Here is a 115,343-nt window from a genome sequence, read left to right on the forward strand (position 1 = left end):
GTCCCCTTCGTCTAGAGGCCTAGGACACCGCCCTTTCACGGCGGTAACAGGGGTTCGAATCCCCTAGGGGACGCCACTTACTTTCCATATTCTATTCCTCATCTTATTGATATTTATATTTACCTTTCTTAGTTGTTTAAGCTCAGAACTCTGCTAGCTTTTATATTAACTTTCTGTTGTTCGTTAAGTATTCATACCAATTTTTCTTAATACTTGATCCTTCAAAATAGAACACTTAATTGTGTAAATTGGTATCAAATCATATTTCACTATGATCTCAATCAGTCTTTCGGTGAAATTTCTTACGATTTTTAAGAAAGTAATAATTTATTATCTATTGCCCTTTTTAATCGAGAGCGAGCTATGACAAAAGGTAGAGCTGATTACACAGGAAAAGAGAATGATTATCCAAGTTCTTACAATCTACTTTCAACGACAAACGTAAAAGGTCAGATAAAGTATGCGAATTCGCAGTTTTGTGAAGTTGCAGGGTTTTCACTTAGTGAGTTAGAGGGGAAGCCCCATAATATCGTTAGGCATCCAACAATGCCTAAAGCCGCTTTCAAGAACCTATGGGATTATATCGAAGCGGGCAAACCTTGGATGGGAATGGTTAAAAACCGCTGCAAGAATGGCGATCACTATTGGGTTAATGCTTTTGTCACTCCTATTAAAGATGCATCTGGTAAGACTGTCGAATATCAATCAGTGAGGACAAAGCCGAGCCGGGAGGTCGTTAACCGTGCAGAGGAAATCTACACTGATTTAAATAATGGTGTGTCACCAAGTAAATTTACTCGTGCCTCTTGGTCTTTGTCAGCTCAAATGATGGCAATAATCATTGTTTTCTATGCCCTAACCATGTTGATCTCAACTTTATCATCACCTTGGAATTACCTCGCTGAAACTCTGCTTACTCTTGCTGTATTATTTATTACTTATTCTCGCCTTGCTCCAGTGCGGTCGCTCAGCGAAAAGGCAAAAAAAGTATACGATAACCCTCTGATGCAAAAAGTGTATCTTAATAAGGTTAATGATGTCGCTTCTATAGAGCTTGCTTTACTCGCTAGAGAATCCGAGCTTCGGGCTGTGCTTGGGCGTGTTAAAGATGCTAGCGCCACCGTTTCAGAGTACGCAACCAAAACGATGCAAGAATGCAAAACGAGTTCTGATATTTTAAATCGACAGCAAGCGCAAACCGACTCCTTAGCGACAGCCATTAATCAGATGTCGGTGTCGATTGGTGAAATCGCCTCTAATACTAACAATGCAGCGCAGCAATCCGAAGCGGCGCTTGAATCCGTTGTGAAAGGCAACAAAGCCGTTGATGACAATATGGAAAATAATTATGCCTTATCGGAAGAGTTATCTCGCACGCAAAAAGATATAGAAGATCTTAATGCGCAAACAGTTAACATCGAAGGGGTTGTTGACGTGATCCGTGGGATCTCCGAGCAAACCAACTTACTTGCTTTAAATGCCGCTATAGAGGCTGCTCGTGCAGGTGAACAAGGTAGAGGATTTGCGGTTGTTGCTGATGAGGTGAGAGCGCTTGCGCAAAGGACACAAGATTCTACAGCCGAGATTAATGGTATTATTGCCGATCTGAGGCAACGAGCAGAACGGGCGGTTACTGCCATTCAAAGTGGAGTAGAGCGCTCCTCTGAATGTGTAGTAAAGGCAGAAGGTACTAAAGTGAGCCTTGAAACGATCAACACAATAGTCAATGAAATATCAGGTTTGAACTATCAAATTGCGACATCGACAGAAGAGATGTCGAGTGTTTCTAATGAGCTTAACGCAAATGCTGTGACAATTTCGGGTCTTGCGGATGAGTCTATGAAAAGTGCGCGTAAAACGCATGAAACGATGAAAAACACAGAGCAGGCTTTAGAAAATCAAGAGGTGCTTGTCGAGCAGTTTATTCGAAAATTAAACAGTGCCCACCGTTGAGTAGATAGCTTAAAGTAATACAGCACTTACCTCGTTGTGTATGGGGGAGATTAATCAGAGCTATCTAGCTCTGATTAATAATAGTAGTAAACGGAGCGGACCTAATACCAATTGCATTAATTAAACACTGTAGCCGTCTTCAACCCCTTTCACGGCATAGGCTACTGCATCATGAGCATGAAGAGATTCGTAATGGTTTATCTTCACATAGAAATCTAAATAAGCTTGCTGATTTAGCAATGCCTTTAACTTTCTAGCTGCATCTTCACAAAACATTAGGTTTTGGCCATTTAGGCGCGCAAACTCTTGTTCATCTTCTCGTTTTACTGCGGCTTGAACGGGGGTTTTCAACTCGTTTTCAACCAACTCGATCAGATCCAAAATCTCAAATTCAGTACTATTATTCGTAAGCTTAACTTTTATATTTGCAATCGAGCGCTGAGAGTGGGGTGTTGCAACGATCCCTTCTGTGCTACCTAGCCAGTTATGCACACTATGGAAATCTAATTGTTTACCATCAAAAGCTTGTTGGAAAGCGTTTTGGATCAGTTGACGAGACAATGCTGCCGAACAGGGGCAAGTCGATGAGTAAGCAACGTCAAGCGCCAGTTCTAGCTTGTAAATACCGTTTATCAACGTCGCATCAAGGGTAATTGGGTATGATTTCCATCCCATTTTTTTACTTAAAAGCGAAGGGCGTCTGATAGGCAATTCAAACTGCAGGGTTACTTTTGCACCTGTACTTAAGTCGCTATGCGTACTTAAAAAGTTATCTAGCAACTGCTTTAGAGTTTTAGGTGTAAGTACTTGCTCACAAGAAAGCGTATCAAGGGCAAGAAAGAGGCGTGACATGTGAATGCCTTTTGCGTCTTCTTTTTGCAAATTAACAAATGCATCGGCTTTGGCTGTAACAGTAACTTGATTTAGGCCTTTGCTTTCTAATACTAAAGGCAGCTCTATGTTACCCATGCCTACCCAGTCTAAAGTTCCTGTTTGTAACGCACTAGCACTGTGTGCAATGTCTGGCATGTTATTTTGCATCGACGCTCTCTTTTCTCACGACTTAAAAAACGGGCATATTACACGAAATCAGATTAAGTTGGGATGGTGAGCTTAAATCTATCCGCACTAAATTAGATGATTTGTGCATTTAGTGATACAGAGTCTCATTTCTGTTATCTATCGTTCTGCTCAGTGTGTATGAAAATGAGTGAATGATCTGGCCCTGCAATTTCTATACTCGCTTATTACTAGGGCTTTTGTATAATATTTACTTTGAGGGCTTGAAAAGCAATTCAGTCAGGCTCAAGCGGTAGAATATAAACTTGCCTGACAAGTGTTTAACAATGGTGAAGTAATAATATGACAGAAAATTCGTTTGGCTCATGGGCTCGAATTTTATCAAACTTGGTAGAAAGATACGGTAACAAGCGGGCGTTTGCCATCGCTTATGCTTTTACGCTCTTCGTTGCAGTTATTCTATCTTGCATGTTTTACTATGTTGCATTAGGTGTAGTTGAAATTGTCGATATATCGGCACTCTTTTTCTTAACCGCTGTCATTGCGCCCGCTCTTATCATGATGTCCGTCGCGGCAATGCGGGAGGTACATTCATCCAAGGCCTACTTGGAGTCGGCAACACAACAAGAAAAGATGCTGAACCAAACGCTGAAGGACAATATTAATCGTTTAAATAGTGAGATTGACGAGCGTAAAATTGCTCTGCATGCTAAACACCGCGCGATAGATGAATTAAGAAAAGAAATTGCAGAACGTAAAAAGACCCAGCAAGAACTTGCACAGCAGGGGATGTTACTGCGAAGCATTGTTGATTCATCTCCTGATCTGTTCTATTACCGCGATGAAAACGGTGTATTCGCAGGCTGTAACAAGATGTTCGAATTAGTGATGGGCAAAAGCAGTGAAGAACTAATTGGTAAATCAGTCGAACAAATATATTCAGAGCAATATCTTCCAAAAGTACTTGAAACAGATAGCCAGGTATCAGAAACACAGCAACCATTAACACTTGACGTAGAGTATCCTGTTGAAGGCGAACCTCGTTGGTTTGAAATGCGCAAGCTGCCATTTATCAATGATAAAGGCGAGTATATAGGCTTGTTGGCCTTTGGTCGTGATATTACTAGTCGTAAAGAAGCCGAGCAGGCGTTAGAAACTGCGTATAAGGATAAAGGTAAGTTTATTGCTACGCTAAGTCATGAATTAAGAACTCCGCTCAATGGTATTGTTGGTCTGACGCGCATGATGTTAGACACAGATCTGACTGCGCAACAAAAAAGCTGGTGTAATACCGTGTTTTCAAGCGCGGAAACGCTTGGCAATATTTTTAACGACATCATTGATTTAGATAAAATTGATAGGGAGCAGCTAGATATAGCAACGGACAGTATCAATGTCTCTGATTTTATAAATGATGTGGTCAACTTTGCAGGTCTAATTGCCGATCAAAAGGGCTTAGAATTTACTATCAATCGTTCTGGAATCTTAGACGTTTATGCGTTACTCGATCCGACACGTCTACGTCAGGTACTTTGGAATCTAATTAATAATGCAGTGAAGTTTACCCACAAGGGTAATGTGACGCTGGAATGCCGCCGTGAGAATCGAGATGATGGGCCTTGGCTGACAATTAGTGTTATAGATACAGGTATGGGAATATCCGAAGATCAGCTTGAGCGGATCTTTGAGATGTATTACAAGGCTCCGGATGCATCGGGCAGCAATGCGATTGGCTCGGGCATTGGCCTTGCGGTTACTAAAGCTTTAGTTCAGGCTATGAAAGGAACGATAGCGGTTACTAGCCAAGAAGGTAAGGGGAGTCGTTTTGATGTTGAGATCCCGTTACAGCTATGTAATGCACCGAAAGAACAAAGTTACGCTGGTAGAAGCTTGTACATTTTACTTGTTGAGGATGTGCCGCTAAACGCTGAGATTGCAACAAATCTATTAGAACAGCGAGGGCATGAAGTTATTTGGGCTGAAACAGGCGAGGATGCTCTCTCGTTTGTTGAAACTGAAGATGACCTAGATCTCATTCTTCTGGATATGCAGCTACCAGATATCAATGGTGATGTTGTTGCGCGTCAAATAAGAGAAGACAGCCACTTTGATCACTTACCAATAGTTGCCTTAACCGCAAACGTCAGAAGCGCCGAGCAAGAGCTTGAGGGGATTAATGTTCAGGGAGCTTTGGCCAAACCAATAAATACTACTAAGCTCGACAAAATGCTCGCTGAGTTATTTGGAATTGAGGCACAGAAAAACAAACAAAGTATCGATATTCGAGAAGCGTTATCACAACCTGAGTACTCCGATTTAGATATAGAGACCATTTGCGACTTTGTTGAGTCTATGGGGGCTGCTGCATTCCAAAGAAGCTGTGACCTATTTACTAAGCTCAGTCCTAAGTACTGTCAAGAGCTCAGAGAGGCTGTTGCACAAAATGATATCGAGGAATATGGTGCGGTTGCACATAAAGTTAAAGGTGCTGCTGGTTCGGTAGGGCTGCAACTTGCCCAATTACAAGCGAAGAAAATGGAATTAGAATCAGAAGGCAAAGAGGAAGAGACACTATTGAATTGGGTTTCTGAGTTAGAGGCAAAAATAGAAGAAGGGCAAGAAGCCCTTCATCCATTAATTGCAAAACTCGCTGAAGATCAGTAAAAACGATTATTGAGCGTCGAGTTTACCAATGAAACGGTAACCTTCACCGTGAATTGTACTAATTAATTCAGGCGTATTGTTATCAGTTTCGAAATGCTTACGAATACGACGAATAGTAACGTCAACAGTACGGTCGTTTGCGCGAAGTTCACGACCAGTCATGTGCTTGATAAGCTGCTCACGGCTAAAAATGCGGCCCGGCGAATCTAGCATTAGACGAAGTGCACGATATTCACCTTTTGGTAGACGCTTTGAATCGCCTGTTGGAGATGTTAAACAGCGACTGTTTTCATCTAACTCCCAACCATTAAAAGTAATAACGCCGTTGCTATCAATTGTTGACTCTTCTGCAGACGTGCCAGTACGAGAGATTAGGTTGCGAGCACGAATCGTTAATTCACGCGGGTTAAATGGTTTTGTGATGTAATCATCAGCACCAATCTCAAGACCAAGAATGCGGTCAACATCATTGTCACGACCTGTTAGGAAAATAAGGCCGATGTTTTTCTTCTGGCGTAATTCACGCGCCAAAATTAAACCATTTTTACCAGGAAGGTTGATATCCATGATTACAAGGTTTACATCATCATTTGATGTCAACTTGTCATGCATGTCATCGCCATCAATGGCTTCGATTACTTTGTAACCTTCCGCTTCAAATAAACTAACGAGGTTCAGTCGAGTTACGTCTTCATCCTCTACAATTAGAATGACTGGCGTTTGCATTATTAATTAACCTTTTCGGAATATATAATTTACAATGTGTCCGGACTTATATAATAAATCCGAATATTTACGATTATAGGAGCTTATCCAATTGTTAACAAGTAAAATCAGTTGGGATGAAACTTGGATACGGCAAGCAGCCTTGAGCGCACGATGAAGTACTGTTTTTCTAGAGCTTGCTTATTTATATACAGTCGAATTTTGCTCCCTTCTTGGACCAAAGAAGCAATCCCGCCTCTTTCTAAAAACTCAATACTTTCGCCCACGGTCAACATGTTTGACTCTATTGTATCGGTCCAAGCGGACAGTATATCATTTTCGCTAGTTTCATCAATGTATGTGATATCGCAAGCGCTGGAAAGTTCCCTATAACTCCACGTTTTTTTTGCTTCTACGAGCTCAATGGGTTTGCCTCGCACATTTAGCTTTGTTGCACTTTTTAGTTCAGCAGCAGGCCCTGATTCAAGTGAATAGAAGCAAAATTGAATACTGGTTTTTGTGTTTTCGTCGGGAAACTCGACGAATTTTGCCATCTGATAGAGAAAAGCAGAGCGAACCTGATCTGGTGATTTTGCAGTTGTATTTAAGGAGACAAATAAAAGCAAAATAACTAGATTAATCAACCTCATTTTAGATTACCCGACAGAGGAAGAGTTATAATAAATTTAGCACCTTGGCTAAATTCTTCATCTAAAGTGATCGAGCCTCCAAGTGCTTGGGTTACTAGGTTATAAACCAAATGCATACCTAGGCCGCTTCCTCCTTCACCTCTACGCGTTGTGACAAACGGATCGAAGATGCGCTTTTTAATTGCTTTGGGTACACCCATTCCGTTGTCTGCATATTCAATAGCAAGTTGTCCCATTGATGGTTTCACAGTAATTGCAATGCTATTGTTTTGTTGATCTTTAAAACCATGGAGTAAGGAGTTGGATATAAGCTGCTCTAATACTTGTTGTAATGGTCCAGCTTTACTTTCGATTGCAAGTCCAGAGTCACAGTCAATAGTCACTTCAGGTTGTTTTGTGGAGAGTTCAGCTCGCATAGATGCTACGACTTCAGTAAGCAGGTTTGACAAATCTATTCGTGAGTTCACTTCTAGATCCTGACTTACTGCAAGGCGCTTAAAGCTAGAAACCAGCTCAGCCGCTCGGTTTAGGTTGCGGTAGATAAGATCAAGATTTTCAATTCCATCGTTAACAAAGCGCTCTAACTGCTTGGAGGTCAGAGACTTTGTTTGAAACGCTTCGCGAATATCGGATAATTTGTCTCTTAACAACGTAGAGCCTGTGATACCCAAACCGATAGGGGTATTTACCTCGTGGGCAACACCTGCCACCATTTGCCCCAGCGAAGCCATTTTCTCGTTCTCGATGATTTGGTTCTGGTATTGATGCATACGCTCTAAAGCGTTCAGCAGTTCTTGGTTAGCCTCTCTCAGCGCAATTGTGCGTTGATTCACTTTTTCTTCCAAGCTCTGGTTGAGCTGTTTTATCTCTTGTTTATCCGCTTTATGACGCTCAAGTTGATTTTCGGTGCGAGCTAACATGATATTTAAGTTATTTGCTAATACGTTTAGTTCAGAAATATTGCTGCCAGGCGCTCTTGCACTGTAATTATGATTTTTTGAAACGTCCTGCAATAGTGCTGAGAGTCCTTCAATTGGCGTCGCTATACGCTTTTGGATCCCCCTTGAAACTAGCAATACGAGGAGGAGTACGAATAAGGTGAGCGCGATATCTACCAAGATTTTTTTATTTATATAGTTTGAGAGCCTTTCTAAGCCACCGCGGACATAAACATAACCTTCAATATTCCCCTCATAAATTACAGGTTTAATCAATTCAATGTAGTCTTCTGAGACCTTCGGGGTTTTTAACTCTTCAATTTGATTAACCTTTAGCGGTACTGGTGGTGTTCGACTGGCGTTGTAACTGGTAAAAAATACAGGACTGTTGGTTACGTCATCCATGGCATAGATATGGATGTTTTTGATGATATCCACTTGTTGAAAAGACTTTAGACGTGCATCTTCAGTTTTTCGATCATCGAATAAAATTGTGATCTGAGAATTGAACGCAACGATGTCGGCTATCATCTCTATTTTATTGATGATCAGTTGTTTTTGCTCTTTTACATCAAGGTAAGTGGAAATAGATATGGATAAAGAGAGGCACAGCGCGGTTACAAGCATCACTGCGCTGATCAATACTTTTCTTATGCTTGTTTTGGTTAATTGCTTACTCATTCTTATTCCAGCTGTATGATCAGCCTTAGCTGCGGCTACAGAGCTTTTGAGATCCAATAACTCATTATAATAAAGTAGAGCAAATCTTTGAAAATGAAAAGATAAAAGGTGGGTTTGAGTTAAGGTTTACTTGATATAAGCAAGTAAACCTTAGAGTTAGTAAACTACTGCGCTTTATAGATGGCGAATTTAGTGTTTTTAGTGACAACTTCAAACTGTTCAAACTGAGCTTCTAAAATAGGAGGGTATTTTAAGAAGCTATTTGCAACTAGCTGAATATTAGACTTGGTATCCATATAACGCTTGATGTTATGTAAAAATTGCTCAGCGATATCATAGTCTGTTGAAAGGCCTGTATGAAATGGTGGATTGCTTAAAATAAGGTTGAATTTACCATTCAATTCACTTAAACCGTCACTAAGTAGCAAAGTTGCACTGAGGTTGTTTAAAGCTAAAGTCTGCTGCGTGGCAAACAGCGCAAGCGCATTGACATCCAAACAGGTAAACTTAAGAGTTGGGCTGTTCAATAAGGCGTAGCAGGCTATAAGTCCAGCACCACAGCCAAAATCTAACACTTTACCTTTATAGGGAAGAGTGACATTTTCTAGCAATAATTGAGTACCAGCGTCGAGCTTCCCATGATTAAATACACCTGGCAAACTTGCGGCAGTAAATTCTGTCTTGGTGATACGCACTGAAAATGTCTGTACATAATGGCTTACGTCAAAGCTTGGGTTAGCAGTAAGCTGATCAAATTCATACAAAATGCAGTGTTTTGCGCTTTCTAATTTATAACAGTGTGCAGCGTGATCTTTAAGTTGCTTTTCTGCACTTTTCACCCCACTTTTGTTTTCGCCAACAACGAGTAACCTAGTTTCAGCTGTGCTCAAGTGACGAATATTATCAAATACCATTTGCGCTTCAGGTTTTGACTTAGGGTAATAATAAATAACTAAATCAATATCTTGCAACTGCGGTAGTTGATGGTCTACATAGCTTTTAACGTCGGCGATTTTATCGGCGTGAAGGTGGTCTGCAAAATCGAAACTAAACGCATGAATTGCCGAACTTGGATTAAGCGCTTTTAATTCACGTAGGAAGCCATCACGCTGATGGTTAATGACCAGAATATTGTTGGCAATAAGCTCTTCTTCATTACGAAGTAGTAATAAACTTGGGTTGGTAAACTGCAACGCTAGCTCCTAGTGAATGTACTCAAATAGATGGACGATGAAGCAGCCTGTTGAGCTGCTTCATTATAGAGAGGGGGTTGTTTAGCTAATACGCTCGAACATTAAGTCCCAAACGCCATGTCCTAAACGATGGCCTCGCTGCTCAAACTTAGTAAGCGGTCTAAAGTCTGGACGAGGAACATAATCATTGCTTTGCGACTGGTTTTTATAACCAGGTGCTGCACTCATCACTTCAAGCATATGCTCGGCATAGTTTTCCCAGTCAGTTGCCATATGGAACACGCCACCTACTTTAAGCTTTTGGCGTATTTTCTCAGCAAATTCAAGTTGTACAATGCGACGTTTGTGGTGACGCTTTTTATGCCATGGATCAGGGAAGAATAGCTGTAATTTAGCAAGGCTGCCATCAGCGATACAATCCGCTAAAATTTCAACTGCATCGTGTTCAAAAACACGTAAGTTAGTGATGCCTTGCTCATCTGCATCCATCAAACAAGCACCTACACCTGGACGGTGTACTTCTATGCCAATAAAGTTTTGTTGTGGGTTATTTTTTGCCATCTCAACGAGAGACTTGCCCATCCCAAATCCAATCTCAAGAACGACTTCATTGCTGTTACCAAATACTTCTGTAAAGTCCAGCAAACTTTGTTGGTGCTCCAGTCCCATTGTTGGCCAGCATTTTTCTAGCGATGCTGCTTGGCCTTTAGTAAGACGTCCTTCACGCTTAACAAAGCTACGCACTTTTCTGATGTACTTGCCTTTTTCCTGCGCCTGTTCGAGCGCACTTTTGCTTGATTCGTTCATGGTCATTTCTATGCTCGTGAAAATGGTCGCACATTATCGTCATTCAGTTGGGAATAAACAAGTATAGAGTGAAATTTTACGTGGTGACTATTAAAGCAATTGTGATTACACTGGCGGCTTTTGTAGCAAGTACTAGTCAAGTTTATGAAAGTTAGCCAGCAACAAGCTAAGTGGTTTGGTGAGCAAGTTGTGTCTTGGTATCACCTTCATGGTAGAAAAACACTGCCGTGGCAACTCGGAAAAACACCGTATAAAGTATGGATTTCTGAGGTGATGTTACAGCAGACTCAAGTAACCACAGTTATTCCTTATTTTGAGCGCTTTATGGCGCGCTTCCCAACAGTAATTGCATTGGCCGATGCACCGGAAGATGAAGTGTTACACCATTGGACTGGGCTTGGTTATTACGCCAGAGCAAGAAATCTTCATAAAGCTGCAAAAGTGATCAGAGATAGCTATAAGGGTGAATTCCCACAAACATTAGAAGCGGTGATGGACTTACCGGGCATTGGTCGCTCTACCGCAGGTGCGATACTCTCTCTTGCGCTTGGTCAGCATCATCCAATACTCGATGGTAATGTTAAGCGAGTCCTAGCTCGGTTTTATATGGTTGAGGGCTGGTACGGAGTAAAAAAGGTCGAAAATCAGTTATGGTCTTTGAGTGATGCCGTCACGCCAAGCGGTGACGTAAGAGCGTTTAATCAGGCTATGATGGATTTAGGTTCAGGCGTATGTACCAGAAGTAAACCAAACTGTGATGTTTGCCCACTTGTTGAGGAATGTTCGGCGTTCAAAAATAATCGGGTTAAAGAGTTTCCAAACCCTAAACCCAAAAAAGAGAAACCAAAAAAGCGTACTCACCACTTAATAATTAAATGTGGTGATAAAGTTTTGATGGAGAAGCGCCGTTCGAGTGGAATATGGGGTGGGTTATTCGGCTTTTTTGAGTTTGCAGAGCAAGATGAGTTAGACGCGTTTATTAAGCAGCAAGAACTTAAACTTGAATGTACAAATACACTTGAACCCTTTGTGCATATTTTTACGCATTTTGAGTTAACTATTACCCCCGTGGTTGTAGAAGTAAAAAGTATGCCAGATTGTGTGCATGATCAGCAATTGCTGTGGTTCGATACTCATAACCCGCCAGAGGTTGGGCTCGCTGCGCCGACTAAAAAGTTGGTTAAAGTATTAACCGCAATAGGGTAAACTGACGCTATCACTGGTGCTGACTCTCATTGAGTGCACGATTAAAATTGAAGAGGTAGATACTCATGGCACGTACGGTATTTTGTCAAAAGTTACAAAAGGAAGCGCCTGGACTGGATTTTCAACTGTATCCAGGAGAAGTTGGTGAACGTATATTTAATAACATCTCCAAAGAAGCTTGGCAGCAATGGCAGCATAAGCAAACTATGCTAATCAACGAAAAGCATCTTAATATGATGGATCCTGAGCACAGGCAAATGCTTGAAGAGCAGATGGTCGGCTTTTTGTTTGAAGATAAAGAAGTCGAAATTGAAGGCTACAGGCCACCAGAAAAATAAAGGTCGCATCAGCGACCTTTTTATAGCTCATAAACTGGCTAGGGGACGATTAATACTCTCTATCCACAGAAAGCTTGGCAAGTCCTATCAGTGCTTCTTTATGCACTGAGTCAGGTAAAACGCTCAATTGTGCAATCGCTTTTTGGGCTTCTTCTTGGGCTTTAGCCATCGTGAAGTCAAGTGCTTTGGTCTCGGCTAGTGTTGCTAAAATATCTTCAAGATAATCAAGTCCATTACCACTTTCTATTGCTGTTCTGATCTGAGCTGTTTGCTGAGCATTTGCATGCTGCATTGCATAAATAAGCGGAAGCGTAGGTTTACCCTCGGCGAGATCATCACCAATATTCTTACCCAGCAATTCTGCGTTAGCACTGTAGTCAAGAATATCGTCTACAAGTTGGAAGGCTGTGCCTAAATGCATACCGTAAAGCTTAAGCGCAGTTTTAATTTCGTCTGATTGCTCAAGCACTACAGCGGGTAGTAAAGTTGCAGCTTCAAAAAGCTTTGCCGTTTTGCTGTAGATAACCTGCATATAACTCTTTTCAGTTGTATCTGGGTCATTACAGTTCATTAGCTGTAACACTTCGCCCTCAGCGATAATATTGGTTGCATCCGCTAGGATCTGCATGACTTCCATATTACCAAGACCAACCATCAACTGGAATGAACGAGTGTAGATAAAGTCACCGACTAATACGCTTGCCGCATTTCCAAATTCAGCATTTGCAGTCGGTTCTCCACGGCGCAGTAATGACTCATCAACCACGTCATCGTGGAGTAAGGTTGCTGTGTGAATAAACTCTACAATTGTCGCTAGTGTGATGTGTTTATCACCTTCGTAACCTAATGCTCGTGCAGCCAAAAGGGCTAACATTGGGCGGATGCGTTTTCCTCCGCTATTTACAATGTATAAACCTAGCTGTTTTACAAGTGCAACATCAGATTGCATTTGTTGATGTATAAGTTGGTTGACGTCAAGCATATCTTGCTCAACCAAATTTTGGATAGTTTTTATATCCATTGCGCTCCGAGCCAATCTATTAACCGAAAATGAATAAACTCGGCGATTGTACTACAAAAAAATCATCGACTCGATAAATTGTCGTAGTTGCTTATAAAAAAACGTTTTTATGCTTACTTTTTGTGCTTTTGATGGTCGCGTAATGGGTGAAATAGGTACAGTAAAATCTCATTTGGTACTGTATTAGGTAAACTATGGATTCGCCTTTTGTCTGATAAATTGAGAGAAAAAAGAGCTTGGCTTTGACATTTTTTTGACTAGAATAGGGGAAAATATTTGATTGCCCTCATACGAGCTAAATTTTATTCACTTTCTTCAAATTTACTCTTGCGCCAAGATACGCATTAGCGTAAACTTCGCGCCCTATTGAAGAATATTAAGTTGCGTCGATTTGAGGGCGCACAGACGGAGTTAATTATGTACGCGGTTTTCCAAAGTGGTGGTAAACAGCACCGTGTGACTGAAGGTCAAACAATTCGTTTAGAAAAGCTAAACGTTGAAACTGGTGCAGCAGTTGAATTTGATTCAGTACTTCTAATTGCTGATGGTGAAAAGATCGAGATCGGTGCACCGTTTGTTAACGGTGGTAAAATTACAGCTGAAGTTGTATCTCACGGTCGTGGCGAGAAGATTAAGATTGTTAAATTTAGACGTCGTAAGCATTCTCGTAAGCAGATGGGCCACCGTCAGTGGTTCACTGAAGTTAAAATCACTGGCATTAGCGCTTAATTTTTAGAGGTACAGAAAGATGGCACATAAGAAGGCAGCTGGTAGTACTCGTAACGGTCGCGATTCAGAAAGTAAACGCTTAGGTGTTAAACGTTTTGGTGGCGAATCAGTTCTAGCGGGTAGCATCATCGTTCGTCAACGTGGTACTAAGTTCCACGCTGGTTCTAACGCAGGTATCGGTAAAGACCACACAATCTTCGCAAAAGCAGACGGTAAAGTTGTTTTTGAGCAGAAAGGTCCTTTAAACCGTAAGTACGTTAGCATCGTTGCTGAGTAATCGGTATTAAATACTAAAAAACCCCGCTTAGGCGGGGTTTTTTGTTTTCAGCACATCAATTACCAAATTAGCTATATCAAGGCGTATTAATACAATTGGTATTAGGAGCGATTTGTCGCTGCTGCTATAATGGTGTAGTGAATTCAGACAGAGTTAAAGAGTTTAAACCATGAAGTTTGTCGATGAAGTAGAGATTAGAGCGGAAGCCGGAGATGGGGGCAGTGGTGTCGTTTCATTCCGCCGCGAAAAGTTTGTGCCAGATGGTGGCCCAGACGGTGGTGATGGTGGCGATGGCGGTAGTGTATTCCTGCAGGCTGATGAAAATTTAAATACGCTTATCGACTATCAGTTTGAACGCTTTCACAGGGCTGAGCGTGGTACCAATGGTCAAGGCCGTAATTGTACTGGTAAAAAAGGTCAGGACTTAGTACTTAAGGTACCAGTTGGTACAAGAGTTACAGATGTCGATACTGAAGAGTGTTTAGGCGATTTGACCAAAAATGGACAAAAGCTGATTGTAGCGAAAGGTGGGTATCATGGTCTTGGTAATACGCGTTTTAAGTCAAGTACTAATCGCGCACCAAGACAGAAAACGCTGGGTACTCAAGGTGAAGTTCGTAACCTTCGCTTAGAATTAATGCTGCTTGCAGACGTCGGTTTGTTAGGTCTGCCAAATGCTGGTAAATCTACGTTTATCCGTAGTGTATCTGCAGCCAAGCCAAAAGTCGCTGACTATCCATTTACCACGCTAGTACCTAATTTAGGTGTTGTGAGACCTGAAGCGAGCAAGTCATTTGTAATTGCTGATATCCCAGGCCTAATTGAAGGTGCTGCGGACGGCGCAGGTCTTGGCATTCGTTTCTTAAAGCACTTAGAGCGCTGTCGGGTGTTATTACACATTATTGATGTGATGCCGGTTGACGGTAGTGATCCTGTCGAGAATGGCTTCGCTATTATTAACGAACTGCACCAATACAGTCCTAAATTAGCGGAAAAGCCTCGCTGGTTAGTGCTAAATAAAGTGGATTTATTACTTGAAGAAGAAAGAGAAGAAGTATGCGCCCGTATTGCTGAAGAGCTAGACGCAGAAAACTTTTATATGATCTCTGCTGCAAACAAGTTAAATACGCAACCTTTGTGCTTTGATATCATGAACCTTCTTGAAAGCATGCCAAAAGATAAATTCGAAGAAGAGCAGCAAGAAGAAGTTGAATTTAAGTGGGACACATACCACAGACACGCAACTAAAAATGATAAGAGCGACGATGATGACTGGGATGATTGGGATGACGACGACTACGATGTTGAAGTTATTTACGAGCGTTAAGTTACATTGAATTTATTCTAAGAGGCCCATATATGGGCCTTTTTTATACCTATTTGAACAGTATATTACTTCAACTCAGTATTCTCGCCGCAATTCTGTTGAAGGTGATATACTAATCAACCTGAACTCGGGATAACAACTTGTTCTCTAGCAGCTGTTATCCCCTACTACTGCGTTAAATTTGTTTGCAATAGGCTAGCTATTGACGCACAAATTTGCCTTGTATTAAGAAATAACTTCTGGCTAGAGTGATACTACGCTTTTGAGCTTAGTGATTTTAGTGGATTAACTTACTTCTTATCCCGAGTTCAGGTTAATCAAACATCTTGCATGCTAATTGTGTGTATAAACTAATACTAAAATACTATAAAGGTGCGTTGTGGTAATTTCAATGATAGCTGCGATGGCAAATAACCGTATTATCGGAAAAGATAACGATATGCCGTGGCACTTGCCTGCAGATCTTCAACATTTCAAAAAGGTTACGCTAGGTAAACCTGTGATTATGGGCCGAAAGACATTTGAGTCTATTGGTAGGCCTCTTCCTGGTCGTAGAAACATAGTGATATCCAGAAATCTTGACTATACTCAAGAAGGTATTGAAGTCCTTGCTTCACCTGAAGCCGCACTTAGTGCTGTTAGGGGTTGTGACGAAATTATGATAATTGGTGGTGGTCATATATATGACATATTTCTGCCTTATGCTCAGCGGCTCTATTTGACCTTCATCGATTTAGAGGTTGAAGGAGATACTCAATTTCCGGACTACGAGCAAGTTGCTGAGTGGGAAGTGCTTGAAACTGAGTGTAACGAACCTGATGAAAGAAATAACCATAGTTATAAATTCGTAACTCTGAACAAAAAACTATGAGTTTCTTGCTAACAATTGTTTAGGTTGCTAAAATATAGCCAGTTATATGCTACGAATAAAGTATTAAAGGGTCTGTGTAATGAAATTAACTACCGTGCTACTGTCAGCTTCTATCGCTGTTGCAGCTTTTTCTTTCAGCAAACCAGTAAGTGCAAACGATCAGTTGGCGCTTTCTATATGTGAATATATCGCAGCGGACGATAAAAATCGCATTCGTAACGCTTTGAAAACATCACGCCTGAAAATGCGTAATGTTTACGACGCAATCCAGTGCAACGGTAATAACTTACTTAGACATGCTATTGCTAGCAATGCTGTCGATTCGGGCGAGTACATTATTAAAAGTATTCCAAAAAGCGCGCTAGAAGATGGTAAAGATTTAGCATGGGCTGAATCAAATCACGGTGGTTCAGCATTGATTGCTGTCATCAAAGAGCGTGCAGGCCTTTAATTGTAAAGTTTACGCAATATGAAAAGAGCCCTTGCTAGGGCTTTTTTTATGCCTGAGTTCTAATAAACATACATTTGAGATCAAAGGCCTCACTAATTCTCCTTATTTATTTTTTGATTAGAATCAGCTTCCTTCCAATTTTTGTAATAAATTTCTGCTAAGGCTCTTGAGAAATCGAGCAATCGTGCCAATACTATTGTTAAGGGTAAACGCAAAAGAAGGATTGCATATGAAGATTAATTTATCTGGCCATCACGTAGATGTAACCGATGCTGTTAAAAACCACGTTCATGAAAAGTTTGCCAAGATCGCTAACCATTTTCCGTCGTTGTTATCCCTAGACATCATCGTCAGCAAAGAACACAAACAATTTTACACGGAGATAAGTACAAACTACGCAGGTAGCCGAATATCAGTAAAAGGTGAAGACGAAGTGATGTATCCTGCTATTGCTAAAGCGTCTAAAAAGCTTGATGCAGCTTTGAAGCACCGAAAAGGTCAGTTAAAAGCCAATAAACATCAGAAGCCGGTGAGTACAACGCCACCTATTGCGCACGAGATTATTCAAGAAATGGAACTGAAATAACCTTAGTTTCAGATAAACATCAGGCCCTACGGGGCCTTTTTTGATACACTTCCCAAATCATCCTAGCTAGCCTTAATTACGAGCATATGCCAAATTACCAAGAAATTTTAGAGCAGGCTGCACAGCGAGTTCAACCGTTGTTACGCCAAGGCAAAGTTGCTAACTATATTCCCGCTTTAGCTGAGCAGCCGTTAGAACAATTTTCTGTTTCACTGCACACGGTAGATGGCGAAACATTTAGTGCTGGAGATACTGAAGCCAGATTTACAATTCAATCAGTATCCAAAGTAATGACATTGACGCTAGCACTGCAGCGCTATGGTGACGAGCTGTGGAGTCGGGTAGGGAAAGAGCCTTCGGGTACTGCTTTTAACTCCTTAACTCAGCTTGAGTTCGAAAATGGTATTCCAAGAAATCCCTTTATAAATGCAGGTGCCATTGTAACTTGTGATGCGCTGTACTCTCGTTTATCTGCTCCAATTCATACCATGCTAGAAAGCTACAGAGCGATGTCTGGTAACGACAAGCTGTGTATTAATAAGATTGTGGCGCAGTCTGAGTATGATCACAGGTATAGAAATGCAGCGATGGCTTATTTGATGAAGTCATTTGGCAATTTTAATAATGAAGTCGAGGATGTGTTGTGGTCTTATTTCAATTTTTGTGCAATTGAAATGAATACCACTGAGTTGGCGAAGTCATTTTCCTATCTGTCTAGTCAGGGTTACTGCAACTTATCAAAACAGCGGATACTAACCAAAAAACAAACCAAGCAAATGAACTCGCTGTTGTTTACGAGTGGTCTTTACGATGCAGCAGGTGACTTTGGTTATCGAGTAGGAATGCCTGGCAAGTCGGGCGTCGGGGGAGCAATAATCGCTATTGTGCCGAATCGTTTTACAATTTCGGTCTGGTCGCCTGGGCTTGATAAAGTTGGTAACTCTTTGGCTGGGATCGCGGCATTAGAATATCTATCCAATGAACTTGGTACTGCTATTTTTTGATGCCAAGTTATATACAAACTAGATGATATAAAAATAGCGACCGTAGTCGCTATTTTTACCAATCCTAAACATGCTGAGGACCGTTATTGTTCCCAGTATGATTGCTCTAGTGAGTCTTCACGCTCAGGTAGGCCTCGAGATAGCCTTGGTGAATGCTGAACGAGTACCTCATAGCTTGCACGGTTTGCATATTTGCTTATCTGTGCCAAAGATGAATAGGTAATAGCACTTTGTTCATGCTTCGCCGAGTTTGGGACATTTAGCTTATGATATTCATTGGCGCAAATATCATGCAGAACAGCGGCAAGGGCACAGTCACCGGCACCATTCGTATTCTTGATGATATCCGGTCCACCCATGTAAGGAGCGGTATGGCTGTATGCCCTGATCGGCTGTTCACATTGGGCTTTTTTCATCGCGCGTGAGAATTCGTAGCGATTAAATTCAGGAATAGCACCAGGCAGCAACGGGTATTCAGTCACACGCTTGCAGCTGTCATCAACATAACCCGCCATAAACAGCCCTTTAGGGCCAGCGGTACAAATGACCAAATCAACCCAGTCCAGTGCTTTATCCGCAGCGAGAAGTGGATCGCTAAAGCCTGTGATCGCCTCACCTTCTTCTTCGTTCATCGCAAGGATATCAACATGTTTAGCAACGAAATCAGCCCACCACTTGGGGTCTTGTTCAATTAAGAACTTAGTGCCAAGCGTCAATACTACGGGGATGCCAGCATTATTGGCATACTCAACCGCCTGCATCGTTGCTTGTGTCATGGTTTCGTCGCCACTCGTGCGCATCAAATAAGCGCTGATCACTAACGCCGATGATTCTTCGATAAGCGTTTGGCAAATAGACTCAGGACGTAGGTGGTTCATTAATCCTGCGCTGATAGCAAAAGTTCGCTCACCACTGTCATCGATAAGCGTAAAACAACGACCAATGGGGCCATCAACTGGCTGCAAGTAGTCCAGATCAACTCGGCTTGAGGTGTTACATAAAAATTTATAGGCGTAGCTGCCAATCTTTATGTTTTCACTCATCACCCCAAGCAGTACTGAGCGGTCATCTGCTAGCACTGAATAGTTGTGCATGGTGTTACCTATGGTACCGCCGGCAAATTCATAGTCGATCATGTCATCACGTTTTAGCCTATCATAAAGGGCGTTGGTGACATCATTGTCTATCACTTGTGACATACCACGCTGTAAGTGGAATTCATCAAGAAAAGCTTGATCCACTTTCGCTTCGATATCAACGACGATTTGATCTATACCACAGATATAGCTCCTTTTTAGCCGATCATCAGCGTGTAACTGGTTAATAAGCGGATCTTTATCTTCCACCGGAAAATAGTGTTTATGCCTACGGCGTCCCGGAAATTTCATATTCTACCCGTGTGTTTTTGAGCTTACGAAATAAAAAAAGCGGCGAATTATAGCGTAAATCCAACCCTGTGAGCCACGGCAAAATTGCGAAAATTATCAATAATGTCCGCAAAATATTAAAAAGATGTTGGTAACATCCTGAGTTTGCTTATAAAAGCAGCTGTATTGGTGACTATGATTATTTAAGAATAGCAGCTTAACCAGAGCTCTGCTGGAGGTGATATACTCCATTTTAGGTGAGGACGACTATAAAATTACCATGTCAGAAGTAAAAGATGATCAATATTGGATGAAAGTGGCGTTAGCATTTGCTGACAAAGCTGAAGCCGAAAACGAAATTCCTGTCGGCGCTGTTGTAGTGAAAGATGGTGAAATGATAGCTGCGGGCTGGAACCGTTCAATTACCTGTCATGATCCTTCGGCTCACGCTGAAATGATGGCTATTCGAGAAGCTGGCAAAGTCGTTGAAAATTATCGGCTGATTGATTGCACTTTATATGTGACGCTTGAGCCATGTCCTATGTGTGCTGGTTTACTGGTCCATAGCCGCTTGAGCCGAGTGGTGTTTGGTGCCTCGGATGCAAAAACGGGCGCGGCTGGTTCGATAATGAACTTGTTACAGCATGAAAAGCTCAACCACCAACTAGAAGTTACATCGGGCGTACTGGGTGAGACATGTGGCGAAAAGCTGTCTGCATTTTTTAAGCGCAGACGCCAAGAGATTAAAGCAGCAAAAAAGTTGAAAAACGGTAGTACTTAGGGTTGTACTACCGCAGTGGCTGTTTTCGCGTCCCTTTGCTCTTCCATTTGAATTAGCGCAAAAATACGATGGCGCAAGAGCATTTTACGATGTGCATTTTTCATCATGACACGACGGCGATTTGGCGACGTGTATTTGGTGTTACGTTTAAATTGATGATTCCGACGTCTTCTCAACATAGAACCTCCGAATGTGAGAGATTAGGTGGGGGTAACGCCCCCAAATATTAATTTAGTATAAATACGCTATGCCTATGACAGATTTATGACCTTTTGAAGCATTTATCAAGCCAGTTTAGTAAATATAAATTACTGTTGCTTCTCGACTTCACTGGCTTTGTCTGGATTATCAACCGGAGTCGTTTGCGAAGAGGCTTTACTGCTGTCAGGTAGGAGTGCACCGTTGTCTTCCAACCACACAAGTGCATCATAATAGCGGCGAATATTATCTACATACGTTACCGCGACATCACCACGAGCATATCCATATCTTGTATTTCGATAGTAGCGCTTTTTAGTAAGTAGTGGTAGTCGTTTTTTAACGTCTGCCCAGTTATTCGGATCGCCTCCTTGATCCGCAGTAATGTTACGTGCATCTCGCACATGTCCCCAGCCCACATTGTAAGAAGCAAGGGCAAGCCAAGTACTATCGGGCTGCTGTATTTCTTCAGGCATACGGTCGAATAAAATACGTAGATATTTGGCACCACCTTCAATATTTTGCTGTGCATTGAGGCGGTTTGTCACGCCAACTTTTTTAGCCGTGGGTTGTGTTAGCATCATGATGCCACGAACCCCAGTAGGAGACTTAGCTCTGGGATCCCACATTGATTCTTGATAGCTGACTGCAGCCAGCAAACGCCAATCGATATTGTGCTGTTTCGAATAACTTTTAAACCATTTGAGATAGTTTGGTAAAGTACTATGTACAGCTTCGACAAAGGCTAAGGTGTTTACATAGTTAAACTCTTCGATATGACCAAAATACTTCTCTTCGAGTGTGGCCAAAAAGTTGTTTTGTTGTACTCGAGCGAAAAATGCAGGCAGCAACGCATATAACGAATCGTCTTTTTCATTACGCATCATCCACGCCACATGTTCATCTTTTGTAACTGAAAACGCAATACTGACGGTCGGGTGGTAGCGTCTAAATAGGGCCAGTGAATGTGAGTCTGTAATGGTGTAGTCAATCTCTCCATCAATGATGGCCTGAAGCAGCTCTTCCTCACCTTTATCTGAGACAACCTCCCAACTCAAATGAGGATGGCTTGTTTTCGCCTCTTCAAGCGCAATAACATGATTGCTGTGTGCAAGTACGGTAATTGGCGCTTTAATATCATCAAAGTCTCTTGGCCACTCTCTCCCTTGTTTGTACACGAGCTTTTGACTGATCATTCTATACGTTGGGCCAAAACGATATTGTACTGTTCTTGATGGGTGAAAGCTCACCGCGGAGGCGACGATATCTAAGTCTCCGGCATCTAGCCTTGCAAATAACTCATCTAAGTTAAAGTAAGGAACAATGTGTAATTCAACACCAAGCTCATTGGCAAATTCACTCGCCAGTTCATATTCGAACCCTTGTTCTCCAGTGGTGCCTTGGTAGTAGTTTCCCGGGCCCGCGAGCGTGCCAACACGTAATACCTTATTTTGTTTTACATGTTGCAACTGATTAAGAGGGGCTTTGTCGCACCCAACTAAACAGATGACAACAAAGCACATAAAGATGTATTTAAACATGGCCTAGGTTCTCTTTTGCGCTCGAAATCCCAACTTACCGCAGCAAAATCATAATTGCAAAAGCCGAATTAACTTAAGGTAATGATAGATTTGCATGATATTTTCTAGTTTTGACAAATTAGTGTTAATTCCGCGCGCTATTTCCACTATAATGAGCGCCCAAAGATATCGTTCAATCCTTAACCCCGGATGAAAATACCTATGTTAATCCTACGTGGTGCACCTGCACTTTCAGATTTCAAAGTCCAAAAGATCCTTAAAACCTGCGCTGCAGCTCAATTACCAGTTACCAATGTTTATGCCGAGTTCATGCATTTTGCTGATTTAACGGCTGAGCTTTCAGAGGCTGAGTTAACTAAGCTAAACAGCCTGTTAAAGTATGGACCGACTATTACGGAGCACACGCCAGAGGGCAAACTGATCTTGGTAACACCAAGGATCGGAACTATCTCTCCTTGGGCTTCTAAAGCGACAGATATTGCAAACAACTGTGGTCTTACGCAAGTACACCGTGTTGAGCGTGGTATTGCTTATTATGTTGAGGGTGAACTAACACAAGCTCAGTTCGACGAAGTTGCACAATTACTTCATGACCGCATGACCGAATCTGTTCATGCAGAGCTTGATGATGCAGCTAAATTATTCCGCACGGAAACGCCTCGCCCAATGTCTTCGGTGGATATTCTTGGCGGCGGCCGTGAAGCACTCGCGGTTGCGAACGTTGAGCAAGGCTTTGCACTTGCTGATGACGAAATTGACTACTTGGTAGAAAGCTTTGAAAAGCTTGGCCGTAACCCTAATGACATCGAACTGTTCATGTTCGCTCAAGCAAACTCTGAGCACTGTCGTCACAAAATTTTCAATGCTGATTGGACTATCGATGGTGTAGAACAGCCTAAGTCGCTGTTTAAAATGATTAAAAACACCTACGAAACCAATAGCGACAACGTATTGTCGGCGTATAAAGATAACGCTGCGGTAATGGTTGGTTCTAAAGCGGGTCGTTTCTTCCCAAATACAGACGGCGAATATGCTTACCACGAGGAAGATATCCACATTCTGATGAAAGTGGAAACGCACAACCACCCAACGGCGATTGCCCCATTTTCTGGCGCATCAACAGGTTCAGGTGGTGAGATCCGCGATGAAGGTGCAACCGGTCGTGGTTCTAAGCCAAAAGCTGGTTTAGTTGGCTTTACGGTTTCTAACCTTCGTATTCCGGGTTTTGAGCAACCTTGGGAAACTAACTTTGGTAAACCAGGACGCATTGTTAATGCATTAGACATCATGCTTGATGGCCCACTTGGTGGCGCTGCATTTAACAACGAATTTGGTCGTCCAAACCTATTGGGTTACTTCCGTACTTACGAAGAAAAAGTAGAAAGCCATAATGGCGCTGAAGTACGTGGTTACCACAAGCCAATCATGATCGCTGGTGGTTTAGGTAACATCCGTGAAGATCACGTGCAAAAAGGCTCAATCCCCGTAGGTGCTAAGCTAATCGCACTTGGTGGTCCTGCAATGAACATCGGTCTTGGCGGCGGGGCTGCTTCATCAATGGCATCTGGCCAATCAAACGAAGATTTAGATTTTGCTTCTGTTCAGCGTGAAAACCCTGAGATGGAACGCCGTTGTCAGGAAGTGATCGACAAATGTTGGCAGCTTGGCGATGATAACCCAATTGCGTTTATTCACGATGTGGGCGCGGGTGGTTTATCAAATGCATTTCCTGAGCTTGTCGACGACGGTGGCCGTGGTGGTAAATTCCAGCTGCGTAACATCCCGAACGATGAACCTGGCATGGCACCACACGAAATCTGGTGTAACGAGTCGCAAGAGCGTTATGTATTGGCAGTTGCAGCTGAAGACTTTGCTCGCTTTGAAGCAATTTGTAAGCGTGAGCGCGCACAATATGCGGTAATTGGTGAAGCGACAGAAGAGCGTCACCTAACAGTCGCTGATAGCCACTTTGATAATAATCCTGTGGACCTGCCACTAGACGTATTACTTGGCAAGCCACCTAAAATGCATCGTGACGTTGAGTCAAAGCGTGTAGTGGGTACAGCATTAGATACAGCTGGTATTGAGCTTGAAGATGCAGCTAAGCGTTTACTTCGCCTACCAACGATTGCTGAGAAAACATTCCTTATCACGATTGGTGACAGAACCGTAACGGGTCTGGTTGCACGTGACCAAATGGTTGGCCCTTGGCAGGTACCAGTCGCTAACTGTGCGGTAACGGCGGCAACTTACGATACTTACCACGGTGAAGCGATGTCGATGGGTGAGCGCACCCCTGCGGCACTACTTAACTATGGTGCATCGGCTCGTCTAGCGGTGGCTGAAGCGTTAACCAATATCGCTGGTGCTAATATCGGTAGCCTAAACAACATTAAGCTTTCGGCAAACTGGATGGCGGCTGCGGGTCACCCTGGTGAAGATGCGGGTCTTTACGAAGCGGTTAAAGCGGTTGGTGAAGAATTATGTCCTGCATTAGGCCTTACAATCCCAGTTGGTAAAGACTCAATGTCGATGAAGACTCAGTGGGATGAGAATGGCGAAGAAAAGTCAGTGACTGCGCCATTATCACTTATCATCACTGCATTTGGTCGTGTTGAAGATATTCGCAAAACAGTCACGCCTGAGCTTCGTACTGATAAGGGTGAAACCAGCCTATTCCTACTTGACTTAGGTGCTGGTCAAAACCGTCTTGGTGCCTCAAGCTTAGCGCAAGTGTACAAGCAACTTGGCGACAAGACACCTGATGTTGACAGCCCTGAGCTGTTAAAAGGCTTCTACAATGCGGTACAAGCATTAGTTGAGTCAGGCAAGCTTATCGCTTACCACGACCGCTCTGACGGTGGTCTATTCACCACTGCTGCGGAAATGGCGTTCGCAGGCCACACAGGTGTGAGCATTGAATTAGATGCGCTGCAAGGTACAGACTTAGAAGTGTTATTCAATGAAGAGCTTGGCGCAGTATTGCAAGTTCGCAATGACGATATCGCTGCGGTTGAAGCGGTATTTGCTGAGCACGGTATTGCTGAAATTGCACATCGCATCGGTACGCTAAACGGTGAAGACAAGATTATCTTTACTCGTGGCGGTCAGGCAGTACTTGAAAACACTCGCACTGAGCTTCGCACTATCTGGGCTGAGACTACTTACCAGATGCAAGCACTACGTGATAACCCAGATTGCGCGAAGCAAGAATTTGACGCTAAGTTCGATGACAAAGATCCGGGCCTTAACGTTAAACTAAGCTTTGATCTAAACGAAGATATTGCAGCGCCTTACATTGCAAAAGGGGTGAAGCCTCAAGTTGCCATCTTGCGTGAGCAAGGCGTTAACTCACATATCGAAATGGCGGCAGCATTTAACCGTGCTGGCTTTGCGGCAATCGACGTACACATGAGCGATATCCTTGAAGGTCGCTTAACGCTAGAGCAATTCAAAGGCCTAGTGGCATGTGGTGGCTTCTCATACGGTGACGTTTTAGGTGCTGGTGAAGGCTGGGCTAAATCAATTCTATTCCATGACTCAGCACGCGAGCAATTCCAAGGCTTTTTCCAACGCCAAGATACTTTCAGCTTAGGTGTGTGTAATGGCTGTCAGATGCTTTCTACATTGAAAGAGTTGATCCCAGGCACGGAAAACTGGCCTCGTTTTGTCACCAACAAGTCAGAGCGTTTTGAAGCGCGTTTCAGCTTAGTTGAAGTACAGCAAAGCCCGTCAATTTTCTTTGATGGTATGGCTGGCTCTCGCATGCCAATCGCGGTATCACATGGTGAAGGTCATGCTGAGTTTGCAAACGAAGCGGCGGTACAAACGGCACTGAATTCAGGTTCAGTTGCTGTGAAGTTTGTTGATAACTACGGTGATCCAACCACTCAGTACCCAGCTAACCCGAATGGCTCTCCTGCTGGTATTACGGGCATGACGTCAACAGACGGTCGTGCAACTGTGATGATGCCGCATCCAGAGCGTGTATTCAGAGCAGTAGCAAACTCTTGGCACCCAGATGAGTGGCAAGAAGATAGCCCTTGGATGCGTATGTTCCGCAATGCGCGTAAGCTAGTAGGCTAACGAAATTAAAAAAGGTCACTTCGGTGGCCTTTTTTATTCATGGCTCGATAATTATCTATCGGGTACACTGAAAAGGAAATACCAATCATATTTTAGGGATACGAATGAAAAAATGGCTTTGGAGCTTAGTGTTGATACTCAGTGTTTTCGTGGGTGTTTACCTTGCCAGAGTTCCTTTGTCGCTCTGGGCCATTAAACATTTTATACCAGTTAATGAACTTCAGGTCAGTTGTCTTGACTGGCGTTTGTCGGGCTTCAATCGTATCCATATTACAAAAGCATGTGTGCAGACAGATGCGTTTAATGCCCAGCTTTATGATACGCAACTAAGCATGCGCCAAGTCAATATTAAAAAAGCGGACATGCAACTTCTTCCGCCCAAAAAGTCAGATGCAACTCGGCCACAGCGCCTCGCATTACCACTCGACATCACCAGACCCAAAATGCATGTAGCCAAGCTCTCTATATCTGGCGAGCCATTACCAAAGCCATTAGTTGTGTCGATTTCGGAGTCCGAGCTGAATCAATTTGTAGTTTCAGGTGACATTGCTGCAGAAGTTACGTTGCAGCCAGAGCGTATTGCTGCAAATATTGATCTTAGTGGCGAGTACCTCAGCGCTTTGTTACCTCCTCAGATCCAAGCCCTTTCAGGAACTAGCCAACTTGAATTCGATGGTCTAGCTATGGACGCAGAGCTAGAACTTGAAACTTTAGTGGCGCTTGAACAGGCTGAGTGTAAAGGTACCGTTGCGTATATAGGCGCTGTGTCAGGGCGCTATGATTTAGCCTCGCAGCAGGGGAAGATAGCACTTGCCGAGCCGATTTCAGCGAAATCAACGCTTAATTGTCTTACTTCTGAATATACCAAACTGTTACCGACCACTTGGCAGCTTCGTATACCGAGTGAAATTACTATTTCTGCGGATTCAATTGCGACAGATTTACTTCAAGTGACAGGTAAAGATAAACCGTTACAGCTTGAAGTTAACGAGTTGGCAGTCGACTTAACTGAGCCTTTCGTCAATGGTGATATTCGCCTTGAATTTTCCGATGAAAAGTGGGGCGCGCATACACTGGCTGGAGCGCTTATTGCGCGGCCAAATTTTGTTAATATGAGCGGGGAAATCACAAGTGACCTTCAAAAGCTTACACTGCAAGATGCTATTGCTGAGAATCTCGAGCTCAATAGCCGCTTCAAAATATCGGGTGATCCAACCGAGCTAATTACAGTTGAGGCTCAGCCGAGTATATTCTCAACCCAGTTGTTGACATCAGATTTGGTGATTGATAATCCATCTTTGACGCTTGATTTACATGCGCAGCTAGATGTGCCAAAACTCAAAAGTGGGCATCTACTACACAGAGTCTTACCTGAAGGAATGAGTTTTGCGATAACGCTTGATTCAAAACTGCAAAACCTGAGTGTTGAGAATGTAACAGCAAAACAGAGTGAGTTGAGCGGGCGAGTTGTGCTCAAGCCTACACATGATTTTGATATCAATCTCAACTTAACCAGTGCACAGATACAACAGCAGAATTATAAACTGAATGAGTTTGCGCAGACACTGCACTGGCAAGGCTCAGTCGCGACCGGAGAAATCTTTTCAACCTTGTCTGGCAATACTAAGGTAGCAGAAGTTAACTTAGCTGATCTCAGTTTGAAAAACGTGAGCATTGACAGCAAAGGGCAGCAGAGCCGCGGATTGATGGCGTCACATGTGATTAATATTGATGGTGTAAAGGCGTTGCTTGAGCATCAATATTCAAGCTTAAAACATCCAGCACAAATACACGTGCCCACGCAGCAGCTCACTCAACTTCAGCCATATATTGACGCGCTTTTACCGAACTTAAAAATTACCCATGGTAATTTCTATGCAGTACTCGAAGGGGATTTATCCACGCGCATATTTACCTTAGACGGGAGCGTTCAAAACGGCTCTGCGTTATTTAATGAACGGCTTATTCAAAATGCAACAATTGATGTCTTTGGTCTATTAAGTTCAGCTAATATTCAACTCAAGCCAACCACACTGAGTGTTGAAGAGTTGAGAGCTGGTGTTATCGTTCAAGCAATAACAGGCCAACTACTCAGCGAAGCAGGCGTGGTTAAACTGAAAGATATTAACGCACAGGTTTTTGCCGGTAACGTGGGGGTTGATGAAGTTAGTTTGGTCCCAACGCCGCAGGTCGTTCAGGTATCGCTAGATAAACTGAGTTTGGACCTTATTGCCGCCTCAGGGCATGATGCGGGCGTCGAGCTGAAAGGGCTAATTTCAGGGACATTACCAGTGCAACTCTCTTCATCGGGCGTGCGAATTGACTCTGGTCAAATACACAGTGTTGGTGAGGGGCTGTTAAAGGTGGAAAACAATGCATCAATTAATGCGCTAAAAGAGCAGCAACCTAGCTTACAAACGGTGATCGGTGTACTTGACGAGTTGACCATTGAGCAATTGAGTAGTGGCGTAAATTTAAGTGAAGACGGCTGGTTGGACTTAGATGTTAAAATTACAGGAATTAACAAACTCCAACAACAACCAGTAAACTTTAACTATACACACTCAGAAAATGTGTTTACCTTATTACGAGCCCTACGCTTAAGCGACGAGATTACGCGCGAAGTGGAAAATGCGTTAAATAAAGAGGAGCGTTAGTGAATGAAATGGATGCTAGTGATATCAGCTTTATTGGTATTGAGCGCTTGTACTCATAAGGTGCAAGTAGAAACCAAAGAGCCTATTACGATCAACTTAAATGTAAAAGTAGATCATGAGATCCGCGTGAAGGTGGATAAAGAACTCGACAATTTATTCAGCGAAGACAGCGAGCTATTCTAAGGAGGATTTATGAAGCTAAAAGCAATCTCTACCCTAATTATTGGGCTCAGTATGAGTTTCGCCGCATTCGCAATTTCCATTGACGATGCTAAATCACAGGGTTTAGTTGGCGAAACTACATCGGGCTATCTTGGCGTAGTTAAAAATGGCCAAGGTGTGCAGCAGCTAGTTGATGAAGTGAATGAAAAGCGCAAAGAAAAATACCAGCAATTAGCGAAAAAGAATGGTATTACACTTGAGCAAGTGGAAGCTTTAGCTGCTAAAAAAGCGTATAACAAAACGCATTCAGGCCATTATATTCAAGTCAATGGCAGCTGGGTGAAAAAGTAATACTTCCAAAATCTTACAAGAAAAGGCTGGCTAAACCAGCCTTTTGACTATTTATCCGAAGCTTAGGTTAATTCGCTTTGTGGCATTGCTGAAGCAAATGCTGCCAAAACGCTTCCCCTTTACGCCTTGCGAGACGGATATTATTTTCTGGGATCTGCTCAGGATCGTCATACTCTGCTAATGCTTGAGCCATACTTTCTTCGCGGATCAAGTGGAGTGTTGGGTAGGGCGCGCGGTTAGTGTAGTTTGCTGCGTCATGCTCATCGCTATCAGCGAAAACATAATCAGGATGAAAAGTGGCAATTTGATAAGTGCCTTCAAACCCTTGCGCTACTAATAAAGCGTTTGCTAGGTCGACGAGATCCAAAAAGTCGTCAAAATTGCTAAAACCTTTATCAAATATAACTAGTGTTGTTTCTCGCTCTGGCTCATGGTTTAACTCTGAGCACTGCTCTAACATATCCATCACGGCATCGTCGTGGCTTATCGCTTGAGACACGAAATAATGAATGCTTTTACTTTCAACTTCCTGTCGAGCAAACGGGCAAAAGTTGTATTTCACAATGACTTGGCTAACCCAGTTTTGCATTGTAGAGATGACTGTATTCATGAATTATTCCAAGCTCTTATTGATTAGTTTCATGGTTTTAGCAATAGCCCCGGTATTTTCAACTAGTACCGATTGAGCGTTAGCACCGATTTGCGTTCGAAGCGATTTATCTTCAAATAGCGTAACAATTTGAGCAGCAAGCTTGTCCTCATCATCGACTACAATGGCACCTTGTTGCGCGATAAGTTGAGGGTATATATGCGCAAAATTATAGGTATGTGGGCCGGTTAATATTGGCACACCATGAGCCGCCGCTTCTAGTGGGTTATGACCGCCGCGCTCAATCAAGCTACCACCAATATAGGCGATATCGGCACCGCCAAATAGCCACTTTAATTCCCCTAAAGTATCCGCTAACAAGACCGAAGCTTCTGCGTTTATACCGTTACTACTCTTTCTGGTAAAAGCGATCTCTTGTTCACTGAGGTAGTCAGCAACCGCTTGAAACTGCTCGGGATGGCGAGGCGCGATAATGAGTAACGCATTACTTACCTGCTTTAATACTCGCTGATGTGCAGCAATGACTTGCTCATGCTCCTTAGGATGCGTAGATCCTGCAAGCCAAATTAACCGCTCGGGGTAATTTGCTTGAAACTGTCTTGCCTTTGCAACTTCTTCTTCGGTGATTGAGATATCAAACTTGATTGAGCCGGTAATGTGAAGCTTAGATTGAACAAGCCCGAGCTTGATGAAACGCTCGCCGTCTTCCTCATTATGGGCTGCAAGCAGATCTATGTTGCTCATTAAGCCTTTGGTTAACCATGCATGCTTTTTATAACCTTGGTATGATTTTTCAGAGAGTCTGGCATTGACTACTAAGGTTTTACATTGATTTTGTTTGGCGTAATGAAAAATATTAGGCCACAGCTCAGTTTCCATCACAATAAGGAGTTTGGGCTTCAAGGTAATGAAAAACTTTCTGACCGCAAAAGCAAAATCTATAGGTAAATAACAGACATGTACTTGTACATTGCTGTGAAAAGCTTTTGTTATCTCTTCTCTACCTGTCGGGGTGTTACAAGTGACAATGATTGGAGCTGCAGCTTGTTCTTTAAGTATTGATTTTATGAGAGGTGTGGCTGCAAGCACTTCTCCAACGGAGGCGCAATGGATCACAACAGCATGTGGCGGCAGCTTGTTTAGGTTAAAGCCAAGGCGCTCTGTAAAATGAGTTCGATAGTCAGGGTTTTTCCTACCTCGAATAAAATACAGATAACTCAATAAAATAGGTGCTAATACTAGCAATAATAAGGAATATAGTCGGCGCGCCATAGGAGTCGCTTAAGCTCAAAAATCAGTATTTTACCTTGTTCCAAGGCGAAATTGAATGAACAACACAATTTTACACAGTTCAACAGATGCCTAGGGGCTTTTGGTTTGGTAGTATTTAGCGCATTAAAAGTAATGGAATAACAAAATGAATTTAGCTCGAGTACTCGCTTGCTGTAGTTTATTAGCTTCGAATCTCGCTTTTGCGAGCCCCACAGCTTATTTACCCATTGGACAAGATCCGCTGTTGGAATATCAAATCGATAAAATGTTTGCGTTGACCGTTGGTACGCCTATGGCAAAGCCTTACCGTATCAGTGAAATCAAGATGCATTTGATGAAGCTTAGGCATATTGACGCCACATTACAGCAGAGTATTAGTCAGGGGATTGCACCTTATCTGCAGGACGATGCGTTGACACAAAGATCGATAACACTGCGTGTTGATAGCGGTGAAGAAAAGCAAATAGCCAACGACAGAGGTAATTACAGCGGTGAATATGCTGAATTGGGGCTCGGTGGTGTTTGGCGTGGAAGCGAATCAAGCATTTTACAAATTGGTGCTGAGTATCGAGTAGATGCAAACAAACTTGTTCCATACAATACTTTTTATGGCATGTCCTACGGTAACTTGCAGCTTAATTTAGGATATAAAGAACATTGGTTTTCACCATTTAAGCATTCGGCTCAAGTATATTCTAATAACGCTAGACCCTCATTATCAGCTTCTTTGGGTTTAGTTGTGCCTATTCGAAATTGGTGGAACTTCGATTTTGAGCTGTTTTATTCTGAACTAGAGAAAGTCCATGACGGGATTCGTTTTCAAGGCACGCTTCACGATGGAACACCTAAAATAGCGGGTAGTCACTTTAGTATAGAGCCATTAGCTGGATGGAAAATCGGTCTAAACAGAGTCATGCAATTCGGAGGCGGGCCTAGAAAAGTAGATTTTAAGGATTTTGTTAAGGCATATTTTGACCCTGTTGGAAACGATAATAAGATAGGTGATCTCACTCAAGATGATGAACTGGGCGATCAATGGGCAACTATCACGACCAGCTTTACCACAAATTACGGCACTCAAGCACAATGGTATTTAGAATACGGTGGTGAGGATAGCAATAACCATAAAAACTATTTGTTTGGTAATACGGTTGTCAATGTTGGCGTTTTTCTCCCTCAATTGACTTCAACGACTTCATTACGCTATGAGTTTACTGATATGGAAAGCTTATGGTATGTAAACGAAATTTACGATACTTATGGCAATACGATCGACGGATTTGGCGTTGGGCATTTTGCTGCAAACCATCGCCAGTTCGATGATGGTGCACCGACGCAAATTCACGTTTTAGAAGGTACTTACCAATCAGATTATCGTTCATTATGGCGAGCTAAGCTTTCAGTTATCGATAATGAAAGTAATTATTTGAATGAACTTGGTGAGCTTGGCGCTGAGTACGAACGTGGCTACGAGTTTGAGCTGGCGCATATTGGTGAAGCTTATAGCAAGCAAATCGAAACGAAATTAACCTTGGGTAAAGATGTCTTCGGTGAGAATTACACTTGGTTATCAGTCCATGTATACTGGTAGGTATCACGCGGGACAAGCATAGAATAGTTTAGGAACAAATATGTCATTGAATGAACAAGTAGCACAAAGCTACTTCGCAAGCTTACAGCGCCATGTTGATGTTTTTGAAACAATGGCAAACTATCACCAAGAATGTGTTGAGCTACTTGAAGCATGCCAAAGCACGTTAGCAGCCGGTGGTAAGGTCATTTGGTTTGGTAATGGTGGTAGCGCGGCAGATGCGCAGCACCTAGCTGCAGAATTTGTGGTGCGTTACAAATTAGAGCGCGGTCCTTTAGCTTCGATTGCATTAACTACCGACACCTCAATTTTGACCGCGCACAGCAATGACTATCACTTTGACTCAGTATTTGAACGTCAGGTTCAGGCACTTTGTAAACCAGAAGATATGGTGATTGGTTTAACCACATCAGGTACGAGCCCTAATATCAATTTGGCACTTCAAGCCGCAAATGAAATTGGCGCGTTTACCGTGGCATTGACAGGTAGAACTGGTGGCAAAGTGAAGGACATTGCTAAATTACCGATTATTATCGCAAACGATGAGACAGCGCGTATTCAAGAAGCGCATATGTTTATTGGTCACTGGCTATGCGAAGCGGTCGATATGCTCGTTGCGGCGGAGCAAAAAGCATGAAGTTAGCGGCGCTTCAACAGCTAAATAAAGCCAAGGTATTGGTGGTTGGCGATGTGATGTTGGATAGATACTGGCATGGAGATACTGGGCGCATTTCTCCTGAGGCTCCAGTGCCTGTGGTGAAAGTCAGCGCATTAGAAGACAAAGCTGGTGGTGCGGCGAACGTTGCCAAAAACATCGCTCACCTAGATGGTAAAGTGGGTTTGCTTGGACTTATCGGCGAAGATGACAATGGCAAAACGCTTGAGGCTATTCTTACCAAAGAAAATATTGAATCTAGCCTAGTTAACGTCGTTGAGCTGCCGACTATCGCAAAAATGCGTGTGATCAGCCGTCATCAGCAAGTGGTTAGACTCGATTTAGAAGAGCCCTTTCAGTTATCTCACAGTCAACTCCTGCTTGAGCGTCTAAAGCAAGAAGTTGATAAGTATGACTTTGTGTTGTTTAGCGACTACAACAAAGGCGCTTTGTGCGCCATTTCAGAAATGATTGCGGTGGCTAAAGCTGCTGGTAAAACGGTACTTATCGACCCTAAAAATAGTGACTTGAGCCTCTATCAAGGTGCTGATTTTATTACGCCTAACTTAAACGAATTTAAACTCGCTGGTGGAGACACAAGTAGCGAAGAGGCACTCACCTCTAGTGCGCGCGAACTCCTGAAAACGTCAGGGATCGGCGCTATGTTGCTGACGCGCTCCGAGCAAGGCATGTCTTTAATAACCAATACTGAAAAGTTTGATTTCCCAGCTCAAGTACAGGAAGTAAGTGATGTTACGGGAGCTGGTGATACCGTGATCGCCACACTGACGACGATGTTAGGCGCTGGAATGTCTGCTAAAGACGCGGTGGAAGTAGCAAATATTGCCGCAGGTATTGCCGTGAGTAAATTAGGCGCTGCAACGGTGTCACCGGAAGAGTTGAGTCGCAAACTGGGTCAGTATCTTAGAGAAACGGGCGAGCACTACCAAACGCCGTTTGAAGAGGTGCTTAAGCACATTACTTTTGCCAAGCAAAATGGCGAAACCATTGTATTTACCAACGGCTGCTTTGATATTCTCCATGCAGGACATGTGCGTTATTTAGCGCAAGCTAAAGCGATGGGTGACAGACTCGTTGTTGGGTTAAATAATGATGAATCGATCTCGCGTCTTAAAGGGCCTGAACGCCCAATCAATCCACTGAAAGAGCGGGCTATGGTGTTATCTGCACTCGCTTCTGTGGATTGGGTTATTCCGTTTGGCAGTGTTGAAGAAAATGATACACCAGCTAAGTTGATAGAAATGGTCAGCCCTGACATTTTGGTCAAAGGTGGTGACTATAAAGTGGAAGATATTGCAGGTGCAGAGCATGTGCTTAATCAAGGTGGAAAAGTCGAGGTGTTAGCATTTTTGGATGGCTGCTCGACTTCCAATGTGATTAAAAAGGCACAGTTACAAAAAAGTTAACGTGCGCTGCGATAGGCTTGCATTAATACTTGCCACTGATTTTCATCAAAATAAAAGGTCGGCCATTTACCGGCCTCTTTTTTAAATGAACGTTGCAAACGCTCCATGTTTGCGTGCTGCCAACTTAAGTTTGGCTGCATGATTTTGCCCTTATCAAAATCAATTAGAAATACTTTGCCGTCGGCATCAAATAAAATATTGTTGATGTTCAAATCATCATGATAGGCACCGGCTTGATGAAACTGAGCAACGGTGCGGCCGATACTTTCCAGCTCATTTGTGCTAAGCGTTCTTGTTTGCAAAATTTCGCAAACACTGGTGGCATCAGACACCGCTTCGGTCAAAATATCTGCACGATAAATACCAAAATGAAGCGATATTCTTGCGCCAAGTGGTGTTGGGACTGGTAAACCTTGTCGTTGTAGTTGCTCTAGCAAAGCAAACTCTTGATACACGCGAGTATTTTCTAGTTTGGTAAAAATATATTGATCACTCAACAGCTTGCCGATTAAGCCGCCACGATAATAGTGCTTGAGTACCGCTATGCCTTGATTAAACCGCACGAACCACGCCGTTGCTCGTCCTTCTTTCGAGCCGACAATCGCATTATTTTTCTGCCAATATTCAGGGGAAAACATTTCTTCTGAAACATCATAATCTAGGGCTGAAGGCGTTAGTAAATAGCTATGCGGCTGTTTGGTGATTTGCACAATATAGGATTCTTAAGAGTCAATTGTGACATTCTAACTATTTTTCATCCTCAGTGAAACTTGCAAACTTGTTTGATTAATTTAAGATCAAGCGCTTGTTACTTTCCATGAGAACTATTGTTTTGAGCAAATCCTTGACCTCTATTTGTATTTTGCGACTTTCTGCGATTGGCGACGTATGCCATGCAGTGAGTGCTGTACAGGCGATCCAACGCGCACATCCGCAAGCGAAAATAACGTGGGTGATAGGTAAAGTGGAAGCCATGTTACTGGCTGACCTACCCGGTGTTGAGCTCGTCGTATTTGACAAAAAGCAGGGTAAAGCCGCGCTCAAGGCGTTAAAGGCAAAGTTCAAAGGGCAAAAGTTTGACGTATTACTACATATGCAGGTTGCGTTAAGAGCCAACCTTGTTGCGCGAGTTATTCCTGCAAAGCAAAAGATAGGCTTTGATAAAGGGCGCTCAAAAGAGTTACACAGTTTGTTTATTAACAAGCGGATCGCACCTCAACAGTCGCCACATGTGCTCGAAGGTTTCCAAAACTTTGCCCGTGCAATTGGTGCTGAGTGCGGTGAGCCAACATGGCAGATGCCAGTGACGGCAGCTCATCAAGCTGCGGCAAAATCACTGTTGCCCGAAGGGAAAGTGTTTGTGATATCGCCTGCGGCGAGTAAAGCCGAGCGCAATTGGCTTCCTGAGCGTTATGCTAGGGTTGCAGATCATGCTGCTGAATTGGGGTTTCAGGTAGTGATAACGGGTGGCCCAACGGAGCTTGAGCAAAATTTAGCAGCCGAAATTCAAAAACACAGTCAAGCTGAGTTATTAAACTTAGTGGGAAAAACTGACTTGAAAACCCTACTTTGTGTGTTGGAGCAAGCCGAATTGGTGCTAGCACCTGATACCGGGCCTGCTCATATGGCCGTGACAGTTGGAACGCCGGTGATAGGTTTGTATGCTCACTCCAACCCAACTCGCACAGGGCCATACATGTATCAAGACTATGTGGTTGAGGTTTATCATCAAAACCTCATTGCGCAAAAGGGTAAAACTGCTGAGCAATTACCGTGGGGAACACGGGTAAAAGGTAGCGAACTCATGTCTCAAATTTCTGTTGATGCTGTTATTACGATGTTTGAGCGGGTAATAAAAGAGCAGGGGATTGTGACCAATGCATAAGGCTGTATTTTTAGATAGAGACGGTGTTGTTAATAAAGATCACGCCTACGTTTATAAAATCGCGGATTTTGAGTTTATCGACGGGGTATTCAGTGCCTGCCAAGCATTTAGCAAAGCCGGCTATAAAATTGTGGTCGTGACGAATCAGTCGGGCATTGGCCGAGGTTACTATAATGAAGCACAATTTCACGCGTTAAGCGAGTGGATGTGCGCGCAGTTTAAGGCGCATGGTGTTGACATCGCTGGTGTTTATTTTTGTCCTCACCACCCTGAAAAGGCACAAGGCCCATATAAAGTAGAGTGTGACTGTCGTAAACCAGAACCCGGGATGCTGCTGCAAGCGATAGCCGAGCATGACTTGGATCCTGCGCAAAGTGTTATGATTGGTGACAAAGTTTCAGACATCAAGGCTGCCCGCGCTGCTGGCGTAAAAACAGCCATTTTAGTTGAGTCTGGGCAGAGTTTTAGTCAAGAGCAACAACAGCTCGCGGACAAAGTATGTGCTTCGTTGGCGGAGGTACCAGCCGCACTATGTTTGTCTGAGTAAAATAAAGTTTGCTGCCAGTTGTCGCAAATCGTGCATTTATTGTGTGAACCTTTTAAAATAAAGATATCTTTTAATGTACCAGGTATGATTGAATTGGTACGTTCCAATTAACTTGAGCTAATTAGCACAAGCGTAAACTTCTGATAGTGAGAATGACAACCGCCTATGGCGATACGTAGCTTACTATCACCGTGCAAAAAATGGAGACTCCCAGATGAGAGCATCGGCCTTCTACAGCCAGCTTCAGCAACAAATTGAAGAAGTAAAAGCTGAAGGATTATATAAAAAAGAGCGTATTATCACTTCTCAGCAGCAAGCTGAAATTGCAGTATCGACTGGCGAAAGTGTAATTAACTTCTGTGCAAACAACTATCTAGGTTTGGCGAACCACCCAGAGCTCATTAAAGCGGCGCAGGGTGGCCTTGATGACCATGGTTTTGGTGTCGCGTCGGTGCGTTTTATCTGTGGTACGCAAGATATTCACAAAACGCTTGAAGCAAAGATCAGTGAATTTCTAGAAACAGAAGATACTATCCTTTACTCTTCATGCTTTGACGCCAATGCTGGTTTATTCGAAACTATCTTAGGCCCTGAAGATGCAATTATCTCGGACTCATTAAATCACGCTTCTATCATTGATGGTGTGCGTTTATGTAAAGCTAAGCGTTTCCGCTACGCTAACAACGATATGGCTGATCTTGAACAGCAGTTAATAGCCGCTGATGAAGCTGGTGTGAAAACCAAGCTTATCGCCACCGATGGCGTATTCTCAATGGATGGCGTTATTTGTAACTTAAAAGCGGTTTGTGACTTAGCGGACAAGTATGACGCATTAGTGATGGTTGATGATTCACACGCGGTGGGTTTTGTCGGTGAAAATGGCCGCGGAACACCGGAATACTGTGGTGTATTAGACCGAGTGGATATCATTACAGGAACGCTTGGTAAAGCACTTGGCGGTGCATCGGGCGGTTACACCTCTGGTAAGAAAGAAATCGTAGAGTGGTTACGTCAGCGTTCACGTCCTTATTTATTCTCAAACTCGCTAGCGCCTTCAATTGTTACAGCTTCAATCAAGGTACTAGACATGATGAAAGAAGGCGATGCCCTACGTGCTAAACTATGGGATAACGCAGCTTACTTCCGTACTAAGATGGAAGCTGTTGGCTTTACTTGTGCGGGTAAAGATCACGCGATTATTCCGGTTATGTTAGGCGATGCCAAAGTGGCCTCAGAAATGGCTGACAGACTGCTAGCTGAAGGGATCTATGTGATCGGTTTCTCTTATCCTGTCGTGCCAAAAGGTCAAGCTAGGATCAGAACACAAATTTCAGCTGCGCATACGACTGAGCAGCTAGACAAAGCAATCGAAGCCTTTACCCGTATTGGTAAAGACCTAGGCGTCATTTAATTTTGCCACCGGCTTAAGCCGGTGCAGCTAACGAGCGAATACTATGAAAGCATTATCCAAGTTGAAAGCTGAAGAAGGAATTTGGATGGCGGATGTGCCAAAACCGGAAGTAGGGCACAACGATCTATTGATCAAAATCCGTAAAACAGCAATTTGTGGTACCGACGTACACATCTACAAATGGGATGAGTGGGCACAAAACACGATCCCAACTCCAATGGTTGTGGGACACGAATACGTAGGTGAAGTGGTCGATATGGGCCAAGAGGTACGTGGCTTTAGCATTGGCGACAGAGTATCTGGTGAAGGTCATATCACATGTGGTCATTGTCGTAATTGTCGTGCTGGTCGTGTTCACTTGTGTCGTAACACCATTGGGGTAGGCGTTAACCGCGAAGGTTCATTTGCAGAATACCTAGTTATTCCTGCTTATAATGCGTTTAAGATCCCTGACAACATTTCTGACGAACTCGCTTCTATCTTCGACCCATTCGGTAATGCAGTGCACACCGCATTGTCGTTTGACTTAGTTGGTGAAGACGTCCTCATTACTGGTGCGGGCCCTATTGGTATTATGGCTGCGGCAGTGGCGAAACACGTCGGGGCGCGTCATGTGGTTATCACAGATGTAAACGAATATCGCCTTGAACTTGCCACTAAAATGGGTGCTACGCGAGCAGTAAATGTTGCCAACGAAAGCCTCGAAACGGTTATGAAAGATCTTGGTATGACAGAAGGGTTCGATGTTGGGCTGGAAATGTCAGGTGTTCCTTCTGCATTTAAAGGCATGTTAAACAGCATGAACCATGGTGGTAAGATTGCAATGCTGGGCATTCCTCCTTCTGACATGGCGGTGGATTGGAACCAAGTGATCTTCAAGGGTCTAGTGATCAAGGGTATTTACGGTCGTGAAATGTTTGAAACTTGGTACAAAATGGCAAGTTTGATCCAGTCAGGCTTAAACCTTGACCCAATCATTACACATCAGTTCCATGTTGATGACTTCCAGACTGGCTTTGATACGATGATTTCAGGGCAATCAGGTAAAGTTATTCTGAATTGGGATTAATGCTCAACTTTGCTTAGTGCATGTATGAGTAGTTATAATAGGAAGACGGCTAGGTCAATAAGGCTTAAGCCGTCTTTTATTTTTTAGTTTTAAATGGGTAACACATGTCTTTTAAACATATTTCAGTAGCAGACACACAGGCGCTTTTAGGCAAAGATGATGTTGTGGTAGCAGACATTCGCGATGAAAATACCTTTTCACAAGGGCATATTCCAGGCGCCGAACATTTATCTAACGCTAATCTTGCACATTTCATGCAGGAGAAAGAGTTTGACCAACCCATTGTTGTGGTGTGTTATCACGGGATCTCCTCACAAGGCGCAGCTAACTACCTAGTTGAGCAAGGCTTTGAAGATGTTTACAGTATGGATGGCGGTTTTACGCAGTGGGCAAGTGAATTGCCAAACGAGATTGAAAAGTGAAGTTAATAGCCCATTATCACAATGCACGGCTAGCACAAGGTGCGGTCGATTATTTTAAGACGCAAGGAATTTATTGTGTTTTGCAAAGTCACGATGGGCAACAAGTTGAAGTTTGGCTAGAGCGTGGTGATGAAGCACTTGCTATGCGTCTTTGGCAAACGTTTTTGGAGCAACCCGAGGCAGAGTTATATCAAGCGGCTTCTTGGCAAACAGGAAGTACACAAGGGTTATTTAGCTACCAAGGCCAAAACTTAAACTTAGTAAAGCGCTTTTTGGGATTGAACTGGTTATTACAGGGCGTTTTTGGTGTCAGTATTATTATTTTTGTCGCCATGTTATTTGGTGACGCTAATGGCATCTTTTCTGCGCTACGTTTCTCCCTAGATAAACCTTGGACTTGGATAGCGCCTACACTCATACATTTTAGCGCCATACATTTGATTTTTAATTTAAGCTGGTGGTTGCACCTTGGCGCGCAAATTTCAGAGAAACTAGGGCTCTGGGCATTAGTTTGCATCTACTTTGTAACTGGCTTAACCAGTAATTTTATGCAGTACCTATTCGTTGACGCTAATTTTGGTGGACTAAGTGGTGTGGTCTACGGATTACTAGGCTTTTGTTGGGTAATTGGTCATCGAAATCCTGCCGGAGAGGCTTTGGTCTCTAAGCCTGTTATTGGTTTTATGCTGCTTTGGATGCTGTTTGGATTTACGGATATGTTTTTCATCAACATGGCTAACTGGGCGCATTTGTTCGGATTGCTATCAGGTATGTTGGTTGCGGTATTTTGGCCTATCAACAGGCAACGCAAAGAGAATAGCTAGTTACTTCGAACTCGGGATTTAGCGCTTCCGAGTTCTTGTATGAGTTGATTCGGTTAGTGATATAAATATTTGGTAAAAAGTACATCACGAACAATTTCCTGCCCAGTTTCTTCTTTTAGCAGTGTCTTTAGCTTTTCAGCACAGCGTTTTCTGATTTCTTCTCTGCCAGTTAATGATTTAATGGTTTCTTCATTTTCTTTACTCAAGATCTGTACGATTGCATCTCTTAGTAAAGGAGTATGGTGTTCAACCACGGCAATATTTGCAACGTCATTTAACATTAGGTCAACGGTAACACGGACATAACCGAGTTTTTTGTTGGACTGGCCTATGTAGTTTGTGATGATATCTGGCTCAAATCCGTAATACCCAATAGTTGAGTCCGCTTTTACAGGGGAAGCCGTGGTTAATGCAATGCATAATGTGAGTACAACAGCCAACAGTCTCATGTTTAATTAGGTATCCTAATACAAATTACTTTTTACTTAGTTTATACATAATTGCGTTGATTTTACAGGTAGCTTCAATACAAACATAAACTTTTTAGAAAGCCTCTGCTCTGCTATTATGACCGCGGATTTTTAAAACGGAAATAGAACGTTGCCTTTGCAATTACCCTTAGAGCTCCCTTGGCTGAAGAGCACACAGTTGGTGGATGTTGAGCCTGCACTTTCTCCTTATTTACTAGAGACCCAATCTCTAACCGCAAAATTGAAAGAAACTTGTGATAAATTTTCTGTGACTGTGCTTGCTAATGAGTTCAGGAGCGCTCCAGATGCGTTACGTACAGAGCTTTCTGAACAGGTTTGGTGCCGAGAAGTAACGTTAAATTGTAACGGTAAAGCAGCTGTATTTGGACAAAGTTGGCTCAATGAGGACGCATGTACTGTAGGCATGGATGCAATCGGTGAGACACCTTTGGGTGAGTTACTGTTTACTGATTCAAATTGGCAGCGCGGAACCCTTGAGTTTCTTCGCTTATCTACTGCCGACTATCCGGCGCTGATTGAACTAATTACACCCACTACTGGCGTCGCCCCAGAGAGTTTATTTGCTAGAAGAAGCTGGTTTAAAAACGGCAAAGCAAAGATTTTAGTTTGTGAAGTCTTTATATCGGAAAGCTTTTATGATTGACCACCAGAAATGGCAGGCTTACAGCCAACTTATGCGATTAGATAAGCCAATCGGGACTTTACTATTATTGTGGCCAACGCTTTGGTCACTGTGGTTTGCAGCTGAAGGTGTTCCAAGTATTTGGCTTATTGTAATCTTTGCTCTGGGTGTATTAGTAATGCGCAGTGCGGGTTGTGTTATCAATGATTTTGCTGATCGCAAGGTTGATGGGGCTGTAAAGCGTACGGCGACAAGACCGCTTGCAAGGGGCGCTGTAACGAGTAAAGAAGCGCTAGGCCTATTTGCTATTTTGGTCGCGGTGGCTTTTATTTTGGTGCTTTTTTTAAATTGGCAAACCATTGTATTATCGCTTGGCGCGCTTGCGTTAGCCTCTGTTTATCCTTTCATGAAACGTTATACAAACTTACCTCAACTTGTACTTGGGGCTGCCTTTAGCTGGGCAATACCGATGGCTTTTATGGCTGTAAATCAAAATGTGTCAGTGCTTGCTTGGGTATTGTTTGTTGCGAATTTAATATGGACGGTCGCTTATGACACTATGTACGCCATGGTAGATAGGGATGATGATTTGAAGATAGGGGTAAAGTCTACAGCGATTTTATTCGGCAAATGGGATCTCCATATTATTGCGTTGCTCAATATCACATTTATCGCGATGATGGCGGCAGTTGGTGTAACATTTGACTTGAATCTCGCTTTTTGGTGCGGCTTACTAGCAGCCTCTGTGCTGCTTATTAGGCAACAATATGCCATACGCTACAGAGATAGAGACAGATGTTTTTGGGCTTTTTTAAACAATAACTATGTGGGCTTGGCGATTTTTGTCGGGGTCGTGCTGGGCTTTTTACCGCTCTAAAGCGAATAATTAAAAACGGGCAAGTAATACAGATTATTTGCCCGTCAGTTTAGCAACTAATAAGTTACTGTTTGTTTGCTAGATGAAGATGCTGCATCCTCAATTAGCTCAAGCAAGTGATTGATATGCGCATTAGAGCCAACTTGATGATTGGTTTGTACAATCAACTGTTCTCTGTCCAATGCCTTATTGGTTTTTAAGAAAACTAAGTTAGGATCTTGTGCGATAGTTTTGGAATGTTCGATACTCGCAATTGCAAAGCTATTGCTATTCTTCAAACCATCAATTACTTGTTCAATATTACCAATCTTAACGCTCGTTGATTTGTTTAACGAGTCAACGGCTTCATTAAGCATACTTTGTACTTGCTTCGACTGTGAGAAACAGCCATACATAGGGTATTGCGTTAATTCGGCTTTTCTGATGCTGTCTTGATTTGCTAGAGGATGATTTCTCGAAACAAATAAAACTAACTGATCAGGCAGGTGAATATCACTCACTATGCTATTTGCACTTTGTAAATACACGCTGATATCAATCTCACCAAGTTGTAGCTTACGAGTAAGCTCCAACTCATCTTGCAACTGCATTTCGATCTTCACATTAGGGTACTGAGCTAAAAACTGACCGCAAGAAACTGGCACGATGCTGCTAGCTTGAGTCGTATAACCAATAATTAACTTTTGGTTATCACGGCCAAACAAACTTTGCTTAATGGTTTTCTTGGTTAGATCGAGTTCTGATAAGGTTGTTTTGCAATACTTTAAGAACAGCTCACCTTGTTCAGTCAGTTTTACTGAACGTGTTGAGCGTTTAACGAGTTCACAACCTATTTCATCTTCAAGGGTTTGGATGCTTCGAGTAAGCGCTGAAGTACTGATCTGGGTTTGTTCTGCGGCTTGTCTAAAATGTCTTAGATTACCTAATGCTACGAACTGCTCGAGTTGTTCAAATCTCATGTGAAATTCCTTTTAATTTCAACTAAAACACATTTATTACGTCTTTTCCCAATAATAATACACCAATCGGGAAAAAGAAAGTGAAGTTTTTACATTCTGATTACAAAGTTAGTCAGGATACCTGTCACGTATCTCAATAAATTGTTCCAGATTTTTTAGAAAAAGGTCAACCAATTTGGGTTCAAATTGTTTACCACTTTGAGTATTTAGCAAATCTATTACTTTATCTAGTGGCCAAGCGGGCTTATAACACCGCTCACTTCCTAGTGCATCAAAGACATCTGCCAGAGCAGTGATCCTGCCGACAATGTTAATTTGCTCTCCCTTTAAACCCCTAGGATAGCCTGAACCATCCCACTTTTCGTGATGTTGATGTGCGATTAATGCGCCACACTGCAAAATCTCATTTGTTGAATTTTTTAAGATTTCAAACCCTTGCTGCGCATGCGTCTGCATAATTATCCATTCTTCATCAGTGAGTTTTCCGGGTTTATTTAAGATTTGATCTGGAATACTGATTTTGCCAATGTCATGGAGTGGAGAGGCGAGTTTGATGATTTCTGCTTGGTAGTGAGAGAGTCCATAAAGCTGAGCTAAAAGCATACTATAATGTGCCACGCGTTTTACGTGCGAGCCTGTTTCTTTCGAGCGTTTTTCGACGGCTTCACCTAAAATATAAGAAAGCTCTTTTTGAGAATCTTTGACGGTTTCACGCAACTTCAAGTTGTCGTAGGCTAGTGCAATATTGTTTGCAAAAAATTCAAGTAGCTGGAAATCCATGCTATGAAGTTCGCTGTCCTTACTCACATAAATCATCGTTTCACTCCCTTCTCTAGAAGGGAAATAGCCAATATATTCATTACGGGTTTTGAGCGATGCTTTTTTATTATGTGTTTCTATAAACAGATTTTGTACATTCTCGGGCAAGGTAACATTACTAGGTTCTACCCCGGCCCCTGAGGCTGCAAGTAGTTTAAATTTTGTCGGTTCGTTGGCTTGGTGATTTACCGCCGCTGCGCAATATATTTCCGAATCAGATAATCCCATTACAGCGGATACATGAGATAATATGGTTGATGCGAAATCCTGAATATTGCTACACTTCAAAAAGTTTGAGGATGCATCAATAATGCGTTCAAGTCCCATTTTGTGCTTTTCGATGGTTTGAATATCCCGGTGAGCCCGTAAAGCAGAATAGAGTAGTGTTTTTAGCTTGACGGCAGTGAGCTCGGTTTTGTTCTTATAGTCATTAATATCGTAATCGCGAATGACCGACTCTTCCGGGGCTTCTCCTGGCTGCCCAGTGCGCAGGACAAGGCGAATATCAAAGTTTGCTAAGTCATCGCGGATATATCGCACTAAATCAAGCCCTGCATGATTACTTTCCATTACGACATCAATGAGGCCTACAGAGATATTCTGCTCCGTGTCCAGGATGGCTTTTGCTTCTTGTGCAGAGTAGGCGTGATGAAATCTCAGTGCTTTATTCTCAAATTTAAAGCCAGACAACACCAGTTTAGTCACTTGGTGAATGTCTTCTTCATCATCTACAACCAGAATATCCCAGTAGGTTTCGGCCATTTTATTTGTAGGGCTTTCTAGCACTTCATCTGAGAACAAAAATCCGCTCACAGATTGCTCCTCTTTTTATGCTGACTCAACGTTAGTATAGTCGGCAGTAACAAGGCCGCTAATCTTGTTGAGGTTTTTTCTCGATATTTTGCAATTCTAGTTCGATTGCATCGCAAGAAATGTGGATTTCATAAAGAGAAAGTAGCAATGACAAGGTTAGGCTACACAGACTCGCACCAAACAATGTGACGCCAAGTAAGGATATTTCAAGAAACAAGGCAAACATTGAAGACGTGCAGAGTAAAAACGCGATGACGCCCCATACTTGCATTCGTCTGATCAATCTAATTCGTTTTCTTAAGTTCTCTATTTGTGCTTTAACCAAAGATCTTATGGTGTCGCCTTCTCGGGCGTTTAATTCACGGATCAATTGTGCGAGTACCAAAAAGCGATTGGTGTAAGCGAGTAGCAATAAAGAAATTGCTGGGAATAATAGGCCCGGTGTTGTTAGAGTCATAGTCGTATTTTAATGGAATGGCTTGATGTTTAAGTGTGATGATAATGAATGATTTTATCAAGAAACAAATGAGCACAATGAGTGCTAATTCAATAGTGAAGAAAATGCAATGAGTGAACAGTCTTTTCATTGGGTGCAATTGTGCGCTATCAGCGGCTTTGTTGAAGCACATTTGCTCAAAGGTCAACTAGAACAAGCGAATATTCAGGTTCACTTACAAGGTGAGCATTTGTCAGGGGCTATTGGTGAAATTCCAGCAGAGCAAGCTGCCATTAAGCTCTTTGTTTATGCAATAAAGTTACCCGAGGCTCAGGAAATATTGGTAAACTATAACAAATCACGTCATCGCAGTGCCGCCGAGCTGTCGGATTGGCTATGTAATCACTGTGCAGAATTAAATGGACCAGCGTTTGAATATTGCTGGCAATGTGGAAATAAGCATGAGCAAAGCAAATAACTTTCAAAGAATTAGAGAGTTAAATTATCTTCAAAAAGCAGTCTTAGGCGCTGCTATTATTGAACGTATGTTGCCAAATTATTCACTATTTAGTGAGGCAACGGGTTTTGGCGACGAGCAAGTACTCAGAAATGCGCTGAATTTAATTTGGGAGAAAATATTACTGCCAAAGAGCAAGATTAGCTTAGAGAAGCTGGTTGAAAAGGTAGAACCAAATGTACCTGAGCTCAGTGAGTTTGATATGTTTGGTACCTATCCCGCAATCGACGTAGCGACAGCGCTGTTAGGCATGTTACAAGGTCTGATGACAAAAGATGAACATGAGTTTGTAAGCGTTGCCAAAATTTCTCAGGCAACGGTAGCTAAATACATCGAGTTTATGTTGATGGCGGAAGATATATCTCCTACGAATGAGTTAGTGCGTGAGCACCCGCAGATGCAGTATGAAATTGAAATCCTCGCTGAGCTTATCGAACATGTGGAAAATATGGGGCGTATTAGCAGCGAATCGGTGAAGTCGCTAAAGGCCTTGGCACTAGCTGACGGCCAAACAAATATTGGTTTGGAACTTGAGTAGTTGATTTCGTATAATCAGCGGCTGCAGTAAAGAGTTTGGAGAAAGTAACTTGCGTATTTTGGGTATAGAATCCTCATGTGATGAGACGGGTATTGCTATTTATGATGATGAGCAAGGGCTGTTGGCACATCAATTATATTCTCAGGTAAAAGTACACGCCGATTATGGTGGGGTAGTGCCTGAACTTGCTTCTCGTGATCATGTACGCAAAACAATTCCTCTTATTGAAGCTGCTTTCGCGCAAGCGAGTTGCGGTCCAGAAGACCTTGATGGCATTGCTTATACCGCAGGGCCAGGTTTGGTCGGTGCTTTGTTGGTTGGCACCTCAATTGGTCGCTCGTTAGCGTTTGGTTGGGGGATCCCAGCCGTTGCCGTACATCATATGGAAGGCCATTTGCTTGCCCCAATGCTTGAAGACGATAAACCAGAGTTTCCATTCGTTGCGCTGTTAGTTTCTGGTGGCCATACCATGATGGTCAAAGTCTCGGGTATCGGTGAGTATGAGGTACTTGGCGAATCAGTGGACGATGCCGCTGGTGAAGCGTTTGATAAAACCGCAAAGCTGCTCGGTCTTGATTATCCTGGCGGCCCAATGCTTGCGAAAATGGCGACACAGGGTAAAGCAGGGCGATTTACTTTTCCAAAACCGATGACAGACAGACCTGGTCTGGATTTTAGTTTCAGCGGATTAAAAACCGCAGCGGCAAACACGATCCGTAACGAAGGCGATGACGAGCAAACGAAAGCAGATATTGCTCATGCTTTTCAAACCGCGGTCGTAGAAACGCTAGCGATCAAGTGTAAGCGAGCACTGAAAGAAACAGGCATTAAAAGCCTGGTGATTGCAGGTGGCGTCAGCGCCAATACTGAACTTAGGCAAAAGCTTGAGCGCATGATGCTTGGCATGAAAGGGCGAGTTTATTACCCGCGCACTGAATTTTGTACAGATAATGGGGCGATGATAGCTTATGCAGGAATGCAGCGTCTAAAAGCAGGTCAGCATGCGCCACTTGATATGAAGACTAAACCGCGTTGGCCGCTGGATAGTCTAGAAAAAGTATAGGGCCTGTTGAACTTTGCTGTTTGATTTTTGTTCTCCTGAGTGTGTTTTGGTCGCGACGCTCGACTTGCCGCCTAGTAATCTAGGCAAAAGTTGAGCAACAATGAACAAAGCGCACTCAGGTGAACCCAAAGGGCAGCGCTTGATTAGCATTTCTACTGTGTTCTCGCCTGACTCACATAGAATAACTATGCTACGCAGGCTCTGCCTTGTACAAATACCAATCAAACTGCTGCAAAAACAAACTTGAAAGGTAAACAGGCCCTAGTCTTTAGACTTTTTCCCAACCTTGGGCTCTTTACCACTCAAGAGCCTTTTAATATTTGCTCTATGACGAATAATAATCACCACAGTTAAAAAGCTTACCGGCACCGTATACAGCGGTTTTATCCACCATGTGTAAAGTGGAGCAGCTGCGACTGCGACAATCGCTGCGAGTGAAGAGTAGCGTGTTAGCGCTAGCACTACGAGCCACGTACTAATCAATAGCCCACCCAATGACAAGCCGATGGGTAATAGCGCACCAAATGCTGTTGCTACTGCTTTACCACCGTTAAAGTGGAAGAAAATAGGATAAATGTGACCAAGGCATGCGCTTACGGCTATTGCACCTAGCCATACAGGTTCTATTTTTAGAAAGTAAGCTCCCCACACCGGGATGGTTCCCTTTAAAATATCGAAGACGAGCACCAGCGCAGCTGGGATCTTTCCTCCCAATCTTAATACATTGGTTGCGCCTGGATTATTAGAACCATTAAAGCGTGGATCTGGTAGATGGAATAACCGACAAACCAGAATCGCTGAGGAAATCGATCCCAATAAATAAGCACATACGCACATTAAACTGATTAACACTGTCTTCCTTATTTTTTATTGCGTTGTTTTGGGCTATGATCGGCGGTCTTAAGTCCTGCACAGATCGCGAATTGCGATTAGAAAATGCGGGTGAATTACAGCGATAAACATGTTTGGAGTTTACATGGATAAAGTCTATATCTCACAGCTACACGTCGAAGCCATAATAGGAGTGTACGACTTTGAAAAAGAAAGTAAACAAAGCCTTTACTTTGATGTTGAGATGTTGACCGATATTAGCGCTGCCGCTCGTCATGACGATATTAATTTGGCGGTTGATTATGCCAAAGTGAGTGAGCGTATTATTGCGCATACCCAAGCAAAACCCGTTGAGCTATTAGAAACCTTAGTTGAACAGCTTGCTGCAATGATCCTAAATGAATTTAATGTACAACAAGTGCTTATAAAAGTGAGTAAACCTGCTGCCGTGCCACAAGCACAAACGGTTGGTGTAGAAATTGTGCGTAAGAAGTAGAATTATCATGGCACAAATTTTTATCAGTCTCGGCTCAAACATAGAAAAAGAAAAAAATTTGCTGAGTGGTTTGAGGATATTGATAAAACACTTTCCGGATTTTCAACATTCGAGTGTTTTTGAGAGTGAAGCCGTCGGGTTTGCAGGAAATAACTTTTATAATTCGGTCTTTGCTGCACAAACACAGCTGTCTTTAGACGAAGTGTATAAACTGCTCAAGTTGATAGAATACGATCATGGTCGTCGCTGTAGTGAAAAGAAGTTTAGTCCACGCACATTAGATCTCGATATTCTCTTTTATGATCACCTTATTTGTTCATCACCCGCTCAGTTGCCTCGGGATGAAATAACCAAAAATGCCTTCGTGCTTCAGCCATTAGCTGAACTAGCTCCTGATTTTATCCATCCTGTTGAGGGTAAAACCATTGCTCAGTTATGGCAGGAGTATCACAACCCAACTCAAAAATTATGGAAAGTGGAGTTTCCCAAGCAATGAGCTTTATTGAGATTGTCGTCCTTGCAATTATTCAAGGTCTCACTGAATTTTTACCTATTTCGAGTTCTGCCCACTTACTGCTACCTTCACAGGTACTAGGTTGGCAAGATCAGGGTCTTGCCTTTGATGTTGCTGTTCATGTTGGTACTTTGCTGGCTGTCGTTATTTATTTTCGACAAGACATTGTTAGCCTACTGGCAGGATGGTTCAAGTCATTCTCAGGTACGCACTCGAAAGAAAGCCGGCTGACTTGGTGTATTGTGGTTGCCACCATTCCATTCGTGATCTTAGCCCCATTACTTAAAGACATCGTAGAAGTTTACTTACGTAGTGCTTGGGTGATTGCAACATCGACGATAGTATTTGGTTTACTGCTTTGGTATGCCGATGTGAAAGCGAAACAAATCAAAGACGAATTTGCCTTAAACTGGAAAAGCGCGCTGATATTGGGGCTTGCACAAATTACCGCTGTTATTCCCGGCACATCGCGTTCAGGCATTACCATCACTGCAGGTTTATTACTCGGGCTTGATAAGAAAAGTGCGGCGCGCTTTTCGTTTTTAATGTCTATTCCGGTCATTTCTATGATGGGACTGTATTACAGTTTAGAGCTTGCTACCGGCGATGAAGTGGTTGATTGGAATGCGCTATTAAGTGGTGCAGCACTGTCGTTTATCTCAGCTTATGCCTGTATCTTCTTTTTTCTGAAAATCATAGAGCGCATGGGCATGATGCCATTTGTCATTTACCGCTTGTTACTTGGGGTGGGATTAATCGCTTTCTTGAGCCTAAGTTAATCTGGGCTTTGGATAAGTCAGCAAGGTTAACAGAAAAGCCAGCTTGATGAAGCTGGCTATAGGGCCTGTTGGCCTTCGCTGTTTGGTTTTTGTTCTTCTGAGTGTGTTTTGGTCGCGACGCTCGACTTGCCGCCTAGTAATCTAGGCAAAAGTTGAGCAACAATGAACAAAGCGCACTCAGGTGAACCCAAAGGGCAGCGCTTGATTGGCATTTCTACTATGTTATCGCCAGACTTACATAGAATGACTATGCTACGCAGGCTCTGTCTTGTATAAATACCAATCAAACTGCTGCAAAAACAAACTTGGAAGATCAACAGGCCCTAGACTGCATTAAGCAATTTGCTTTTCCGCAAGGCATAATTCCATGGTCGCCTTCAACAGTCGATAAAGGTTTATCGACGCGTCAATTTCTTCTTTTCGGTTTGTTAAGCTCTCAATATTTAAGCCAAGAGAAATATCTAGGTGTGAGCAGCTTTTTAAGATTTGATCTAGATTCTCTCTACAAATACGAATTGACTCACTTAGTGTGTTTTCTGAATCTAACATGCGCCATTTGGTTGCTTCTGGTACTGAGATCCCCAGCCACTCCATAAACTGCAAGGTTTTTTCTCCACCACATGGAGTAAAGGTAAGAATAATGCGTTTTGGTGTTTGCCCTTGCTGTTTACAGGTGCGAGCATAGCTCGTGATAAGATCTATGGTTGCTTGAGCGTCATACACTGCTTGGGAAACAAAAAATTGGCAGCCTTGCTCTGTTTTATCAATTAATCTTTCGTGTTCATTACGCTTACTGGCGTGGCGCTCTGCAATCGTTACACCACCTAAGAAAAAGTTATCTTGATGATGCTTCAGTACATCATAGGCTTCAGAAAGCGGTAACTTAATATCGCCTTGTGAAGATGGACTGCCCACTAATACGAGATTGTTTAGCCCATATTGCTGTTTGGTGCTGCTTAACCAATCGCCAAAAGCTTCACTGTCGCGCTGTGCCACACTTTTATACGTAATTACATCAAGGTGCGACAATTCGCGGATCAACTGACTATATTCACACGGATCAACGGTGTGCTTAAAAGGAAATGGGCGTGGTACTTGAGTACGACTGCTTTCATCTTGAATGTCATAGATGATCACGCCGTCGTATTCAATCTCATGTAAACGGCCCAAAAGTTTAGCGGCAATTGATTTTAGCTGCTCTGGGTCGGTGCCAATCTTAGGTGGTGTGGTACCAATTAAATATACCCCTTGGTTAGGGTCAATGATTTTCTCTTGAAGCGTTAAAGCCATAATCCTCATTCCACAAAAGCATTTCTGTATCTCTTTACTAATATAGCAGCCATTTAGACGTCTAGATAGATTTTTTTAATGAAAGAATTTCAATAATTATGAATTTATCTCAAGCGCTCAAACCAAAATTTCATATTTGTTTACACATTAGGGTGGTAAATCACCTTGGAAATTAGCGAATTAGTATGACTTTGGGGCATAATCAGGAGGTTTGCTAACGTAAGTGAACACGACTTACTTAGAATAAAAAATATGATTAGGACCAAATTCATGAAATTCAAATTACTAGCAACCAGCTTTGCCGTAAGCTTAGCGCTTAGTGGCTGCGCAGCGACGAATTCAGACCAAGCTCAACAGTCAGCTGTAAGTACTCAAGCTGCCCAATCCAATAAAGTATTCGCCCAAGATTATGTTTTGGAAGAGCTAGAAAATGGCCTTCGCGTCATGGTAGTTAAAACTAACTATCCTGATGTGGTATCGCTACAAATTCCGGTTTCTGTTGGTTCGCGTAATGAAGTTGAAGCGGGTAAAACCGGCTTTGCTCACTTCTTTGAGCATATGATGTTCAAAGGCTCAGAAAAGTATCCACAAGACGTTTATTCGGACATTTTGAAAAATTCAGGTGTTGATAATCGCGCTTACACCACCAATGATTACACGAACTACCACCTAAATTTCTCAAAGCAGCATTTAGATAAAGTATTAGAAATTGAAGCGGATATCTTTCAAAACCTAACTTACAGTGAAGAGCAGTTTCGTACTGAGGCACTAACTGTTAAAGGTGAGTACCTTAAAAATAATGCTAGCCCAGTTCGAAAACTGCTTTCTGCGGTAAGAAAAGAAGCATTTGACAAGCATACCTATAAACACACGACAATGGGCTTTTTTGAAGACATCGAAGCAATGCCAGATCAGATGGCCTATGGTAAAACCTTCTTTGAGCGTTTTTATAAGCCTGAGTATGTATCACTTGTGATCGTAGGTGATGTAGATCCTAAAGAAACTATGGCTATGGTGAAGAAGCATTGGGGTAATTGGAAAAAGGGTGACTACCAAGCCGATATTCCTGTTGAGCCAAAGCAAGACAAAGCGCGTTACGTTCACGAAAAATATGATGGCTTACCGGGTCACTGGTTGCTAGTTTCGTATAAAGGCGCTGCATGGGAGCCGAAGAAAAAAGACCGAGCGGCACTTGATCTGATCTCGCAGCTTTATTTCTCTGAAAACTCAGCGCTGTATCAAGAGCTAGTGGTAGACAAACAGCTTGCAAGCCAAATGTTTACCTATAACCCTGAAACCAAAGACCCTGGTCTTCTACATGTTTTCGTTAAAGTAGAAGATGAAAAAGATTTGGCGACAGTGCGTGATGCAATCAATAACACTTACGCAAAAGCACGCACAGAGCTGGTAGATGAAAATAAACTTGCTGCACTTAAATCAAACCTAAAGTACAGCTTTATTAACGGCCTTGACTCATCACAATCTATTGCTTCGACACTCGCGAGCTACATGCATTTTGAGCGTGATCCTGAAGTGGTGAATGCGCTATATGCTAGTGCTGATAAAGTCACTGCAAAAGATATTCGTGATATTGCCAATAAATACTTTGTGGACAGCAGCCGCACAACGGTGACTATGTCTGCACTTGAGTCTGTCTCTGGTTTTGATAAGGAAGTTAACTTAGACAAGTTAGTGGCAAAAATGGACAAGCCAGTAACGCGTTATTTCAACGTATTAGACAAGACCAATAACTCACCGCTGGTGGATGTGAACTTTCTTTTTTACACAGGTGCTGCTGCCGATCCTGCAGGTAAAAAAGGTCTTGCTGCGCTTACTGCGGCTATGATTGCCAATGGTGGAAGTGAGTCGCAATCATACAAAGAAATTCAAAAGGCGCTGTACCCGATTGCTGGTAGCTTTGGTTATCAAATCGATAAAGAAATGATTTCTTTACGTGGTCGTATTCATAAAGACAATGCTGATCAATGGTATGGCATTGTGAGTCAGCAGCTTTTGAACCCAGGGTTCAGAGAAGATGATTTTAAACGTCTGAAAAAAGAGCTAATCGATGGCATTAAGGCTGGTTTGAAAGCGTCAAATGATGAAGAGCTAGGTAAAGAAGTGCTTTATCACGAGCTGTACAAAGGCCACCCATACGAAAGCTATAACTTTGGTGATTTATCAGACTTAGAAGCAATCACTTTAGATGACGTTAAGGCTTTTTATGCTCAGCAATTTACTCAAGCTAAACTCAACGTGGGTATTACTGGTGCACTCGATAAACAGCTAAAAGAAGCGATGTTTAACGACCTTACGGCTTTACCTAAAGGTGAAGAAGCACGTTTACAAGTGCCTGATGCGCCTAAGCTATCTGGTCATCACGCAACCATCGTAGAAAAGAATGCAAAATCAACAGCGGTGTCTTTTGGTTTCCCAATCGACACGGTTCGTAGCAGCAAAGACTGGGCTGCGCTTTGGTTAGTGCGTTCATACTTTGGTGAGCACCGCAGTTCAAACAGCCACTTATACCAGCGTATCCGTCAGGTACGTGGTATGAACTATGGTGACTACGCTTATATCGAATACTTCCCACGTGGCATGTTCCAAACTAAGCCAGATGCAAACTTAGGCCGTAGTGAGCAAATTTTCCAGGTGTGGTTACGCCCACTTCGCTCTAATAACGATGCCCATTTTGCAACGCGCACCGCATTGTTTGAACTCGATAAGCTGATCAAAGAAGGGATGAGCAAAACTGACTTTGAAGCAACACGTAACTTCTTAATCAACTTTGTGCCACAAATGGTGGCGAGCCAAGATAGACAGCTAGGTTATGCACTTGATAGCCAGTTCTACAACACCGATGAATTTGTTGCCTATGTGACAAAGCAGCTAGCGTCGCTGTCTGTTGAAGACATCAATCGCGTTATCAAAGAGAACTTGCAGACCGAAGATATTCACTATGTGTTTATCACTGGTGATGCAAAAGATATGGCGCAGCGTTTAAGTGCTGAGCAGTCATCTCCTATGACTTATAACACCAAAAAGCCAGATGTATTACTGGCAGAAGATGCTGAAATTGCTACATACCCGCTCAATATTCCAAGTAAGAATATTAAAACGTTAGATGTAGAAAAAGTGTTTGAATAACGATTATTCAGCTTAATAAAAATGGCGGCTAAAAATTTAGCCGCCATTTTTTGTGTCAAAACCACGCGTAATTTTAGGTTATGGTGTTGAACCACTCCACTGCGGCAGCTATCCAAATTAATGAGCTAATTAATAATGTCAGCGTAACGGCCGCTGATGCCATATCTTTTGCACGACCAGATAGTAAGTGATGCTCGGTACTCACTCGATCTGTCAGTGCTTCGATTGCCGAGTTGATAAGTTCTATGACCAATATCAACAGTACACTACCGACCAATAAGGCCCACTGAGCAATACTTTGCGCCAATATGATTGATAAAGGAAGACTTGCCACCAGTAACCACGTTTCTTGTCTAAATGCCGACTCTTCTTTATAGGCCGCTTTCATTCCTTTCGCTGAGCAATGCGTTGCTTTGATTATCCGCGCAAGCCCTGTGCCATTTGGTTTGTTGGTATCCGTTGTCTTGATCTTTATCGACATATTAGCGATCCCGCGTTGGTAGTATTCAATGGAGCGTTATTATACGAAGATCTACTCAGTTCGACAGTGCAAAATTGTAAGAATCTTTGGTCCAACTGAAGGCGTTTAAAACCGGACTAAAATATGTTGGTTGGTTATTAGATATAACCAAGTGTTTGAAGCCTGATTTTTTATAATACATGACACTTAATGACTCTAAGCGTTACACTATGAGAAGTATCAGTATTATCGGAAGTTCGTCACATGAGACATGAGATTTGGAATAAGTTACGCGAAGAAGCCAATGAATTGGTTGCTCGCGAACCATTGCTTGCTAGTCACGTTTACTCGAGTATTTTAAATCACGAGTGTCTTGGTTCTGCATTAAGCTTTATCGTTGCAAATAAGTTGGCGGATGCTGTGGTGTCAGCATTTACAATTCGCGAGCTGTTTGATCAGGCCTTTGTGCACTGCGATACCATGCTGACTCATGTTGCACATGATATAAAAGCCGTTAAAGATCGCGACCCAGCTGCCGATAGTTATCTCAACGTAATTTTAAATCTGAAAGGTTTTCATGCAATCCAAGCACATCGATTGGCATACTGCTTATGGCGTCAAGACAGAAAAGAGCTGGCTCGCTTTATACAGAGCAGAACCTCTGAAGTATTTGGTGTTGACATCCATCCTGCTTGTAAAGTCGGTCATGGTATTATGTTTGACCATGCGACTGGTATAGTCATTGGTGAAACCGCGGTTATTGAAGATAATGTTTCTATTCTGCAATCAGTCACACTTGGTGGTACGGGTAACGAGCAGGGTGATCGTCACCCGAAAATCCGCGCCGGTGTATTGATTGGTGCTGGTGCCAAAGTACTTGGCAACATTGAAGTAGGAGAGGGCGCTCGAATTGGAGCAGGTTCCGTGGTACTCAGCCCTGTTGCACCGCACACTACGGTAGTGGGGATCCCAGCTAAGGTGGTTGGTAAGCCATCGTGCCCATGCCCTGCAGAGAGTATGAACCAAAACTTCCTAGAAGACGATGATAGGCTCGAAAATGAGTCTATCACTTCAGCGATGTTGTAAGGTTATTAGATTAAAAATGGGGAAATCACTTCCCCATTTTTATATCTGCTTATTGGGTTGCTTTTACCATAGACACCACCTCACCATCAGCCAGTTGTGTAACTATCGGCTTTTCTGGGTCGACATCCGCTACTGACTTAATCACTTTATCTTCTTGCTTGGCAATACTATAGCCCCGAGCTAATACCGCCAGTGGACTGACGCTGTCTAGTTTTGCGCTTGATACCGCGAGTTGGTGTCTTTGCGTGTTAAGCTTTTGCTCCATTGCATACTGCAACTTATCACTGAGTTGTGCGACCAATTGCTTGAACTGAGCGATCCTTTGTTCTGGATGTAATCGATCAAATCTATGCTGCAACAGATGAAATTGCGATTGCTTTTGACGTAAGTGATGGGCTTGAGCACGAATTAATCGCTGTTCTAACTCATCAACTCGCTGTGTTTGCTGCATAAGTTGATTCTTAGGGTGTTGTAACTGCAGTCGGGCTTCAAAGTTTGCTAAACGCTGTGATGCACCTTCAAGGCGACGCTTAAAAGCCTGATTGAGATATTGTAGTAACTGCGAAGTACGCAATTTTAGCGCTTCTGAGTCCGGGCTCACTAGCTCTGCGGCCGCCGATGGGGTTGGCGCTCTGACATCTGCAACATAGTCGGAAATGGTAGTATCTATTTCATGGCCCACAGCGCTTATCACCGGAATTGAACTGGCAAAAATAGCCCTTGCGACTGATTCCTCGTTAAAGCTCCATAAGTCTTCTAATGAGCCGCCACCTCTGCCAACGATCAATACGTCTACCTCGCGTCTAGCATTCGCCTGAGCGATTTGTTTGCAAATCTGCTGCTTGGCTTCATCGCCTTGCACTAGGGCCGGATAAATAACGACCTGTAACTGTGGGGCACGGCGTTTGAGTACAGTCAAAATATCCTTGATGGCAGCCCCTGTCGCTGAGGTGACGACCCCCACGCGATTAATGACACTTGGCAAAGGTTTTTTGTGACTGGCCGAAAACAGGCCTTCTGCTGCCAGCTGCATTTTTAGGGCATCGAACTGTTGCTTGAGCAAGCCTTCACCGGCGGGGGCCATTTGCTCGACTATCAATTGATAGTCACCTCGTGGCTCATACACTGACACTCTAGCTTGTACCATTACCTGCTGACCATTGGCTGGGCGATGGTTACAGTAACGATTATTACCTCGCCACATGGCCGCTTTTATCTGTGCTTTGTCATCTTTTAGAGAAAAATACCAATGCCCTGAGGCCGGAGCAACAAAGTTTGAAATTTCTCCGGTGAGTTGTACAGAGGCAAAACCTTGTTCTAAGAGCGAGCGTATTTCTCTGTTAAGTCTTGATACAGAATAGGTTTTACTATTATTGGGGTATCCCATGTTGGCCTCCATAAAAAATTCACAGTCACTTTATCACATTTTTTGCTAAATTTTATTTACTCCCATAAGGAACGCTGATAAAATTCGCACGCAATTCCTTATACTCAGTTCACTTGAGAGAAGCCGCGAACATGCTAAGAATTGCAAAAGAAGCCCTTACCTTTGACGACGTACTTTTAGTACCAGCTCATTCAACTGTTCTTCCTCACACAGCAAACCTGAAAACGCGTTTGACTCGTGGGATTGAATTAAACTTACCGCTTGTTTCCGCTTCAATGGATACAGTGACAGAAGCGCGCTTAGCGATCGCTCTGGCACAAGAAGGTGGTATTGGTTTTATCCACAAAAACATGACTATCGAAGAACAAGCTCGCAACGTACGTAAAGTTAAGACGTATGAAGCGGGTATTATCTCTTTCCCTGTGACAGTTACTTCTGATCTTACGATTGCAGAAGCAATGGAACTTGCACAGGATAAAGGGTTCTCAGGTTTCCCGGTTGTTGGTGCAAACAACCAACTGGAAGGGATCGTGACTAGCCGTGATATGCGTTTCGAAACTAAGCTAGAAAAAGCAGTTTCAACGGTCATGACTAAGAAAGATGACTTAGTGACAGTAAAAGAAGGCGCATCTCGAGAAGAGATCCTTGGCCTAATGCACGAACACCGTATCGAAAAAATCTTAGTGGTTGATGACGCATTTGCACTAAAAGGTATGATCACCGTTAAGGATTACCAAAAAGCGCAAGATAAACCAAACGCATGTAAAGATGAGCAAGGCCGTCTTCGTGTTGGTGCTGCTGTTGGTGTTGGTGCTGGTACTGATGAGCGTATTGCAGCTTTGGTTGAAGCGGGTGTTGATGTACTACTAATCGATACTTCTCACGGCCATTCTCAAGGTGTTATTGACCGCGTTAAAGCGACACGTGAAGTATATCCAGAACTACAAATCGTTGCAGGTAACGTAGCAACAGCTGAAGGTGCAATTGCATTGGCTGATGCTGGTGCAGATGCTGTTAAAGTGGGGATCGGCCCAGGTTCTATCTGTACTACTCGTATCGTTACGGGTTGTGGTGTACCGCAAATTACTGCTATCTCTGATGCAGTAGAAGGCCTAAAAGGTCGTGATATTCCAGTGATTGCTGACGGTGGTATCCGTTTCTCTGGTGATATCGTAAAAGCGCTAGTTGCTGGTGCTTCATGTGTAATGGTGGGTTCAATGCTAGCGGGTACTGAAGAGTCTCCTGGTGAAGTTGAACTATACCAAGGCCGTTACTACAAGTCTTACCGTGGTATGGGTTCACTTGGTGCGATGAATCAAAAAGAAGGTTCGTCTGACCGTTACTTCCAGAAGAGTGATGCTGCTGACAAACTAGTACCTGAAGGTATCGAAGGTCGCGTAGCATACAAAGGACCAATCGCAACGATTATCCATCAGCAAATCGGTGGTATTCGCAGTGCAATGGGTCTAACCGGTTGTGCAACCATCACTGAATTAAATACTAAGCCGCAGTTTGTACGTGTGACTTCTGCGGGTATGGGTGAGTCTCACGTGCATGACGTGCAGATCACCAAAGAGGCGCCTAACTACCGTATGGGTTAAGCCTCAAGGCGTGTTTCTGGGCTAGCAAGTTGCTAGCCCTTATTACTTTTGATAGAGACGCAATGCGGCTTTATCCTGTTTAGTTCCTAACTAACGAGATTATCAATGAGCAAAGATATCCACGATTCCCGAATTTTGATCTTAGACTTTGGTTCGCAATACACTCAGCTAATTGCACGTCGTGTACGTGAAATTGGTGTTTATTGTGAGCTTTGGGCTTGGGATGTGACAGAAGAGCAAATCCGTGAGTTCAATCCTCAAGGTATCATTCTATCAGGTGGCCCAGAGTCAACAACGCTTGAAGGTAGCCCAAAAGCACCAGATTACGTATTCGAAGCCGGTGTGCCTGTACTGGGTATCTGTTACGGTATGCAGACGATGGCAATGCAGCTTGGTGGTCAGGTACATAGCTCAGATAAAAAAGAATTCGGCTACGCAAAAGTAGAGAAAGTAGGCGACTGTAAGCTATTTGAAGCGATTGAAGATCACATCGAAGATGGTGCAGGTTACCTAGACGTGTGGATGAGCCATGGCGATAAAGTTGCTAAAATTCCAGATACATTCAAAACTTCAGCGAAAACGGATACTTGTCCTCATGCGGCAATGTCTTGGGAAGAAAAGCGTTTCTATGGTGTACAGTTCCACCCAGAAGTAACGCACACTCAGCAAGGTCTGCGTTTACTAGAGCGCTTTGCAATTGATATCTGTGGTTGTGAAAAACTATGGACGCCTGAGCAAATCATTGAAGATGCAATTGAGCGTATCAAAGAGAAAGTAGGGGATGACGAAGTTATCCTTGGCTTATCTGGTGGTGTTGATTCATCAGTGGTTGCAATGCTTATTCACCGTGCGATTGGTGATAAGCTAACCTGTGTATTTGTTGATAACGGCCTGCTGCGCTTGAACGAAGGCCAGCAAGTAATGGATATGTTCGGTGATAAGTTTGGTCTGAACATCATCAAGGTAGAAGCTGAAGAGCGTTTCCTTAACGCGCTTAACGGTTTAAACGACCCTGAAGACAAACGTAAAGCAATCGGTCACACCTTTATTGAAGTGTTCGATGAGCAAGCCAGCCAGCGCCTAAACGCGAAATGGCTAGCACAAGGTACAATTTACCCTGATGTTATCGAATCGGCTGCATCAAAAACCGGTAAAGCGCATGTGATAAAATCTCACCACAACGTGGGTGGATTACCTGAAGATATGGAGCTTGGTCTGGTTGAGCCACTACGTGAACTATTTAAAGACGAAGTTCGCAAGATTGGTCTAGAGCTTGGTTTGCCGTATGACATGCTTTATCGTCACCCGTTCCCAGGTCCAGGTCTAGGTGTTCGTGTACTTGGCGAAATCAAGAAAGAATACTGCGACTTACTGCGCCGTGCTGACGCTATCTTCATTGAAGAGCTACATAAAGCGGATTTATACCACAAAGTGTCTCAGGCATTTGCCGTGTTCCTACCGGTACGCTCTGTTGGCGTGATGGGCGATGCACGTAAATACGATTGGGTGATCTCACTACGTTGTGTTGAAACTATCGACTTTATGACGGCACGTTGGTCACACTTACCATACGAGCTACTAGGCCACGTTTCAAACCGTATCATCAATGAAATTGATGGTATTTCTCGCGTGGTTTACGATGTATCAGGTAAGCCGCCAGCGACAATCGAGTGGGAATAGGCTTGGTTGTAAAAACCTAACCTAGCTTTCGTTAGATTAATAAAAGGCCAGTCAGTATTTCTGACTGGCCTTTTTTATGAATCTTTACATTCCTAAAAAACCTTGCGGAGGTATTTGGTTTCTTCGCAGTGATGTTCATAGTGATGCTGGCCTGCTATTTTTTGGGCTGTGACTGCACAGCACCGCATTTCACATATATCAAACCGATTATGGTGAAGCTGTAACTTGTTTCTGAACATAAACGTTTTAGGTCGCCGGCTTTATTAGGCGAATTTCGCATAAAAATTTCTATGGGCTAACACCAGCATTTGCGGCTGGTTTGGAGCGCAGCGGAAAACCAGTCCGACAACATGCGTTTGTTAGGGCTAAAATACAGACTTATTGAGGATGACATTTGCGTCATAGCTCTGGCTAAAAGGCTTGAGCTCCTCATAAATCGCTTTAGCTAAGTCTGAAATTTCATTTGTAAGAATTTCTAAAGCTTCAGTCTTACTTTCTTCATTAAATATCTTTCGGCTACCATCAGGAACATCGAGAGTGTCACGATAAGTTTTTGCAGAATTAAGAAAGGCTAAATGTGCACGAGCTTTCTCCACAAGTGCCAACTTCATGTAGCTAGGTACATCTAACTCTATATTCATATGAAATGCGATTGCTGCCAAATCATAGCTACTCAAATTTTTCGCAATTCTCTTCTTGTAGTCAGGCATATCAGCAATCATGTTCTTCAATAGTCGGATTACAGATTTCAGGTTTCCTGAGTACAATGAATCTCTATCATTTATCATTTTGATGTGGGTAAATGGATAGTTGAGATGAAATTCATGATCTGCTTTATGATATATTTTAATACCTCGGTCACTTTCTAGACCTGAGCGCTGGTATTTTATTGTGTCAAACCAAATGGCTGGAACGATATCAACCTTTCGTCTCAAGCTTCCACCTTCCAAAGCAATTGACTTGTTTCCCGAACTATCAACTTCTGCCTTGGGGAAGTTAACGGGCAGAATACATTCTGATTTTTCCCTCACATCCTTAGCAATATTAAGCAAACCTCTTGTATCTGTTGCGGGAGAGTATTCATTTGGATTTACTTTAGGAAGTTCAACACTTACAGGGTTAGTAACAATGATAAGCATATCAACATCAGAATGCCCTTTAATGTGAATATCTAAAGCCACTGAGCCTTGAAGCCGCTTGGTGACAGATTCACCGCTATTTTGCAAACTCTTAATAAGACTATCAGCTACTCGATTGCCCTCATCAATAGATACCTTTGTAGATGCTGGTTCCACAGCGGACATTGCGCCTATCGAGTATTTGACACCAGCGACTTCATTCAGGTTTTCAAATGATTCTGATTTTCTGACATCAATCCCACGCTGTATTGCATTATTGGCAGAAAAAGACTCCATAGACTCATAAATAGCTCGTTCACGAGTTCCTTGTCTGCGCTCTTTAAGCGATTTCAACCGTTTTTCAAAGTCAATCATTATTGAATCCTTTTCAAACTCATAACACCAAATGTCTTTCTTCCTGCACTATTGAAATAGGAGGCTTTACCAACCGTTAGTTGTTTATTAAATTCAACTTCGCAGTAACCTTTATGAGAATTCAACTCATGGCTCTGCTCTATTTCTGGCTCATTTTTGTAACTATATGAAAGAAGCCAGCCACCTGTTGGACCGAATCGCTTAGAAAGCGTCGCAGTATAACTTTCGCTTTGACTGTTTTTTGTTTTTAGGTGTACTTGGATATTTTTCCAAGTTTGCTCAATTCCAATAGAACCCTCCCAATCGAATTTAGTAGTCCCATCATCATTTAGCGTTTGCCCCTTAAGTTCCCATTCCCCATTTAAGTTTGGAACTTCAAAAAATGAAATTTTCCATACCCATTTATTGAATATCCAATGGAGTAAAAAATATACTACGCCAGTGGTAATTGTTGCTTTTGTAAATGCATCAATACCACTTAGATTACTAGCAATAGCCAATAGCTGAGCGACTCCACCTGAGAGGGCAATAGATATAAACCCTAACCACCTTCCAATAGCAGATCTATCATGTCCAAATACAGCATAATCGTGCATAGCTTTCTCCGTGATTTAACCACAGCAGCGCCTTGTTAGGCTTTTTAGTAAAATGAAACATCATTATTAGAATCCTTGCTAATCTGAGTTAGCCGAACCCTGCCAATTGTTTTTCGATCTGTGTAATAGTGACCAGAGAGTTCATACTTTTTTCCTTTCCCCGAGTCTATAGTCCTTATATCAAATAATGTAGAGCCATTATAAGAAGGCCACCCTGGTGTTTTTGGAGTTGAACGATAGACGTAATATAGCTTCTTTTGTCCCTGCTCAATTGTTGGCGTTGTTTCCAGGGTTATTGATTTAGTCGTTTCGCCATGCATGTCAATTTGAGTTGCAAGTAACGATTGTCGAATCACAGCTTTAGCCGAAATTTCTTTCCCATCTTCTAAAGTGATTTCGCCTTCCCATGTTCCATTTAGATCAGGAAACATTGATTTATCAAACCAAGCTAAAACAGCCCATATCTTCCGAGATATAAAGGAGGTCAATAGCAATAGAATTAATAGGGTACTTACTATTGACGATATCGTAATAACCTTAAATAGCGATATATCAGGTAGCCAGTATGTTTGTACAAGGGCGTAAATACCCATACTGATGACAACGGTAGCCAGAGCAATGTACTTTAAAAGTAGGTCAAACTTAACGATCCTGAACAATTTGGTTATCCTTGCTGTAATCATCTAATGTTGAATACTCATGAAGACAATTTTTCCCATTGCTCTTAGCTGAAATTAAAGCAATATAGGATTCACGAATACTTGACCCAGACCCAGCGGAAAAAGTAACTTCATCAGGAGATATTTTCCTTATTTCGGAGAATATAGATTTCATGTCAATATCTTGTTTCGTAGACGCCGCGACTCCATCGGCAGCGCAAAAAATGATGTCAAATCCATGTTCCTGAAGCTTAACTGATATTGCCTTTGTAGAAGCCCTAATAGACCTGCTTAACTCCTCAAGCCCGTTGCAGTCATTACTTAAATAATATGATGTAATCTTTCTACCTACATCATCACCATCAATAGAAATATATTTCAACTAGAACCTCGGTTGTAAATAGGGGTGGAGCCTAACACTTTAGTATTTATGCGACACGCAGTTTGTGTTGCATAATCGCTTGTTGGACTGAGCCGCTGCCCGCTCGATGTCTCAGAGTTGGTGTTGTCTATGCTATGGCTTACTTAGAAAAAATTTGCTTTTTAGAGGCCCTCACTTTCCTAGCTAGTGTTATGTAAGCTTTCCCTGCATTGCTCAGCGCTTATTTATGTCTTCATTACACCTAAATTTGCCCTAATAAGCAATTATATTTTTAGCGTACAGAGGCCGCTAGCCTCAGCAATTAAGCAGGTTAACTAATTGATTTTGAGCAGCTATCGAGCTGCTAACTCTTTCGGTCTACTTTGGTCGGTGTTGCATCTAACTTGAATACGCCAATTAGCCGCAAGATACCTGCCTTACAATGCTGACAAGGCCAATGTGGTATCAACATCACATCTTCTACAAATAATAGTGGGTGTCATCAATGATTGTTCAATGATTGTCGTGATCTTAAATTCGATGCTCAGAGACAGGGGAATGTGGGAAGCGCCAAAAGTTTAAATTTTAGCTATTGACGCTATAGTCTCTTGTTATATGCTGCTACCCAAAATTCTCAAAATAAACTTGTATATCTTCGTCTAGTTTTGTAAACGCTAGAATCAACACAACAGAGTGATTTACAAACAAAGTCGTTTTTTCAGGATCATTCCATGTCTTTTCACCATATTTACCACCATGGAACAAATTATTTCTTATTGTTAAAATTACATCACATGCTTTTTTTAGTTCTGGAGCGCCTGCATCTAAATTTATTTTATCCCAATAAGTATTGAACACTTCCTCACCGTTTTGATTAGTCTTGTTAGTTTTTTGTTTATTTGGTCGTGTTACTTCCGATGTTAAGTAAATATAGCTTTCTTGAATGTCTTTATTAACACTAAATTTAGTTTTGTATCTCGTTACGAACTTATCCCAACTTGGTTCGGCTACTTTCTTATCCTTAAGGTAACCTGACTCTTTTAGTGCGAACTCAAATCTAGAAAAGACAACAAAGAAGTTAAAAATGTCATCTTTTAGCCTTTTCTGTTTACGAGCATCCTGTGAGAACATTTGAAGAAATTTTTCAATTTTTTTCATTTTTTGCATAATTTTCCTAAAGCGTATAACGCCTCAGTTAAAAGGCAAAATTTGGTTGGTTATAATGTGAAGCGGAGCGAAACCAGCCAACTGGATTTTATCCGATTTTAAACTGTTTGTTAGGCTTACATTTATTGATACAACTCTTTCATGGTTTTTCGTGCTAACTCATTAAGTTCACGATGAGTTTGAGTTTCTATATTTTGAACAGATTTTAGCCCCGCCATTACAAACAACCCTATGAATATCGTCATTTTGGGGGAGCTAATTGCGCCTTTTAAGTAATACTCTTTATCTTCGCTTTTAGCATACCAACTAACTGAGTCTGCCCAAGATTTTTCTGATTTTTATCTAAAGAATTAATATAACCTTCGAAAGTAAAGTTAACATTTTCAATGTTATGGGCTAATTCATTTCTTAAGCTTGAAAAATATCTAATGAATTTCCTTTCATTAGAATTTAGCAGGTTTAATTCTTTTACCATTTTCAGTTTACTAGCTTGACCATCCGAAAGAGGTAATCGTTCAACTGTTGATTTAATTCTACTATCAGATATTTGCGTAATAATGAGTTCAGTTACCATTGCCTCTATAAATGCATGAATTTTTATGACAAATGACCAGTCGTCTTCTTCAACTAGCTTTAATAGTAAGTCTTTGTTTTCATTAAACTTTGCTCGCATTTCAGAATGAGCATCTTTGATCATTTCTATAGCTTCATCCTTTGGAACCTGCATCTAAACTCCTTGTAAGCCTAACAATTTAATATCGAGCGATTGGGTCGTTTTTCTAAAGCAATCGGTCTCGTTCTTGTCCCATGACTATTGATAGCAAATTTAGGAAGTACTTACCAGCATTGAAGTTACGTTACATTGATCTAAATGTGAACACGACAAAAACGACTCACAAGGTCGTTTTCCTGACTATGGAAGAAATTCAATAGTTATGGATGTATATACAGAGGTTTAGGTGGAAGGATGAACGTCAGCTTTTCGCTCAAAGCCACCCTTAGTGCATTTACGTTAACTAACAATGGGGCAGAAGCGTGTTTTGGGTTTTAACAACAAGAGTCAGTACCGCTTACACTGACCCGATATTGAGGTAGAGTCACTTGCTCGAGGATTTACTCGGTTTTAGGCCTGGAGTGTTTCCAGGAGTTTTTTTGTTGTCACGTCGACGTTGATCTGGCAATTGGTTTTGGTCCTGGTTTCAAACCCATGATTTGATCCTTTTATTTAACGAGGTTACTTCTCGCTGTGTGATTTTTTGAGCAGTGTTGATGGTTTTCAAGATGTGTATGAAAAACAATCAAAAAATATTCTCTAAGTTCTCTGTCACGTTTTGATAAACCACTTAAAATGTATGGTGACAAGTTGGAGGCACAAGATGGATAGGATTACCTCGGGTCCGCGACGGCTGAGTGTCGAAGAGATACAAGAGCTTCGTCTTGGTATGCAAGACGAAGCTTGGGCCAAAGCTGAACTAAAGCGCCGATCAGCAAAAAATCAAAAAAGTTCTGCGCATGGTATAGGTGATGGTATCGAGAACAGCTAGCTTTCTAACTAGCTGCTATGTATATATATTTTCTTCTGTGATCTTCGAGTGGGAGTAATAACTCTAAAATGAGTTAGCACTCGGCTTAAGAAAAGGGCGAATATGATAAATATTCGCCCTTTTGCTTATTTTAGAAGCAGTTGAATCAAAAAAGTGATTTTTCACTTTACCTTTCAAAAAAGCGCTTTATAATGCGTCGACATTGCAGGGGCGTAGTTCCAATTGGTAGAACAGCGGTCTCCAAAACCGATGGTTGCGGGTTCGAGTCCTGCCGCCCCTGCCACTTCTTATTTTGCACTTCGCATATTTTCAAAGTAAACTCCCTTAAAAAATTAAACTGCTTAGCTATGAATCCGATTTACGCAGATATTCTTGATATTGTACCGCTAAAGCTAAATTCTACATTTGCACATCTTGATCCTAACGCTGTCGTTGCTACTGCTGCGAATGAGCTTCAGCAAATAGCTTTACCGACTGTTTTGTTACAGGACTTTGAATTGGTCATGGGTAGAAAAATTGAGGTTATCATGGGTAACACGATTGCACTTCAGGATAACCAATTGAGTTTGCCAAGTGCACAACTGAGTACGGCTCAAAAGCGTGAGTTGTGGCAATTAATCTGGAGTCAACAAGATGCAAGTTAAGCAAGGTGGTTTACTACAATTTCCACTTAATGAGATTATGCAAGTAGAACAAGCCTGTCATGCTTTTCCTTGGAGTGAGAAAACCATGCAGTCTTGCCTTCACGGTCGTTACTTTAATACGGCTATCGTCGATGGTAATACGCTGGTAGGCTTCTACGTTGCAGAGCGTGCGGGACCAGACTTAACCTTGATGGATATTTGTATTCGTCCTAATTATCAAGGTAAGGGCTACGCGAAGCCATTAATGGAAGATTTGTTAGCGCAAGCGGAGAGCTTGCAAGCAGAAAATATCTTCCTTGAAGTTAGAGCGTCAAACACTGCAGCAATCGCGTTGTATCATCGTTATGGTTTTGTCGAAATGGGCTTGAGAAAAAACTATTACCCAAGCACTCATGGCCATGAAGATGCAATGCTCATGGCTTTACCATTAGCCTAAGTGACTATTATCTGTTGGCTGGTCTATTGATAGGGTGTAGCGCATAGCCTCAGTGAGCTTAAGCAAATAGTAATGGCGGTTACTGTTTTGTGTTTTTTGCAAACTGGTTTCTAGTTCCCCTGCGGCTTCATGAATATTCATAAAGCCAAAGCAACCCGCGCTGCCTTTGATACTATGTGCTAGTGCCCTTAAAGATTCCCATTCTTGTTTATCGTAAAGCTTTTGCAGCTCAACTAGCTGTGACGGTAGCTTTTCGACATAATTACGACTTATTTGTAAGAACTTTTCGGTTTTTAATAAGGCATCCCATGAAGAGGACTTGTCATTTTGAAGTTCAAGGTACTCTAGTAGCAATTTACCTAGCAATTCTTTATCTATCGGCTTGCCAAGAGTAGCATCACACCCTGCTTTAATATGGTTGTCTATGTCGTGTTTCATTACGTTGGCGGTAAGCGCGATGATTGGTCCATCATAGGCGGCATGTCTGAGCATTTGCGTTGCTTCTTCACCACCCATGACTGGCATTTGCATATCCATTAAGATCAGTTGATAGTCTTCAACCAGCGCCATCTCAACCGCTTCAGCACCGTTATTAGCAATATCAGGAACTATGCCCCAGTTAGACAGTAGCAGCGTAATAAGCTCTTGGTTATCGGGGTTGTCTTCCGCAACCAGCACTTTGGCATCAAGCTCTTTTACCGCCGCAATATGGGTTTTACTGTTATCCGGTTGTCTTGGTCGCTCAAGTGCGTTTAGCCAAGAGTAAGAGCGCTCTTTGAAATTACCAGAGACCTCAACAGAAAATAAGCTTCCTGTGCCTTGTTGGCTTTGAACATGCACGTCACCACCAAGCAGTTGTGCTAAATTCTTTGAAATACAAAGGCCAAGCCCTGTGCCACCGAAGCGTCGAGTTGTTGTTGTGTCGGCTTGCTCAAAAGGCTTAAATGCGCGCTCTAGCTCATTTTGTGACATGCCAATTCCGGTGTCTTTGATGCTAAAGATAAACTTTTCAGATTCTGGTCTAAACTCCACCTTTAAATGAACGCCACCGTACTCAGTAAATTTCACCGCGTTTGTTGCGATGTTAAGCAAGATTTGTTTTAAGCGAGTAATGTCGGTGTAAAGCTTGTCAGGCAAGGGTAGAATAAATTCTGTGGAAAAGTTCAGTAGTTTTTCATTCGTCATCGGTTCAATGATGGATTCAATATCATTGATGAGTGGCATTACCAAGACCTCTGATTCTTCCACATCCAGCTTTTCAGCCTCAATTTTAGAAAGGTCTAAGATATTATTGATAAGCTCTAAAAGGTGTTTAGAGTTTCTTAAAATGGTGTCTAGGTGCTGTTTTGAGGTCGGAGAATTAGGATGCTGTATAAGCTGCTCGGTAAACCCCATAATAGCGGTCAGCGGGGTACGTATCTCATGACTCATGTTAGCTAAAAAGCGGCTTTTAAGCTGGTTTGCCTGCTCGGCTTCTACAATAGCAACTTCTAGCTTGCTATTGGTTTCTTCTAATTCTTTGGTTCTGTCTTCAACTTTTTCTTCCAAGTGCTCTTTGTAATCCTCAAGCTCTCGCTGAAAGGTACGAATTTGGCCGATCATATGGTTGAAATCTCGGAAAAGGATGCCAACTTCGTCACTGTTATGCTCCGGTAGCGCCACCATTAGGTCACCATCTCCGACTCTATGGCTCGCTTCCCCCAGTAATTCTATGGGGTTGAGCAACAGGTTGCGGACCACGATAAAAATCAAAATTGGCAATGTAACGACAGATAGAATAACGATCAATGCTGTGATCAGACTAATGGTTTTACCTGAGCGATAAAGTAGTGATTTAGGGATCGTTGAAATATAAAAGTAGCCTCCGCTTAGTTGCGCGCTGTAGGTCATCCTTTCCACATTATCAATACTATGAATAACGGTAGAGTCTAATTGGCCAAGGTCAGCAATATAACCAATTTCTTCTATTTCACTGGCGCTTAAGTAGTGGCCAATGAGGTTCGTATCTGAGCTGAATAACACTTCCCCATCAATGCTCACTAATAGGTTTAGCGTATTGTCGTACGGTGCTTCGAGAATACTGGTACTTAAAAGAGAAGGAGAGACTTGTACGACGATATAACCTTGTTGTCTAGGTTGCTTGAGCTCGTAATCTACGCTGTAGATTTGCTGGACAAAATACAGCTGTGTACCTGCACTTGAGGCAACCATAAATTGATGTTGGCGCAAGTTACTTTGCATGATTTGTTTGGCGAAAGGGTAGAGGTTTGGCGCTTCGCCTAAGTTACTGGAATAAAATGCGGAGCTTCTGCCATTGGGAGATAAAAGATTGATGCTGATAATATCTGGGTAGGCTTCACTATAACTGGCAAATACATCCATCAGTGCACCTAAACGTTTGGTTTTTTCCATCCTTTCAAGGTTGGCCGAATTAAGAAAGTCACTAAGTACTGGAGAGGTTGAGAGCAGTTTTGTTGTTGACTGGTAGATCTCAATATAATTGAACATCTTCTGCTGTTGTTGTTCAACGAAACGACTAACAATGAGCTTGGCTTGTTTTTGCGTTGAGCTAGTTACATTAGTGAGCGTAAATCCGCCAAGAAACAGCAAGGGTAATATCACAAGCGGGGTGATATACCAAAGGAGTCGAATACTTAACTTGCTTGTTTTCATGGATAACTAGCTGCCTTGCTACACGAAATCTTAATGACAAAAAAATTAACATGAGTATTAAATCATAAGCGGGGAGAGGTGAATACTCAAGTTTGTCCAATTGCGTCGAAAATACGATAAAAGGTGGGGGGCTAAATAAAAAAGCCTCCAAAAAGGAGGCTTTCGGATCGTAATTTTACAGCAGATTAGAAGTTATACTTCATACCTAGTGATAGACGACGACCTTTAACATCGAAGAATTCACCGTCATCGTATGTATACGGTGTACGAGGTGGCTCTTTATCAAATACGTTATTTACACCAACACGTAGTTGTAGATCTTCAACCAAGTTAGTTTTATACATGAAATCTACAGTAGTGTAAGAAGAAACCTCATTGAAGTTGTTATCTTCAGGTGTCCACTCGTTATCTTCAACAGTGCTGTGGCGATAGTTTACTGTTACTACGTATGCAGAATCATCATGCGTGTATAGCGCGCTGAAACGGCCTTTCCAGCGTGGTGCGTCATCCGTTTCACCCATGTAGTTACGGAAGTCTTCCGCACGACCAGTTGAGTTTTGGTTATCTTCAATCAAATAAGTCGCAGTTAGTTTAAGTGCAAACTCACCGTTTAATGCGTCAAATTTGTATGCAGATTCAAAGTCCATGCCTTTTTTGGTGATTTGTGCTGCGTTAATTGGACGCGCATAGTAGTTTTCAATTTCACCAGTATCTTTGTTACGAACAAAGTTACTACAGAACGGGTTATCTAGAGAAGATGCTTCGTAGCATAGCTTAATACTGTCGCGACCAAAGTACTCAATTGCACCATCGATTTCAAATGACCAGTAATCAACAGTAAGATCCAAGCCTTCAACAAACTCTGGCGTGTAAATTACACCGATGGTGTAGTCATTAGATACTTCGTTTTTCAGCTCAGTATTACCTTGAATGTAACCAGGTAAGCTACCACCAGATAACCATTCATCAGAAGGCATCCAACCAGCAGCTAGACCAGCAGCTTGACAGTTGTTGATGATGTTATCTCTGTACTTGTAGTCACTGCTTAACTCTGCAATTGAATCTGCGCGACAAATGTCTGCACGGCCTGAGCTGTAAGTTTTAGAGTTTGGAGTAAACAGGTCACCTAGGTTTGGCGCACGTACCGATTTAGAACGGTTTACACGTACACGTAGTTCGTCAGTCACACCCCAGTTTAGTGCTAGTTTCCAAGCATCGTCACCACCTGTTACAGAGTAATCCATGTAACGGTATGCACCTTCAAAAGTAAGGTCAGTAGCTAGGAACTCATCCATCAGTAGCGGTACAGAAACCTCTGCTGAGAATTCTTTAACTTCGATTTCGCCATCCATAGGTAGGCTTGAGTTACCTTTAATAAGGCCCTGCTCCATGTTTTCAGATGGACGGATCTTAGCAACTTCACGGCGGTGCTCAGCTGTAAACGCTGCACTTACGTAACCTGCAGGTAATTCAAATAATACACCATCAACCGTTGCACCAAATACTGCTTGGTCGTGTCTTGCAAAACGAGTTGCAGTCGTTGAAATGTAACCTAATTGTTCCTGAGTTGCGCTTGTTGCACCCATTGGATTGAATGGTACACAACCTTCACGTGCACCAGTCACGTTACCGTCAGCATCACGGGTAGCACACACAACTTGACCATCGATTAATACAGAGTCAATCGCATTAGCTAGGTTGTTTTTATAAACTTCACCAGTCCACAGCGTGTCTTGTTCGATACGACCGAATTGGAAGTATGTGCTGTAGCTCCAGTCATCGTTAATGATGCCTTCAGCACCAATTGATGAACGGAACACTTCACGCTCTTGGTTATACTTACGGTCACCCCATAAGTTTTCGTTTGCTTGATAAAGTGTTACAGAGTCTAGACCTGCGTCATCCATCACTTTACCCATGGCATCGTTTACAAATGCGCTATCGCGACGGATTGTGTGTGAGAAGAATGCAGGGCTACTTTCAGTCGTTGCTTCCGTCTTAGAATAAGTCGCATCAAATGTTAGTGCATGTTCATCATTCAGCTCATAAGTACCGTAAAGAGTACCGATCATTCGCTCAAGAGGTGTGCGGAAATAATCTTTATAACCATGTCTGAAGATGGCATCACCAGGGTTTGCTTCGTCGTAGGTGTAACGACCTGCAGCACGAACTGGCTTATTAGTAAGTTGAGCTGGATCGTCGATTAGACCAAGACCGTAATCGAATGGACGCATTGTACCGTCTTCATCGAAAGTGAAGTGGTGGTTCTCAAACGCTTCACGTGTCTTTGTACCAGTCCAAGCAAAGAAGTCACCACGCTCTGAGTAATAGCCAAGTGCTGTTGGGTGATTAAACTCGATATCAGCAGGAATACCGTCACTACCACCTGTATTTGCAGGGTTAGAGATAGATCTCATGCCGCGCTTGAAGAAGTCACGGTCTAGTTTCGCGTAGCTTTCATTTTTGGTGTAGTTTAAAGAGGTAATGAAAGATAGCTTTTCTAGTTCTTGGCCACCTGTAATAGAGAAGAAATATTCCTCACCACCGCTTTGTTCAGGCTTTACTGTAGACACATCAACTTCTACACCATCGAATGACTTTTTAGTGATGATGTTTACAACACCAGCTACAGCGTCAGCACCGTATACTGCTGCTGCACCACCCGTTGCGATTTCTACGCGCTCAATAATAGAGGTAGGGATGTTGTTTAAATCTACCGCAGTATCACCAACAGAGCCTGGTACAAAACGACGACCATTAACTAGTACCAATGTACGCTCTGAACCTAAACCACGTAGGTCAGTTGTATTTAAGCCTGATGCATAGATATAGCTAGTAGTATTCTCTGGAGATAGGCCAACTGTTGCTTGAGGCATTTCAGCTAAAAGGTCATTTACGTTTGTGATGCCTTGGTTTTCAAGCTCCACACCACCGATAACGGTAACTGGAGTCGGCGAAGTTAGGTTTACACGTTTAATTCGAGAACCTGTAACTTGAATACGCTCTACTGATTTTGCTTCTGTCTGTTCGTTTGCAACAGCTACTGAACTGCTTACGGCACCGGCCACTAAAGCAACTTGGATACCCGCGGTAACTAGATTTAACTTCTTCAACATTTTGACCCTTATTTACTTTGTTTATAACGACGGTCAACTCTTTCCATACATTTGAAAGAGGAGATATCGCAATATAGGTGCAGCGTTTTTACCATAAACAATTGTTAAATATGGCTTTTGTCTAAATGTGTATGATGTTTATAAAAGGTGTAATATGTGATTTTTCTGTTCCTGTTTTGATTTTATTCTTATTAATCATATGGTTGTGTTGAGTCTTTGTGTCATCTTTTATTTACGGTTAGTGAGTGTTTACAAATGCTGTTATTGTTTTGAAAACAATAATTTTATATTTGATAGGAATGGTATAAGTTTTAGCGGTAATTTTGAGCGTATTTGTAGCTGGATTTGTAATTTTTATGTAGTATTTGCTGTGTTAAAAATGAGCGTTTGATATTGTGGAGCTCATTTTTGTGGGAACTTTTAAAGATAGGCTGAAAATCAACCTATCTTTTCACGGTAGATGGCTAGTTTTGTATAGCTTTTAGGCGTCTGAGTTTGAGCTGTTCTTGAATAGCCTTTCCCTGATAGCCCATTGCGATGATCTCTTGAACGTCTATGTTGCGAGTTGCTAAAAAGTTCTGTGTAAGTTTGTCACAAAGCACGCGGAAATTATCACTTACCTTGCTACAAATATAACAAAAACGCGCTAATTTCTCAGGTCTGCGCCATGCGTCAATATTTTGTAATATAATAAGCCAATCATCCGGCGTTTTATTTTCCTTGCTCAATAAATCGAGATTTGTGATGAGCTCTTTGCTGCTTTCTATGTAACTATTAGGGACTTTGAATCGTTTTGCTTGCGCTAACTGAATCAAGCTAGTACCCGAAAAGTAACAGGCAAGGCTGAATTGTGCTAACCCATCTAACTCATCATTTTTTTCAAGTCTAGAGAGTGCGCTTTGGAATTTGTCATAGGCTGCTTCATCCCATGTTGGGATATATGGAGTGACATCATCAAGCGCACTGAGCCTCCAAATGGTATGTAGAAAGTGCCCCAAACCTTTATCTTGGATTGTCTTTTCTATTTCTAGCCAAATACGCTCTTTGGTTAAGGTTTTTAATTCACCGTTAGCAACCATGGTTTGCATAAGGTGCCAAGTTTCAGCAGCAATGGTGAAGTTGTATTCTTTATAACGAGCTGCAAAACGCGCTACTCGCAGCACTCGAAGTGGATCTTCACTAAAAGCACTGCTCACATGTCGTAATATTCTGCTTTCTAAATCTTTTTGACCACCATAGGGGTCGATAAGTGAACCATCATCATCTTTAGCAATTGCATTAACGGTAAGATCTCGGCGAAGTAAATCTTCTTCCAGTGTGATTTCTGGGCCGAAGTCGCAAATAAATCCGGTATATCCTTGACCACTCTTACGCTCAGTGCGTGCAAGTGCGTGCTCATCTTTGGTAGTTGGATGTAAAAACACGGGAAAATCATTACCAACCTGCTGATAACCCAGTTTGCTCATTTGCTCAAGAGTGCTGCCAACGACGACATAATCTCTTTCTTTTATTGGGCGTCCTAGCAGTTCGTCTCTAACTGCACCGCCGACGAGGTAGATTTTCATTTTCTATGTTCCATTTTCTGCGATTCGAGGTTTTATCTTGAACCGGATTTTGCCATTATAGAGCGCATCATAACAATAAAGAGACAAGTCGTGTATTTACGCTATTTTGGGTTAACTGAAAAACCCTTTTCGATTGCTCCAAATCCTGAATTTTTATTCCTTAGCGAACGTCACAAGGAAGCACTTGCACATTTAACCTATGGGTTGGGTGACGCGGGCGGTTTTGTGCTACTGACAGGTGAAGTGGGAACGGGCAAAACCACAGTAACACGCAGCATGTTGGCTCAATTACCTGAATCAACGAAGGTTGCTTTTATACTTAATCCATCACTATCAGAGCTTGAACTGCTTGCGACGATTTGTGATGAGTTGGAAATTGACTATGACAGCAACAACGCCACGTTAAAATCGCTTACCGATGTGATTAAGCATAGATTGTTAGAGAACCATCATAGTGGTGGTCATACTATGTTGATCATTGATGAAGCTCAGCATCTAGCACCAGAGGTACTTGAACAGCTTAGGCTGTTGACTAATCTGGAAACAGATCATAAAAAATTGCTACAAATTGTATTGGTAGGTCAGCCAGAGCTACAGCATTTGTTACAGCGCAACGAGCTACGTCAATTGGCACAGAGGATCACTGCGCGTTATCACTTGCTACCACTTAGCGAATCGCAAGTGTTTGCTTATATACAGCACCGACTGCAAAAAGCAGGTTGTCAGCAAGCGTTGTTCCACCACGATGCGGTAGCCTATGTACATCAAGTGACAGCTGGGATCCCAAGATTGATAAACTTGTTGGCCGACAGATGTTTATTAGGTGCTTACTCGGCATCGCAAACTCAGGTAACGAAAGCAATCGCTGTTCAAGCTGCAAAAGAGGCGCTACCCACTAATTTAGTGCCAGTCGCAAGGCAAGAAAAAAATCGCGTGCCTTTATTGTTTACGGCTTGGCTTGGTGTGTTATTTATTGCAGGCTTTGGCTTGGCAAAGTTGGTGTAGAGGGAAACATGTCGTATTTAACAAGTGCAATGAAACAGTCGCAACAAGGCGCAGATGCAGAGCAGGATTATTTGAGTCAACGTCAAGACGCCCAACTCATTTTCTATAAAAAGCTCGTTACCTATGCCGGTGCGGGTCTCTTGTCTCTGTCTTCACTTGGGGCGGGCTATTATATTGGTAAGATAACGACCCCCGCGGAAGTGCAACCTGCAGTAACGTCTAAAGAGGAACCGAAAAAAGAAGAGCAAGCTGAGCTTTCTACAGATCTTGCGGTGGAGAATAATCAGCAGGTGAAAAAGGCTAATGTTGCTAGTCAAGAAGTGAGTACACCAACCACTACTTCAGCGACAAACAACACTGTTAATCCTAATCTAGCGGCGCAAACTGCTGAGCCTGAGCAGCATTTCCAGTGGGTGTCTGTGCAAATTGGTGTTGATAACCAAGGCAAGCCTTTATATCAACAACAATTGGTACCGGTAGATTCTGTTAAAGCTGTAGCTGTTGTTCCAGCCCCTGTCCCTACATCGGATGCCATTCAACCTAATCAGGCTACTCAAGACTCATCTCCTGGAGAAATCCAAACGGCTGGTGAATATGCGGGTTATCGCGTATTTGGTGCTAAGCCAAAACTACAAGATGATGAACTTGCCGGGGTATCAGAAGAACTTAAAAAAGCCTTTGCTGAGGCGGTAAAAGAAACGGCACCGCATGAAGAGTCTGAGGTGCTTTCTACGACTAAGGACTCTGCTTCAGCTACGCCCATCGCGCTGCTGCCTGCCCAATTGCAAAATAGTATTCCAAGCTTACGTTATCAAGCGCATATTTATGCTACCGACTCGCATGAGCGGTGGATAAAAATAAACAATAGACCTTTATATGAGGGTGATAGTCTAGGTGCTTTGACCGTTGTAGAAATTACACCAGAGCAAACACGTTTTGATTTCGATGGTATTGAATTCAGCCTCGAAGCAATGGAGGACTGGCTGCCTTAATATCAAGGCAGCATTGAGTGTTTAAAAAACCGGATAAGATCAAGCTTGAATTCTTCAGGCTTGATCGCTGACTCTAGCTCATCGTTTGCTTTTTTCGCGCTTAAATCTATATCTTGAACTTCAATGTAATGCATGTGCTTAGCGTGATAAAACACTTTCACGACGGGCTTTAAAGGTGTTTTGGGGTTACTTTGGGCAATAACACCGACCTTACCACTAGTGAGTTTTACTAAGGTGCCTACAGGGTATACGCCAATGCAAGCAATAAACCGGCTTAGGAGTTGTTCGTCAAAATGGTGAGGGCAGCCTTCACGCATTAACTTAAAAGCTTTAATTGGTGTCATGCCCTCTTTATAGACGCGCTCGGCGGTCAATGCGTCATACACATCAACGATAGCGGCCATTCTGACATGCTGTGGTAGTTCGTCCGCGGTTTTGCCATAAGGATACCCTGTGCCATCTAGGCGCTCGTGGTGATAACCCGCAATTTCGCAAGCAACTCGTCCAAGACCCGCATTGAGCAAAATATCAAAGCTATATTTTGCGTGTGATTTCATAATGCCGTATTCATCTAAGCTCAACTTTCCTGGCTTATGTAAAATATCGTCGGGAATTTCTATCTTACCAATGTCATGGAGTAGCGCCCCTGTGGTCATCTCTTCGGTTAATTCTCTAGAGTAGCCAAGGTGCTTACAGAAAATAGCCATTAAGATAGAAACATTAATAGAGTGCTCCAATAAATAGGCGTCTTTTTCTCTGATCCGAGCAATGCAGGAAAGCGCATCTTGATTGCGAAATACGGAGTCAATAAAGCCGCTCGCTGTTGCTTTAAAAGCCTCTATTTCTATCGTTTTACCCGCTTTAATATCCGCAAACGCTTTGCTTTGAATTGCCTTTGCTTCGTCGTAAAGTGTCACTGCGTGTTGCATTTCTGCGTCAACACTACACTTGGTTTGCCAAGGATCATGCTCTGGTTTATGCGGTTCTTCTATATTTTCATCATGAGGAGGTTCATCGTGAGGGTCGTGTTCTGAAAGGCGCTTACTGGGATCAACCGTTACCTCTAAAACACCACTCTTTTGTAGCTTTGTAATGCTTGTTTTCGTTCTCACCCAGCCCTTGGTTTTAATCGCAACTGAGCCTGTCTGCTTTGTCACACCGACAACAAACATACCTGGCTCTAAATCACTGATATTAATATTAATCTCTGGCATGAGGATTCCTTTAGTTGTGTCTTTAAGCGTAGCAAAGCTTGGTAAAATAGAAAGGATTAAAATATAAATATGATTGATTTTCCCCCAATAAACCCGCATCCTGAAAGAAACAAAAAGGAGTCTATCTTATGCGCTTATCTCCCTTGGCATTAGGCCTCATTGCTACTTTGTCTTGGCATGCGAATGCTAATTTGAAACAACAAGTTGCAGAGTCTATGCCTGAACTTGAATCTTTGTACCTACATTTACATCAAAACCCTGAGCTTTCGTATAAAGAAGAAAAAACAGCAGGGCGTTTGGCGGATGAAATGCGCAGACTTGGTTATGACGTGACTGAAAATGTGGGTGGCTTTGGTGTTGTTGGCATGCTGAAAAATGGTGATGGTCCAACGGTGATGATCCGAGCTGATACCGATGGTTTGCCAATTATTGAAGAAACAGGAAAGTCGTACGCGTCAAAAGTTAAAGTGAAAGATGATGCGGGGAATTTGGTTGGTGTGATGCACGGTTGTGGTCACGACATCCATATGACCAGTTTAATCGGTACAGCAAAACAGCTAATGGCTAACAAGGAAAAGTGGCAAGGTACATTGATGTTAGTTGCTCAACCCGCTGAAGAAGTGGGTGGCGGCGCAAAAGCCATGTTAAAGGAAGGGCTATATACTCAATTTGCTAAACCCGATCATGTTATTGGTTTGCATGTAAGTGCTGCGGTTCCTGCCGGTAAAGTGGCGATCGCACCGGGTTATGCACTGGCTAATGTTGACTCAGTTGACATCATTGTCAAGGGTAAAGGGGGGCATGGAGCCTATCCACATACTACCATCGACCCTGTGGTACTGGCATCGCGGATTGTTTTGGGGCTACAGACCATTACATCACGAGAGATCTCTCCGTTAGAACCGTCGGTGATCACAGTAGGCTCTATTCACGGTGGTTCTAAGCACAACATTATTTCAAACGAAGTGAAGCTACAATTGACGCTACGTTCTTATAATCCGGATGTACGTGAGCAACAAATTGCGGCGATCAAACGCCTGACTGCAGGCATTGCACACAGTGCAGGGTTGGAGGACAGTCTTGTGCCTGAGGTTATCGTTCATGAAAGCGAAAGCATTCCATCTACGTATAATAATCCGGAGTTGGCTGAGTTTGTAACTAGCGCCATTAAGCAGGAAATTGGTGCAGAAAATGTTGAACAATCTCAGCCTGTGATGGCTGGTGAAGATTTCGGCTTATATGGCCGTACTGATGACAATGTACCAATTACCATTTTTTGGCTAGGTGGTGTTAATCAAGCGGTATTCGATGCGACACAAAAAAGCGGAGAGCCTTTACCTTCATTGCATTCTAGTAAATTTGCACCAGATTATCCTATTGCCATCGCAACTGGAGTAAGAGCGATGAGCAATAGTGCACTTGCTTTGTTTAATCAAAAATAAGCTTTATCTAGCATTTTTATCTCGCATAGTAAAAAGGTAGCCTCGGCTACCTTTTTAGTTTTTAGTCTTTATTTGCTGCAGCAAGCATTAACTCTCTATTGCGCTCTAGTTTTACCAGCATCGCATCTGCAATGGGCTTGAACTTAGCGAGCTCAGACTGAGGTAATGGCTCAGACTTCGGCAGTTTTACCGTTTTAGGATTTCGGTGTACGCCGTTCACCAAAAACTCATAATGAAGGTGAGGACCTGTCACGCGGCCAGTTGAGCCGACAGTACCAATTTTCTGTCCTTGCTTCACTTTTTGACCTGTCTTCACTGCACGTTTATTCAAGTGTAAGTACTTAGTCACATACTTGCTACCGTGCTGAATAAACACATAGTTACCATTGAGTTTATTGTAACCTGACTTGAGTACTTTACCGTTACCAGAGGAAACCACCGGCGTGCCTACGCGTGCCGCATAGTCTATACCATTGTGAGACGATACTCGGCCAGTCACAGGGTGAAGACGACGCGGATTGAAGCTGGAGCTGATATATTTGAAGTTAACTGGTGCTCTTAAGAAGGCTTTTTTCATGCTACGGCCTTCAGGGGTATAGAACTCGTCATCAGTATGACGAACCGCGCTGTAACGCTCGCCTTGGTTAATGAATTCTGCGGCAATAATTTTACCATTACCGATTTCTTCACCGTCTACATAGTGCTTCTCAAACACTAATGCGAAAGAGTCGCCCTTACGAATATCATTTGCAAAGTCGACATCCCAACCAAAAATATCGGCGAAGTTCATTATTTGACGTTCGCTAAGGCCCGCTGAAATACCGGCGCTCCAGAAGCTGGAACTGATCTCGCCACCCGCTGATTTTTCGCGACTTTCGATTTCTTTGCTTTCGATTTTGGTTTCGTAACTACCCTCGTCGTTTAGGGTGACCAATAAGGTATCCGTTTTTGACAAGATGTATTTTAATTGAGCTAATTCACCACCATCATTGCTAGCAAAGCTAAGCACTTCTCCCGGGTGGATTTTAGTCAGCTTACGGGTTTCTGCGTTGGTATTGACCAGATTGTGTAACGTTTTGGCAGAATAACCTGCGCGTTTAAAAATCACGGCTAGGCTGTCGCCAGACTTCACTTCGTGGTCTTTAAATTCAAATACAGGTTGCTTAGGGGCAGACTCAGGCGTGATGACTGGCGCTGCATCTAATTCAGTAAGTTGCTCTGTTTTTTCTGATATTTTTACTGGCAACTCGTAACGTTTCCCAACTTCTAAAGCTTTTCCGTCATTGTCTTTTGAAGCCGTTGCTTTTTCAGAGGGGATCAGGGCAATTCCGACCATCGCAGATAGGAAGCCGATGATGAGCACTTTGTGCTTTTTGGGGAGCTTATGAACCACATGAACCATAATGCGCCTTTTCTGCTGTCAAGAATTATTGTAGATAATATTGCAGGATATACGTAATAAACCCGTAATACCAGCGTTTTGTGCATTTAAACTCGGATAAATATAGGCTAGAATCGAGCGATTACAAGTTATAGCTGTTGGAGTGAGAATAGTGGATTTAGAAACTGCATTTGCAGAGATTAGCCGTGGTGCAGAAGAAATTCTGTTGCAGGATGAATTAAAAGAAAAGCTGAAGTCAGGTAAAAAACTACGTATTAAAGCGGGTTTCGATCCAACAGCGCCTGATTTGCATTTAGGACACACAGTGCTAATCAATAAAATGAAAACCTTTCAAGACTTAGGCCATGAGGTGATTTTCTTGATTGGTGATTTCACCGGTATGATTGGCGACCCAACGGGCAAAAATGTAACTCGTAAGCCACTCACTCGTGAAGATGTACTGGCAAATGCAGAAACATACAAAGAACAGGTTTTCAAAATCCTTGATCCTGCCAAAACCACAGTTGCATTCAACTCTGAGTGGATGGAAAAGCTTGGCACAGCTGGTATGATCAAGCTTGCTGCACGTCAAACTGTGGCACGTATGCTTGAGCGCGACGACTTTAAAAAGCGTTATGCAAATGGTCAAGCAATCGCAATCCACGAATTTTTATATCCACTGGTTCAAGGTTGGGACTCGGTTGCACTAGAGGCAGATGTTGAGCTGGGTGGTACCGATCAGCGCTTCAACCTATTAATGGGTCGTGAGCTACAAAAAGACGAAGGGCAAAAACCGCAAACAGTACTGATGATGCCGCTACTTGAAGGCACCGACGGTGTGCAGAAAATGTCTAAGTCATTAGGTAACTACATCGGTATTACTGATGCGCCAAACGACATGTTCGGTAAAGTGATGTCGATTTCTGACGATTTAATGTGGCGTTACTACGAGTTGCTAAGTGCGAAAACATTGGATGATATCGCTGCACTTAAAGAAGAAGTTGTGGGTGGCCGTAACCCTCGTGACATTAAGATTGAATTTGCAAAAGAAATGATTGCTCGATTCCACAGTGAAGCTGACGCTGAAGCGGCACATCAAGACTTTATCAAGCGTTTCCAAAAAAATGCCTTACCTGATGAGATCCCTGAAGTCACCGTAACTATTGAGGGTGAAAGCACGTTTATCACTAACTTGCTAAAAGAAGCGGGTTTAGTGACAAGTACTTCAGAGGCGATGCGCATGATCAAGCAAGGCGCAGTAAAACTTAACGGCGAAGACAAAGTAACGGATACCAAATTAGAAGTTACTAAAGGTTCTTGCGAAATCTACCAAGTAGGTAAGCGTAAGTTTGCGAAAGTAACGGTAAACTAAATTAGTTTGCCTACACTTCATTTTAAAAAGGCTAGGCTAGCGAGTGACTAGCCTTTTTAATTTGAGATATAAAAAGCGCGGTTATCGCTCTTTGTCAAGACAAGTGAATTCCCGCTTCAATTTCGCCTATTCCCACGCAAACTTTATTCTTAATTAAGCTGCAAAAATTGCCTTCAAACGTTGATTGATTTTGATCATGAACGTTATTCGAGTGTTGTTGAATGCAAGCAAGCTTATCAGAATTACACCTTGGCAGAGTTTGCCCTAGCCAGTATGCTTAGGTTAGGGTTAATGGTGTAGCGCATACATGGAACAAATTGAGATATTCGAGATCCCAAGTCCGTGTAAGGGGATCTGTCAGGTAAATAATCGCGGTTATTGTATAGGTTGCTATCGCAGTCGCGAGGAGCGCTTTGAGTGGAATAATTTGAATAACGAGCAAAAGCGTAAAGTTATCTCGTTGTGTCAGCAACGTTATAAAAGGTACCTGCAACGAAAGTCAAAATCAGAGCATATGGATGATGATCAAAAAGGGGAAAACTTCAAATTTGATATTTAGCTTTAAGCATTTTTATTATTCCTTGTCGCTCAAACTCCTCTAATTTTGCTTTGATAAGTGGAACTAGTTGTTCGTTACGCTTATGTACAAAGTGGAAACTTTCAACGACGGCTAAATTTTTTATCTGCAATGTTTCTTCATTTATGTTCTTTAGATGTGGCTTTAAGTGAAAGTCGAGTATCAATGCGCCTTCAACCTGTTTCTGCATGACTAAGTTAAGCTGTGCCACCGCGCTTTTAACGCCAATAACATAGGCTGTGGTATGGTGTTCAGCCAAATAAGTTGTTGCGACGGGATAGCCGCTGCGGACCGTTAATGATTTGATTTCGTTAAGCTCGCAGTGAGCACATAGGGTGAATAACTGTAAATTAAACTGAAATAAGGGATAGTCAATACGGCGCAGGTTTGGATACTCATTCTCCACACTGGCAACTCGAGCTAGCTGTCCGTCTAAGTTTCCTGCGTTGGCTGCAATTAAAGAGCCTTTATGATTAAACTCCTCAAGGCGTAACTCTATTCCGAGAGATTGATAAACCATTTCCATCAGCTCTATCACATAGAGCGCTTGTGGAGTTTGCGGTGGTTTATTGAAGCGCATAACTTTTGGCAGTTCATTAGTAGCGTGTGCAACAGTTGAAATAATCATTAGTAAACACAGTAATACGGTTTTCAATCCAACTCCTTCGGTGGGTCACTCAGCGATTTTCATGCATTTAAGTATACATAATTTTTACAATAAAGGGCACGCTATCGCGCTTTAATCAAAACTAGATTTTGCTGCAATAGACAGACAGCCTTGTGATACACTTGAGCTTTCCTTTGCTTAAAATTGAATGATGCGTAATGAGCTATAACCTGTGTTTACTACCTAGACAAGAAAAATACCAAATTCAACTTGAGTATGAGGCGTCGTTTTGGGCCTACCAAATAAAACGGGGCAAAAAAAGTAGAGAAGCGATTTATGACACCATCAATCAAAGGCCGTTGTCTGAGCAGGACACGCTAAAGCAAAAGTTTGAGTATTACCTGAGTCTAATGCTTGCTTGATGCTGACAATTGAATTGCTCCCAGCCGTAATGACGCCGCTTGTGAATAAGTTTTATGCAGCAAACAAAGCGCGGGGGCGAGCAGCAAAACACGACAAAGTGTGGGTTGCAAAAAATAGCAATGAAATTATCGCGGCTTGTCGTTTGCAACCGGTAGACGGATATTGGTTGCTGGTGGGCGTTTATGTTGCATCACAACATAGAAAACAAGGCATTGCGAAGAAACTAATTGAAGCTGTGATTGCACAGTTTCGTAGTCAGCAGCCACAGCAGATAATTTATACTTTTGCTTACTGTCATCTTCATGACTTTTACAGCGCACTTGGGTTTCAAAGCAATTCACGAGAGCTACCACCTGAACTTGCTTCTCGCTTATCTAGTTATCTTGGACAAAATCGTCAACTCGTGGCAATGTATTACGTCTAGTTAACAACCTCGGCTTTTTATGTTTCGCCTGTGTTTTATATTTTGCATTTGCCTATTTACTGCATTGGTAAATGCTGCACAAATTTCTCGACTTTCTCCCGCGGAAGGATTATCACAAAGTTACGTAAATACGTTGCTCATAGATGAGCAGGGCTATTTGTGGCTTTCTACCGAAGGAGGACTTAACCGTTACGACGGTTATCAAGTGCTGGACGTGAATGGACCAGATGGTGTGCTTGATAAAGTGCAAGTGAATTATATTTACCAGGACAACCTTGGTGGCATTTGGATCACCACGGGGATCGCGGGATTATTGCGATACGACCCCATGAAAGACGAGTATAGAAAGTACATAGAGCCACCCTCCACAGAGGACGAGTTTTATTCCAATTTGGTTAATATTGTTTTGACCAAAGATGATGATCATATGTGGGTTGTGCGCACCAATGATGTCGCTATCCTCAATATCCATACAGGCAAACTTGAGAGTGAAGTGACTTTGCCGCTAGATGAAGAAAGCGGTTTTATACGCGCTGTTTATCAACATCAAGACATTTTGTTTATCGCCACTTCAGAGCGCTTGTTTGCATATCATTTAACAACGAAAAAACTAAGACCCCTTGACCACCTAGCTCCCATTGCACATCCCTATCAAACAAATACTAAATCACTATTTATTTTAGACCAAGATACCTTGCTCGTGGGAGCGGTTCAGGGGATGTACGAGCTAGATATTTCTCAACTCCTAAAAGATTTTGACGCAGAGGTACCGTTTAAAACGCTACTTCCTGAGCTAAATATATGGAAAATGCTCAGACATGATGAACACACCTTGCTGCTAGGTACCGATAAAGGTCTTGTTTATTACACGATTGAAGATGGTAATGCGGTTCGTGATAAACGCTTGTCTACAAGCGTTTTTTTACCATCAAATACCAGCGTTATCGATATTGTCAAAGACAACTATGGTGGGCTTTGGGTTGCGACCAAAGAAGATGGCGCATTTTACTTACCAGACAGCACGCTGGCGTTTGATAACGTTAGCGATCTTACCGTTGAAGGTGAGGGTTTTTCTCACAGTAATGTCTGGGCAATGCATGAATCTAATCAGTTCTTGTGGCTAGCAACGAATGATGGCCTAACACGATACAATCCAAAAAACAGAGAGACCAAACAGTTTCTAAAGGGTTACTTGGGTGACGAAATTCTCTCAGAGTTTATTATCTGGAAGATTGCCGAGTATAACAATAAGCTTTGGCTAACAACCGTGAAAGGATTGTTTGTCTTTGACCCTATTACTCATGAAGTGACAAGACCCAAGGCTAATAACCCAGAAGATAAAGAGATACTGACATCCTTTGTGAAAGGAGGGGAGTTGTTAGCTGACGGTAAGTTTTATTTCGTCAATAGTGACGTGGGGATGTTCGTTTATGATATTAATACAGCAGAGCTGACACACCTGACGAAGTCATTTGAAAATGTCGATCCGTTTCTTACTTATGGCTTCTACCCACCACTTCCAAACGAACCGCTTAAACCCCTTTACTACTATGCTGGCGTATTGCTGCAATATGATCCGCTGTTGGAAACGCTAACTGAGATCTATAAAGCGCCAAAGGCAAATAAGCATTTAGCGGTTGATATCACCACCTATACCATAGATAAAAATAATATCTTGTGGTTGTCGTTATCATCATTTGGTTTGATTGGTCTGACGCTAGACGGTTATGAGCCGATTTATAACATCGATTTAAAAGCCCATAAAATAGATACTTTGATGTATGAAATGCGCCAAGACAAAGAAGGAATGATTTGGATGTCATCTCACAAGGGAATTTGGCGTCTAGATCCGGATAATTTGCACTTACAACAATTCACCACCGAGGATGGCATACTTTCTAATGAATTTAACGGTGGCGCGTCCGTGATGTTGGAAGACGGTCGCATTGCGTATGGTATGTTAAAAGGGTTTGTGGTGTTTTCTCCTGATGACAATCGGCCTAAAAAGCCTTTACTTGATCATGTAAATATCACCAGCGTGGATTTAATCTCTCGCCCAAATCAAAAAGCTGGATTAAAGCAATTTGATCACATTGAACTTGAACATGACGATATTGGACTCGAAGTGTCATTCTCTGCGATGGCATTTAGCTATCAGGATCGGATCATTTATGAGTATCAAATATCCGGTGGTCAGAAGATCTTGAGCCGCAATCAAAATCGTGTGGTATTTCCTAAACTTAATCCCGGTGAATATGCATTAAAAGTGTGGGCCAAAGACCCATTAACGGGAGATTATACACCGCCTGCAAAATTAACCATTAATGTGAACTATCCCGCGTGGCGTTCACCCGTTGCGATTGCTGGATATGTGTTTCTCACGCTCTTACTACTGTCTCTTTGGAGCTATCGAAAGTATCGTGTTGAGCAACTTATTCTTGCCGCTCATAAGGAAACACAAGACCGCGAAGCTAGGTTGAAAATGGCGCTAGAAGGAAGTAACTCCGGTGTATGGGAGTGGCATGCGGGTAGTACCTTAATCTATCAGCCTAGATTAGTTACTGAACTCGACTACGAACTTGAGAGTGTTGGTTTAGATGATTATCTACAAAAGATACACCCCTCGGATAGAGCCATGTTCCGCTTACAGTGGCTTGAGTTCGTCACAACGAACAAAGGGTTTATCGACTGTACTTATCGATTAAGAGACAGCAAAGGCCAGTGGCGTTGGTATAAGGATTTTGGCAAGGTACTCGAGTGGGATGAAGGTAATCCAACACAAGTGGCAGGCACCTATACCAACTTAACACGCGAGCGGTTATTTGAAGAGCGTGCCGCATTATTTGGGGCTGCGTTTGAGCAGACCCGTGACTGGGTTATGATTTTAGACAAAAGACTGCGTATCCAGGCTTGTAATCGGGCGATGCAAAATGCCTTTAATCTTGACTCTATCCCGTCATCAAGCACTGCGGTGAAACTTGGGATGTCGAGACAAAAGCGGATGATGTATCTACGCCAAACGTTGGCGTTGGCAGTACATCAACACTTGAGTTCAGAGGAAGTCGTTAGTCTGCCTAATGGTGATGAAAGAGACGTATTGATTAAGATTAGTGCCGTGGCAAATGGTGATGGCGAACTATACAGTTATGTTGTGGTGCTAACCGATATTAGCCAACAAAAGCGTACTGAAAAAGAGCTATATCAGCTCGCTAACTACGATTTACAGACGAAGTTGCCGAATAAAGCGTTATTGATGGATAGAGTGCAGCATGCAATCAAGCAGTCGCAGGCTCAAGAGACACATTTTGCGTTGTTGGTAATCAAATTCAATCGCTTACAGAATCTATACGATATTTATGGTGCAGACTTTGTGGCCGAGCTGCTTCCACTGCTTGCAACGAAGCTACGCTGTTGCTTCCGAGAATTAGACAGTTTAGCAACGGGGCATGATAAGTCGTTTTATGTGTTGATGGAGCATCTCGATAACCCCGAAAAGGTGCATCAATATGTAGAGTGTTTAGTTCACTCATTTAGCACTCCTTTGGAGGCTGCTGGACATACTGTGCAGATGCAACCTACGATAGGAATTGCAATGTACCCGGATGATGCGTCCGACGCTTTTGAGCTCAATCAAGCGGCTAAGGCGGCTCTTGAGCATGTTAATGTACAACAAATTTCTAGTTATCAGTTTTTCCGCGAAGAGATGAATGGCAAGGTTAGGCGTTCTCGTGAAGTTGAACAAGCGCTTATGCGAGCACTAAAAAATGGTGAATTTAGTAATCATTATCAGCCAATTGTCGATGTACAAAGCGATACCTTGCTTGGCTTTGAAGCGCTATTACGTTGGCCTGAAAATAGTGAGTTTTGCGCTCAAGAGTATGCGCTCGCAGCTGAACATGCTGGCGTAGTTACCGAGCTTACCCTGCAAATGTTATCTCGGGCATTGGTTGAATTGAGACACTGGCAAACCATTGAGCGCGATTTGTATATATCTATTAATCTATCTGCCATTGATTTTGAATCCTCGAGCTTGGTCGATAATATTCAACAAGCTCTAAGTCGCAGTAAAGTGTCAGGTCACTCAGTGGCTTTTGAGATAACGGAAACCGCTTTGCTTTCTAACGTTGATAGCGCTGTGAAAGTGATGAAAGAAATTAAAGCACTGGGCTGTCGTATCTATATGGATGACTTTGGGACGGGGTACGCCTCTTTGACCTATCTGCAACAATTGCCTATTGATGTCATCAAGATAGATAAAAGCTTTGTACAACAAATTGCTGAGGATCCTGAAAGCTATTTGATCATTCGTTCATGTGTAAATTTAGCGCATGGACTGGGATTAAAATGTGTCGCTGAAGGGGTGGAAAACGACCTACAGTATCAGCGAATTAAAGCTGAGCAAGTTGATTATTATCAAGGCTATCGTTTCAGCTTGGCGATTAGTGGTGAGCAGGTAGCGCAATTACTCTCTGAAACATCGCTGTAGCCTCTTTGGCTACAGCTTCTTACCGCAGTGGCGACAGTACATATGATGGACGCGTTGACTACTCATTAGTTTAATTGCTTGGTTTGCTTCTAATTGGCTTAAGCCAAGCTCAATACGAAGCGCTTCTAAATGGGCTCTTTCACTTTTGTCGACATCGCCATCGACTAACGCATGCAGCACAGCCTCATTGAATGCATCTCGACGTTTGCGCATTTGGTCTGCAAAGCTTGAAGCCAATAGGCCGGTGGGGATAGCGACCATGCCCATACTGAGTAAAGTGATAAGACCACCAAAAAATTGTCCAAGTGGGGTGATTGGTACAACATCGCCGTAACCCACAGTGGTTAGAGTGGCCATCGCCCACCACATGGCTTTGGGAATGGAGCCAAACTTATCCGGTTGCACATCGTGTTCAATAAGATAAATTCCGCAAGAGGCCATGATAAGCACCACACTCATAATGAAAAAGGCAGCAAGCAATGAACTCGACTCTTCTTTAAATGCTGCGAGCAGCAACTGCATGGCTCGAGAGTAGCGCGTCAGCTTAAAGATCCTGAGTAATCGAATAACACGTAAAAAGCGCAGATCAAAGGTGATAAAGGCCATTAATATGGTTGGTAAAATAGCGATGAGATCAATCACCGCCAGCGGTGAGATCAGATATTTTAGGCGCTTTTTCCAATTAGGTATATCCAAATGGCGGTAATCAAGTTTATCGACACAGCACCAAAACCTCAGTAAGTATTCGATGGCGAAGATGGTCACACTGACTAACTCTAGGGTTAGAAAGTAGTGATGGTACACACTTGCTAAGTCGCGCTCAGATTCCAACACGATAGCAACGACATTGGTTAAAATCAGGGTGATGAGGAAGATATCAACTGCGCGCCCGAGTCGGCGATATTGCCCTGTAGCCTCGAGCACCGCAGCCGTTTTTTCTCTGATGTGAAGTTGCATCAAGTTGCCAGCATCCCTTATCTTTTTTGTGTTTAGTTTAAGTGTAACACCATCTGAATGGTGCCTTCCTCAAAATCTCGAGATACGGTAAATCCAAGCTTTTTGGCAAGGCCTATCATCCCGCTGTTTTCTGGCAGGGTAATCCCTTCAATGCTTTGTACGCCCTGTTTACGACAGTGTTTTATAGCAGCTTCCATGAGTATGTGTCCAAGCCCAAGTCCTTGGCGATCTGAGCGTACCACTACGGCAAATTCAGCTACTTGGTTATCAGGGTCCATCAGCACGCGTGATACTCCAAGCGTTTGGTAGCTAGATTTATTAGGCACAGTGACGATAAACGCCATTTCTCGGTCGTAGTCAATTTGCGTCATTTTGGCGAGCTGTTCATGATTAAATTGCGGCAGTTCACCAAAGAAGCGGCGGTATCTATCTTCTTTACTTAAAGACTGATCAAATTCTTGGTGCGCTCTTTCATCCTCAGGACGAATAGGTCTTAAGGTTGCAGGGCGGCCATCTTTTAACGTCACGGTTTTTACCAGTTCTCGAGGGTAAGGTCGGATGGCCAAGCGTTTACGGCCAGATATCGGTTCGTATCGTCTGAGCGTAATACTGGCGTCGAGCACTTGGAACTGACCCGAGCAGGCCAAAATAGGATTGAGCTCCATATCAATGATATCGGGTTGGTCGACTACCATTTGAGACACTCGAGTGAGTAGGGCACACAGACGGTATTTATCGACCTTTTCAGGTAGTGCTCGCTCTTTGATAAAGCCTTTATCATGGGCGGCTGCAATCAGGTACTTTGCAAGGTTCATATTCAGTGGTGGTAATGCCACCGCAGCTTGCGAAAAATTAAGCCCGGTGCCTGCTTCACCCAGCAAAATAACAGGGCCAACACCGGGTTCGGTTTTTACTGCTATCCGTAATTCTTGTCCACCAGCGCGTTTTGCCATGCGTTGCAAAGAGAAGCCTTCTATTTCAGCTTCGGGGGCAGCCTCACGGATCCGTAGTAACATCGAAAATGCGGTTTGTTCTACTTCTTCGGCATCGTTGAGGTTGAGTACAACCCCACCCACTTCCGATTTAGAAGGAATATCATGGCTTATCAGTTTGAGTGCAACGGGGAAACCAAGCTGCTGAGCTTGCTCTTTCGCTTCTGAGGGGGTGAGTGCGATTTGTGTCTCTATACATTCTATATCGTAATTAGCCAGCACTTGAGAAGCCAAATGGGTCGCGAGTTTATTGGCACCTGAATTTAAAAAGTCATTGATTAAACGTTTGCTTTGCAGGTGTTGCAGCTGGCCTTCATCACTGTAGGACTCAGGTGTTTGCGTGAGGTGTTTTTGATTTCGGCGGTAGCTCACCAAGTGCATAAAGGCGCCAACTGCGCCTTCGGGTGTACGATAAGTTGGGATCTTAGCATTTGCACATACAAGCCTTGCAGCGTAGGCCGCTTCTTCACCCATAAAGTTTGTCATCACATAAGGGCGTGCCATTTTTGGAATTTTGGCTAGGGTCTGTGCAATGATCTCGGCATAAGCGGTACTTGGCGCAAGTGCTGAAGGAGTATGAATTATCAATAAGTTTTTGACTTCGTCAGCCTTTAATAAAATCTCTAGTGCTTGTTGGTAACGTTTTGGCGAGGAATCACCAAAAATATCTATAGGGTTACAAGCATGATCTGTTTGTGGGATCAGGGCGCTGAGCGCTTGCTTGGTCTGCTCGCTTAGCACCGCCAGTTTGCCTGAGTTCTGCAGTAAGGTATCTACTGCCATAATGCCAGGGCCGCCGCCATTGGTTAAAATGGTCAGCTGTTCTACTTGCAGCAATTTGGGGTGTAAAGCAAGCGTTTGAGTGGCAGCAAATAGCTCCCTAAGATCGTTTACCCTCAGCATACCTGCACGTTGGAACATGGCATCATAAACTGCGTCATCGGAGGTATTGCCGCCGGTGTGATTCAGCGCAGCGATTGCGCCAGCCTTGGTTTTACCGGTTTTTATGGCGATGACGGGCTTACTAAACGCAGCGGCTCGAGCTGCGGAAATAAAGCGCCTAACATCGTCGATATTATCGATGTAAAGCAAAATAGCTTGGGTTTTTGGATCCCGTCCAAGGAAATCAAGTAGTTCGTCGAAATCGATATCAAGGCAATCCCCAACGGAAACAAAGTAAGAAAAGCCGATTTTTTTATGTTGTGCCCAGTCCAGTATGGTTGAACATACCGCCGCCGATTGTGAAATAAAAGCAAGCTTACCGGGTGCTGCAACCGTATGAGAAAAACTGGCATTAATACCCAAGTGAGGAATGAGTAAACCGAGACAATTAGGACCAAGTAAAGTGACCTTCGCTATTTTGGCAGCTTCTTTTAATTGTTGTTTGTGCTGATTATCAAGACCTGCCGCGATGATGATTGCATGTTGACAGCCAATATCACCAAGCTCATTGATGATTTGCACTAGGGTTTGTTTGTTGGTACAAATAACAGCGAGATCAGGGACTTTGGGGAGCTGTTTGATGGCGCTGTAGGCGAGCACTCCATGCACGGCGGTATGCTTTGGGCTGACGGGCATAATGGGCCCTTTAAAACCGCCTTGTAGCAAGTTACGCATTACGATAAAGCCGGCGCGATCAGGATTGTTAGAGGCGCCAATCACCGCGATGGATTGGGGGTTAAAAAATTGGCTAATACGCTTTACGCTCATACTGTTTCCTAGTTCAGCCGCAGCTCATAAGCACCACTCTACCATTTTGCTCGCGGTTTTCGAGTGCAATTAAGGTAGACTTTGATCTATCTCCATAATAATTGTTTGAAAACCATGACTGAGGCGTAACGTTGAGGACAGAGATATGTCTACTATGAGTAAATATTTGGCTCCTGCAGCTTTGCTATCACTAGCGGTGGTAGTGAGCGGTTGGATGGTAAAATCGACCATTCTAGAAGTGAAAGGAATGGAGCGAACGGTAAGTGTAAAAGGCTTATCGGAAAAGGAAGTAACAGCAGACACGGTGATTTGGCCCGTATTTTATCGTGATGCAGATAACGATCTGGAAGCCTTGGTGGAGCGCACGGAAAAGAAAAATGCGGCGATCCGCGCGTTCTTAACCTTGCATGGCTTTGATGCTTCAGAGCTTTCGATATCAGCGCCTTCCATTACGGATAAATACGCCCAAGAGTACGGTCAAAACAATCAAGGATTTCGCTATGTGGCAAAAGCCGGTGTGACTGTGTACTCCAATAATCCAGATAAAGTCTCGCAAGCACTAGGGCAGTTAAGTGAGCTGGCCAAGCAAGGTATTGCTATCACTAAAGACGACTATCAAAATCGGGTTGAATATTTGTTTACTGGTCTTAACGATATTAAGCCTGAAATGGTGCAAGAAGCCACACAAAAAGCACGAGAAGTGGCGGTCAAATTTGCTAAAGATTCCGACTCTGTGCTTGGCAAAATAAAATCGGCAAGGCAAGGACAATTTAGTATTCGCGACAGAGACAGTAATACGCCGCAGATAAAAATCGTGCGTGTCGTGACGAGCGTGGAATATTACTTATCGGATTAAAACGCGTATATTGCGCGACCAAGCAATCGAAAGTGACGAATTCGTCAACAAGCAAAGCCGTTTGTATCAAGGTGCTTTGCTTTTTTATTTCTTGCCAATCAACAATTCGTTTTCGATTGGTATAAACTCACTGGCTGCACGGATCAGTGAAGCGGCGGTAAGCTGCGGCACGCCGTAAACTTCGACTCGGGTATGGTATTTATCTCTGAGCTTATTCGCGAGTAAATCAAAATCACCATCGCCAGTAACTAGAATTATCACATCGGATCCTGACGCGCATTCCATGGCATCAATGGTAATGCCAACATCCCAATCACATTTCGCGGAGCCATCGGCACGTTGAATATAAGGCTTTAACTTCACTTCAAAGCCAATCGCTCGCAAGATATTTTGGAACTGTCTTTGTTTGTCGTCACCCCGTTCGCTGGAATAGGCAATAGCTTGATATACCTCGCGATTAGCCGTTGCTTTGCGCCAAAACGCATTATAGTCAAAGCCTGTTTGGTAGGCTTGCTTGGTGGTGTAATAAACATTTTGGGCGTCAACTAAAATGGTGGCTTTTTCCATAATGGATTCTTCGCAATAGATTTGCTTTATGATAGCAAGATTAGCGTTTGTTTAGCCATTTACTCATCGCGGCATCATAGGCTTTTTTGATGGCACCGCCATCGCAAGGGCGAGGCGCAGTACGCCAATTCTTATTTAATCCTTCCGGTGTAGGAATACTCGGATCGGGCCTAACTTCAGCGTAACACAGGCCATTTTCACGGTAGACTGTGTATTGGGGCGTAGACTCGAGTTGCTCTCTTTGTATGCTCGCAGCAGTGGTTTGATGCGTTTTAGGTACGGTGAGCCGCTGTGGCTTTTCTTGGCTTTGGCTGAGTACAGCGTCACTCGGAGCGCGCTCTAAAAGTTGCTGACGAAATTGAGAGATTGCTTTGCGATGGTCTAATTTTTTAGGTTGCGTGACGACCGCTGCTTTGGTTATGTGCTTAGTTGTACTTTCAACCGTAGGCTTTTTTGGTTCTGCTTGTGCAGTTTTTGGTACTTCAACCGTATCGTCCGGCAGCGTCGGTTTTAACTCCTCTACTGGCTTATCTTCAGTTATCTTCGGTGTTGCAATACGCTCCATCTTGGGCTTGGCAGGCTCAATAACCAAATAGGTTTTCATTGCCTTAATTTCTTCAGGCTTTGAGGGGATATAAATACTTTGCTGCAGATACCAGCCGAGCAGTAGATGCAGCACAATAGAGGCGATAATGGTGAAACTAATCAGGTTGTGTTGGAGCAGCCGCATTATTCTTATTAAATCCTTGAGTCATGCGGAGTTAGAGCTTAATAAAGACTTAATTGTTCCCTCAATAGGCAAATTAATCTGTGACTAATTGCGCGGAAATGTGTTTTAGCAAAGTGAGTTCACGTAAAACGGACATCCCTTTGTTATTCGCATCATTGAGTTTTGCTTCGTTATGCGCGATGGCTTGGTTTATATTGATCCACACCGGCTTCATACCATTGGCGCGTTCATAATCCTCCATAGCTGGCGCATCAAATTCGCCACAAATCTCACAAACGTAGCAATAAGAAATAATATGCACATTGTCATGATCGGGTTTATACCAAGGGCGGTACTCTTCATAGCGGCCAAACGGCGTCAACCCTGTGATGGATACTGCACCCGTTTCTTCTTTTAGCTCGCGCTCCAATGCTGCTTCTAAGCTTTCACCCTCGTCGACGCCGCCACCTGGCAAGGTGTAATCGTCATAACGTTTGGTGTAAAGCATAAGGATGTCGTTGCCTCTAAGGACAATGGCGCGAGTGGTCTTTCTGGTAAAGCAGCTGCCTTGAAGCGGAATGACTGGGGTGTTGTTTAAGCTTTGCATGGGGGTTTTAACTTCAATCTAGGTAACAAAGATGGGTTTACAAGGTGATACGCCAGCGTAAAAGCGGCGTATCGCGAATGAAGACATTAAAACGGAGCTGGGTACGCTTTAAATACTGTATCAATCTCGGCTAAAGATTCTGCACATAGCGGCTGTTCAAACGCTTGAATATTTTCTTTAAGCTGTGCCATGGTTGTCGCGCCGATGATGGTTGAAGTCACGCCATCGACTTGATTGCACCAAGCTAGCGCCAGTTGTGCTGCAGTCATATTAAATTCTTTGGCGATCTCTAAATATTTTGCAACGGCTTCTTGTGCTAGTTGTGTGTCCCTAAATAGGCCTTGTCTTTGCACTAAGGTAAAGCGGCTGCCTTCAGGTCTTGCGCCCCCTAAATACTTACCGCTCAGCATCCCACCAGCCAATGGCGACCAAGGTAAATAGGCAATATCTTCGTTTACGCAACTCTCAATCAAGTAAGGCCAATCTTTGGCATGTAGCAAGCTAAACTCATTTTGAATCGAAACCGGCTTAGGTAGGTCGTGCTGCATCGCCAAATTAAGGTAAGTGTGAATGCCCCAAGGCGTATCATCAGAAAGACCCCAATGGCGAATTTTACCTGCTTTAATACAGCTCGCTAAGCCTTCTAAAATATCTAGCATGCCAACGCGTTCTTCGTCGCGGTCAAGCGCGCTCAAAGGCACCATGCCTGGCCATTGTTTACCAAAGTGCGGTGAAGTACGGTTTGGCCAATGTAGTTGGTAGAGGTCGATATAGTCGGTATTCAGGCGCGCTAAAGAATCATCCACTGCTTGGATCACTGATTGTCCCGTAATAGGGCCGCCTTCTCGGATCCAAGGCAAACCGCTTCCCGCAATCTTGGTTGCAAGCACGAGCTTTTCGCGCTTTTCTTGGTGGCGCTTAAGCCAATTGCCAATGATGGCTTCGGTTTTACCATAGGTTTCAGGTGAGGGAGGGACCGCATACATTTCAGCGGTATCAATGAAGTTAATACCACGGCTTAGTGCATAATTGATTTGCTCGTCGGCATCATGCTGGTTGTTTTGTACGCCCCAAGTCATGCTTCCTAAACAAATACGTGAAACTTCTAATGGGCTACTACCAAGTCGTGAGTACTTCATGCAGGCTCCTGATTGATTGCTGAATGATTAAATATAGCCAAAGTAACGGATTTAGTACTTTGAACTGTATTGATATTGTTAGCATTATCTCTGTTTTGCAGTGCAACTTGCAACAGACATCCACACAAGTATAGCCCAGAACACTAAGGCTTATGTTCAAGATTGCAACAGTTGGAAAATTAGCACATAATGAACACTGTTTATTTAGACAGTATTTTAACGTGCGTAAATTTATTCATATTGATATGGACGCGTTCTATGCATCGGTAGAAATGCGCGATAACCCCGAGCTTGCAAAGGTGCCGATGGCGATTGGTGGTCGTAGCCATCGCGGGGTGCTATCTACGGCTAACTATATTGCTCGGCAATATGGCGTGCGCTCAGCCATGTCGAATTATCAAGCGAAAAAACTCTGCCCTCAGCTGGTGATTGTACCGGGGAGAATGGAGGTCTATAAGGCAATATCGCAACAAATTCGCGCTATTTTTGCCCGTTATACTGAGCTCATTGAGCCACTGTCTTTGGATGAAGCCTATCTAGATGTCACTGAGTGTCAGCAATGTAATGGCAGTGCAACGCTTATTGCCGAGCAGATCCGAGCGGATATAGTTGCAGAAACGGGCCTTACTGCTTCAGCGGGAATTGCGCCAATCAAGTTTTTAGCCAAAATTGCCAGCGATGAAAACAAGCCCAATGGTCAGTGTGTGATCCCGCCTCACCAAGTGAGCGCTTTTATTGATGCGTTACCCCTTAAAAAAATTCCAGGTGTAGGTAAAGTGACTCAACAACGTTTGCTAGCCATGGGGCTTGAGTATGGCCGAGATATTAAGGCACTGTCTGAAATTCAGTTACGCCAATCATTTGGCAAGTTTGGCGCTGTATTATGGCGGCGTTGTCAAGGTATTGATGAGCGCCGAGTTGAGACCGATAGAGTGCGCAAATCGATAGGCGTTGAAACCACATTTGCAGAAGACACGCTTGACCTTGATACTTTAAAGCAAGTCATAAAAGAAAAACTGTTACCTGAACTGACTCGCCGAGCACAGCCTTATTTACAGCGCGGCTTTAATAAGCTTGGCGTTAAAGTGAAGTTTTACGATTTCACCCAAACCACCAAAGAATGCCAATACCAGCATATTGATTTGCCCGTTTTCGAGGAATTATTGATTGAGGCGATGTCACGGCAAAAGTTTAAACCTGTGCGCCTCGTGGGCTTGCACTTAGGGCTAAATGAAAAGTCTAACACACAAGCTCAATTGGGACTTTTTGATGGCTAATTCTGACCTACCTAGACTAAAAGATAACTGCAATTAGTTTAATTTGTGCTAGCTTCGAAGTTGTCGTGCAACAAACTAATCACGCCAACTGCGTGTAATTAAAACAACAACAAGAGGTAAGCATTATGCAATCCATAATGATCGTACTCTTCGGCATCATAGGGATGTTATTTGGATGGTTTGTCTATTCCAAATTTATTGCTGAAAAAATATTTAAAATGGATGACAACTTTGTCACGCCGGCTCATGAGCTTGAGGACGGCGTAGATTATGTTCCTACCAACAAAGTGGTATTGTGGGGGCATCACTTTACTTCAGTCGCAGGCGCAGCGCCCATTGTAGGTCCAGCTATCGCTGTTTATTGGGGTTGGGTGCCAGCAGTACTTTGGGTTGTATTCGGTACTATATTCTTTGCGGGTGTCCATGATATGGGCGCGTTGTGGGCAAGTGCTCGCCATAAAGGCAAGTCGATGGGCGCGTTGTCTGAAAGCGTGATTGGCAAGCGCACGCGTTCATTGTTTATGATAGTGGTCTTCCTTGTACTGCTCATGGTAAATGCCGTGTTCGGCGTGGTGATCGCAAACTCCTTCGTAGGTAACCCAAATGCGGTATTTCCCGCTTGGTCTGCTATCGTCGTGGCGCTTATCATCGGGCAATTACTGAAACGCAAAGTGCCGCTAGTACCACTCTGTATTATCGGGGTTATTGTGCTCTACGCGACCATTTATATGGGCAGTAGTATGCCGATTACCTTACCAACCGAAATGTTTGGTCTAAGCGACAAAGCCAATTGGATAATCATTCTGTTTATATATGCTGCCGTGGCGTCATTGTTACCGGTTTGGATGCTATTACAACCTCGTGACTTTATTAATGGAATGCAGCTGTTAGTGGGATTGATCCTGCTTTATGGTGCAGTCTTTGTGGTCATGCCTGATATCACTGCGCCTGCGTTTAATACCCAAACGGTAGAAAACACCCCGAGTATTATCCCCTTGCTGTTTGTGACTATTGCTTGTGGTGCGGTATCTGGTTTCCACGGTATTGTTTCGTCGGGAACGAGTTCAAAACAACTAGACAAAGAAAAAGACGGCCGTTTTGTCGGCTACTTAGGTGCAGTTGGTGAAGGCTCACTTGCACTTATCACTTTGGTCGCCGTGAGTGGCGTGATGCTTGCTGTATCACCTGAAGAGTGGCACGAAATTTATAGTCATCTTGGTGCAGGCAGTGTATCAGCCTTTATTAACGGTGGCTCAAATCTTATCAGTACAGGTTGGGGACTACCAGTCGAAATCGCATCAACCCTACTTGCTGTTATGGTTGTACTTTTTGCAGGCACCACTATGGATTCTGGCGTTAGACTTCAGCGTTATATTATTCAAGAGTGGGGCGAGATCTATAACATCAAGTTCCTGAACAACGGTATCATCGCGACTTTGTTGGCCGTTGCATGCTGTTTGCTACTCGCCTTTGGCGCTGGTGGCGCATCGGGTAGTGGTGGTATGGTGATTTGGCCGCTGTTTGGTTCAACCAACCAAATCTTGGCAAGCTTAACCTTGTTGGTTATCTCAGTATATCTTATCAAACTAGGGCGCCCCGCTAAGTACACCTTGATCCCTATGGTATTTGTGCTGGTGATGGCGTTTTTTGCCGGAGTGATCAAGCTAGGTGAATACTATCAAAAAGGCAATTGGCTGTTGGTTGTGCTTGACGTTATCGTGCTGGTGGTCAGTATTTTGGTGATGTTAGAAGCTTGGTCTGTGATCAGCAAAACCAAAGCGAAACCAGATGAAGCCCGTGATATGTCGTAGTTCCCTTGGAACTTGACCACAAATCACCTATAGTCGGCCCTAATTCTAATATAGAAAAGGGCCGTTTTTATGTCTTTTCCAATCGCATTACCTTGTAACACCCTATTTGAAAGCGATGCAGATGCTATCGTTGTTGTTACTCATGATATTCAAAACCTTGGCAGTGCAGAGCTTGACGAAGTTGCTGCACCATTTTTAGCTGTGGATGCGCGCATTGCGCAAAAGGCAAGCCTGCTTGTTTCAGACAAAGTACCTGGCAAGCGTTTGGTGATTGCGCCAACCGGACCACTCGATAGAGATTACGATGACGTTCGCCGTTACTTTGAAGCGGCAAAAGCTGGTATTTTAGAAGCGAAAGCGGCTGGTGCGGTAAAACCTGTGCTTGCTGTTGTAAATGTGCCTGTCGATGCTCGTTACGAAAATGCGCGTGCAGTCAGCTTTTTAGGTGCTTGCCAAGGCTTATGGCAGCCATTAGAAGCACGTGAGTACCGTGGCGAAGCGATTGAACCAATCGAAGCGATTTATGTTTTTGAGGCGTCAGCACAATGCTGCGATCAACTGAGTGCAATCGCTGCAGGCCAATATGCTGCGCGTGATTTGTGTGGTACAGAACCAGAGCGCATGGCACCACCTCGTTTTGCTGACTACTGTGTTGAGCTATTTCAAGGTTCAGCGGTAAACGTTGAGGTTATCGCTGACCGCAAAGTTATGGATGAGCAATATCCACTCCTAAGCACGGTAGCGCGTGCCTCTTACGCCGTTGAGCGCCACCATCCTCGTGTTGTAAAAATGGCATACGAGCCTGAAGGTGACGTCGAACGTACTCTTATCTTTGTTGGCAAAGGTCTTGTGTACGATACTGGCGGTGCAGACTTGAAAGTGGGCGGTTTTATGGCGGGCATGAGCCGTGACAAAGGCGGTGCGGCGTCAGTGGTTGGTTTTATGGAAGCGGTTGCTAAGTACCAGCCAAAAGGTATTAAGGTTATTGCATATCTTGCTGTGGTTCGTAACTCGATTGGTTCTGACTGTTTCGTGCCGGATGAAATCATTGAGAGCAGAGAAGGCGTTCGCGTTCGTATTGGTAACACCGATGCGGAAGGTCGCTTGGCGATGGGGGATTTACTCAGTGAAGCGAAAGACTTAGCACTGGGTGAGAAAAACCCTGAGATCTTTACGGTTGCAACACTGACAGGTCATGCGGCGCGCGCTATGGGTCCTTACAGTGCCTATGTTGAGAATGGTCCTGCACGAGCAGCACAAGTATCTCGCAAGATTGCAGATATGGGCGACCTATGGGCTGATTGCGCAGAAGTATCGCGTAGCCGACGCGAAGACTATGACTTTGTAAAACCACGCACCCTTGCGGATGATGTGCTATCGAGCAACAACGCACCATCTGCGGTTACCGCTCGTGGTCACCAATTCCCAATGGCATTTTTGGCAATCGTTGGTGGCCTAGACAAGCATGGTTGTAATGCAGAATTGCCAATTCCGTATGTACACATGGATATTGCAGGTAGCGGCGTTGAAGGTGGCGACTGGCAGCATGGCAAACCAACCGCTGCAACCGTTGCAAGCTTGTTTGCTAGGTACTGCATCTAACAGATAATCGTTTAAAAGGGAGCGAATTTGCTTCCTTTTTTATGCCTATAATCCATTCCACGTATCGTTATTGCTTTTCTTGACGCTGTCTTGTCGTTAAATTATCAGCCACAAATGCGCCTCGTTGTCCTCTCACTTTCTCAGGACCTACGGTACTATCTTTTAAAGTTTGTAGTTCAGTACTGGCATTTAGTGCGGCACCAAAAATAATGATGTATGCGCTTAAGTATAACCACATCATCATAATGACAACGCCACCTAATGAGCCATAAGTTTCATTGTAAGAAGCGAACTGCGCGACGTAATATGAAAATCCCAATGACGCTAAGATCCATAAACCGGTTGCGGTAAACGAGCCGAGTGTTATCCAACGCCATTTTGCGGCTCTGCGATGTGGTGCATAACGATAAACAAACGCCAAAGAAAAGTGAAATAGCGCTGCTAAAATAGACCAAGTGATTATCTGGATAATCGAATCGAGTGCTGTGGTAAATCCTACGAGGTTAAGCACAATCGGTAAAATCCCGATAATAGACAACGCCACAATCGCGACGAAAATCGCCCCCACAGAAAACAAAAAGCGCACCACTAGCGCTTGCAAAAACTGCCTTTTATTGTGCTCATGATACGTAATGTTGCAGGCTGTAATCAATGCTTGGCAGCCTTTACTGCTACTCCAGATTGTTAAAAAGAGGGTAAAAATAGCACCTAGACTTAGGCTTGCCTGCGATTTTTGAGTGAGCGCCTTGAGTTGTTGCAACATAATTTCTTGGCTGGATGGTGGTAAGAGCTCAATTAGCGGCAGTAGCTGATCAACCATTTCTGCAGGAGAAGAAAAATAGGCATAGATAGAAACGACGGCTGCTAATGCGGGAAATATTGCCAGCAGAGCATAAAATGCCACTCCAGCGGCAACCAGGGATAAATTATCTTGGGATAAGCTGTGATATAGCCGTTTACTGACATCCCACCAACCGAGTGCTGGAATATCACTTGGCCTGTCTGCATTAAAGCCATGTTTATGAGCTGCCATTGGTCTTTCCTAAATCAATTCTGGGCCTGTTGTTCTAAAGTGATATACAGCAAAAGGTTTGCCAATCTCGTTTGGCGTTATATTTGCTACTAGTCAACTCGTGACCTTGTCAATAAAAACCCAAAGAGTGCAATATGGAAATCAATAATATTATTAAAAATCAAATGACTAATATGATTCAGACGGCAGCTTCTCGCGAAGCGACTGAAGCCGTGAGCACATCAGATACGCTAAGTTTAAGCGCACAGGTTGTGCACTTTTTACAAACCGCATGGCAATTATTACCTGCTCTGGCGTTGGGGATTATGGTTATTGTGCTTTGTTATTATTTAGCGCGGCCAATCTCTTATCTTTTGATTAAACCCATAGGTTATGTCAGTAAAAGTCGATTATTGCATCTCGTCACTCGCCGTTTTATCAGTGTGTTAGTCATATTTTTTGGTATTTATATCTTTTTGCGCTTGGCCGGATTGAGTGAGTTTGCCGTCGCAGTAATGAGTGGCACTGGGCTTGTCGGTCTTATTCTTGGGTTTGCGTTTCGTGATATCGCCGAGAACTTTATTTCGAGTATGTTACTTAGTGTCCAACGCCCGTTTAGAATTGATGACGTTATTGAAGTGGATAACCGTTTGGGGATCGTTAAAAAGGTCACCGCCCGCGCAACGACCTTAGTTGATTATGATGGCAATCACATTCAAATACCCAATGCTACCGTCTACAAGAATGTAATTAAAAACTTTACTGCCAATCCCAAAACGCGTGGACACTTTAAGATTGGTATTGGTTATGACAACGATATTCGCCTGACGCAGCAAATTGCAATTGACTTACTTAAAGAACAAAGCGCGGTTTTAAACGACCCGCCACCTCAGGTTCTACTTGAAGCCTTAGGCTCTGCGACTATCAATCTTACCATTTATTTTTGGGTCAATAGCGAACAACATAGCCCGATCAAAGTGGCGTCTCAGCTCATGCGAGAAACCGTTAATTGCTTTACTGCACACGGAATTAGCATGCCTGACGATGCCAGAGAGCGGATAATCATAGCTGCAAATAATGAAACGCAAGGAGCAACCAAAGAAGCGACTAATAATTTGAGTAGTAGCAATGGAGTCTCCGTGAAACAAAAGAGTAAAGCCATAATAAGTGCGGTAGATGCGGATATTGACGATGTGAGTAGCGATGTAGATGAGATCAGAGAACAAGCCGAACGTGCTCGAAGCCCAGAAGAAGGGGACAATATTATTTAGCGGTAAATTAGGGCCTGTTGAGCTTTAGTTTATTTAGGACAATTGATTCACTTACCCTAATCTAAACGCCATCGAGCTTTACGTACTCGATAGCAAAATACTAGTTTCACTATTTAAAATGCCATCAATCTCTCGAACTTGCCTCAGTACACCATCGAATTCACTGAGGTTAGCGGCTTGCACTTCAGCGATTAAATCCCATGCCCCGTTCGTGGTATGAATTTTACTGAGTTCGGGGATCCCTCGCAGTGCATTAATCACTTGCGTGGTGGATTTACCACTCACTTCTATCATCATAATAGCGCGCACAAGCTCGGACTCGATATGTTCATGAACCCGTACAGTAAAGCCTTGAATTGCACCACTGGAAATGAGTCTATCTAAACGGTTTTGTACGGTGCCACGAGACACATCGAGCGTCGTGGCTAAGGTTGAAATGGCTGCTCGGCCATCTTTGCGCAATTCAGCAATCAAGGCTTTATCAAGCGCATCATATAGATAAGGAGTCATAGTACGGCTTTGTGGTTTTTTGTTGTATTAGTCTATTTGTATAATTCAACTTAGCAAAGTGATAGAAAATTGCACGAATTGTATAAGATTTTGGCATTTAAATTGTCTTGTGGTGTGGTTACACTGATATTGAGTATGACAACGCCCAAATGATGAGTGCAGTATGACAACGATATTCCAAGCACCAAGAGCTGTGGTGATGATCCGCCCACACCATTTCACTTCGAATCCGCAAACCATGCAAGATAACGCGTTTCAGCAAGCTTGCAGTGAAAACAATCCTAACAACAGAGCCTATGTTGAGGTCAGTAACGCCGTGCAAGCATTAGAGTTGGCTGGCGTGAAAGTGCACTTATTTGAAGATACCTCCACAGACACGCCAGACTCGGTCTTTCCAAATAACTGGTTTTCGACGCATAGCGATGGTCAGTTAACGATTTATCCTATGTACGCCTTGAATCGACGATTGGAGATCCGTCGCGATATTATCGATTTTCTGAGTGCTCACTATCAGGTGACAAACATCAATGATTATAGTCACCTAACTGCTGAAGAAATATTCCTTGAAGGCACCGGCTCTATGGTTATCGATCATAAAGCAAAAGTGGCCTATGCAGTAGAATCCAAGCGCACTAACGCCGTGTTAGTTAATCAAGTTTGCGAGCAGTTGGGACTACAGGCAGAGATATTTAATGCCTATGATAAGAATGAAGTGCCTGTTTATCACACCAATGTCTTAATGTGTGTCGCCACCGATTTCGCCATGATATGCCTAGATATGGTGCCAGAATATCAGCGGGCACAGCTTATTAATCGTTTTACGCAAAGCGGCCACACCCTGATTGCGCTATCTTATCTGCAGATCCAACATTTTTGCGGCAATGCGATTGAGCTACAAGGCAGTATGGGACGCATACTCGCGCTTTCCACAACGGCTTATCAGGCGTTGTTGCCTGAGCAAATTGCTGTCATTGAAAAGTCAGCTAAGCTAGTTGCTATCGATATACCGACAATTGAAGCCGCAGGTGGCTCGGTGCGTTGTATGATTGCTGGAGTCCATTTAAATAACCGTTAAATAATACTAGGGCCTGTTTATCCTTCAAGAAGGTCAACAGGCCCTAGATAAACGGCAAATAATAATAAAACAGGAACCGCCTATGTTTGAAAGTGCAGTTAAGAGTATCAATGGGCTCTTATGGGGAGAAGGTCAGATACTTATTTATATCCTGCTATTTGCAGGGTTTTGGTTCACTATTCTTTTGCGAGGGATACAAGTTGTAAAGTTTCGCCACATGTTTAGTCTGTTACGAGGTAGCAGTCAGGGTGATGACAATACAATCAGTTCATTTCAAGCGTTATGCACGGGGTTATCAGCTCGAGTTGGAACCGGTAACCTAGCAGGTGTTGCGGTTGCAATTTCTCTTGGTGGCAGTGGTGCGATATTTTGGATGTGGATGATAGCCATTTTGGGGATGGCAACAGGCTTTGCCGAAAGTGTGCTTGGGCAGGTCTATAAAGTGCGAGATAGCCAAGGTGAATTTAGAGGTGGCCCTGCTTATTATATTCACATGGGATTGGGAAGTCGGGCGTTTGCAGTATGTTTCGCCTTTTGCTTGTTTTTGGGATATGGATTTACCTTTAGCGCGATGCAAACTAATACCATCACCGATGCGCTCAATAATGCGTTTGATGTTCCAACCTTATATTCAGGTATTGTGATCACAATCCTTGCAGGCTCTATTATTCTTGGTGGCTTCAAAGCGATTGCACGATTTGCTGAAAAGGTAGTGCCAGTAATGGGATTAGTCTTTGTCCTTGCGGCCATTACTATTACCGTGATGAATTACTCGCAAGTCCCTGCCATGATCAAAGATATTTTGCTTTCAGCTTTTGGCTTGCAAGAAGCGGGCGCTGGCGCACTTGGCGCAGCTATCAAAAATGGTATTCAGCGCGGGCTCTATTCTAACGAGGCCGGAGCGGGTAGTGTGCCGCACGCATCGGCCAGTGCGTCGCCAATTCCTAATCACCCCGTGACCCAAGGTTATATCCAAATGCTAGGCGTATTCTTTGATACCATAGTGTTGTGTAGTTGTACGGCCGTGATCATTTTATTGGCAGATATAGATATTGGCAGAGAGATGGAAGGCATACGGCTAACGCAATCTGCGATGACCGCGCATTTAGCAACTGGGGGCGTGTACTTTGTCGCGGCGGCGATTACTTTATTTGCTTTCACCTCTGTAGTGGCTAATTACGCCTATGCTGAAAGCAACTTACACTTATTCCACCTGGATAATAAAGTTGGCCGTTCAATTTACACCGCATGCTACTTATCTATGATGTTGTGGGGCGCTTCGGCAACGCTAAAACAGGTATGGGATCTTGCCGACATCGCATTGGGTTTAATGACGGTGGTAAATGTTATTGCCATCGTGCGTCTTACACCCACGGTCTTGGCGGTTACGACTGATTATCATCTGCAAAGAGCAAAAGGGAAAGAACCTGTATTCGAAGTCGATAAGGTCAAAGTGCAAGGAGTTACTGAGTCTGGCATTTGGGGTAATATTAATGCGAATAATTCAGCCTAATATATTTTAGATGGAATAAATAAAGGCCGAATTTTTCCGGCCTTTATTTATTCTTTAACTTTTTAAGTTAAAAAGTATCGCCAAACTTTCAATCATACACCTTGTTTAAATTTTTTATATTCAGTGTATACTTCCGCCCGCTTTTCATTTCAATATTTCAAACTAAATATTGCTTCCTTTTTAATCTTTAAACACCGATGTGATAATGAAAAAACAATTATTTGGACTGGCAGTACTATCGTTGCCTATGTACGCGAAGGCTGATATTGCTATATTTTCAGAAGTACTTTTTGGTAAAGCCAATAATGAATTTTATGCCGAGCAAGAATCTGATTTAGGATATAAGCGTGCATCATCCGCTAATTCTGATTCATGGGGGCTGAGGCTCGGTGTTGGGCTTACAGATCATTTAGCTCTTGAAATCGCACAGCATTTTCATGGAGAGTCACTAGCTGAATATACCGTTCACGTTTCTAACACACTCTCTGGAATCTATCAAAACCCATATGACTACTCATATAGAGCCAGATTTCCTATTGATACCGAATCTCTGAGGTTGGGGATTAAGGGAGAGATTGAGATGTCTACCAATATTAATGCAAATATAAGAGTTGGAATGGCACATTGGCAATACAAAGATGTGATCCCTGCACAGTTGGTTCCTACAGGCAGCACTAGTTCAGGTGATAGCGGTAATGATATCTATACCTCGATAGGTGTTGAGTATCGACTAACAGATAATCTCTATGTTGGTTTGGAATACTCTCTTTTGAATATTAAAGAATCAAAAGAATATGACAAAACAGGTGTAGTTCAATATGAGCATAATTTGCACGATATATCCATGTTACTTGGTTGGGCTTTTTAATACGCTGATATTCGGAGTAGAGAAAGGTTATTTTTAGAACTGTATTTAGAGTGGGGCGAATTGAGCAATTCACCCCATCAATTTTGACAAGAAAGTTAGATGTACTGTCAGTGACGAAGTTATCTAACCTCAATAGGTGTATAACCAGTTACCAGCCGTCGTAACGCTTTCTACGAGATAAAAATAGCGTCAGGATCACACCGATAATAATGCCACTGATCCCGATGATGCCACCGTAAGTGAGCAACTGGTGTTGTTCTTTTTGGACTTTTTGCTGCTGTGCTAAACGCTCATCTTGTAGCTGCTTTTCAAGCCCTGAAATAGTGTCTTGAAGTGAAGCATTTTCAGCTAGTAAATTGGTATTGTTTTGCTGCAGCATGGGAAGTTGCTGCTGAGCATCGTTCAGCGCCTCTTGGGTTTCCACCAAGGTTTGGTTAACCGTTTCTAATTGTTGCTTTAAACCCGGTTCCGTGGTGACAAATTTACTTTCTACCCAACCTTCTCTTGCTTTGTCGTCTTTAATTTGGACAAACTCGTCATTAGTGCCACTCAAAATAGTGATTGGCGTACCAGCATCAACAGAGCCTAAAATTCGATAATTTTTACTTGGACCTGTGTGCATGAAAATAAAAAGATTGTCACTAATATAGCCGTTTGGTGTTGCCGCGTTTACTGTGCTATTTTCGTCTGGCTCTTCGGCAAAGCTTACTAAGCTGGTGAAGAGCAGGCTCGCAATGATAAATTGCTTAAAGTTGAACATGCGTGGGCCTTTTATTCTTTGGGTCGTAAAGTTTACAAAATAGTAGGGATTTCGCGGCCTAATAGCAAGGCTTTGTTTATTTTGAATGGCGCGAAATAATTGATTACATAATGAAAATTGCAGCATTTAGCGCAATGATTCAGTGTTATTGATCCGTTGATGTTCAGCGAATTTAGCCTGACTATCTATTGATTTAGCGCATATTTGGTGCACTTCTCATCGGATAAAAAGATTGCAAACTTAGCCTCCTTTGTATATTTTGATCCTCCCTTAGACAAATAGGTAAAACACTGCCCTAATGGACACTGAAATAGAACTGAAATTTTTGGTTTCAGATAATGAAGTTCCGCTGATCCCTGCACTCATCACACAGTTTGCAAAAACGGTCACTAACAAGCCTGCTAAAAACTTAACTAACGCCTACTTTGACACGCCAAATCGTGAATTGCGTGCGCTAGATATCGGCCTAAGAACGCGTTGTTGCAATGATGAATGCGAGCAAACGATTAAGCTTGCGGGAGAAGTTGTCGGAGGGTTACATCAACGACCTGAGTACAATTTACCTATTCAGTCAGGACGTCCTGACTTGTTAGCGTTTGACGCGAATATTTGGCCTCACGGCATGCAACTTGAGTCTATCGCAGAAAACATATTCCCGATCTTCAGTACGAATTTCATTCGTCGTACTTGGTTAATCGAAACGGATTCGGGAACCAAAATCGAAGTCGTGTTGGATAAAGGGGAAATAGCAGCCCAAGGGAAGATGGAGCCAATCAATGAGCTTGAAATAGAGCTGATTGAGGGAAATAAAGAAGATCTTTTCTTATTAGCCGATCACCTAATTAAACAAGCTGGTATGCGCTTGGGACTATACTCAAAGGCCGCCAGAGGATATCGAATTGCCGATGATAAACCTCTAAAACCAAATAAGTTTATAGGGTTTGTACCGCTCAAATCTCAGGTAACGCAAGAACAAGCGCTAATTGCGACAGTCAGTTATGGTATTCAGTTCGTCCAAAAACATGAGCAGTGCTATTTTAATAAACCAAGTCTCAAGACATTAAAACGAGTTATTGACGGAGTTTCACTTATCCGTCACGCGTTTTGGTTGTTCGATGACATCGTTGATAAAAGCTCGACTGAGAGTATTCGCAATGAGTTAAAATGGTTGTTGTCAGAACTTGCTTGGGTCGAAAATGCAATTCATTTGAAAACCTATACCTCAAAGCGCCATGCTTATCATAAGAAACTTAATCAGTTTCCTGAATTGGCGCAGGTCATTACCGATCTGCAAGATGTTCAGCCAACACCGACGGACATTGAAGATTTATTTCATTGCACCCGCTATAACCGTTTGATCCTTTCACTTACTCGCTGGCTTGTTGATAGAGCTTGGCGTAAAAACTGGGATCAAAAAGCACTGAGTGCAGCAGAGCTACCGGTCACAGAAATCGCAAGCCAATTATTTGATAAAGACTGGCAAGAGTTGAAAAACTTGCTTCCACAGGATAAATCGCTTTCTGAAAAAGATTATTTACATGTCAGAATAAAGCTAGAAAATACGCTGCTAAGCGGTAACTGTCTGGGTAAGCTTTACGATAAAGAAGCGCGCAAAGCGTTTAGAACGCCTTGGATTGATATCGTTTATGGTATTTATGAGCTAGAAACACTGGCGTATTTATATCAGCTTTGCCAAAGCCAAAATGCAGACGAGCTGCAAGAAGTGCAGGCATGGCTTAAGCAAAAATCAGACTTTTTGATAAGTGCTATGGAGCAAAGTCGACAATCTTCCATGCATAGCGAACCATATTGGTTCTAACCAGATTAAGCGGGGTTTTATCCCGCTTTTTTGTACCACTTCATTACAATCAATACTGCAAATATCAGGCGATGAACTAAACTTGGGTGTATCAATTCTGAGGTAGCCCAATGATCGATATAGACGATAAAGTGCTGAATGATTTGCGCGGCGGATTTAACTTACCTGCTAAGCCTGAAATATTACAAGCCTTACAAAATGAACTATCACAACCGGAGCCTGAGTTATTTACCGTGGCGGATATTATTGCGGCAGATGTTGGTGCGTCTGCAGCGGTATTAAAGGTAATTAATTCACCGGCTTATGGTCTTGCCCGTACAATCACTGATATAAAACAAGCTGTGATGTTTTTGGGCGTTACCTGTATTACACAGCTAGTGACTGGGTATTTGCTTAAAAATGCGTTTGAGCAGTCAAAGTGCTGTATTTCACTGCAGCAGTTTTGGGATAATGCTGCGGATATCTCAAAAGCAGCAATGGTGGTTGGACATCATTTAAAAGCATCATTACCCCTAGAGAATTTGCAGCTGCTCGGACTCTTTCACGATGCCGGGATCCCAGCAATGGCCGTAAAATATCCAGACTACGCTGAAGTAATAAAACAGTCTATAGAGCGGCCTGAGCAAACATTGATTTACTACGAGCAGCAAAAGTATCCAGTGCCTCACACTGTGATAGGTTACTTTCTTGCGACGTCTTGGCACTTACCCAAAGAAATATGCCAGATGATTTTGCGCCACCATGACGTTAGCTATCTTGAAGAGCAAAAAAATGCACAACATGTGCAAACCTTTGCGGCACTTAAACTGGCTGAAAACCTCTGTTTCGAAGCAAAACATTTTAGAAGCGCAGCGGATTGGTATCTATTTAAAGACAAGGTGATGATTGAGCTTAATCTTCATGATGATGAGTATCAAAACTTAAAAGATGATGTCGACGAGGTATTTATCGGGTAGGGGTTATCTATGGGCATTAAAAAAGGCGCACTTGGCGCCTTTTTTACTTTTTCAGCAGGGGTTATAGGCCTGCAGCTGCACGTAGTGCGTCAGCTTTATCTGTTGCTTCCCAAGGGAACTCTTCACGACCAAAGTGGCCGTAAGCAGCAGTAGGCTGATAAATTGGACGCTCAAGGTCTAGCATAGTGATTAGACCGTAAGGACGTAAGTCGAAGTGCGCGCGGATAAGTTCGATTAAACGCGACTCATCAAGCTTGGCTGTACCGAAAGTTTCTACACTGATAGAAGTAGGTTCAGCAACACCGATTGCGTAAGACACTTGGATCTCACACTTGTCAGCAAGGCCAGCGGCAACAATGTTCTTCGCAACGTAGCGCGCTGCGTAAGCTGCAGAACGGTCAACTTTTGATGGATCTTTACCAGAGAATGCACCACCACCGTGACGAGCCATACCGCCGTATGTATCTACGATGATTTTACGACCAGTTAGACCACAGTCACCCATAGGACCACCGATAACGAAACGGCCAGTTGGGTTGATGAAGAACTTAGTCGCTTCTGTGATAAGCTCTGCAGGTAATGTAGGCTTGATGATCGTTTCCATCACAGCTTCTACAAGGTCAGCTTGTGATACAGAATCACAGTGTTGTGTAGATAATACGACTGCGTCGATACCTACTGCTTTACCGTTTTCGTACGCGAATGTTACCTGAGACTTAGCGTCTGGACGTAACCAAGGTAGCGTGCCGTCTTTACGAACTTGCGCTTGGCGCTGAACTAAACGGTGTGAGTATGTGATAGGCGCAGGCATAAGTACGTCAGTTTCGTTACACGCGTAACCAAACATTAGGCCTTGGTCACCAGCACCTTGTTCTTCTGGACGAGAACGGTCAACACCTTGGTTGATATCAGGTGATTGCTTACCAATGGTGTTAAGGATTGCACATGAATCAGCGTCAAAGCCCATGTCAGAGTGTGTGTAACCAATTTCACGCACGGTCTTACGAGTTAATTCCTCGATATCAACCCAAGCGCTAGTTGTGATTTCACCACCAACCATAACCATACCGGTTTTAACGTAAGTTTCACACGCAACACGTGCTTTTGGATCTTGCTCAAGGATGGCATCTAGAACCGCATCAGAGATCTGATCGGCGATTTTATCTGGATGGCCCTCAGAAACAGATTCAGAAGTAAATAAATGTTTAGCCATTGTATTTATGCTCACAAATATTGCGCTTCACAAACATCAGGGACAGCGCGAAAAATTAAGGGGCGTATTCTAACCAAAAAACCTAGGCATTGACTAGTTATTTTACGCCTAGACGTCCAAAATTGTGCAAACTTTTTTAATGGTCGGAAAAAGTCCGTCTGTACCCGTTTTTTTATGGCCTTTGCCGTTGCAGTTAGCCATATAAATAAGTAAGAATGGGCTCAAACCCCCGCGAAACACATTTAAAGGTAGGAGAATTCATGCCATCTCGCAAAGAACTTGCTAATGCAATTCGCGTTCTTTCCATGGACGCTGTACAAAAGGCCAAGTCTGGCCACCCAGGAGCCCCTATGGGCATGGCGGACATCGCAGAAGTACTTTGGCGCGATTTTTTAAAGCACAACCCAAGTAATCCTGAGTGGTTCGACAGAGATCGCTTCGTATTATCAAACGGTCACGGCTCGATGTTAATTTATTCATTGTTGCATTTGTCGGGTTATGACTTATCAATTGACGACATCAAAAATTTCCGTCAGCTACACTCAAAAACACCAGGCCACCCAGAATATGGTTATGCGCCAGGTATTGAAACTACTACTGGCCCATTAGGTCAGGGTATTACTAATGCGGTAGGTATGGCGATTGCTGAAAAAGCATTGGCTGCACAGTTTAACCGTGAAGATTACGACATCGTTAATCACTATACCTATGCATTTTTAGGTGATGGTTGTTTGATGGAAGGTATCTCACACGAAGCTTGTTCACTTGCGGGTACCCTTGGTCTTGGCAAACTGATTGCATTTTGGGATGACAACGGTATTTCAATCGACGGTGAAGTTGAAGGTTGGTTTAGCGACGATACACCAAAACGCTTTGAGTCTTATGGCTGGCATGTTATCGCCGGTGTTGATGGTCACGATAGCGATGCGATTAAAGCGGCAATCGAAGCGGCGCAAGCAGAGTCTGACAAGCCAACCCTTATTTGTTGTAAAACGGTTATCGGTTATGGTTCACCAAATAAATCTGGTAGCCATGATTGTCACGGTGCACCGCTAGGTGATGATGAAATCAAAGCAGCACGTGAATTCCTTGGTTGGGAACACGGTGCATTTGAAATACCAGAAGATGTGTACGCGAAATGGGACGCAACAGCACGTGGTCAAAATCAACAAAGTGACTGGTTGATTAAGTTCACTGAATACCAAATGCATTATCCTGAGCTTGCTGCTGAATTTGAGCGTCGCATGAAAGGCGAGCTTCCAGCAGACTGGTCTGAGAAAACAGAAACCTATATCGCAGAGCTTCAAGCGAATCCTGCAAACCCAGCAACTCGTAAAGCATCACAAAATGCATTGAATGCCTATGGCCCAATTCTACCTGAGTTTATGGGTGGCTCTGCTGACCTTGCGGGTTCTAACTTAACACTTTGGGATCAATCTAAAGGCTTAACGGCAGAAGATGCTACGGGTAACTACATTTTCTACGGTGTGCGTGAATTTGGTATGTCTGCCATCATGAATGGTATTGCACTGCACAGAGGCTTTATCCCTTATGGTGCGACATTCCTAATGTTTATGGAATACGCGCGTAATGCCGTACGTATGGCTGCATTGATGAAGCAAAGAAGCATCTTTGTGTATACTCATGATTCAATCGGTCTTGGTGAAGATGGTCCAACACACCAACCTGTAGAACAAATGGCGAACTTACGCACTACGCCAAACCTAGCGAGCTGGCGTCCATGTGACCAAGTTGAGTCAGCAGTTGCTTGGCAGCAAGCGGTTGAACGCGCTGATGGTCCATCTGCACTTGTATTTACCCGTCAAGGTCTTGCGCAGCAGCCTCGTACCGCTGAGCAGGTTGCAGCGATTAAGCAAGGTGGTTATGTTCTATCTTGTGATGGTGAGCCTGAAATCATCCTTATTGCAACCGGCTCTGAAGTGCAACTTGCAGTTGAGTCTGCGGATAAGCTTCGTGCAGAAGGTAAAAAGGTACGTGTTGTGTCTATGCCTTCAACGGACATTTTTGATGCGCAATCTCCAGCATACAAAGAAAGCGTACTACCAAGCTCAGTAACGCGTCGCGTCGCTATCGAAGCGGGTATTGAGGACTTCTGGTACAAATATGTAGGCCTAAATGGTGCTATCGTTGGTATGACAACGTTTGGTGAGTCAGCGCCTGCTGATGAGCTATTCAAGCTATTTGGCTTTACGGTAGAAAATATCGTTGAGAAGGCAAACGCATTGTTTGCATAATCAA

At 43.0% G+C, this 115,343-nt stretch carries 102 protein-coding genes and 2 tRNA genes; 61 read left to right on the top strand and 43 right to left on the bottom strand.

All coding sequences use genetic code 11. The annotated features are described in order from the left end of the window. Positions 1-76: transfer RNA gene (locus EXT48_RS01985), tRNA-Glu, on the top strand. 287 nt (positions 77-363) lie between these two features. Next, positions 364-1,953, top strand: a complete 1,590-nt coding sequence (locus EXT48_RS01990; RefSeq protein WP_130163432.1) for a PAS domain-containing methyl-accepting chemotaxis protein — start codon at positions 364-366, stop codon at positions 1,951-1,953. A 120-nt stretch (positions 1,954-2,073) separates the two neighbouring features. Here EXT48_RS01990 and folE2 read toward each other — a convergent pair whose 3' ends face one another. Further along, positions 2,074-2,994 carry a GTP cyclohydrolase FolE2 gene (folE2, locus tag EXT48_RS01995; protein ID WP_039491428.1) on the bottom strand — a complete coding sequence of 307 codons (921 nt, stop codon included), beginning with the start codon at positions 2,992-2,994 and terminating at the stop codon, positions 2,074-2,076. A gap of 321 nt (positions 2,995-3,315) precedes the next feature. On the opposite strand from folE2, the gene arcB reads away from it, so the two are divergent. Further along, entirely contained in the window at positions 3,316-5,637 is a 2,322-nt protein-coding gene (arcB, locus tag EXT48_RS02000) for an aerobic respiration two-component sensor histidine kinase ArcB (protein ID WP_039491425.1), read from the top strand. 6 nt (positions 5,638-5,643) lie between these two features. Here arcB and arcA read toward each other — a convergent pair whose 3' ends face one another. The 5 genes from arcA to trmB form a co-directional block, all read right to left on the bottom strand. After that, the gene (gene arcA / locus EXT48_RS02005; RefSeq protein WP_010379411.1) at positions 5,644-6,363 is read right to left on the bottom strand and encodes a two-component system response regulator ArcA; all 720 of its coding nucleotides are present in this window, start codon (positions 6,361-6,363) and stop codon (positions 5,644-5,646) included. A gap of 107 nt (positions 6,364-6,470) precedes the next feature. Further along, the gene (locus tag EXT48_RS02010; RefSeq protein ID WP_010379409.1) at positions 6,471-6,992 is read right to left on the bottom strand and encodes a YfiR family protein; all 522 of its coding nucleotides are present in this window, start codon (positions 6,990-6,992) and stop codon (positions 6,471-6,473) included. Next, positions 6,989-8,611 carry a sensor histidine kinase gene (locus tag EXT48_RS02015; RefSeq protein WP_130163433.1) on the bottom strand — a complete coding sequence of 541 codons (1,623 nt, stop codon included), beginning with the start codon at positions 8,609-8,611 and terminating at the stop codon, positions 6,989-6,991. The genes EXT48_RS02010 and EXT48_RS02015 overlap by 4 nt, the downstream gene beginning before the upstream one ends. 164 nt (positions 8,612-8,775) lie before the next feature. Further along, on the bottom strand, positions 8,776-9,804 hold the full coding sequence (locus EXT48_RS02020; RefSeq protein WP_130163434.1) for a methyltransferase: 1,029 nt from the start codon (positions 9,802-9,804) through the stop codon (positions 8,776-8,778). Between the two features lie 81 nt (positions 9,805-9,885). Continuing rightward, positions 9,886-10,611 carry a tRNA (guanosine(46)-N7)-methyltransferase TrmB gene (trmB, locus tag EXT48_RS02025; RefSeq protein ID WP_130163435.1) on the bottom strand — a complete coding sequence of 242 codons (726 nt, stop codon included), beginning with the start codon at positions 10,609-10,611 and terminating at the stop codon, positions 9,886-9,888. Positions 10,612-10,755: 144 nt separating this feature from the next. On the opposite strand from trmB, the gene mutY reads away from it, so the two are divergent. Beyond that, a complete protein-coding gene (gene mutY, locus EXT48_RS02030) occupies positions 10,756-11,817 on the top strand; it encodes an A/G-specific adenine glycosylase (RefSeq protein WP_130163436.1) in 1,062 nt (353 codons plus the stop codon). A gap of 65 nt (positions 11,818-11,882) precedes the next feature. Beyond that, the gene (locus EXT48_RS02035) at positions 11,883-12,155 is read left to right on the top strand and encodes an oxidative damage protection protein (protein WP_010379401.1); all 273 of its coding nucleotides are present in this window, start codon (positions 11,883-11,885) and stop codon (positions 12,153-12,155) included. 49 nt (positions 12,156-12,204) lie between these two features. On the opposite strand, the gene ispB is transcribed toward EXT48_RS02035, so the two are convergent. Next, entirely contained in the window at positions 12,205-13,176 is a 972-nt protein-coding gene (ispB, locus tag EXT48_RS02040; RefSeq protein ID WP_130163437.1) for an octaprenyl diphosphate synthase, read from the bottom strand. A gap of 417 nt (positions 13,177-13,593) precedes the next feature. On the opposite strand from ispB, the gene rplU reads away from it, so the two are divergent. The 7 genes from rplU to glsB all read left to right on the top strand — a co-directional run bounded on the left by rplU (position 13,594) and on the right by glsB (position 18,421). Next, positions 13,594-13,905, top strand: coding sequence for a 50S ribosomal protein L21 (gene rplU / locus EXT48_RS02045; RefSeq protein WP_010374575.1), 312 nt, complete (start codon positions 13,594-13,596; stop codon positions 13,903-13,905). 19 nt (positions 13,906-13,924) lie between these two features. Beyond that, complete coding sequence (gene rpmA, locus EXT48_RS02050) at positions 13,925-14,182, top strand: 50S ribosomal protein L27 (protein WP_010374578.1); 258 nt, start codon at positions 13,925-13,927, stop codon at positions 14,180-14,182. A gap of 169 nt (positions 14,183-14,351) precedes the next feature. After that, positions 14,352-15,509: an Obg family GTPase CgtA gene (cgtA, locus tag EXT48_RS02055; RefSeq protein WP_010374580.1), complete on the top strand. Its 1,158-nt coding sequence runs from the start codon at positions 14,352-14,354 to the stop codon at positions 15,507-15,509. A gap of 379 nt (positions 15,510-15,888) precedes the next feature. Beyond that, the gene (gene folA, locus EXT48_RS02060) at positions 15,889-16,380 is read left to right on the top strand and encodes a type 3 dihydrofolate reductase (protein WP_069022784.1); all 492 of its coding nucleotides are present in this window, start codon (positions 15,889-15,891) and stop codon (positions 16,378-16,380) included. A 79-nt stretch (positions 16,381-16,459) separates the two neighbouring features. Continuing rightward, positions 16,460-16,831, top strand: a complete 372-nt coding sequence (locus tag EXT48_RS02065) for a DUF3718 domain-containing protein (protein ID WP_010374584.1) — start codon at positions 16,460-16,462, stop codon at positions 16,829-16,831. A gap of 229 nt (positions 16,832-17,060) precedes the next feature. Continuing rightward, entirely contained in the window at positions 17,061-17,417 is a 357-nt protein-coding gene (raiA, locus tag EXT48_RS02070; protein ID WP_010374586.1) for a ribosome-associated translation inhibitor RaiA, read from the top strand. A gap of 86 nt (positions 17,418-17,503) precedes the next feature. After that, complete coding sequence (gene glsB, locus EXT48_RS02075; RefSeq protein ID WP_039491407.1) at positions 17,504-18,421, top strand: glutaminase B; 918 nt, start codon at positions 17,504-17,506, stop codon at positions 18,419-18,421. Positions 18,422-18,504: 83 nt separating this feature from the next. On the opposite strand, the gene EXT48_RS02080 is transcribed toward glsB, so the two are convergent. Continuing rightward, complete coding sequence (locus tag EXT48_RS02080) at positions 18,505-19,809, bottom strand: inosine/guanosine kinase (RefSeq protein WP_010374590.1); 1,305 nt, start codon at positions 19,807-19,809, stop codon at positions 18,505-18,507. Positions 19,810-20,068: 259 nt separating this feature from the next. Between EXT48_RS02080 and tadA the strand changes: the two genes are divergently transcribed. After that, entirely contained in the window at positions 20,069-20,569 is a 501-nt protein-coding gene (gene tadA, locus EXT48_RS02085; RefSeq protein ID WP_130163438.1) for a tRNA adenosine(34) deaminase TadA, read from the top strand. Here the strand turns inward: tadA and EXT48_RS02090 are convergent. Together EXT48_RS02090 and mltF are read right to left on the bottom strand one after the other, a co-directional pair. Then, entirely contained in the window at positions 20,566-20,748 is a 183-nt protein-coding gene (locus tag EXT48_RS02090; protein WP_010374594.1) for a hypothetical protein, read from the bottom strand. The two genes, tadA and EXT48_RS02090, sit on opposite strands and share 4 nt — an antisense overlap. A 129-nt stretch (positions 20,749-20,877) precedes the next feature. Then, complete coding sequence (gene mltF, locus EXT48_RS02095; protein ID WP_039491403.1) at positions 20,878-22,308, bottom strand: membrane-bound lytic murein transglycosylase MltF; 1,431 nt, start codon at positions 22,306-22,308, stop codon at positions 20,878-20,880. A gap of 201 nt (positions 22,309-22,509) precedes the next feature. On the opposite strand from mltF, the gene purL reads away from it, so the two are divergent. The 4 genes from purL (at position 22,510) to EXT48_RS02115 (ending at position 29,564) form a co-directional block, all read left to right on the top strand. Beyond that, positions 22,510-26,394 (top strand): phosphoribosylformylglycinamidine synthase, encoded by a 3,885-nt coding sequence (gene purL, locus EXT48_RS02100; RefSeq protein WP_130163439.1) that lies wholly within the window; start codon positions 22,510-22,512, stop codon positions 26,392-26,394. Positions 26,395-26,498: 104 nt separating this feature from the next. Beyond that, the gene (locus tag EXT48_RS02105) at positions 26,499-29,051 is read left to right on the top strand and encodes a YdbH domain-containing protein (protein ID WP_130163440.1); all 2,553 of its coding nucleotides are present in this window, start codon (positions 26,499-26,501) and stop codon (positions 29,049-29,051) included. A 3-nt stretch (positions 29,052-29,054) separates the two neighbouring features. Next, a complete protein-coding gene (locus tag EXT48_RS02110) occupies positions 29,055-29,234 on the top strand; it encodes a YnbE family lipoprotein (RefSeq protein ID WP_010374602.1) in 180 nt (59 codons plus the stop codon). A gap of 9 nt (positions 29,235-29,243) precedes the next feature. After that, a complete protein-coding gene (locus EXT48_RS02115; protein ID WP_017216535.1) occupies positions 29,244-29,564 on the top strand; it encodes a YdbL family protein in 321 nt (106 codons plus the stop codon). 67 nt (positions 29,565-29,631) lie between these two features. Here the strand turns inward: EXT48_RS02115 and EXT48_RS02120 are convergent, their stop codons facing one another. Further along, on the bottom strand, positions 29,632-30,174 hold the full coding sequence (locus EXT48_RS02120) for a DUF1415 domain-containing protein (RefSeq protein WP_130163441.1): 543 nt from the start codon (positions 30,172-30,174) through the stop codon (positions 29,632-29,634). Between the two features lie 3 nt (positions 30,175-30,177). Beyond that, a complete protein-coding gene (gene waaA, locus EXT48_RS02125; RefSeq protein WP_130163442.1) occupies positions 30,178-31,446 on the bottom strand; it encodes a lipid IV(A) 3-deoxy-D-manno-octulosonic acid transferase in 1,269 nt (422 codons plus the stop codon). Between the two features lie 145 nt (positions 31,447-31,591). Between waaA and EXT48_RS02130 the strand changes: the two genes are divergently transcribed. From EXT48_RS02130 to hldE, 3 genes are read left to right on the top strand one after another with little or no spacing between them, the layout of a single operon-like run. After that, positions 31,592-33,037 carry a capsule assembly Wzi family protein gene (locus EXT48_RS02130; protein WP_039491396.1) on the top strand — a complete coding sequence of 482 codons (1,446 nt, stop codon included), beginning with the start codon at positions 31,592-31,594 and terminating at the stop codon, positions 33,035-33,037. A gap of 40 nt (positions 33,038-33,077) precedes the next feature. After that, positions 33,078-33,674, top strand: a complete 597-nt coding sequence (locus EXT48_RS02135; RefSeq protein ID WP_039491395.1) for an SIS domain-containing protein — start codon at positions 33,078-33,080, stop codon at positions 33,672-33,674. Further along, on the top strand, positions 33,671-35,119 hold the full coding sequence (gene hldE, locus EXT48_RS02140; RefSeq protein WP_130125794.1) for a bifunctional D-glycero-beta-D-manno-heptose-7-phosphate kinase/D-glycero-beta-D-manno-heptose 1-phosphate adenylyltransferase HldE: 1,449 nt from the start codon (positions 33,671-33,673) through the stop codon (positions 35,117-35,119). Before EXT48_RS02135 ends, hldE begins: the two co-directional genes overlap by 4 nt. On the opposite strand, the gene EXT48_RS02145 is transcribed toward hldE, so the two are convergent. Continuing rightward, complete coding sequence (locus tag EXT48_RS02145; protein ID WP_130163443.1) at positions 35,116-35,829, bottom strand: 3-deoxy-D-manno-octulosonic acid kinase; 714 nt, start codon at positions 35,827-35,829, stop codon at positions 35,116-35,118. The two genes, hldE and EXT48_RS02145, sit on opposite strands and share 4 nt — an antisense overlap. Before the next feature lie 107 nt (positions 35,830-35,936). Between EXT48_RS02145 and EXT48_RS02150 the strand changes: the two genes are divergently transcribed. The 6 genes from EXT48_RS02150 (at position 35,937) to glpG (ending at position 41,277) form a co-directional block, all read left to right on the top strand. Further along, complete coding sequence (locus tag EXT48_RS02150) at positions 35,937-37,004, top strand: glycosyltransferase family 9 protein (protein ID WP_130163444.1); 1,068 nt, start codon at positions 35,937-35,939, stop codon at positions 37,002-37,004. Continuing rightward, on the top strand, positions 36,997-37,551 hold the full coding sequence (gene gmhB, locus EXT48_RS02155) for a D-glycero-beta-D-manno-heptose 1,7-bisphosphate 7-phosphatase (RefSeq protein ID WP_130163445.1): 555 nt from the start codon (positions 36,997-36,999) through the stop codon (positions 37,549-37,551). The genes EXT48_RS02150 and gmhB overlap by 8 nt, the downstream gene beginning before the upstream one ends. 214 nt (positions 37,552-37,765) lie before the next feature. Beyond that, a complete protein-coding gene (locus EXT48_RS02160) occupies positions 37,766-38,962 on the top strand; it encodes a glycine C-acetyltransferase (protein WP_010374617.1) in 1,197 nt (398 codons plus the stop codon). Between the two features lie 43 nt (positions 38,963-39,005). Beyond that, positions 39,006-40,031 (top strand): L-threonine 3-dehydrogenase, encoded by a 1,026-nt coding sequence (tdh, locus tag EXT48_RS02165; protein WP_010607622.1) that lies wholly within the window; start codon positions 39,006-39,008, stop codon positions 40,029-40,031. A 104-nt stretch (positions 40,032-40,135) separates the two neighbouring features. Next, a complete protein-coding gene (gene glpE / locus EXT48_RS02170; RefSeq protein ID WP_130163446.1) occupies positions 40,136-40,453 on the top strand; it encodes a thiosulfate sulfurtransferase GlpE in 318 nt (105 codons plus the stop codon). Next, positions 40,450-41,277, top strand: coding sequence for a rhomboid family intramembrane serine protease GlpG (gene glpG / locus EXT48_RS02175; protein ID WP_130163447.1), 828 nt, complete (start codon positions 40,450-40,452; stop codon positions 41,275-41,277). Before glpE ends, glpG begins: the two co-directional genes overlap by 4 nt. Positions 41,278-41,330: 53 nt before the next feature. Here glpG and EXT48_RS02180 read toward each other — a convergent pair whose 3' ends face one another. Continuing rightward, a complete protein-coding gene (locus tag EXT48_RS02180; protein WP_039491379.1) occupies positions 41,331-41,726 on the bottom strand; it encodes a flagellar basal body-associated protein FliL in 396 nt (131 codons plus the stop codon). A 157-nt stretch (positions 41,727-41,883) separates the two neighbouring features. Here EXT48_RS02180 and EXT48_RS02185 point away from each other — a divergent pair, with 157 nt between their 5' ends. Continuing rightward, a complete protein-coding gene (locus EXT48_RS02185) occupies positions 41,884-42,411 on the top strand; it encodes a chorismate lyase (RefSeq protein ID WP_240703337.1) in 528 nt (175 codons plus the stop codon). Further along, entirely contained in the window at positions 42,404-43,267 is an 864-nt protein-coding gene (gene ubiA / locus EXT48_RS02190) for a 4-hydroxybenzoate octaprenyltransferase (RefSeq protein ID WP_130163449.1), read from the top strand. Before EXT48_RS02185 ends, ubiA begins: the two co-directional genes overlap by 8 nt. 56 nt (positions 43,268-43,323) lie before the next feature. Here the strand turns inward: ubiA and EXT48_RS02195 are convergent, their stop codons facing one another. The 3 genes from EXT48_RS02195 to EXT48_RS02205 form a co-directional block, all read right to left on the bottom strand. Then, positions 43,324-44,226: a LysR family transcriptional regulator gene (locus EXT48_RS02195; RefSeq protein WP_017216523.1), complete on the bottom strand. Its 903-nt coding sequence runs from the start codon at positions 44,224-44,226 to the stop codon at positions 43,324-43,326. Positions 44,227-44,334: 108 nt separating this feature from the next. Beyond that, positions 44,335-45,858, bottom strand: a complete 1,524-nt coding sequence (locus EXT48_RS02200) for a DUF3369 domain-containing protein (protein ID WP_039491371.1) — start codon at positions 45,856-45,858, stop codon at positions 44,335-44,337. Between the two features lie 58 nt (positions 45,859-45,916). Further along, entirely contained in the window at positions 45,917-46,315 is a 399-nt protein-coding gene (locus EXT48_RS02205; protein ID WP_010374626.1) for a DUF2721 domain-containing protein, read from the bottom strand. Between the two features lie 109 nt (positions 46,316-46,424). On the opposite strand from EXT48_RS02205, the gene EXT48_RS02210 reads away from it, so the two are divergent. From EXT48_RS02210 to tsaD, 3 genes are read left to right on the top strand one after another with little or no spacing between them, the layout of a single operon-like run. After that, positions 46,425-46,772: a DUF2007 domain-containing protein gene (locus tag EXT48_RS02210; RefSeq protein ID WP_130163450.1), complete on the top strand. Its 348-nt coding sequence runs from the start codon at positions 46,425-46,427 to the stop codon at positions 46,770-46,772. Then, positions 46,756-47,349, top strand: a complete 594-nt coding sequence (locus EXT48_RS02215) for a YjaG family protein (RefSeq protein ID WP_010374628.1) — start codon at positions 46,756-46,758, stop codon at positions 47,347-47,349. The genes EXT48_RS02210 and EXT48_RS02215 overlap by 17 nt, the downstream gene beginning before the upstream one ends. Positions 47,350-47,398: 49 nt before the next feature. Next, on the top strand, positions 47,399-48,412 hold the full coding sequence (gene tsaD, locus EXT48_RS02220) for a tRNA (adenosine(37)-N6)-threonylcarbamoyltransferase complex transferase subunit TsaD (protein ID WP_130163451.1): 1,014 nt from the start codon (positions 47,399-47,401) through the stop codon (positions 48,410-48,412). A 261-nt stretch (positions 48,413-48,673) separates the two neighbouring features. Here tsaD and plsY read toward each other — a convergent pair whose 3' ends face one another. Continuing rightward, positions 48,674-49,264 carry a glycerol-3-phosphate 1-O-acyltransferase PlsY gene (gene plsY, locus EXT48_RS02225; protein ID WP_083229914.1) on the bottom strand — a complete coding sequence of 197 codons (591 nt, stop codon included), beginning with the start codon at positions 49,262-49,264 and terminating at the stop codon, positions 48,674-48,676. A 124-nt stretch (positions 49,265-49,388) separates the two neighbouring features. Between plsY and folB the strand changes: the two genes are divergently transcribed. From folB to EXT48_RS02240, 3 genes are read left to right on the top strand one after another with little or no spacing between them, the layout of a single operon-like run. Next, on the top strand, positions 49,389-49,739 hold the full coding sequence (gene folB, locus EXT48_RS02230) for a dihydroneopterin aldolase (RefSeq protein WP_017216518.1): 351 nt from the start codon (positions 49,389-49,391) through the stop codon (positions 49,737-49,739). 7 nt (positions 49,740-49,746) lie between these two features. Beyond that, positions 49,747-50,235 carry a 2-amino-4-hydroxy-6-hydroxymethyldihydropteridine diphosphokinase gene (gene folK, locus EXT48_RS02235; protein WP_130163452.1) on the top strand — a complete coding sequence of 163 codons (489 nt, stop codon included), beginning with the start codon at positions 49,747-49,749 and terminating at the stop codon, positions 50,233-50,235. Then, positions 50,232-51,032 carry an undecaprenyl-diphosphate phosphatase gene (locus EXT48_RS02240; protein WP_010607635.1) on the top strand — a complete coding sequence of 267 codons (801 nt, stop codon included), beginning with the start codon at positions 50,232-50,234 and terminating at the stop codon, positions 51,030-51,032. The genes folK and EXT48_RS02240 overlap by 4 nt, the downstream gene beginning before the upstream one ends. A gap of 333 nt (positions 51,033-51,365) precedes the next feature. Here the strand turns inward: EXT48_RS02240 and EXT48_RS02255 are convergent, their stop codons facing one another. Next, positions 51,366-52,322, bottom strand: a complete 957-nt coding sequence (locus EXT48_RS02255) for a methylenetetrahydrofolate reductase (protein ID WP_130163454.1) — start codon at positions 52,320-52,322, stop codon at positions 51,366-51,368. 270 nt (positions 52,323-52,592) lie between these two features. Here EXT48_RS02255 and EXT48_RS02260 point away from each other — a divergent pair, with 270 nt between their 5' ends. Further along, positions 52,593-55,469, top strand: coding sequence for a pitrilysin family protein (locus EXT48_RS02260; protein WP_130163455.1), 2,877 nt, complete (start codon positions 52,593-52,595; stop codon positions 55,467-55,469). A gap of 73 nt (positions 55,470-55,542) precedes the next feature. Here EXT48_RS02260 and EXT48_RS02265 read toward each other — a convergent pair whose 3' ends face one another. After that, positions 55,543-55,950: a diacylglycerol kinase gene (locus tag EXT48_RS02265; protein ID WP_010374636.1), complete on the bottom strand. Its 408-nt coding sequence runs from the start codon at positions 55,948-55,950 to the stop codon at positions 55,543-55,545. A gap of 243 nt (positions 55,951-56,193) precedes the next feature. On the opposite strand from EXT48_RS02265, the gene cysE reads away from it, so the two are divergent. Next, positions 56,194-57,015, top strand: a complete 822-nt coding sequence (cysE, locus tag EXT48_RS02270) for a serine O-acetyltransferase (RefSeq protein ID WP_010607638.1) — start codon at positions 56,194-56,196, stop codon at positions 57,013-57,015. A gap of 49 nt (positions 57,016-57,064) precedes the next feature. On the opposite strand, the gene xseA is transcribed toward cysE, so the two are convergent. Next, positions 57,065-58,402, bottom strand: a complete 1,338-nt coding sequence (gene xseA, locus EXT48_RS02275; RefSeq protein ID WP_130163456.1) for an exodeoxyribonuclease VII large subunit — start codon at positions 58,400-58,402, stop codon at positions 57,065-57,067. 131 nt (positions 58,403-58,533) lie between these two features. Here xseA and guaB point away from each other — a divergent pair, with 131 nt between their 5' ends. Further along, the gene (gene guaB / locus EXT48_RS02280; RefSeq protein WP_010374639.1) at positions 58,534-60,003 is read left to right on the top strand and encodes an IMP dehydrogenase; all 1,470 of its coding nucleotides are present in this window, start codon (positions 58,534-58,536) and stop codon (positions 60,001-60,003) included. 105 nt (positions 60,004-60,108) lie between these two features. Then, positions 60,109-61,683 carry a glutamine-hydrolyzing GMP synthase gene (guaA, locus tag EXT48_RS02285; protein WP_069022743.1) on the top strand — a complete coding sequence of 525 codons (1,575 nt, stop codon included), beginning with the start codon at positions 60,109-60,111 and terminating at the stop codon, positions 61,681-61,683. 365 nt (positions 61,684-62,048) lie between these two features. On the opposite strand, the gene EXT48_RS02290 is transcribed toward guaA, so the two are convergent. From EXT48_RS02290 to EXT48_RS02315, 6 genes are all read right to left on the bottom strand, one after another. Next, positions 62,049-63,176, bottom strand: a complete 1,128-nt coding sequence (locus tag EXT48_RS02290) for a hypothetical protein (protein ID WP_130163457.1) — start codon at positions 63,174-63,176, stop codon at positions 62,049-62,051. Continuing rightward, entirely contained in the window at positions 63,176-63,772 is a 597-nt protein-coding gene (locus tag EXT48_RS02295; protein ID WP_130163458.1) for a pancortin-3, read from the bottom strand. Before EXT48_RS02295 ends, EXT48_RS02290 begins: the two co-directional genes overlap by 1 nt. A 44-nt stretch (positions 63,773-63,816) precedes the next feature. Beyond that, the gene (locus EXT48_RS02300; protein ID WP_130163459.1) at positions 63,817-64,431 is read right to left on the bottom strand and encodes a hypothetical protein; all 615 of its coding nucleotides are present in this window, start codon (positions 64,429-64,431) and stop codon (positions 63,817-63,819) included. Beyond that, positions 64,415-64,813, bottom strand: coding sequence for a mCpol domain-containing protein (locus EXT48_RS02305; protein ID WP_130163460.1), 399 nt, complete (start codon positions 64,811-64,813; stop codon positions 64,415-64,417). Before EXT48_RS02305 ends, EXT48_RS02300 begins: the two co-directional genes overlap by 17 nt. Before the next feature lie 600 nt (positions 64,814-65,413). After that, positions 65,414-65,959 carry a hypothetical protein gene (locus tag EXT48_RS02310; RefSeq protein ID WP_130163461.1) on the bottom strand — a complete coding sequence of 182 codons (546 nt, stop codon included), beginning with the start codon at positions 65,957-65,959 and terminating at the stop codon, positions 65,414-65,416. A 268-nt stretch (positions 65,960-66,227) separates the two neighbouring features. Continuing rightward, positions 66,228-66,686, bottom strand: coding sequence for a hypothetical protein (locus EXT48_RS02315; protein ID WP_130163462.1), 459 nt, complete (start codon positions 66,684-66,686; stop codon positions 66,228-66,230). Positions 66,687-67,335: 649 nt separating this feature from the next. Here EXT48_RS02315 and EXT48_RS23675 point away from each other — a divergent pair. The 4 genes from EXT48_RS23675 to rimI all read left to right on the top strand — a co-directional run bounded on the left by EXT48_RS23675 (position 67,336) and on the right by rimI (position 68,583). Beyond that, on the top strand, positions 67,336-67,503 hold the full coding sequence (locus tag EXT48_RS23675; protein ID WP_165384080.1) for a hypothetical protein: 168 nt from the start codon (positions 67,336-67,338) through the stop codon (positions 67,501-67,503). 206 nt (positions 67,504-67,709) lie between these two features. Beyond that, positions 67,710-67,786: transfer RNA gene (locus tag EXT48_RS02320), tRNA-Trp, on the top strand. 64 nt (positions 67,787-67,850) lie between these two features. Further along, a complete protein-coding gene (locus tag EXT48_RS02325; RefSeq protein ID WP_130163463.1) occupies positions 67,851-68,147 on the top strand; it encodes a hypothetical protein in 297 nt (98 codons plus the stop codon). Continuing rightward, positions 68,137-68,583, top strand: a complete 447-nt coding sequence (gene rimI / locus EXT48_RS02330; RefSeq protein ID WP_130163464.1) for a ribosomal protein S18-alanine N-acetyltransferase — start codon at positions 68,137-68,139, stop codon at positions 68,581-68,583. The genes EXT48_RS02325 and rimI overlap by 11 nt, the downstream gene beginning before the upstream one ends. Here the strand turns inward: rimI and EXT48_RS02335 are convergent. The 3 genes from EXT48_RS02335 to EXT48_RS02345 form a co-directional block, all read right to left on the bottom strand. After that, the gene (locus EXT48_RS02335; protein ID WP_130163465.1) at positions 68,575-71,256 is read right to left on the bottom strand and encodes an ATP-binding protein; all 2,682 of its coding nucleotides are present in this window, start codon (positions 71,254-71,256) and stop codon (positions 68,575-68,577) included. The two genes, rimI and EXT48_RS02335, sit on opposite strands and share 9 nt — an antisense overlap. A gap of 185 nt (positions 71,257-71,441) precedes the next feature. Then, the gene (locus EXT48_RS02340; RefSeq protein ID WP_130163466.1) at positions 71,442-74,372 is read right to left on the bottom strand and encodes a TonB-dependent receptor; all 2,931 of its coding nucleotides are present in this window, start codon (positions 74,370-74,372) and stop codon (positions 71,442-71,444) included. Between the two features lie 464 nt (positions 74,373-74,836). Continuing rightward, positions 74,837-75,937 carry a tRNA nucleotidyltransferase gene (locus tag EXT48_RS02345; RefSeq protein WP_130163467.1) on the bottom strand — a complete coding sequence of 367 codons (1,101 nt, stop codon included), beginning with the start codon at positions 75,935-75,937 and terminating at the stop codon, positions 74,837-74,839. 90 nt (positions 75,938-76,027) lie between these two features. Between EXT48_RS02345 and EXT48_RS02350 the strand changes: the two genes are divergently transcribed. Both EXT48_RS02350 and EXT48_RS02355 read left to right on the top strand, forming a co-directional pair. Continuing rightward, positions 76,028-76,942 carry an ExeA family protein gene (locus EXT48_RS02350; RefSeq protein WP_130163468.1) on the top strand — a complete coding sequence of 305 codons (915 nt, stop codon included), beginning with the start codon at positions 76,028-76,030 and terminating at the stop codon, positions 76,940-76,942. 8 nt (positions 76,943-76,950) lie between these two features. Further along, entirely contained in the window at positions 76,951-77,934 is a 984-nt protein-coding gene (locus EXT48_RS02355) for a general secretion pathway protein GspB (RefSeq protein ID WP_130163469.1), read from the top strand. Between the two features lie 2 nt (positions 77,935-77,936). Here the strand turns inward: EXT48_RS02355 and EXT48_RS02360 are convergent, their stop codons facing one another. Next, a complete protein-coding gene (locus tag EXT48_RS02360; RefSeq protein WP_130163470.1) occupies positions 77,937-79,148 on the bottom strand; it encodes an HD-GYP domain-containing protein in 1,212 nt (403 codons plus the stop codon). Between the two features lie 128 nt (positions 79,149-79,276). On the opposite strand from EXT48_RS02360, the gene EXT48_RS02365 reads away from it, so the two are divergent. Beyond that, positions 79,277-80,590 (top strand): M20 family metallopeptidase, encoded by a 1,314-nt coding sequence (locus tag EXT48_RS02365; protein ID WP_130163471.1) that lies wholly within the window; start codon positions 79,277-79,279, stop codon positions 80,588-80,590. Between the two features lie 61 nt (positions 80,591-80,651). Here EXT48_RS02365 and EXT48_RS02370 read toward each other — a convergent pair whose 3' ends face one another. After that, positions 80,652-81,992 (bottom strand): peptidoglycan DD-metalloendopeptidase family protein, encoded by a 1,341-nt coding sequence (locus tag EXT48_RS02370; RefSeq protein ID WP_010374659.1) that lies wholly within the window; start codon positions 81,990-81,992, stop codon positions 80,652-80,654. Positions 81,993-82,143: 151 nt separating this feature from the next. Between EXT48_RS02370 and tyrS the strand changes: the two genes are divergently transcribed. Next, on the top strand, positions 82,144-83,343 hold the full coding sequence (tyrS, locus tag EXT48_RS02375; RefSeq protein WP_130163472.1) for a tyrosine--tRNA ligase: 1,200 nt from the start codon (positions 82,144-82,146) through the stop codon (positions 83,341-83,343). Between the two features lie 307 nt (positions 83,344-83,650). After that, a complete protein-coding gene (locus EXT48_RS02380; protein ID WP_130163473.1) occupies positions 83,651-83,902 on the top strand; it encodes a DUF1289 domain-containing protein in 252 nt (83 codons plus the stop codon). On the opposite strand, the gene EXT48_RS02385 is transcribed toward EXT48_RS02380, so the two are convergent. Next, on the bottom strand, positions 83,886-84,575 hold the full coding sequence (locus EXT48_RS02385; RefSeq protein WP_010374665.1) for a hypothetical protein: 690 nt from the start codon (positions 84,573-84,575) through the stop codon (positions 83,886-83,888). The two genes, EXT48_RS02380 and EXT48_RS02385, sit on opposite strands and share 17 nt — an antisense overlap. 170 nt (positions 84,576-84,745) lie before the next feature. On the opposite strand from EXT48_RS02385, the gene EXT48_RS02390 reads away from it, so the two are divergent. The 3 genes from EXT48_RS02390 to EXT48_RS02400 are packed head-to-tail and all read left to right on the top strand — an operon-like array spanning position 84,746 to position 89,860. Then, positions 84,746-84,949 (top strand): DUF3283 family protein, encoded by a 204-nt coding sequence (locus EXT48_RS02390; protein WP_010374667.1) that lies wholly within the window; start codon positions 84,746-84,748, stop codon positions 84,947-84,949. Further along, entirely contained in the window at positions 84,949-85,374 is a 426-nt protein-coding gene (locus EXT48_RS02395; protein ID WP_010374669.1) for a GNAT family N-acetyltransferase, read from the top strand. The genes EXT48_RS02390 and EXT48_RS02395 overlap by 1 nt, the downstream gene beginning before the upstream one ends. Positions 85,375-85,393: 19 nt before the next feature. Beyond that, entirely contained in the window at positions 85,394-89,860 is a 4,467-nt protein-coding gene (locus EXT48_RS02400) for an EAL domain-containing protein (RefSeq protein WP_240703338.1), read from the top strand. 9 nt (positions 89,861-89,869) lie between these two features. On the opposite strand, the gene EXT48_RS02405 is transcribed toward EXT48_RS02400, so the two are convergent. Both EXT48_RS02405 and EXT48_RS02410 read right to left on the bottom strand, forming a co-directional pair. Then, complete coding sequence (locus tag EXT48_RS02405; protein ID WP_039493932.1) at positions 89,870-90,817, bottom strand: ion transporter; 948 nt, start codon at positions 90,815-90,817, stop codon at positions 89,870-89,872. A 32-nt stretch (positions 90,818-90,849) separates the two neighbouring features. Next, positions 90,850-93,519, bottom strand: a complete 2,670-nt coding sequence (locus EXT48_RS02410; RefSeq protein ID WP_130163474.1) for a bifunctional acetate--CoA ligase family protein/GNAT family N-acetyltransferase — start codon at positions 93,517-93,519, stop codon at positions 90,850-90,852. Between the two features lie 145 nt (positions 93,520-93,664). Here EXT48_RS02410 and EXT48_RS02415 point away from each other — a divergent pair, with 145 nt between their 5' ends. After that, on the top strand, positions 93,665-94,375 hold the full coding sequence (locus EXT48_RS02415; protein ID WP_010374677.1) for an SIMPL domain-containing protein: 711 nt from the start codon (positions 93,665-93,667) through the stop codon (positions 94,373-94,375). 84 nt (positions 94,376-94,459) lie between these two features. Here EXT48_RS02415 and EXT48_RS02420 read toward each other — a convergent pair whose 3' ends face one another. The 4 genes from EXT48_RS02420 to EXT48_RS02435 all read right to left on the bottom strand — a co-directional run bounded on the left by EXT48_RS02420 (position 94,460) and on the right by EXT48_RS02435 (position 97,397). Next, positions 94,460-94,942 (bottom strand): NYN domain-containing protein, encoded by a 483-nt coding sequence (locus EXT48_RS02420; RefSeq protein ID WP_130163475.1) that lies wholly within the window; start codon positions 94,940-94,942, stop codon positions 94,460-94,462. A gap of 40 nt (positions 94,943-94,982) precedes the next feature. Next, positions 94,983-95,672 (bottom strand): hypothetical protein, encoded by a 690-nt coding sequence (locus EXT48_RS02425; RefSeq protein ID WP_069022600.1) that lies wholly within the window; start codon positions 95,670-95,672, stop codon positions 94,983-94,985. Positions 95,673-95,745: 73 nt separating this feature from the next. After that, positions 95,746-96,258 (bottom strand): NUDIX hydrolase, encoded by a 513-nt coding sequence (locus EXT48_RS02430; RefSeq protein ID WP_130163476.1) that lies wholly within the window; start codon positions 96,256-96,258, stop codon positions 95,746-95,748. A gap of 86 nt (positions 96,259-96,344) precedes the next feature. Next, a complete protein-coding gene (locus tag EXT48_RS02435) occupies positions 96,345-97,397 on the bottom strand; it encodes an aldo/keto reductase (protein ID WP_130163477.1) in 1,053 nt (350 codons plus the stop codon). Between the two features lie 152 nt (positions 97,398-97,549). Between EXT48_RS02435 and dinB the strand changes: the two genes are divergently transcribed. From dinB to EXT48_RS02450, 3 genes are all read left to right on the top strand, one after another. Next, complete coding sequence (dinB, locus tag EXT48_RS02440; protein ID WP_130163478.1) at positions 97,550-98,674, top strand: DNA polymerase IV; 1,125 nt, start codon at positions 97,550-97,552, stop codon at positions 98,672-98,674. A 125-nt stretch (positions 98,675-98,799) separates the two neighbouring features. Beyond that, positions 98,800-100,485, top strand: coding sequence for a carbon starvation protein A (locus tag EXT48_RS02445; RefSeq protein WP_010374688.1), 1,686 nt, complete (start codon positions 98,800-98,802; stop codon positions 100,483-100,485). 69 nt (positions 100,486-100,554) lie between these two features. After that, positions 100,555-102,087, top strand: coding sequence for a leucyl aminopeptidase family protein (locus tag EXT48_RS02450; RefSeq protein ID WP_130163479.1), 1,533 nt, complete (start codon positions 100,555-100,557; stop codon positions 102,085-102,087). Between the two features lie 67 nt (positions 102,088-102,154). On the opposite strand, the gene EXT48_RS02455 is transcribed toward EXT48_RS02450, so the two are convergent. Further along, positions 102,155-103,120, bottom strand: coding sequence for a YihY/virulence factor BrkB family protein (locus tag EXT48_RS02455; RefSeq protein WP_130163480.1), 966 nt, complete (start codon positions 103,118-103,120; stop codon positions 102,155-102,157). Between the two features lie 134 nt (positions 103,121-103,254). Between EXT48_RS02455 and EXT48_RS02460 the strand changes: the two genes are divergently transcribed. Next, positions 103,255-104,370, top strand: coding sequence for a mechanosensitive ion channel family protein (locus tag EXT48_RS02460; protein ID WP_130163481.1), 1,116 nt, complete (start codon positions 103,255-103,257; stop codon positions 104,368-104,370). A 78-nt stretch (positions 104,371-104,448) separates the two neighbouring features. Here the strand turns inward: EXT48_RS02460 and EXT48_RS02465 are convergent, their stop codons facing one another. Then, on the bottom strand, positions 104,449-104,880 hold the full coding sequence (locus tag EXT48_RS02465) for an Lrp/AsnC family transcriptional regulator (RefSeq protein WP_130163482.1): 432 nt from the start codon (positions 104,878-104,880) through the stop codon (positions 104,449-104,451). A 163-nt stretch (positions 104,881-105,043) separates the two neighbouring features. On the opposite strand from EXT48_RS02465, the gene ctlX reads away from it, so the two are divergent. From ctlX to EXT48_RS02480, 3 genes are all read left to right on the top strand, one after another. After that, positions 105,044-105,955: a citrulline utilization hydrolase CtlX gene (gene ctlX / locus EXT48_RS02470; RefSeq protein WP_130163483.1), complete on the top strand. Its 912-nt coding sequence runs from the start codon at positions 105,044-105,046 to the stop codon at positions 105,953-105,955. A gap of 82 nt (positions 105,956-106,037) precedes the next feature. Continuing rightward, positions 106,038-107,468 carry a sodium:alanine symporter family protein gene (locus EXT48_RS02475; RefSeq protein ID WP_130163484.1) on the top strand — a complete coding sequence of 477 codons (1,431 nt, stop codon included), beginning with the start codon at positions 106,038-106,040 and terminating at the stop codon, positions 107,466-107,468. 205 nt (positions 107,469-107,673) lie between these two features. Further along, on the top strand, positions 107,674-108,336 hold the full coding sequence (locus EXT48_RS02480; protein WP_130163485.1) for an outer membrane beta-barrel protein: 663 nt from the start codon (positions 107,674-107,676) through the stop codon (positions 108,334-108,336). Between the two features lie 148 nt (positions 108,337-108,484). Here EXT48_RS02480 and EXT48_RS02485 read toward each other — a convergent pair whose 3' ends face one another. After that, positions 108,485-109,096 (bottom strand): TIGR04211 family SH3 domain-containing protein, encoded by a 612-nt coding sequence (locus EXT48_RS02485; RefSeq protein ID WP_239356733.1) that lies wholly within the window; start codon positions 109,094-109,096, stop codon positions 108,485-108,487. Positions 109,097-109,394: 298 nt separating this feature from the next. Here EXT48_RS02485 and EXT48_RS02490 point away from each other — a divergent pair, with 298 nt between their 5' ends. Together EXT48_RS02490 and EXT48_RS02495 are read left to right on the top strand one after the other, a co-directional pair. Further along, entirely contained in the window at positions 109,395-110,915 is a 1,521-nt protein-coding gene (locus EXT48_RS02490) for a CYTH domain-containing protein (RefSeq protein ID WP_010605999.1), read from the top strand. A gap of 110 nt (positions 110,916-111,025) precedes the next feature. After that, on the top strand, positions 111,026-111,871 hold the full coding sequence (locus tag EXT48_RS02495) for an HDOD domain-containing protein (RefSeq protein ID WP_039493910.1): 846 nt from the start codon (positions 111,026-111,028) through the stop codon (positions 111,869-111,871). 61 nt (positions 111,872-111,932) lie between these two features. Here EXT48_RS02495 and metK read toward each other — a convergent pair whose 3' ends face one another. Then, positions 111,933-113,084 (bottom strand): methionine adenosyltransferase, encoded by a 1,152-nt coding sequence (gene metK / locus EXT48_RS02500; RefSeq protein WP_010374713.1) that lies wholly within the window; start codon positions 113,082-113,084, stop codon positions 111,933-111,935. A gap of 260 nt (positions 113,085-113,344) precedes the next feature. On the opposite strand from metK, the gene tkt reads away from it, so the two are divergent. Beyond that, positions 113,345-115,339 carry a transketolase gene (tkt, locus tag EXT48_RS02505; RefSeq protein ID WP_130163487.1) on the top strand — a complete coding sequence of 665 codons (1,995 nt, stop codon included), beginning with the start codon at positions 113,345-113,347 and terminating at the stop codon, positions 115,337-115,339. Positions 115,340-115,343: the final 4 nt, after the last annotated feature.

The organism is Pseudoalteromonas sp. CO348, assembly GCF_004208845.1.
Taxonomy (GTDB): domain Bacteria; phylum Pseudomonadota; class Gammaproteobacteria; order Enterobacterales; family Alteromonadaceae; genus Pseudoalteromonas; species Pseudoalteromonas maricaloris.

Coding starts and splice junctions, on each gene's coding strand:
- EXT48_RS01990 (WP_130163432.1), top strand. CDS start 364: ATGACAAAAGGTAGAGCTGATTACACAGGAAAAGAGAATGATTATCCA.
- folE2 (WP_039491428.1), bottom strand. CDS start 2,994: ATGCAAAATAACATGCCAGACATTGCACACAGTGCTAGTGCGTTACAA.
- arcB (WP_039491425.1), top strand. CDS start 3,316: ATGACAGAAAATTCGTTTGGCTCATGGGCTCGAATTTTATCAAACTTG.
- arcA (WP_010379411.1), bottom strand. CDS start 6,363: ATGCAAACGCCAGTCATTCTAATTGTAGAGGATGAAGACGTAACTCGA.
- EXT48_RS02010 (WP_010379409.1), bottom strand. CDS start 6,992: ATGAGGTTGATTAATCTAGTTATTTTGCTTTTATTTGTCTCCTTAAAT.
- EXT48_RS02015 (WP_130163433.1), bottom strand. CDS start 8,611: ATGAGTAAGCAATTAACCAAAACAAGCATAAGAAAAGTATTGATCAGC.
- trmB (WP_130163435.1), bottom strand. CDS start 10,611: ATGAACGAATCAAGCAAAAGTGCGCTCGAACAGGCGCAGGAAAAAGGC.
- mutY (WP_130163436.1), top strand. CDS start 10,756: ATGAAAGTTAGCCAGCAACAAGCTAAGTGGTTTGGTGAGCAAGTTGTG.
- EXT48_RS02035 (WP_010379401.1), top strand. CDS start 11,883: ATGGCACGTACGGTATTTTGTCAAAAGTTACAAAAGGAAGCGCCTGGA.
- ispB (WP_130163437.1), bottom strand. CDS start 13,176: ATGGATATAAAAACTATCCAAAATTTGGTTGAGCAAGATATGCTTGAC.
- rplU (WP_010374575.1), top strand. CDS start 13,594: ATGTACGCGGTTTTCCAAAGTGGTGGTAAACAGCACCGTGTGACTGAA.
- rpmA (WP_010374578.1), top strand. CDS start 13,925: ATGGCACATAAGAAGGCAGCTGGTAGTACTCGTAACGGTCGCGATTCA.
- cgtA (WP_010374580.1), top strand. CDS start 14,352: ATGAAGTTTGTCGATGAAGTAGAGATTAGAGCGGAAGCCGGAGATGGG.
- EXT48_RS02065 (WP_010374584.1), top strand. CDS start 16,460: ATGAAATTAACTACCGTGCTACTGTCAGCTTCTATCGCTGTTGCAGCT.
- raiA (WP_010374586.1), top strand. CDS start 17,061: ATGAAGATTAATTTATCTGGCCATCACGTAGATGTAACCGATGCTGTT.
- glsB (WP_039491407.1), top strand. CDS start 17,504: ATGCCAAATTACCAAGAAATTTTAGAGCAGGCTGCACAGCGAGTTCAA.
- EXT48_RS02080 (WP_010374590.1), bottom strand. CDS start 19,809: ATGAAATTTCCGGGACGCCGTAGGCATAAACACTATTTTCCGGTGGAA.
- tadA (WP_130163438.1), top strand. CDS start 20,069: ATGTCAGAAGTAAAAGATGATCAATATTGGATGAAAGTGGCGTTAGCA.
- EXT48_RS02090 (WP_010374594.1), bottom strand. CDS start 20,748: ATGTTGAGAAGACGTCGGAATCATCAATTTAAACGTAACACCAAATAC.
- mltF (WP_039491403.1), bottom strand. CDS start 22,308: ATGTTTAAATACATCTTTATGTGCTTTGTTGTCATCTGTTTAGTTGGG.
- purL (WP_130163439.1), top strand. CDS start 22,510: ATGTTAATCCTACGTGGTGCACCTGCACTTTCAGATTTCAAAGTCCAA.
- EXT48_RS02105 (WP_130163440.1), top strand. CDS start 26,499: ATGAAAAAATGGCTTTGGAGCTTAGTGTTGATACTCAGTGTTTTCGTG.
- EXT48_RS02110 (WP_010374602.1), top strand. CDS start 29,055: ATGAAATGGATGCTAGTGATATCAGCTTTATTGGTATTGAGCGCTTGT.
- EXT48_RS02115 (WP_017216535.1), top strand. CDS start 29,244: ATGAAGCTAAAAGCAATCTCTACCCTAATTATTGGGCTCAGTATGAGT.
- EXT48_RS02120 (WP_130163441.1), bottom strand. CDS start 30,174: ATGAATACAGTCATCTCTACAATGCAAAACTGGGTTAGCCAAGTCATT.
- waaA (WP_130163442.1), bottom strand. CDS start 31,446: ATGGCGCGCCGACTATATTCCTTATTATTGCTAGTATTAGCACCTATT.
- EXT48_RS02130 (WP_039491396.1), top strand. CDS start 31,592: ATGAATTTAGCTCGAGTACTCGCTTGCTGTAGTTTATTAGCTTCGAAT.
- EXT48_RS02135 (WP_039491395.1), top strand. CDS start 33,078: ATGTCATTGAATGAACAAGTAGCACAAAGCTACTTCGCAAGCTTACAG.
- hldE (WP_130125794.1), top strand. CDS start 33,671: ATGAAGTTAGCGGCGCTTCAACAGCTAAATAAAGCCAAGGTATTGGTG.
- EXT48_RS02150 (WP_130163444.1), top strand. CDS start 35,937: ATGAGAACTATTGTTTTGAGCAAATCCTTGACCTCTATTTGTATTTTG.
- gmhB (WP_130163445.1), top strand. CDS start 36,997: ATGCATAAGGCTGTATTTTTAGATAGAGACGGTGTTGTTAATAAAGAT.
- EXT48_RS02160 (WP_010374617.1), top strand. CDS start 37,766: ATGAGAGCATCGGCCTTCTACAGCCAGCTTCAGCAACAAATTGAAGAA.
- tdh (WP_010607622.1), top strand. CDS start 39,006: ATGAAAGCATTATCCAAGTTGAAAGCTGAAGAAGGAATTTGGATGGCG.
- glpE (WP_130163446.1), top strand. CDS start 40,136: ATGTCTTTTAAACATATTTCAGTAGCAGACACACAGGCGCTTTTAGGC.
- EXT48_RS02180 (WP_039491379.1), bottom strand. CDS start 41,726: ATGAGACTGTTGGCTGTTGTACTCACATTATGCATTGCATTAACCACG.
- ubiA (WP_130163449.1), top strand. CDS start 42,404: ATGATTGACCACCAGAAATGGCAGGCTTACAGCCAACTTATGCGATTA.
- EXT48_RS02195 (WP_017216523.1), bottom strand. CDS start 44,226: ATGAGATTTGAACAACTCGAGCAGTTCGTAGCATTAGGTAATCTAAGA.
- EXT48_RS02205 (WP_010374626.1), bottom strand. CDS start 46,315: ATGACTCTAACAACACCGGGCCTATTATTCCCAGCAATTTCTTTATTG.
- EXT48_RS02210 (WP_130163450.1), top strand. CDS start 46,425: ATGAGTGAACAGTCTTTTCATTGGGTGCAATTGTGCGCTATCAGCGGC.
- EXT48_RS02215 (WP_010374628.1), top strand. CDS start 46,756: ATGAGCAAAGCAAATAACTTTCAAAGAATTAGAGAGTTAAATTATCTT.
- folB (WP_017216518.1), top strand. CDS start 49,389: ATGGATAAAGTCTATATCTCACAGCTACACGTCGAAGCCATAATAGGA.
- folK (WP_130163452.1), top strand. CDS start 49,747: ATGGCACAAATTTTTATCAGTCTCGGCTCAAACATAGAAAAAGAAAAA.
- EXT48_RS02240 (WP_010607635.1), top strand. CDS start 50,232: ATGAGCTTTATTGAGATTGTCGTCCTTGCAATTATTCAAGGTCTCACT.
- EXT48_RS02255 (WP_130163454.1), bottom strand. CDS start 52,322: ATGGCTTTAACGCTTCAAGAGAAAATCATTGACCCTAACCAAGGGGTA.
- EXT48_RS02260 (WP_130163455.1), top strand. CDS start 52,593: ATGAAATTCAAATTACTAGCAACCAGCTTTGCCGTAAGCTTAGCGCTT.
- EXT48_RS02265 (WP_010374636.1), bottom strand. CDS start 55,950: ATGTCGATAAAGATCAAGACAACGGATACCAACAAACCAAATGGCACA.
- cysE (WP_010607638.1), top strand. CDS start 56,194: ATGAGACATGAGATTTGGAATAAGTTACGCGAAGAAGCCAATGAATTG.
- xseA (WP_130163456.1), bottom strand. CDS start 58,402: ATGGGATACCCCAATAATAGTAAAACCTATTCTGTATCAAGACTTAAC.
- guaB (WP_010374639.1), top strand. CDS start 58,534: ATGCTAAGAATTGCAAAAGAAGCCCTTACCTTTGACGACGTACTTTTA.
- guaA (WP_069022743.1), top strand. CDS start 60,109: ATGAGCAAAGATATCCACGATTCCCGAATTTTGATCTTAGACTTTGGT.
- EXT48_RS02290 (WP_130163457.1), bottom strand. CDS start 63,176: ATGATTGACTTTGAAAAACGGTTGAAATCGCTTAAAGAGCGCAGACAA.
- EXT48_RS02295 (WP_130163458.1), bottom strand. CDS start 63,772: ATGCACGATTATGCTGTATTTGGACATGATAGATCTGCTATTGGAAGG.
- EXT48_RS02310 (WP_130163461.1), bottom strand. CDS start 65,959: ATGCAAAAAATGAAAAAAATTGAAAAATTTCTTCAAATGTTCTCACAG.
- EXT48_RS02315 (WP_130163462.1), bottom strand. CDS start 66,686: ATGCAGGTTCCAAAGGATGAAGCTATAGAAATGATCAAAGATGCTCAT.
- EXT48_RS23675 (WP_165384080.1), top strand. CDS start 67,336: ATGGATAGGATTACCTCGGGTCCGCGACGGCTGAGTGTCGAAGAGATA.
- EXT48_RS02325 (WP_130163463.1), top strand. CDS start 67,851: ATGAATCCGATTTACGCAGATATTCTTGATATTGTACCGCTAAAGCTA.
- rimI (WP_130163464.1), top strand. CDS start 68,137: ATGCAAGTTAAGCAAGGTGGTTTACTACAATTTCCACTTAATGAGATT.
- EXT48_RS02335 (WP_130163465.1), bottom strand. CDS start 71,256: ATGAAAACAAGCAAGTTAAGTATTCGACTCCTTTGGTATATCACCCCG.
- EXT48_RS02340 (WP_130163466.1), bottom strand. CDS start 74,372: ATGTTGAAGAAGTTAAATCTAGTTACCGCGGGTATCCAAGTTGCTTTA.
- EXT48_RS02345 (WP_130163467.1), bottom strand. CDS start 75,937: ATGAAAATCTACCTCGTCGGCGGTGCAGTTAGAGACGAACTGCTAGGA.
- EXT48_RS02355 (WP_130163469.1), top strand. CDS start 76,951: ATGTCGTATTTAACAAGTGCAATGAAACAGTCGCAACAAGGCGCAGAT.
- EXT48_RS02360 (WP_130163470.1), bottom strand. CDS start 79,148: ATGCCAGAGATTAATATTAATATCAGTGATTTAGAGCCAGGTATGTTT.
- EXT48_RS02365 (WP_130163471.1), top strand. CDS start 79,277: ATGCGCTTATCTCCCTTGGCATTAGGCCTCATTGCTACTTTGTCTTGG.
- EXT48_RS02370 (WP_010374659.1), bottom strand. CDS start 81,992: ATGGTTCATGTGGTTCATAAGCTCCCCAAAAAGCACAAAGTGCTCATC.
- EXT48_RS02380 (WP_130163473.1), top strand. CDS start 83,651: ATGGAACAAATTGAGATATTCGAGATCCCAAGTCCGTGTAAGGGGATC.
- EXT48_RS02390 (WP_010374667.1), top strand. CDS start 84,746: ATGAGCTATAACCTGTGTTTACTACCTAGACAAGAAAAATACCAAATT.
- EXT48_RS02395 (WP_010374669.1), top strand. CDS start 84,949: ATGCTGACAATTGAATTGCTCCCAGCCGTAATGACGCCGCTTGTGAAT.
- EXT48_RS02400 (WP_240703338.1), top strand. CDS start 85,394: ATGTTTCGCCTGTGTTTTATATTTTGCATTTGCCTATTTACTGCATTG.
- EXT48_RS02405 (WP_039493932.1), bottom strand. CDS start 90,817: ATGCAACTTCACATCAGAGAAAAAACGGCTGCGGTGCTCGAGGCTACA.
- EXT48_RS02410 (WP_130163474.1), bottom strand. CDS start 93,519: ATGAGCGTAAAGCGTATTAGCCAATTTTTTAACCCCCAATCCATCGCG.
- EXT48_RS02415 (WP_010374677.1), top strand. CDS start 93,665: ATGTCTACTATGAGTAAATATTTGGCTCCTGCAGCTTTGCTATCACTA.
- EXT48_RS02420 (WP_130163475.1), bottom strand. CDS start 94,942: ATGGAAAAAGCCACCATTTTAGTTGACGCCCAAAATGTTTATTACACC.
- EXT48_RS02425 (WP_069022600.1), bottom strand. CDS start 95,672: ATGCGGCTGCTCCAACACAACCTGATTAGTTTCACCATTATCGCCTCT.
- EXT48_RS02430 (WP_130163476.1), bottom strand. CDS start 96,258: ATGCAAAGCTTAAACAACACCCCAGTCATTCCGCTTCAAGGCAGCTGC.
- EXT48_RS02435 (WP_130163477.1), bottom strand. CDS start 97,397: ATGAAGTACTCACGACTTGGTAGTAGCCCATTAGAAGTTTCACGTATT.
- dinB (WP_130163478.1), top strand. CDS start 97,550: ATGTTCAAGATTGCAACAGTTGGAAAATTAGCACATAATGAACACTGT.
- EXT48_RS02445 (WP_010374688.1), top strand. CDS start 98,800: ATGCAATCCATAATGATCGTACTCTTCGGCATCATAGGGATGTTATTT.
- EXT48_RS02450 (WP_130163479.1), top strand. CDS start 100,555: ATGTCTTTTCCAATCGCATTACCTTGTAACACCCTATTTGAAAGCGAT.
- EXT48_RS02455 (WP_130163480.1), bottom strand. CDS start 103,120: ATGGCAGCTCATAAACATGGCTTTAATGCAGACAGGCCAAGTGATATT.
- EXT48_RS02460 (WP_130163481.1), top strand. CDS start 103,255: ATGGAAATCAATAATATTATTAAAAATCAAATGACTAATATGATTCAG.
- EXT48_RS02465 (WP_130163482.1), bottom strand. CDS start 104,880: ATGACTCCTTATCTATATGATGCGCTTGATAAAGCCTTGATTGCTGAA.
- ctlX (WP_130163483.1), top strand. CDS start 105,044: ATGACAACGATATTCCAAGCACCAAGAGCTGTGGTGATGATCCGCCCA.
- EXT48_RS02475 (WP_130163484.1), top strand. CDS start 106,038: ATGTTTGAAAGTGCAGTTAAGAGTATCAATGGGCTCTTATGGGGAGAA.
- EXT48_RS02480 (WP_130163485.1), top strand. CDS start 107,674: ATGAAAAAACAATTATTTGGACTGGCAGTACTATCGTTGCCTATGTAC.
- EXT48_RS02485 (WP_239356733.1), bottom strand. CDS start 109,096: ATGTTCAACTTTAAGCAATTTATCATTGCGAGCCTGCTCTTCACCAGC.
- EXT48_RS02490 (WP_010605999.1), top strand. CDS start 109,395: ATGGACACTGAAATAGAACTGAAATTTTTGGTTTCAGATAATGAAGTT.
- EXT48_RS02495 (WP_039493910.1), top strand. CDS start 111,026: ATGATCGATATAGACGATAAAGTGCTGAATGATTTGCGCGGCGGATTT.
- metK (WP_010374713.1), bottom strand. CDS start 113,084: ATGGCTAAACATTTATTTACTTCTGAATCTGTTTCTGAGGGCCATCCA.
- tkt (WP_130163487.1), top strand. CDS start 113,345: ATGCCATCTCGCAAAGAACTTGCTAATGCAATTCGCGTTCTTTCCATG.